We start from the raw sequence: 115,343 nt of genomic DNA, 5'->3' as shown, positions 1-115,343 counted from the left end.
TACCATTTTAAAATTTCCGTCCTGCGCCGCTATGGCTTCCCACTTACCAACTAAGGGCTTGTAGACATCTTCGGCTTTTTGCATATTGGAATATTTGCGGCCGCGATCAAAGCCAAATTGGTCCTTTACAGAACCATTGGGGTTGTAAACGGTAAAGTCTCCGTCCAATTCGCCAATGGAGTAAGCTCCCTGTGCCAGGGGTTTATCATTGGACGCCCAAAGGGCCTTGCCATGAAACATGTAGGTATTGGTGTTTTCAAGCTCGGAAACATTTACGGCAAAATGCAATTGATTGTTATCTACGCGGTAGTATTCGTAAAAGAAAAGCAGAACCGGTGTCCCCTTGAAATATTTGCGGTCTTCCCAGTAATTGCCGGTCTCGTCATCATTAGGAACGATGTCCCTACCCAGCAAATCTCTTTTTAGGTAGTAGACTGCCTTACTCTTTTCTACCTGTCTTAGGTTCTTGTCCACATATACCTTATCCTCATTTTTCACATATTCTCCAAAGGTGGCAAAACTGGTGTCGAAGCCCAGCTGTAGGTCAGGTTGGACTTGATTATCCGGACTTGCATTGGAATCTTTGGAGCAAGACATCAGTTGCAGCAACATGGGCAACATCAGGAATACCCAAAGCTTAGGCTGCATAATTTTTAAAGCTTTCATATCAGTGCGATTAGTGTACCATGGATTGGATACAAGTATGAAATTAGAGCTTTCAAAAGATTATTTTATTATATAAAGCCTTCAATAGCTGACACATTTATATAATTTGATTAGGCTTTTTCGATAAATTAAATAGGCTAGAAAAAAGAAAAGCGAGCATTGCGCTCGCTTTCCAACCATCTATATAATAACTAACAAACCAGCTATTCTCAGTAAAAATCTAAGGTCTTACAGGTCTTTCAGCGGTGTAGCCGGTTCCACCTTTGATCCATTTTGCGGCCTCTCCGGTTAACCACAGATAATGATCCGTTGGTAGATCATTCTCAATGCCAACAAACCTATACACATCTCCATTTAATGGCGTATCCTTTTCTCTTGCAGATTTAAAAATGGCTGTCCCTTCATCGATTTCATCAAACATTGCAACATACAGAGACATAGCCCCCGCTGAAATTACACTGGACATCTGCTTCCAGATAAAATCACCCTTCAGTCTTGGGAACTCGTGATAGATATTAGGGTTATTCCGCAAGTTCCCCCAACTAAACCCTGGGAAAACCAATGGCACATAGTCTACCTTGTTCTGTGCTGCCCATTGCATGTCTTCACGTACGATATTTGGATTGAAGTCGTGCATTTTGTAACGACCAACTGCCCATGGCATGATGATATCTGCTTTTTTGATCAAGGCATGAAGCGCAGGATTTGGTTCTGTATCAATATCTAGCGTACGCCAGTTATACGGGACACCCAACATGATCGATACTTTCTTTTCACCAGCCTTCAATTTATCAACCAACTTATCCACATCTTGAATGCTATATTTACGTTTGTCATTAAAGCCTACTCCCCAAATGGACATCAGCGGTTTGCCATTGTGCCACAGGTAAGTTGGATTAGCTTCTTTGTCATAAAGCTTATGGGTTTCCACCAGTTCCTTCCAATCTTGTTCCAAATCCGCAAAGTCTTCAGGCACAGATCCACTCAGATCATACATGATGCTGATGGCACGACCATATTTTTTAGCTGCTTTCAAAGCACTGGTCAAGACCTTGTTGAAATGGGCTTTGCCTGAAGGGTTGCTTGGTTTTACCTCGCCCAGGAAGCGCTGCATGTGCACTCCATCGATTCCATAATCCTTCATCCATTTAAAATGTAGGTCAATGGTTTCCTCATCATTGGAACTGAATAGATAGGCATCGGACCCGTCAGCAAACTTGAAAGGAGACTTATACTTCTTGGTATATTCGGTCATATCTGGCCAGAAATCCACCGAGGTCACCCCAGGTGCGAAAACATTGTTATCGCCCTGATAATGGTACCAGCCTCTATTGGCGCCATCACCTTCCGCATTGAACCAGCCTTGGTAGCCCGCCATCACCAATCCTTCATACTTCGGGTACAATAAACCGGAAGTGTCGTAGCCATCTGTGGAATCTACGGGATTAGGTTTTTCGGGTTCTTCCTTTTCTTGATTGGTCGTTGTCTTCGAACAGGCACTGAACATCCCAATGATTAGGGCTAGCAGGACCATGTTTAATCTTTTCACATTAAATGTCATAGCATGTAATTTTATTTGATTAGCAATTATTAATTAATCCATTCTGTCCTTAAGGGACCTTTATCTCAACTACTTCTGAATAGTTGAACTTTTCAAATGTATCACGAACTTTTGCTCCCATACGGAAGTAATAGGTGTATCCGGATTTCAAAGGTATATCATTGATGGTATAGGTTTCTTTGCCAATACCATTAGACATATTACCGATTTCTTCCCAGTTTTTATTGATCAGAATCCTAAATTCATCTTTGTAATAGGCCTCGATGCGGCTACCTGCACCACAATATGGCGTCAAGCTCAGGAATGGACGCACCTCGATCACCTGAGGCAATCCTTGAGGAATTGGGGCCTCCAAGGTACAGGAAACATCAATTTTATTTCCTTCCTTCAATACAAATTTTGCATTTTTTATCTTCAGATATGGGGTCACATTGAAGTCTTGGTTACCGGATCCACTCAGTTTGAAATCTGTAACAATATCTGCTGGCCAAAATGCCCCAGCATAAGGTTGCATGGAGTAAGTCGCTGAAAACAGTTTATTGTTGATAAAGGATCCATCCTGCTTCACGGCAAGGTCTTGGGGAGCAGGGTTCTCGCCATAACTGGTCTCCAATAGACGGATGGCAAATTCCCCAGGCCCAGTTAAAAAGGTCTGCCCCGTAGTTTTGTCCAATACCTTTCCAGAAAGGGTGGCATTGGGCGCTTCAAAATTATCGATATCTGCACAGGAACTCAGCCAAAGGACAGGGAGCACCGTGAATAGTAAGAATATCTTTTTCATTGTCATTCTCATTAGATTAATAAATAGGATTCTGAGGATATAAATTTGGATTCTTGTTCAACTCTCCACCTGGAAGTGGTTCGTAATACCATTTCTTCTCAAAATTGAAGGTCTTGTTCCAAGGCTCTCTTTCTTTGATAAAGATGTAAGAATTGATCCTTTCGCCGTTTGGCTTGTATTTCAACTCATCCAATACCAAATAAGGCATGAGTGAATTCGGCACGAAATTGTTCAGTTCCACATCCGCAATTCTCCATCTTTTGATATCCCACCAGTGATGGTTTTCAAAGCATAGCTCCCTTTCTCTTTCCTCTCGGATAAACTGCAGGTTGCCATCCAATGGATAACCATATTTATTGATGTTGGCAGCTGTAGGGTTGTATGCGTAAGGTTTAGCACCAGCGCGATCACGGACCTTGGCGATATAGGTAAAAGCTTCCGCTTTCAAGGCTTCATTGGATTTCAACAAGCCTAATTCATATGCCGCTTCTGCCTTGTTCAGCATAATTTCAGCCAAACGGATAACCTTCCAAGGCTGGGTACTGCTATAAAACTTAACCTCCTTGGTGGACATTTTGTAGTTGATGTATTTACGGACATAGAACCCAGTACGGCTATTATTTGCATGCCCGTCTTTCCACATACCATGCTCTCCGGTGACTCCAATCTTGGTTCCCTTATACGTGTACTGTGTATTTTTCGGGCCGGCCAAGATTCTGTTGGCTTCACTGTTGATAGGAGCTGAATTGGAACCCATCTGCGCATCGCTAGCTTTGCCAGGAAAAGAGACATAAAGCCCACGCAACATATCAAAGCTTCTCTTTTCGGCACCTTCACGTAGTTCCATTCCAGAGAAATAAACGGTTGCACGGAGACGAGGTTCTGCATCTGCATATAAGGCTTTGCGATCGGTATATCGGATAGGTGTACCAGAAGCATCATTAACCGGCAATTCGCCAAACAGTTCAACGATATTGTAAACTGGATAAGCCATAGATTCTGCATCACTTGAAAAGGTTGGGTTAGGGAGCAAAGTCGCATCATAACTATGTTTCAAGCGGGTTCCATAAGGTGCCGTAATATTGTACTGTTTGATCAAGATGTCTTCAGGACTGTTATCATCGATAAACACGTCAACATAGTTCATCTCCTTGTCTTCTGGTTTCTTGTTGTATAAAGAATAAGGTCCATTAAGCACTACTGTTGCAGCATCATAAGCTTTTTGATAGAACCATTCAGCTTCCTGTCTTGGGATACCGACAAAGCCTTTGCTTGCTGCATCACCCTGCAAATTGGAGTAGAAACCATATTTGGCAACGCTCGCCGCATATAACATTGCACGGGACAATAAGGCCGCCGCTACATACTTATTCGCCCTCCCTTTCTCAGAGGTACTGGACATGTTATCTACAGCAAACTGTAGGTCTTCTTGGATGAACTTATAGACATCTGCTTCTTTGTTTCTCGGAACCAATAGGGTTTCCTTTTCCGCTTGCGGATCTTGGACATCTTTTACGATTGGCACTCCACCATAGCGCTTTACCAATGCGAAGTAAAAGAATGCCCGCAGAAAGTGAGCTTCGCCAAGGATATTATTATATCCATCCTCAGAAAAGTTCTCTTTGTAGGTCGGCAATCCTGCAATAAAACCATTGACGTTCCGGATCCGGTCATAAGGCCAATAGCCAAAACCTTGAGCACCAGCAACGCCCCAGAACTGTCCGGTCATCTCTCCAGATATAGCAGCCAAGATATCGGAGTTCACCCAATAATTGTCCCAACGGAAACCTCTTTCAGGGTGGTAAACAAAGTCTTCGATGGGAAGATGGCTATAAATTCCGGAAACAAATTTCCTAGCTCCATCTTCATTTCCGTATAAGGCTTTCTCGTCCAATACACCTAGAGGTTCAAGGTCCATCTTGCGACAGGAACCCACTAAAACCAGTAGGAGGACAGCCAATATTTTTGATAATGTAGTTTTCATAATGTCAATTAAACTTAGAATTTAATGGATGCACCAATGTTATAGGTCTTGTTCAATGGGTATTTGTAGGTATCCACCATGTGTGATGATGAGCCTCCTTCTGACCCCGGGTGTTCAGGATCTGAATATTTCATCCCCGTCCAGGTCATCAGGTTATATCCACTAACATAAAGTCTGAAGCTCTTCACTTTAATGGACTCCAACCATTCTTTCGGGAAGGTATAGCCCAGTTCCAAGGTTTTCAACCTGAGGTACGAAGCATCTTGGATAGCACGGGTACCCTCGGCCATTGGGGATCCTGTAGAAGGATAGTAACCTGAAATCCATTGTGTGTTTGGATTGAAGAGGTCTGCAATAGGGTCTACCGGTCTCCAACGATCCAAGAATTGGGTCAATGCTCCTCCTTGGAATTGCAATGGCGCGGCTAGAACCTCTGTATAACGGGTATAGACTTTATTTGCTCCTTGGAAGTTCATCGATAGGTCTGCCCCTCTCCAGGATGCACCGATATTGAAACCATAATTGATCAATGGCATATTGAAGGTTGCAATCGGGTGGTCATCATTTCCATTGACAAAACCATCGCCATTCCAGTCTTTGTAATAGTAATCGCCTGGCAAGGTTCCACTACCGACCTGTGTTGGGTGATTATAGATCTGTTCGTAAGAGCCGAACTGACCTACATATTCATTACCCCACCAAATATCCTTGTAGCGGTCTGCATAGCGGTTTCTCCAATGGTCGTAGGAGTTTCCTGCAGGGGATTCGATCCTGTTTTGGAATTGGCTCTTGGTGGTTGAAACCTGTGCATTCACAAAATAATTGAAGTCGTTGATCTGATTGCGGTGGGTCAAGGAAACCTCGTAACCAAAGGTACGGTCGCTTTCCAGGTTTTCCTGAGGCAGGTTTGCTCCTACAGTTCCCGGAATCAGGTCCAAGCGGGTGGCCAATAGACCATCGCGATATCGATTGAAGTAGTCGAAGGTCATGCCAAACAGACCATTCCATAAATCGACATCCAGACCAATATCGGCAGTTTTGGAGGTATACCAGGTTAGGTTCGGGTTAGGAATAGCAGTTGGCAAGGCGCCACTAACGATATCCTGTCCAAAGATCCAGCCCAGGTTATTCGGATCCAATGCAAATCCGACAAAGGTGGAAGGGTAGTTACCAGCGGAACGGTCATCCCCAAGGACACCATAGGAACCACGGATTTTTAAGTTGTTTATAAAACTGAAGTTGTCCTTGATAAAGTTTTCCTCACTGATCCTCCATCCCACTGAAGCTCCAGGGAAGAAACCCCAGCGTTCATTTTTAGGAAATTTGGAAGAACCATCATAACGGAAACTGAATTCAGCTAGGTATTTCCCTTTAAAATCATAATTGAATTTACCCACAAAACCTCTTGCGGTACGCTCGCCAATACCTTCCATATCGGCCAATTGGTTTTTAGCCTCTCCAGCAAAAAGGTATTCGGAATTGACCTTGATCTCGCGTTGGGCGTAGAAACTATCCCATTTGTTGTATTCTTCAACGAATAATAGTAATCCGGAAACATTATGCCCTACTCCAAAGGATTTGTTGTAGTTCAAGGAGAACTGCATCAGCGTATGGGAATCTGGATAGGCAGAACGGCGTACGGACGATGGAGAGTTTTTCTCGTGGGCATCATAGCGTTCTGGTGTTATGACTTCGCCATTCGGACCCAATACTGCTGGTGTGTAGCTGTACAATGGGTAAGATTTTTTGAAATCCGTATTATCGGTGTATTTGAAATCATAGTTATAGGTACCTTTCGCGACCAATCCATCTACATACGGGATTTTGTACTCCAAGGAAAGGATACTATTGAATTGTTTTCTCAAGAACTTTCTATAACCGGTTTGTGCGGCATCCGTTACGGAGACAGGATGTTCGTTGTCGATCATGTCAAAGTTCGGGTACATCGGGTTATTGTTCAGGAAGATTGGGATATCTGGTCTTTGTCGCCAAGCTTGCTTATAAACTGCCCACATATCTGTTCTAGGCTGATTGGTCTCATCGGCATAGCCACCAAGGTCCAAGGAGGCTTTTAGGCGATCCGTGATCTTGACATCTACATTGGAACGGAAGTTATAGCGATTGTAGTTTAAGCTCTTGCTTTTGTATGAACCCATCTGGTCCATGTAACCTAAGTTGAAAAAGTAATTCACCTTTTCAGAACCTCCATTGACGGTCAGGTTATGTTGTTGTTGCGGCGAGGTTTTATCAAAAGCCGCGTCAAGGAAGTTGGAAGACTGCTTAGTACCGTCTTCATATTCTTTGATGCTGGCATCGTCCCATGTCGCGGGCAATTTGTTCGGGTAGTTGTTATTGAAATTTCTCCAAAGCTCTTCGTTCCTCAAGCGTCTGAAGTCGGCTGCACCGACCGTATTGGGTACATACAGGAACTGTTGGAAACCACGGTTATAGGAATAGCCGATTTCGAAACCTTGATCTGCACTGGCTCCCCTGCGGGTGGTCACGAGCAATACCCCATTCGCTGAACGAACACCATAGACCGCAGCGGATGCATCTTTCAAAACAGATACGCTTTCGATCTCATTGGCATCCATTCTGGATAGATAATCCTTGTCTCTAGGGATACCATCGACAACGATCAGGGGCTCGCCCATACCGCGGATATCGATATTGGATTCAAAAGCTCCAGGCTGTCCGGTCTGTTGGGTGATACGGACCCCCGGAAGCTTGCCCGTAAGCATGTTTACGACGTTTTCATTTTTGGTAATCGTAATCTCCTTATTGGTCACAGAGGATACGGCTCCAGTAAGGGTCGCTTTTTTCTGCGTTCCATATCCAACCACCACGACATCTTCCAAGGTGGTATTGTCATTCGGCAATTCGATCTGAATATTGGAATTGTTCTCGACTAGGACTTCTTGGCCAAGGTAGCCCACATAAGAAATAACCAAGCGGTCACCCGGAGAAACGGCAATGGAAAACAAGCCTTGGGAGTCCGAGGTGGTACTGATGCCGGTCTTGGTGTTTTTGATGGTCGCCCCAGCTAAAGGTTTTGAGTCGGTTGATTTTACTGTACCATTGACATTCCTTTGCTGACCGAATACGGTGCCTAAGGATAACGTCAAGACTGGTACTATCGCCAATCGCCAGGATAATTGTTTGAATCGCCTGCCCCAATAGGATGAGCAGGAATTGATGATTTTTAATCCCATAATTTAATTTGTTGAAAATTGGTAGTCACTCTTGATGTCGCCATCAAGTATTAAAATAGGTGTCGATACGACCTTTGGTTTCTAAAACCGAAGGCTCCAGTTGGATTAGGTATCAGGCAGGATAAAGGTTTCTTGCTTTCGTCTCATCGTTTATAAATTGATTATGAAACAAGATTAATTTGGAGACTATAACAAAGCATTAATAAAACATTAATGGACTGGAAATAAAAAATAAAGCACTGAAATTCAGTACTTTATTTTTTATTAATATTTTACTTTATACAATTTCCCGGTAGGTCCGGTTATAGGATTCATCGTATAATTGCTGATAGACTTGGGAAAAGTTCTCGAAACATTGGTGGGCTAGGCTGTGGTAACCTCGCTGTACGAGTGCTCTACATTTATAGACCATGGCCTCTTCGTGGACAGAATCAAAATGGAAGATTCGATTGGCAATTTCAATGATGGTCTCGGAATCCTTTTCAAAGTCCAAGTTTTTCATCAGGCTGGACAATAGTCCGGTTGCATGAATGGACACCTCATCCTTGATACCATCTAGCCACTCATAATCTGTATCGAACATGAAACCTCCTTTTTCAAGGATTTTGAGCAATCGGTCTATTTCCTGTCTATCTAAGTTTTCAGATTTATTGAAGAGATACATAAAGTCGGAGAAGTCGATATGGACATCTTCAATGCTTTCAATACTCCAATAGCCGCTTTTTTTGGATATTTTCATCTCGCCTAATTGCTCCAATAGGGCATTGATCTTGGCGATATTTACCGATCTATTGTTGGTTGCACTGGAGGTGGATTTATCGGACCAGAATATTTCCATTAATTTCTCGGAGCTGACTCCCCTGCCACGATAAATGGTGTAGACCACAAACATGGTCAGCAACTCTTTCAGTAAAGGCGAGAACTGCTTGGTGATCTCGTCGCCCTGCTGATCAAAGATCTGAATATCGCCTCGGAAGAGATTGATGGTGGCTCTATCGATCTTGCTGTTTTTTGGAGCTGTTTCTTTTAGAATAGGGGCCAATACTGGGCTTTCTTCCTTATCCTTGCGTTCAACCGATGGATTCTTTTGGGTTTCTGGAGTTTTTCTATTCGTTTTTTTAAGCCAGAATAGTAATCCTAATCCGGCCAAGGTGGCCAATCCACTTAACCAGATCCAATTGTTTGATTTAGCCTTGGCACTGCCTTCCAAGATCTGGTAGGGCAGAGCTGGCGCCAATAGACTGTAGATGCGAACTCGGCTCTGACTCAGCGCACTATCATAAAACAATGTGACGGCAACAAATCGGTTGGAGGCCTTGGAATAGAAGAAATCTCCAAATGATTTGATGTCGTGAAAATCAAAAGGAATGGTACTTCCCAATTCCTGAAGGTTCTTTCCGTCTTTGGACATCGCTACGAGCTGTAAGAAAGACTTGAACTTATTCCTAGGGAACATGAGTCCATACATGGTATCGGATGCCTCATCCATGACCAAAGAATTGGCCCATACCGCTTCGGGAATAGGAAATTTGATTTCCCCTAGCGTCTTGAAGGTTTTGGAATTGACGTCCATCAAGACGAAATCATTGGAAATCTTTGGGTTCAGCATCTGGTCGCCCGTGGTACTACCATAACCGCCCAATAGGTAAACAGCACCCTTATCAACCCCCATAGCGCCTAAGTAATGCGGAAACAAAGGGTCTCCGGCATAGGATAGGCTATCCCATGAATTACTGGGAATGTGGTATTTGTGGATGGCGCTCTTGTATCTGAAATGTCCATATCCAGCCACCATATAGATGCTGGAATCTTTTGCGGAATAAAATTTATTGAAGGACAGGTAATGCGTTCCGTGTGCAGGATGTTGGAAGGTTTGGGACCAGGTCCTTGTCAAGGTATCAAATGCGGATACCAGCTTTTGATCGATGGAGATATTGAGGACCTTCCCTGAGCTTGGATCAAACAAGGATTGGCTTCCATTAACCATGTAAAGAGGCCCATTCAAGTAAGGCCATGAAGTACTGACCGTTGCTCCTAGATTAGTCCGAACCAAGGAGTCTTCGGATACGATGTATACACTTTCATTTTTTTGGTCAAAGGCAACACTAGCCTGTCCGGAAACATAGAATTCATTTTCAAGTCGCCATTCTTGCCGTTGCCTCTTGATCCATGAAGGGTTTTTTGAAAAGGCCTTTAAAGAGCCTTGATCGTCCCTTGCCGTATTGCCAGTTATTTCATCCAGCTTCCAATGATGGCAAAGTTTTTCATCGCAAGATATCTGTACATCCTTGATCCGCATTGGCGGAAGGTCGGAGCTCTGAAAGAATTTGTAGTCATTGAAACCAAATAGCAATTTAAAGGCAGATCGGCCCTTTAAATCCATTTGATGGGTGAAGCTGTTCTTCGCAGTGGATAGGACTAAACTTCCTTTTTCCTTATCAAGTAAGATCTTGATTTTGGTCCATTGATAGAAAAGCTCGTTTTTGGGTATATCAAAATTGATGTCCGTGAATTTATCCCCAACCACCAATTTAAAGTGCCTTCCATTATCTTGCCTACGGTCATAGATGAGATCGATGTTCAATTGCTCATCCAATATGAGGCGGAAGATATATCCGAAATAATCTTGCTGATAAGGTTTAAATTGAATATCAAAGGTCAATTCCGTATGCTTCGCAAGCTCAATTGATTCCTCTGTACCGATCGAAAGGCTCGTCCGCTTATCCAGCTCCTTTTCATGACTGGAAAATTCTAAACCATACTGGCCATAAGACTCCTGACAGAATAGAATGAGTACAAAAACATATATGGTAACAAGTATCTTAAAAAATAAACGTCTCACTATTTAAATTGGCTAGCTAGTGCAAAATGTGAATTAGCAAAATGTAATTTACTTCATATTCGCTGAATAGCAAAAGAGTTTTTAAGCAAAATTTTTAATTTCATGGAAGAATACCATTTTTAAAGAATAAAATTCATTCAATTAATCCATTGACTTCTATTGTAAAAATTAGCATCTGCAAGTTTATTTCCCAGAAAAGAAGGTTCGCTTTACAGTTTATATAAATTTTATTTAGCTAATAATCAAAAGGTTATTAACTATTTTAAATAAAGTCTACAATATTAGTAGACTTTATTTAAATATACTCTTTACATTTGTTTTGTAAAACAAACGACAGTCATAATGAAGAGCAAGAAATCAACCCTCAAAACCTTAACAAAAAACAACAGCAACAATAAGCAACGTAAGTTCAGCATTGAATCTGAACGAATGTGCAGCGAAATTATCTTCCCCCAATAGGATTAAAGCGGGAATTGAAAAACATTTCCGCTAATCCATTCTTTTAAGGCTCCTGTTGACCGGGAGTAACTATCAACCCTAATACTTATTTCATGAATTTTAAGAAAACTTTTAGCTTTCTAAGCCTTGCTATTGCCTTTTTTGTAAGCAACAACGGCATCATAGCACAAGAAATACCCCAAGCGATCATCAATGCCACCCTAAGAGGTACCGTTTTGGACTCCATCAGTGGAGAACCTATTCCTGATGTGACGTTACAGCTGGACGGTGTAACTCACCAAGTGAAAACGGATGAAAATGGTGAATTCCACTTTGTTACTGGACAAAAACTACCTTTTAAGCTTATCATATCAAGGATAGGCTATCAAAAGAAACGGATATCAGTCAACCAATCTCCTGCGACCATCCTTCTAAAGCCGAGCCTGGAAAAACTGGACCAGATTGTGGTGACCTCCAGGAGACGGAAGGAACAGATTCAGGATATCCCGATTCCGATAACGACCATAAATGCAGCAACCATAGATGATGCTTCGGCATTCAACGTCAATAGGATCAAGGAACTTGCCCCCACTGTCCAGCTTTATGCTTCCAACGCCAGAAATACGACACTCAATATTCGAGGTCTGGGTTCTACCTATGGCTTGACCAATGACGGCATTGATCCCGGTGTTGGATTCTATTTAGATGGTGTTTATCTGGCTAGACCTGCGGCAACTTGGTTGGATTTTATCGATATAGAACAGGTAGAGGTGTTACGTGGGCCGCAAGGCACCCTTTTTGGGATGAACAGCACTTCAGGAGCTTTTAATGTAACATCAAAACCCGCAGAATTCACTCCGGCAGCGAACTTTGAATTGAGTTATGGAAATTATGGTTTCCTGCAAGGCAAGGCATCCCTGACAGGTCCGATCAGCAATAAATTAGCTGCCCGAATTTCCTTCTCAGGAACCCAAAGAAACGGCACCCTGTATAATGTCCATACCAATCGAGCGATGAATAACATGAATAACTTAGGCCTCAGGGCACAATTGCTCTATAAGCCGAATGATAGAGTCAACATCAGTCTTGCAGCCGACAAGAGCATTCAAAAGCCTGATGGTTATGGCTGGGGCATAGCGGGAGTGGTTGAAACACAGCGCGCAGATTATCGCCAATTCAATGCTATTATCAAAGATTTAGGGTATGAACAACCCTATCAAAACGCCTTTGAAAGAAAGGTTGATCTAAACACGCAGTCAAAAGCTGACAATGAACTGGGAGGTATATCCTTGAATGCTGATATTAAAATAGGGAATGGAACCCTAACATCTACGACAGCTTGGCGCTATTGGAAATGGGTCCCATTGAATGACAGGGATTATATTGGTCTACCTGTGTTTACCATCTCTGCCGGTAATTCGGCCCACGATCAATACTCCCAAGAGTTTCGTTATTCAGGAAAAATAAGGGAAAACATCGATCTGGTGGTTGGGCTATTCGGATTATATCAAGATCTGAGGACAGACCCGGTCCATACCGAAGAGGCTGGATCTGCGCTCTGGCGATTTGCCAAGAACAGCAACAGCGACCTGTGGAGTACTCCGGGATTGTTTGACAACTTTGGAATCAAGACCAAATACGGCATCAAAACAACAAGCTTGGCCGCTTATTCACAATTAGACTGGGCTATCACGGAAAAGCTCCATCTCCTTCCGGGCCTACGCTATAACTACGATAAGAAGGAGGCCAATTACGATCGAAAGACCTATGGAGGCCTACAGACTGAAGATCCAGCATTAATAGCCCTCAAAAACACTGTATATACCAACCAGTCTTTTGTTACCGATGCTTCTGCCGGCAATCTTTCAGGTCAGCTATCAGTACAATACAAGTGGAACCGAAACCTGAATGCCTTCGCAACCTATGCCATAAGCTACAAGCCTGTAGGGATCAATGTTGGTGGATTACCTACAGCCAAGGGCGAGGTGTTACTGGACCTCGCAAGGGTAAAGCCGGAAGCTGTCAACCATAAAGAAATAGGACTGAAATCAAGCCCCAGCAGAAATTCCATCCTTAACCTGACCCTTTATCAAACTGATATCAAGGATTACCAAACATTGGTGCAGACGCCAGAACCTGGAGTAAACCGAGGTTATCTAGCCAATGCGGAAAAGGTGAGTGTGAAAGGGATAGAACTGGACGGGAGCCTGCGTATAGGGAATTACCTCAGGATCAATGCCGCTGCGGCCTATACAGATGGGAAATATGTGAAATTCACAAATGCCCCGGTTCCACTGGAGGAAGTAGGAGGCCCTGAAGCTTTTAAGGACATTTCCGGAGGAAGATTGCCAGGCATTTCGAAATGGTCGACTTCCCTAGGTGCTGAACTGAGCCAAAAAGGAAGTTTGATTGGTCTGGAAGGCTCATTTTTCTTAGGATCTGACCTCTTCTATAGATCCGAGTTCTCATCGAGTCCATCCCCTTCCCAATATTTGAACATAGATGGATATGCGTTATTAAACGCCCGATTGGGATTCAAAGCGGAGAATGGAATCTCCCTGTCCATCTGGAGCCGCAACCTTACGGACAAAAACTATTACGAACAATTACTTGCCGCACCTGGTAGTTACGGGCAATATGCCGGTATCATTGCAGACCCCAGAACATACGGCCTAACCATAAGGTACAATCTGAAAAGTTTCTCTAAATAAATAGGTTATCGTTTGGACCTAGCCTACCCCAAAAGGCTAGGTTCTTTTTTACTGCCCCTTGAACCTTATGGTATAATGACCATCAAAAGGGTCTCCCTGCATCAGGCTTTCTCCGATGACCAATTTATAGGTCCCCTTTTTATCCAAGTTATACTGAACATCCTTCCCAAATGGACCATCGGTATTGTTATCCGGCAGGACAATCAGATTAAAACGGATATTCCCGGGCTTGTCGCTGTGCAATTCCGCATCGATCTGTTTAAAATCTTTACTATCAAAACTGATGGTATCAGATATTTTAGACATTTTATGAAGACTGATGGAATCCCAACTGGACTTAAGCTCTATGGCCTTCTCAGGTATATCTGTTTGGGTAGTATCTGAAGATTCAGGAACAGCTTGAACGCTATCAACTGCCGGACTATCATTATTTGTTTCTTGCTTTGGGTTATTGCAGCTTGCTAAAAATAGCGCTATTGGCACAATAAATAATATAGATTTCATTTGTTGTCGTATTATAGATTCACCGAATAGAACAACAGAAACTATTCCAAGGTTTTATAATAAAGAAAGAAGCCTCCAATAATGCTTGGAGACTCCCTCAATCAATTAAACCTACTAACTAACGATCAAGCTCTTTTACATCCATCTTTTCAACAGTTTGAATACGGGCTCTTTACCTTGATATGGTGGATAGATCATTTTAGAAAATGAGAATTTCGTTTGCTTCATAATGGCTCTTTCATGTGAAAATGCCTTAAAACCATAGAATCCATGACAGCTTCCTATACCACTGTGGTTTACCCCACCAAAAGGCAGATTAGGATTTGAGACCTGGATCAGCACATCATTGATACAGACAGACCCAGAACTGCAGTGTTTCAGCAATGTATCGGTAAAAGAATTGCTATCAGAGAAAATATACATCGCCAATGGTTTAGGATTGGAGTTGATGTGGTCTAGCACTTCCTGAATATCATTATATGGAATAACAGGTAGGATTGGACCAAATATCTCCTCCTCCATGATCTTACTTCCCTGGGCTACATTTGTGAGCAAGACTGGCGATATTGACTGATGGTCTTCGCCTTCAGCTTGCCATAATACCTTAGCATCCCGCATCAATGCATCGTCGAGGAGCCTTTCAATCCGTTGTTGGTGCCTGCTGTTGATGATCTTTGCATAACGCTTGTAATCAAGGGTACCATCTGAATAGAACAATTCCCGACAGGCTTCCTGGAATGCTTGGGTGAAAGTTTCGATGGCCCCCTGGGGAATATAGAGGTAGTCTGGCGCGATGCAGGTTTGCCCGGCATTGATCAACTTGCCCCAGGCAATTTTAAGGGCGGCCGCCTTGAGGTCATGATCCTCCGCAATGATGACCGGCGATTTACCACCTAACTCCAGCGTGACGCTCGAAAGATGCTCCGCCCCTGCTTTCATGACAATCTTACCTACCTCTGGATTGCCCGTAAAAAATATCTTGTTGAATGGCAGTTTAAGTAATTCCGTTGCCAGTTCTTTTTCTCCCAATACACATTTCACCTCCTTTTCCGGGAAGGTTTCGTTGATGAGGTCCCGGATAACTTCAGAAGTCCTCGGACTATATTCCGATGGCTTCAATATCACCGAACAGCCTGCAGCAATTGCAGAAACCAACGGACTCATACTCAACTGAAAGGGGTAATTCCAAGGAGAGATAATCAAAGAGGTGCCCAAGGATTCATACTGAATCCAGTTTTTCGACAAAAAACTGGTCAAGGTATGGGGTTTCCGCTTCTTTCTCATCCAGGAAGGAAGTCGCTTGATCGCAAAATCAATCTCACTATAGATAAAATACACCTCAGTCAAAGCAGACTCATATGCATTCTTCCGCAGGTCTGCATCCAAAGCCTCAAAAATGCGGTTCTCAAACTTTAAAATATTAGCCTTCAACCGCCGCAGCTTAGCGATGCGCACCTTAGCAGAACTCATACGAAGCTCCTGTTGATGTTCTTGCTGAACATCAAACAATTGTAGAATTGAATCATTCATTATTCTAATTCTTTATGCTGTTTTTTTTATAGTTCTTGATTACAAATGCTTTATCCAATCTTTTATTAATTCCACCCCCTCTGTATGTATCATCGATCGCGCAAGTTCAGGCATGGCCGTTCCGGGTTCCGTGCTGTTCATCCTGTAATACAAGATGGACTTATCGGGAGAACCGGGCACGAGGTCAAAATCCAAGCCCCCAGCTCCAGAACCTGCTGAAACCGGCCCCTTATGATAGCCCAATCGTACTGTATCCGTTTCGGTATATTCCAGGAACAATCCTGTATTGAAAGCATCCCCTCCTCTACGGTGACAGTGGCTGCAGTTAATGTCCAGGTATGCCCTAGCGCGCTGCTCACGGCTGAAATTCGCTTTATCTAACCAATTCGGCAAAGCTTCAACCTCTTTCAGGTCCGGTAAATTTTCCAGATGACCCGCCTTCGCTAACCAGACCAGTTGATTTTCGGTCTGACCAGCTCGGGTATAATTCATGTTCCTTGCTTTTGGACCAATTGGTAATAATTTTGAGTCCTTGATGTGACAGCGCTTACAATCATTGGTATTAGGCACCATATAATTGGTCTTGTGCAATTTTCCCTCATCATCTTTCAGGCTGATAGGCAAGACAACACCACGGATAAATTTCACCGCATCATCCTGTTTCTCATCCCACAGGTAGTTCATCACCTTCCAATTATGGTCGGCCGGGTCCTTTACCAACAGCCTGGTTTCAATCATGATCTTCTCATCATCGCTGTTTCGATAGGCAAAATTCTTGATAATGATGGTCGAATCCGGAAACTCCAATTCTTCATCGTCCACATACTTCATCTTGCTGCCTTCCGGCAAAACGATAAATCGATCTTTGATAGCATAATCTGAAAATAACGCACTGCTCAGGTCATAAGAAATCAATTCAGGATTAGGATTCAATTCCGAAAGCTTTCCTTTGAAGAAACCATAATCAGATAGTTTCTCCTTAAACTGGAATTCAGTAGGGGTATTTTGCTGTTTCTTACCTTGGTTTTGACATGCTTGAACCATGAAAACCAAGAGCAGGAAACAACTAGATATCTTTATCAAGTTAGACATGTCTACTTACATTCAAATGGTTGAACATTGCTGTTGGGCTTCCATTTCGCCGGATCTTTAACATTGGCGAAATCAGCATTCACAAACATATTTTCCCCAGGTTGGTTGATACAGACCTGATCAGGATTTGGCGTTGTTCCTTGGGTCATGATATTGCTGGTCACCCCATCATATAGAATCGCAGGGATCCTCTTGTTCTTTCTGTTAGGATCGATTCCATTCATTTGCTGTTCAGTGGCAATGATCAATTGTCCTACCCTATGCTCATAGGCCGGTTTGGGAAATTCATTCCCCATGGTTATCGTATTGCCATAGATCTTGATATTGGTCGGGATCGGCGAGTATTTATCATTGATTTTCTCTGCCGCCTTATCGTCTACGGTAAATCCAGAAGCGATGGTTACGGCTGAGCTATTATTATTGGTAATCTTGTTATCAAAGATCTCAACATCCGAAGTGGCCAAAATAATGACTCCGCTACCCGGTGAGGCATTTCCCACTCCCCAGGAAGTACCAAAGCTTCCAGCTTTTGCAAAGTTCCTGAAATTATTATCATGGATATTGTTGTTGTAAGCCTTGATCCTGCCACCACGCTGGGACAGATCAGGAAGGTCGAACACCAAGAATCCAGCGGTATTGTCATAGAATTCATTATCATAGACTTCTGCATCCGTCGAGTTCTCGATTTCACAACCGGCCACATTTTTGGCCGCCTTGCTGTTCCTTACGATAGCGCCCTTGGTCTGCCCAACATAGATTCCCGCATCCGATGCGCCTTCTGCATAGCAGTTTTCGATCAGTACATTGCTACAGAGAACCGGATAGATACCATAACCTCCACTGGTCGAATCGGCAGTACTCCAGATGGCATGCAGCTCGGAAACCACGATATCCTTACCATTGTTTATTTTCAGGAGGTCCCCTTTGGAATCCCTGATTTCCATACCCTGTATCTTGAAGTTGGTCACATCCGTAACGCGGATACCTTCACCCCCTTGCTTCTGGTCCTTAAAGTTCAATTTCGTTTTCGTCGGTCCTGCACCGCGGATCAGGATATGGTTTACCTGAGCAATGCTCAAGTTCTGGAAGTTATAGTTTCCCTCTTTCAGGAAAATCTCCGTACTGTCTTTTAGCGAGAGGAATGCTTCCTCGATCTTTTCTTCCTCCCCAGGGCCGAAACTCAATTGCGTTCCATAACCACTGGTCTTATCGGCCGAATTTTTACAGCCGACCAACAGGGCCAAACAGAAGATTGCAACTATTGAAATGCTTTTCATGTGATTTGTTTTTTGGTTAATCTTAAAAAATATTATAGGCATAGCTAACGTAATACATCGCTCCGATCCTCGGGTTAGCAATACCTGTAGTATAGTATTTGTTGGTAATATTGGTTCCTCCGATGCGGATTCCCGAACGTGCTTTCAGGATCTTATAACTGATCTGCGCATCGATTACAGTCGAAGATGGAATTTGGCCTTCGCCCAATCCTCCTGCTGCTGCATAATGAAAACCTGGTTTATACCTTAAGGTAGTATTAAATGACCAAACTTGTTTCTTTCCGAAACCACTATTTCCAAATTCCATGTTCACATGGTAGTTTGGCGTATTGAAATTATTGATCTGGCTATTGTTCTTATTCTTCAGGAAGTCTGAGAAGTAATTCACCTTCGTCAAAAAGTTCTTGCCTAGATCCACGCTCACGCTGGCTGCATAACCATAGGTATTTACCGTTTCACCACCATTGAAAGCCATATTGTAGGTCACATATTTGCTTTGGTCCTTAAACGCATTTACATCATCGGTACCCGGGCTATTCGCCACATTAGCGTAGCCAATAAAGTTTTCCCAGGTAGAGAAATAGCCTAATACATCAAACATGACGCGCTTCGCAATCAATGCTGCATAGCCTACCTCGAATGAATTGACCGTTTGGGGTTTAATATCATCGTACTCAAATTTCTTTAGCACAGTAGGATCATTGGTTTGCTGGAATTCCTGGACACTTGCCAAAGTATATGGCGGGAATTCGTTGAAGTGATAATGATCGTTCAACAACAGGTTCGAACCACCCGAAGAGTAACTGTTATAACCATTCATGGTATTCTGCAAAGCCTGGATATTAGAAGGGAAACTATAGGCATTCTGATAAGAGAACCTCAGGTAATTCTGATAAGCTGTCTGGAAGACCGCCGACGCTCTCGAGGTCAATTTTGGCTTGCCCAATAGGGTATTCTTATCCAATCGGAAGGACGTATTCAGGGTCAAGCGATCGTCGACCAGACGTTTTCCAAGAGATAGATAGCCACTATATTCTTTCACGTTGATTGGCTTGTCCAAATCAGGGAAAAGCGTGTTTTTGGAGTTCAGGCTGTACAGTCTCCAGTTTACACCGGCAATGACATCCATAAATGGAATCAGCTTCCTGAAGTTATACTGGAATTCAGCGTTATACAGTTTTGAGCGATCCAAGAAGAGTGTTCCCCCCTCCGAGATAGGCGTTTGGGAAATCTGTTTTTTCAGTGCATTAAATCCTTCAGAGCCTTCTACCAATCTTCCTTGATCAGCGAATTGCCTAGCGGCAATATGGGCCGCTTGCATATCCGATCCCGTTGCCAATGCTGTCACCAAGGCTTCGGTATATTCAGGGTACCATCCACCTACATTGCCATCATAACTTACTTTCCAACCCTCATTGATCAACTGCGAGGTCGGTCCCGCAATCAGCGTATTTCCAGAATTTTCACGGGTAGTATAGGCCCTAACGAACCAATCTTCACTCTTCAGCTCCAATCGATACTGCGCCACCTTGAAATCATTGATCTGATATCGGGTATCATTGGTATAAACGATGTTCCCTGTACCAAAGGTTCCCGATGCGATGGCTTCCAAATCGGAATTTATCTTATAGCGAAGTTCAGTGTTCACCTTAAACATGTTGGCATTATTGTCCAGATAGCCCCATTCTGGGTACCCTGTCCTAGCCACATAGTTTGGCTTTGCCAACATGGGCTCGATCAAGGGCGTCAAAGCCGGATTCCCCATCATGGCCGCATATAGGAAAGGATTGATATCCGTATTTGTTGCACTTCCGTACATATTGATACCATTGTAATTCGGATCTACATCTGGTCCTCCTGGTCCATTCTTGTTCTGCATATCATTGGCTACCCAATCATTTGCTTTCGAATACTGAGCATTGATCTTATAGGCAAATTTATCGTTTACGGTATTGGCATATCGAATGACCCAATCGTAAACCGGCGATGCCGATACGGGGTCATTGTTCTTTTTGCTATTGACATGGTTTACCCCTTGGGTCACCAAAACGCTTAACCCTTTATACTTAAACGGATCTTTTCCGGTCATCACCATGGTTCCGTTCAATCCCCTGGAACCATAGAGCGCCGAAGAAGCTCCTGATAATAATTCAATATTGTCTACATCCAGTTGCGTAAGCCCGATAACCGATCCCAATGGGAAGTTCAGTCCCGGAGCCTGGTTGTCCATTCCGTCTACAATCTGGGTAAAGTTGGTATTACCACTTGTATTGAAACCCCTGGTCGTAACCGAGGTAAAACCCAAGCTGGACACCGTAACATCTACCCCACGTAGGCCCTGCACCATATCCATATAGTTGATCTGTGGCGAGTTCTGCACATCTTTGGTACTGATCTGCTCAATGGTTACCGGAGAAGACAATTTGGTCTGTACGGAACGGCTTGCGGAAACCACCACCTCCTGCGCTAAGGTGGAAGTTGGGACGAGGCCGATCAAAATAGGGCTTTGATTGTTTTCGACCAGCAGTTCCTGCTTTTCATAGCCTATGGAGGAAATCAATAGGGTCAGGGGAAAGCCTTTGTTCAACCGCAGTTGAAAGTGGCCTTTATCGTCAGTAAAGGTTCCTGCACGATCATCTTTGACGCGAATAGAAATAGCCGTTGCTGGCTCTTGGGTAATCTGGTTTTTGACAACACCTTGGACAATCTGTTGGGAAATTGCGGCAAAAGGTGCAAGAAAGCAAATCACCAAAATTATGTAGGCAATTTTTCTCATGGTTATTTGGTTAGTTTATAATTCGTTACAATTACAAACAAGCTCCATAAACTCAATTACCTTGGGGATCTGCTTAGTCTATTTTATTCCTTCAAATATTAAAGTCACGAGGGTCTTTATGTCTTTAAGGCTCTGAGTATAGTCTATATTGGTTTCTCTCTTGAGAATAGCTTGTTGCTCAACATTATGCTTCAGCGCATCGGTGAAATTGATCAGTACGGAAGCCACTTCCTTTGGATCTTTCATCCTGATCTTCTTCTCTTGGATGGCCTTTTCCAAAAGGGCCGTCAAGAATTCCTTTTCACGATGCATCAGGGCATCATACAGTTCAAAAAATCTAGGCAGAAGTTTGTGCAAGGTCTCAACCGAAACGCGGTTCATATTCAACACCTGGGTGTAGTAATTGAACCTGGACTCCAGATAAAAGGCCACACAATCCTCGATCTCGGTCTTCTCTGCTGTAGCTTCTTGTAGAGTTTGGATATATTTTTCACCTTCGCGCAGGGCAACCTCGATAAATATGTCCTCCTTCTTTTTGTAATAATAATACAACGATGTTTTATTCAGCCCAACGGCCTTCGCAATATCTTCTAAAGTGGTTTTATCTAAACCATAGCGCTCAAAACATTCCATCGCGGCCTGTTCGATCCGACTCTTTACCTGTTCTCTTTTATTCATCGCTTGACTAAAGTTAAATAATAGTTTTTCATTTTTCAAACAATTTGTTAAAATATTTGAAAAACTGGTTGAACACATCCGTTTTTAAACAAAATTTCGATTATTGTTTTTAAAAATGCTCAAAAATCCACTGATTATCAAGGCTTCCGCTTGATATTTAGAAACTATTGTTGAGGAAGTTTTCTGTTTACCTATCCTGAGGCAAGTTAGCAATGTAGTGCCCAACCATCTTTCCTGTGAAAATACAACCGCCCAAAAATGTACCTTCCAGGGAATTGTAACCATGCATCCCACCACCACCAAATCCAGCAGCTTCTCCTACCGCAAATAGGTTTGGAATGCAGGTTCCGGACAGATTAAAGGCCTGGCCATTTAGATTGGTTTCAATCCCACCAAGGGTTTTTCGGGTCAGGATGTTCAACCGTACCGCAATCAAAGGGTAATGATGGGGGTCTAATATCTTATGGGGTTTTGCCGTTCGCGCGATCTTGTCGCCAAAGTATCGTCGGGTATTCTGTAGATAGCTGACCTGAAAATCCTTGCTGAACTTATTGTCCAATTCCAAATCCCGCGCTTCCACGATAGCACGCACATCTTCCAGCTTCAAGAGGTTTTCACCACTGAGCTTGTTCATGCGCTCCACGAGCCCTTCGATGGAATCTGATACAATAAAATCCTTCCCATGCTCCTTAAATGCTTCCACGGGCGCGGTCGCTTTTTTCCCAAAGAGCCTCTTCACGATCAGTTTATAGTCTTTATTGGTCAGGTCTGGGTTTTGTTCCGATCCTGAAAGTGCAAATTCCTTTTTGATAATGCTTTGGTTCAATATAAACCAGGAATAGCTTTTCCCTGTTCCTTGTATATGCTTAAGTGTTCCCAGCGTATCGAATCCCGGATAATATGGCGCCGGCAATCGCTTTCCATAGGCATCCAACCAAATCGATGAAGGTCCCGGAAGGATCCGGATACCATGATTAGGCCAGATGGGCGCCCAGTTTTCCAGACCTTCCGTATAATGCCACATCCGGTCCTTATTGATCAAGCGTACGTTGGCTTCTTCTGCTGCTTGTAACATCTTGCCATCCACATAGGCCGGCACGCCAAGGACCATCCTTTCCGGAGCGGTGCCCAACCTCTCTGGCCATTGCTTCTTCACCATCTCCAGATTCGCTCCGATTCCACCACTGGCAATAACCACCCTGTTTACCTCAAACTCAAAGGTGCCGATAACCTCTCTATTGCTTGCCTTTCCTCTTTCTGCATCATCCTCCTGCAATTGATTGCCGAACAGCTTGATCGTATCATCAGAAACCAACTCCATTCTGTTTACCTGATGCCTAAACTTAAACTCCAATAAACCTTTCTTCTCCATTTCTAGGGCATGTTCCGCAAAAGGCTTCACTACTCCAGGACCTGTTCCCCAGGTGATATGGAATCGAGGGACCGAATTCCCATGTCCCTGTGCCCGTCCATCTCCTCTTTCAGCCCAGCCCACAATCGGGAAGAACCGCATCCCCAAGCCCTTGACATAGGCATACTTCTCCTGATGGGCAAATTTCAGGTAAGCCTCTGCCCATTGCCTTGGCCAATGGTCCTCCGGCCTATCAAATGCTGCACTCCCCATCCAGTCCTGCCTTGCCAATGCAAAGGAATCCTTTACCGATAACCTTCTTTGTTCCGGCGAATCGATAAAAAACAGACCACCGAAAGACCAAAAAGCTTGACCGCCCAAGTTATTCCTGTTCTCTTGATCCAACATAATGACCTTTTTGCCGGCTTTAGTGATCTCATAGGCCGCAACTAAACCCGAAAGGCCAGTTCCAATGATTAGGGTAGTGGATTGGCTCATAATTGATTTTTTAAGAAAGATAGGAAAAAATATCCTTAGATATAAAATGACAAAATCCCTGGCTTTTAATATCTAAGCACAAATCGATCGCATCATTGAATACCTTTTTTATATTTAGGCCTCTTGCTGCAGTTTCCTACAAAATGTTCCACGGAGAACAAAAAGGTTCCACTTGATGTAACTTATTGATAGATAAAGCATAAAAAACTTGCTGACTGATTCTAGCATTTGTACAAAACATGTAGGACTTTCAAACTTCCGATTAAATCTTGTGTTGCCCTTATTCGAAAATCATCTCAGGACAGCCGAACTTTAGGGTCCTTCTAACCATAGGATGGCGAACAGGCCCTGGAAATTATAGAGAGTCAATTGCCAGACCTGATCATAAGTGACCTGATGATGCCCAAAATGAATTGAACAAGCTCGGCAGATTCTTTTGACTGAAGATGCAACAATTACCCAAGTAATGTATCGGGTGGAGATATCTTCGTCTTCCTATTTTACATCTGCTTTTAAAAAAGAATTTGGTGAGACTCCTTCAGAGTATCTGAAAGGAGTGTGGGGGTAAAGTTGGGAGGGTTTCTATAATACATATCATGCTCTGCGGTTAAATATTTTGGATAAATAATTACACTTCTCAAATACACTTTTCATTTATACAGCCCCTTTCCAGTCAATAAAGGGCTATTGCAACCTATTGAAGTAATAAAAATTTTACAAAAACTAACCTTCTGAATATTAATAGATTAACTCAAAACTGTAGTGTATTTGTGTATGATATTTTCGTTTAAACATCTCTAAATCCTTCATTCTGTAGTGACAATGTAGGGCCATGATTTTACTCTCGCATAAAAGTTTTGTTGGAACTTTAATAATGGATTTTCCTATCTCGAAATTTTAATCCGTCTTGGGGAATACGGGCGGCATAGACCAGGGATTTTGAATAACCAATGATAAAGAAAATCACAATTAAACTATAAACCAAATTTATTATGAGAATCTTTCAAATTAAATGGACACAGAGCGTCACTTGGGCTATGTCCCTCTTTACATTGCTCGGAATGGTTTCCTGCGAAAAGGAGACTACAATCACTGAAAACCAAGTCGAAGAATTTAAGGCAACTGCACGCGCAGCTACCTACAGCTTGGTATGGTCTGATGAGTTCAATTACTCTGGCCAACCCAACAGTCAGAAATGGAGCCACGTCATTTGGAATCCAGGACAGGTAAACAATGAGAAACAGGCGTATACCAATCGGCTTGAAAACACGCGTGTTGAGAATGGAAACCTGATCATTGAAGCGAGAAGGGATTGGGGGAATGGACATGAGTACACTTCAGGCCGCTTAAACTCTAAAGCTGGCTGGACCTACGGCAGGATGGAAGCTCGCATTAAAATTCCTTCAGGTTGGGGAACATGGCCAGCTTTTTGGCTTTATCCAAATGATGAAACTAAATATGGCTGGAACAATACGACCAATTATTGGTGGCCAAACTGCGGTGAGATTGACATCTTGGAGCATGTAGGCAAGGACCAGAACAATATCCATGGTTCTGTGCATAGCCGGGATTATTATTTCAGGATTGGCAACCAGCGCACCGGAAAAACCTATGTAGGCGATGCGACCTCGAACTATCACGTATATGCCGTCGAGTGGTCTCCTGACCGCATCGACTTCTTTGTCGACAACAATAAATACTATACGGTACATAACGACTATTCGGGTTGGGGTTCTTGGCCATTCAACCACGATTTCCACATCATCCTGAATCTAGCTGTAGGCGGAGATTGGGGAGGTGATCCAGATCCAAATATCTGGCCTAGAAGAATGGAAGTAGATTATGTCCGTGTTTATAAGATGGAAAACAGCTCTGTCATCGGGCGTACAATCAGCTTGAAAGGAAGCAATAATCTTTATGTAACTGGTCAGGACGGTAAAAGCCCTATTTTCTGTAATAAGCCAAATGCACAGGCATGGGAGCAATTTACTGTGGTTGACGCCGGAAATGGAAAGGTTGGCCTACGGAGCATGAATAAGTATCTCTCTTCCGAAAACGGTCTTAAGCCCATGACTTGTGACCGAGAAAACATGGGGGACTGGGAAAAGTTCACCTGGGAGGTCATGCCTGATGGAAGGGTCGCATTAAAGGGAAATAATGGTAAATATGTTTCCTCAGAGAATGGACTTAAGGCAATGACCTGCGAACGAGATTATCCCCAAGCATGGGAAACCTTTGCATATAATTAGTTAGAATAATAAATTCCCAAAAAAGCCAGTGGTCCAATGGATCACTGGTGTTTTTGTTAACAAGATTTATGCTTCATTATAGAATCATTTTCCTTGCAATTTTAGGGTCCTTTGTACCTGCTTTGACCTGTGCACAAAGCCATGATAGGTTGATCTTTGTGGGCAAAACCGGATTAAGGTTTGAAAAAATGGATTGGTCCATTGCTGGAAATTTAGAGGGTACTAACCCCAATATCAAATCAGAGCTGAAGTGGACAGAATTGGTCATTGCTGACTTTGCCATTGCTTCTCGATTTAAATTTACTCCTAAGTTTTCTGTAGAAGCTGGAGGAAGTTTTGGAAAGACCCTAGGCGGCAATGTTTCAGATATCGATTATTTGGGAGATAATCGAACCAATCCCTCCTATCAACTCCAAATAAAAAACAAGAAAGGCTCTGACCATTCCTTTTATGGCCATCTAGCTTATTCTTTTCAGCCAAGTGAGTCTTTGGATTTAGAGCCTTTGATTGGATATAAGACTTCCTCGCATAACTATTGGTTGTCAGATGATGGAATCGAGCAGGGAGGCAATACGTTAAACAGTTCCTATAAAACGAATTGGAAGGGACCATATGCAGGTGTCAACATGATTTATAAGCCAATGGAAAGGTTAGCCTTCCAAACAAACCTTCAATATCATCAAATCAATTATCGCGCGGAGGGTAATTGGAACCTGATGACTCAATTTGCCCATCCAAAAAGCTTTGAACATACCGCAAAAGGGTATCAAGTTTCAGCATCGCTATCACCCATTTGGACTGTCCATCAAAACGTAAAGTTACTCCTGGACCTAGGCTACCATTACGGCCATACAGCTGATGGAAATGATTTGGCGTTTATGGCGGATGGAACGCAAGGTTATACCCGCTTGAATGCTGTTTCCAGAAGTTATTGGCAAGGTAGGATAGGCATAATTTTTAACTTCCTTGAAATTTAAAGGAAATCAAACACAGAGGGGAATCTATCCTTCGGTATGCCCTTTAATGCATCATTATGTACTATAGCTTGTTGCAACAATCTTTTTAAATATTTATTTTGTAATATTACATAGCGAATTTTAACCTATAGGTTATCCCCCAATACTTTTTTATGAACTATTGCTTTAGATTTCTATTTCTGATATTATTATTTATTTCACTGGATAGTTTTGCGCAGGGCACCATTTCTAAACCACAGATTTTCAATTATACAAGCAGCATCTACAAGGGGGGATTGCAGAATTGGTGTGTGGCCCAAGACTCCAAAGGGGTCATGTATTTTGGGAACAATGAAGGCTTACTATCCTTTGATGGCAGAAACTGGCGGATTCACCCGCTTCCGAATGCCACTGTGGTTCGCTCGGTGGCCATTGACAAGAATGACCGGATATATGTAGGTGGACAGGATGAACTTGGGTATTTTGAAGGTGATGATAAAGGCATGTTGGTCTTCCATTCCCTGAAAGAGAAGCTACAGGAATCTGAGCGGTTTTTCTCTGATGTTTGGCATACGGAAATATTGGGAGATGACATCTTCTTCCATACCTCCCTGTATATCTTTAGGCTCAGTCATGATAAGATGGTTGTGGACCGGGCCAAGAGCAGCTGGCAGTTCTTGGGACAGGTGAAGGGTGATATGTATGCTTATGAAGCCGAAATGGGCTTGATGCGGTATGAAAATGGCATCTGGAAATCCATATTAAATTCTACGGACATCGCCTCTGATGTGATTACGGATATCGTCAATTATAATGCAGACACCCTACTCATCTCTACCCTTCGGAACGGTCTGTATACCTATATCAATGGACAGCTTGCCCCTAAAATTATTAAAGGCTATACCAATCTCAATTCCTATCGCATTTCTTGTCTGCAAGATCTTGATAATGACCGATACGCAATAGGCACCAATTCTGGAGGATTATTTATCATCAATGCTTCTGGGGATGTGATGCAACATTACGTCTACAAGGGCGGTCTGCAGACCAACCATATACGAGCTATATTTACCGATAAAAACTCCAATCTATGGCTAGCAACCGATGATGGCATAGACTATATCACCATCAACAGCAGTGTCGGGTATATACAGCCGGATCAAAACACAACAGTCAGCGCATATTCGCACCTAATTTATGGGGGCCGCCTGTTTATAGGAACCTCAAATGGCCTTTATGCGACCGATTTGCTCAATGGCAATAGAGGTAAGGATATTGGAATGTCTCAAGCTCATTTCAAAAAGATAGCACATAGCGATGGACAGGTGTGGTCTTTAAATGAATTCAATGGCAGACTTTTGATGGCTCATGAGGACGGAAGTTTTGAGATCAAGGGCGATCAGGCGAATGCGATCTATAGATCCATCGGGACATGGCTCCACAAAGCCACCACAAGAGTGCTGCCATTTGAGCGATTGATAGCGGGTACGTATGCAGGTTTATGGTTGATCGGGTTTGATGGCAATAATTTTAATGAGTTGGGCCATATCAACAATTCCAATGAATCGCTGCGATTCATTCATTATGATGATAATGCAAATGCCGTTTGGGTGTCCCACCCCTATCGTGGAGTGTCGAAGCTTTGGTTGTCGAAAGACTTCAAGGAGGTCGTCAAGGAAAAATCATATACCCTGCCTGAGGCAGAGTCTTCTATCCTCCACAACTATCTGTTCTTTATCAAGAACAAGGTGATTGTCTGTAATCCCAACTATATCTATGAATATGATGAAAAGGCCGATCAATTTGTAAAATCAGCAGATTTTGCGGCATTAAATGGATTACCTATTCAGTACATGAAGGAAGACAAGTTTGGCAATATCTGGTTCGTCAGCAATAAACGGTTGAGCGTACTGGATTATTCAAAAAGCAGTAAGCAACATCCATTCATTCTCAATCATTTTCCGATGTTGAATGGGAAGATATTGGGTGGATTTGAGTCCGTGTATATACATGATCTAGAGAATGTCTTTATCAATGGGCAGAAGGGCGGGATTCTCCTAGACTATAAAGGTTATTTGGAGAAGGCAATCAAACCCAATGTATTGCTTCGGTTGATCAAGATATCGAATCAGGCCAAAGAGGAACAGGTCCTATATGGAGGTAATGGTAGCACTGCGGCTGAAGACCGGAAAATCCCCAATGCTTTCAATACCGTTCATTTTGAATTTAGTTCAACAAATTATGAGCAGCAGGAGCAGGTAGAATACAGTTACCTGTTGGATGGCTTGGAGACAAAATGGTCCTCTTGGAGCAACAAAGGAGAAAAGGAATACACGAATCTAGGGCCTGGAGACTATGTCTTCAAGGTCAAGTCCCGCAATGGAGTAGGAAATGAATCTGAAGAAGCTACAATTGCCTTTACAGTCGCTCCACCTTGGTACCTACATCCCTTCATGTATGTGCTGTATGCCATATTCTTTATCTCCTTCCCTTTCTGGATTTTGGCCATGCAGCGCAAAAAACTGAGAAGGGTCCATCAGCAGGAGCTTCAGCTTACCCAATTGGAAATCGAGAAAAAAGAAAAGGAAGTCATCAAGTTACGCAATCAAAACCTAGAGGCGGAAATAGGTTATATGGACAAGGAATTGGCCAATTTAACCATGAACATTATACAGCGCGGTGAGGCCCTTGGAAAGATTAAGGAAGGGATAAACCGATCCATGGAAGGCATAAAAGATGCGGAACTCAAGAGCAATTTCAAGCAATTGACCCGGATCATCCGATCGGCAGAACAGACAAATGATGATTGGGAGAAATTCAATATTCACTTCAATCATGCCAATGAAAACTTCTTTTTGCGCTTGAAGAAAGAGCATCCCGACCTGACCCAAAAAGAGCTGCAGCTATGTGCATTCCTAAGGATGAACCTGTCCTCAAAAGAAATTGCGCAGTTGATGCATGTTACAGCCAAGGCTGTTGAAGTAAGTCGGTATAGGCTTAGAAAAAAACTGAAGATAGACCCAGAAATCAACCTTTATAACTACCTATTGGAGTTTGCAAAACCTGAGACACCAAATTAAGACAAGGGAAATATTTGCCTGAATCCCCAAAATATACACAAACAGCACTGAGGGAAAACCGTAATTATACAGCACTGATTATCAGTTGTTAACAATACCGCTGTAGGGTAGCTGTAGTGTACCAAACAGAAGGAATGAGTCAAAAAATTCTCTGATGTAGTGGTAATTGTTTAACCTAAAAAATACAGAATATTCTTCTCCACAATATCTTTGATTTATCATGAAAAGGCCATAACCAAGCCTGCATGATTTTTCAATTATATCACCATGTTAATTTATTTTCCTTTTATGAGATTAAAAATTTTGCATGCATTCATCTTGATTTGCATGTGTATTTCTGTGACGGATCTGAAAGCGCAGACTTTATCGATCCGTGGACAGGTTACCTCATCAAGTACTGGAGAACCCATCTCTGGTGTGACGGTAACTGTCGAAGGTAAAAGACAAGCTACGAGTACAGATTTTGAAGGCCAGTATACCCTTGAGTTTCCGGGCAGCAGTGCCACGGTGAAGTTCTCCCAAATTGGGAAGCTCTCCAAGAGTATCGAAGTAGGGCAATCTGGAGTCTATAATGTACAGTTAGAAGATGGCTTGGACGAATTAGAAGAGATCGTAGTCGTTGGTTATGGAACGCAGAAAAAGAGCGTTGTCACCGGAGCCATCAGTAGTGTGAAAGGCAGCGACCTGGAGACTATGCCAGTTACCCGATTGGAACAGTCCCTTCAAGGTAGAGCCTCAGGACTAACCATCGCTTCCAATTCCGGGGAACCAGGAGCTTCATCCACCATTAGGATCCGTGGATTCACAACGTTCGGAAACAATAACCCATTATGGGTTGTCGATGGAGTGGTTGTTGATGCGGGCGGAATCAGCTACCTGAACCAATCGGATATCGAATCTATCGAAGTGTTGAAAGATGCTTCCTCACAAGCGATCTACGGTGCTAGAGCGGCTGCGGGTGTTATCCTTGTTACCACCAAGAAAGGGGCACAGGGAGCGATCCGTATTAATTACAACACATTCTTGGGCAGTTCAGCTCCGGCAAGAAAACTTAGCCTATTGAATGCCACGGAATATGCAACCTTGAGAAACGAGGCGGCTTTGGCAGCAGGAAATGCCCTGCCATTCCAAGATCCGGCTTCATTAGGAGAAGGAACAGATTGGCAAGAACATATCTTCAATAGAAATGCATTCCGCCAGAACCATGAACTCAGCATCAGCGGAGGAAACGAGGTTTCTACCTTCTACACCTCTTTCGGTCTATTGAGCCAAGAGGGCATCGTAGCCTCGGAGATTTCCAACTATAAAAGAACAAACATCCGTTTAAACTCGGAACATAAGGTTGCCAAATGGTTGAAATTTGGTCAAAACCTAGGTTATTCCCATGAAAAAGGACAAGGTGTAGGGAACACGAACAGTGAGTTCGGTGGGCCATTGTCATCGGCCATCAACTTAGATCCGACTACGCCATTGATCATTACCGATCCATCGGTGATCAATAACCCAAGCTTACCTTATGCGTCACAGGCGGTTCCACGCGATCCAAACGGCAACCCTTATGGTATTTCCCAATTCGTTGCCCAGGAGATGTCGAATCCATTGGCTTATATCCAAACCCGTTTAGGCAACCATGGATGGTCAGACAATATCGTAGGTAATGTATATGGTGAGTTAGAGCCTATCAAAGGATTGAAAATCCGTTCTACCTTAGGTTCAAAGCTATCTTTCTGGGGAAATGAGAGCTTCACCCCTGTATATTACCTGAATGCGGTAATGAAGAGGGCACAGAATGACTTTACCCGTGGAACGAACAGAGGTTTTGATTGGAACTTAGAGAACACCATTTCCTATCAATATACCATCCAAGACCATAATATTTCCGCATTGGTGGGTCAAGGAGCGTACTATGACAACCGCGCGAGAGGTATAGCCGTAACTTATTTTGATATTCCTGTCAATAATTTTGATGATGCCTCCCTGAACTACACCGTTCCGGCAGACCAAAAGAATTCATCAGGATATGAGAATGTGGGACATACGGTTTCTTCCTTATTTGCCAGGTTAAACTATAATTACAAGGAAAAATACTTGGCTGAAGGATTGATCAGAAGAGACGGATCATCCCGTTTTGGAGCCAATAACAAGTACGGTATCTTCCCGTCTTTCTCATTAGGTTGGGTCGTTAGCAAGGAAGATTTCCTAATCGACAACCCACATATCAACATGTTGAAGATCCGCGGAGGATACGGGGTAGTCGGTAATGATAACATCGGTGATTTTGCTTTCCTTTCCACTATCGGTGGCGGACGTAATTACACCATTGGCTTAACGGACATCTATACCGTAGGAAATAGCCCGAATGCACCATCAAACCCAGACCTGAAATGGGAGCAGACCAGTCAGGCCAACATAGGTTTGGAGTTGTCCTTTTTGAGGAACTTCAACCTGACCTTCGATTGGTTCAATAAAGTAACGACCGGTATTTTACAGAATCCACGTATCCCAGGTTATGTTGGGGCAATTGGAAACCCTGCAGCCAACGTTGCGGACATGAAAAATACAGGTGTGGAGTTGGAATTGGGCTACAAAAACCGACTAGGAGAAGTCAATTTCGCCTTGAACGGAAATGCATCCTACCTGAAGAATGAGGTAACCGATATCGGTGCGGGCGTGAGCTTCCTGAACGGAGCTGGTTTCCAGGCATCGACCTACAACATCACCCGTACCATGGTAGGCGAAGCTTTCAACTCATTCTATGGGTTCAAGACCATGGGTATCTTCCAGAACCAAGCCGAGATTGAAGCATACAAGAGCGCAGAAGGCGCTTTGATCCAGCCGAATGCACGTCCAGGAGATTTCAAATGGGCCGATCTAGATGGCAATGGCGCAATCGACGCAAATGACAGAACCTTTATCGGCGATCCGACACCAAATTGGTCTTTCGGATTCACCCTGAACCTAGAGTGGAATAATTTTGATGCCCTAATCTTCGGACAAGGGGTAGCTGGAAACAAGGTATTCCAAGGGTTGAGAAGGTTAGACATCAACAATGCCAATTACTCTACACGAGCTTTGGGAAGATGGACAGGAGAAGGCAGTTCGAACGACTATCCGCGTTTAACGGATGCCGATGCGAACAATAACTTCACGAATCCTTCGGAATTCTACTTGGAGGATGGAAGCTACTTCCGCTTGAAGACCGTTCAGATCGGATATTCCATCCCTTCGGAACTAACCAGAAGGATCGGACTTCAAAAAATCAGGCTATATGCCATGGCTGAGAACCTGATGACCTTTACGAAATATACAGGATACGACCCTGAAATCGGTGGTGGTATCATGAGTATCGACCGAGGCATCTATCCGCAAGCAAGGTCATATATGTTCGGTCTAAATGTTGCATTTTAATCTAGATTAGTGATGAAATTAAATAATAAACTATTCCTTATACTTATTGCTTTCTCTTTATTGGGGCAATCCTGTTCCGATAGCTTTTTGGAACTAAAACCTAGGGGCACGGACTTAGAAGAGAACTACTACAGGAACCGACAAGAGGCTTACAACGGTCTGGTGGCGGTATATGATGTGGTGGGTTTCCAGAGTTCCAGCTATGTCACTAAAATATTGGCTACCTCCGCTGCATCCGACGATCATTTTGCTGGCGGCGGTGGATCCTCAGATTTACCGAATATCCAAGCTTGGTCCAACTATTCACTGAGCCCAGCGGTGGGTCCGCAGGAGGATCTTTGGCGCCGAGGCTATATGGGAATCATGCGCGCCAACGTATTGCTGGAGAAATTGCCAGAGATCCCAATGGGCGATGATGAAAAGGCAAGGTTTACCGCAGAAGCGAAATTCTTGAGAGCCTATTTTTATTTTGACCTTATTCGCTACTTCCGCAATATCCCATTGATCCTGAGCCCGCTCGTTGGAGATGCCATTTATGCAACCCCACAAGTAGCACCTCAGGAGGTCTATGCTGCGATGGAGAAAGATCTGATGGAGGCCATTCCCGTTCTACCTATCAATTTAAACTTAGATACCGAAGCCGGAAGAGCATCACAGGGCACGGCAAGAGCATTGCTGGGCAAGGTTTATCTACAGCAAGAAAAGTTCACCGAGGCAGCTGCCCAATTCAGGGAAGTGAACGGCGAACCCGGCCAAACCAGCAAATATGGCTACAAGTTATTGGCCAATTATGGTGACCTCTTCAAGGTGAGCAATAAATTCAACAGCGAGTCCATTATGGAGATATCCTTTACCAACACCTCCGTTGGTGACTGGGGCTGTATCGACTGTACAGAAGGTAATATCCTGAATATCATGATCGGTCCCCGTGGATATGCGGCAGGTTCAGGAGCACCGGACTATATTGCCGGCTGGGGATTCCTTCCCTTGACCAATGGCCTTGTTGACCAGCTAAAGGGAGATCCTAGATACCAATACACCGTTGCGGATATGCACCAACTGCAAGCAGATGGCAAGGCATCTTACACACCGGGCTATATGGATACAGGTTATTTCCTGGAAAAATATGCCGGTAGAGAGTCGAACAGATGGACAGGTGCCGGAACATTCGAGCTTAATTTTCCACAGAACATCTATGATATCCGCCTTGCCGACACTTATCTCCTAGAAGCAGAAGCGTTGGTCAGAGGCAGTGGAAACATCACCCGTGCAGGAGCCCTATTAAACGCCGTGAGAGTGAGAGTTGGACTTCCGGCAACCACAGCAACCTTTGCGAACATCAAGCGCGAGAGAAGGCTTGAATTGGCCGGAGAAGGACAACGCTGGTTCGACCTGGTTCGTTGGGGAGATGCAGCAGCCGCTCTATCAGCCAGAGGATATGTCGCTGGAAAGCATGAAGTATTACCGATTCCGCTTTTGGAGCTAGATAATACCCAATTGGAGCAAAACAAAGAATACGGAGGCACGAAATAATTGACTGAATTATGAAAACGATATATAACAAAATATTTAATGCGAATCTCTGGAGGATCATGCTATTCTCGATGGTCGTGATTGCCTGTCGTCCAGAAGGAGATGACCTCAGCTTGAATCCCCTACCGCAGCCCAATTTTGAAGCGGTAGAAATAGCACCGGGTCGTGTACAATTGAAGAACACGACCAATACCCCTACCATTGCCAACTGGACCATCGTATCCAGCGGACAGAAACTGTCGGGTGACGTAGTAGAAGTAGCCTTGATCTTTGCAGGCAACTACGACGTGAAATTGGATGTAGTAGGTCAGGGAGGGATGGCAAGTGTGACCAAGCCTGTTGCCGTTAAGCAAAACGACCCGAATGCCTGTGATGCCAAGACCGCACTGGGCTTTATTGCCAGCTGTACCAAGAAGACCTGGAAGCTGAACCCTCAAGCAGGAGCTTTCAAGGTAGGTCCGGGTGCAGATAACGGCGACTGGTGGAGCAGTGGCGCAGGAGAAGTAACCGGTAGAGCATGTGAGTTCAATGATGAATTTACCTTCTCCTTTAATGCAGAGGGAACCTATGCCTACGACAACAAAGGCGATTACTTTGCCGATGGCTACCTAGGGAACAAAACGACCGGCTGTGAACCCGCAGCAAACCTGAAAGGTGAACAGGCCCTATGGAATTCCGGGAATTTTAAATTTTCGGTAACGGAAGGAACAGGTGTCAAAAAGCTTGGTCAATTGAGACTTGTGGGCAAAGGGGCACATATCGGTGTCAAGAAAGCACATAATGGTGGTGAGACCGCAACGGGTCCAGTGAACGACTTTGTGCTTTATGATATATTGGAGATGACCAAAAATAAAGATGGAGCTGGCTATGATATCCTGAAGGTTGGTGTCAATATCGGCGGAGACGCCTGGTGGACCATGACCTTACGTTCTTTCTAATCAGCGATCGATTTTATTTTATAAACAATTTAAAAATGAAGAGAAATATGAGCTTTTGGATCTTACCTATCCTTATACTATTGTCCTGTTCAGAAAAATCGAACGAGAACAATATCGTTATCCCTGAACCTCCTCCAGCCCCAAAACCGAAAGAATACAAGTATTCGGAGACACCGGTCTGGTTTGATGAATTCGATAAGGATGGTCTGCCCAATACCGAACTATGGGGCTATGACGTAGGAAGAGGCGATAACGGATGGGGAAATAATGAATTGCAATATTATACCAATGCCCGTCCGGAGAACGTGAATATTGCCGATGGCATATTGAGCATTACCGCCAGAAAGGAAAAATTTGAAGGTGCTGACTATACTTCAACCCGTTTGATCAGCAAGGGCAAAGGAGATTTCCTGTACGGTAGGTTCGTTGTCAGGGCAAAGGTCCCTGCTGGAAAAGGAACTTGGCCAGCAGCATGGATGTTGCCTACCGACTGGGCATACGGCCCATGGCCAGCTTCTGGGGAAATTGATATCCTGGAACATGTGGGCTATGAACCGGATGTAGTGCATATCACCATGCACACCGAAGATTATAACCATGTTAAGGGCACCCAAAAGGAAGCCATCAAGAAGATTCAAAATGCGACCACCGAATTTCACGAATACCGCGTGGACTGGACTCCTGAATATATCAGAGGTTTTGTGGACGGCGAACAGATCCTGCACTTTCCAAATGAAGGTAAAGGAAGCGGCGTTTGGCCATTTGACAAGAAGTTCCACTGGTTGCTGAACTTGGCAGTCGGAGGTAATTGGGGTGGATTAAAAGGCATTGATGAAGCCTCATTCCCTAATGTTTATCAAGTAGATTATGTTCGGGTTTACGAACTGTTGAACCCATAATAGAGAAGATCGTTTTAAGTCAATGGTATTTGTACCTTAAATACTGTTACTGATGTGATGATTGGGGTAAGAATTAGCTTCGATGGGTAGGCTAATCTTACCCCTTAATCTTTTTCCCTCTGGGCTTTCCCTAGAAAATCTCTTTCCTTTTAGACCACATTGCCTCTATAGCTAAACATAATGGTCATTTGATCCATTTTAGGTTAAACACCCTCCTTTTTGGGCAATAATAGCCATAATAAAGCGATTGTAGCTTTAAATGCCTTAATACTTCGCACCTCTATATCCAGCATGTCTCAATACTTTATTTTGATATAATTTATCCTATTTATTAATCTTAAACCACTCAAAATGAAACAAGAGTTAATGATTTAACAAATCGGGTAAACTATTAACCATACAACCCGTAAAGAGTAGACGATACGCTACAAAGATTAAACAAAAGTTAACCAATCTTTTCTTTCGAGGATAAATAAGTTAAATTAGTATAAGATAGAGATCTCAAATATCTGACCAATTGTTAATAAAATTTTGAATCAGAATATTCATTAAATGCGTTAACCACATGATTTTATCCTTTATCTCCATATTCATAATTATTAATAGTTTGTTGGTCCTGAAGTTAATACAGGGTGTAAAAAGACAAATACATCATTGGGGCCTATACACAATTCTATTATTAACTATCTTATTCTTAACGATCATTCCATTTTTGTACATGATTGATGATGAAGCACATTTTTACATTCTCAACATCCCTATAGGTTTTCTTTACGGACCTGCACTTATGATTCTTTCCAACAGACTTCGCGGCAAGCAAAAAAAGAATTTATGGGTACACTTAATTCCGTTTGTAATATTCTTTATTATCTACTTGGTATTTGTAAATAACTTATCGTTCCAGTACAATTCTTTCATGAATTTTGTCCCGCTATTTAATTCGGGATTGGTCCTTATACATTTTTTCATCTATTTTGTCATTATTCAGCCTAGATACTTTTTAACCAGGTTGAGGGAAAAGCTTCAATTACTTCCTAGAATGGTTGTTATTGGTCTATTTTCAACCATCATTACCATAATAATCCTTTCTTTAACCAATTTTACCAAAGACATAGAATTTATATGGGCGGGTAGACTCACTTTAATCAGCATGTTCCTCTCTACTTTAACCCTTATTTACTCGGCAAATATCAACTTCTATCATTCAAAAGGGAACTTAGTAGAAAAGGGAAGTGACATAATAATATATGATATCAACTATTATGAGCCCACAAAACAAAGCGCTAATGCTACCCATCCAAATTCAGATCTGTTCATGGCTTACAACCTCAAGATTATCGAGTTCGTCAATTCCCAGGGCTATCTTGATAGTGAGCTAACGAAGGAAAAATTCAGCTCTGATTTAGGGATTCCGATTCGTCATGTGAGTCAATTCCTAAAATACGAGTACGGAGAAAGTTATACGAGCTTTATCAATCAATTAAGGATGGCTTATGCAGAGAAGAAACTCAAGGAACAAGTGATGGACTATACGATTGAGGATTTAGCCGGTATTTGTGGATTCAGTTCCCGTGCTTCCTTCTATAGGAATTTCCAGGCTATCCATGGCTGTTCACCGCATAAGTTCAGGAACGACCAACTTATAGCCCAATAATAATTCCCCAGTCATTTCCTTGGTTTCAATAGGGAGCCCTCCTCACTATTGCTTTCAATGTCGTAGAAGCTTTCGGTCTTAATCAAAGGCAGGAAAGCCTCTCTTTTAGGCAATTCCTTAATCCTGGCTCACAACATCTCCTATTGCTCGAATAATATGGCCTCCTTTTTACGGCTATCCCAAGGATACAGCTTATTGGCACAAAAACACATGACTGAAACCCCTGTGAATAAATACCGATGTACAGGGTTTGTCACCCCATTTGTCCCTATTTGAACCACTTAACAGGATGGAAAAAGTTTTTTCTAATAGTAAATTTGGATTTTCTACAAATTGTTTGAAAAACGAACACTCAAATTAATAAAACCCTTATTATCATTAATATACAAATTAATAACGCAAAAAATTACCTATAAAAACGAGTGTCCGTTATTGTTGTATTTTCCGAAAATGGAGAAAATGAGACAATAAATCCAAACCTAATTAATGAGCTTTGTTTAAGCGAGAATCGATGAAATGCAACGCCAATTATACGTTACACTTCCCTCCAATTCTAGGCAAGATCAAAAGATTGTCAATTAATTATTATAAAAATATTGATTATGAACTTTGAATACTTCACGTACTACCTAAATTATATAGGTACTATATTCAGCGGCTATCCGCCAATTGCTAGAGTCACTTTTGTAATGGTCCTTTTTTTAATAGTGGTAACCATACTAGCTTTTACCCGCCTATTGGTCATAGGCTATCAATTAAACAGGACTGAGAAAAAGAAACAGAAAACTGCAAACCATTTCTATGATAAACTTTCTTTTATCATTAAAAACCCTTCGATATATGAAAAAGAAGAGATCCAAAGACTATTGGAGTTCAATATTACAAGTTTGAAACATTGGAAATCTGATTATGTAACCGACGTTTTATTGGATGTCAAAAGCGAACTGATGAAAGCTGGCCAATTTAATGATCTCAATTACAAGAACAGTCTTGAAGCCTTAGGTTTAATGGGCTTTTGGGAGAAAAGAATTAGAAACTCAGGCTTTGATAAAAGAAAAGAAGCCTTGTTGGTCATAGGAGAATTTGACAACGGTGTAAATACCGGCGTACTTTCTAAGTCAACCTTCCATAAAAACAAGGATATCAGGAAAGCCGCAAGAGATCTATACACCAACCAAGACAAATACAACCCCTTTCGTTTTATGGAAGAAAACTTCGATGAGGAGTTTACCCAATTAGATAAACTTCGGCTTCACTCTACCTTAATCAAGAGGTCTAGGGATGGAAAGCTTCCAAACTTATTGCGTTGGGTGAACAGCTCCAAGAGCCCAAAGTATATCATCTTCATCTTGAGGGAAATAGGATATTTCAAACAAGAAGAAGCATCAGAGATCTTGACAGACTTACTTGATAAGCATGAAAACCGGGATATCCGAGTGCAAATGGTAGAAACCCTTGGTGAGCTAGGTTACTTTGAGGGCATCCCTAAATTAATAGATCGCTATCCCATGGAGACTACGGTGGTCCGTGAGGCCATTATCAGGACCATGGCCATACTGCCTTGCCAGGAGTCATTGGAATTCTTGGTCAAGAATTACAAATCAACTGATGACAATAACAGCAAATTAAACATTGCGAGAGCGATCAGCCAACATGGGATCGAGGGACAACAGGCACTTGAAACACTTAAAAACGAGGTGTCAAAGACCAAAAAGGAAGCTGAAAACATGCTATTAGCTCAAGTAACCAATGAAAAGAACTTTACAGTAGCACAATATCAAACCAATGGCCTATTTCTTTAACTATTTGATCTACTTCTATGCCACCGCCTTGGCGGTCTTCTATCTGGCATTAATGGTAATGAGCTATTTCAAAACGATTCGCTATCGATTTAAATACACGAAGCGCGAAGAGAATTATCTAAAGGACTTTCCTGACCAAGCTCCAGGAATATCAATTGTTGCACCTGCCTATAATGAAGAAGTCATTATCTCAGACAGTGTTCACTCCTTCTTGAATCTTGATTATCCAACATTTGAAGTGATCATCGTGAATGATGGAAGTACCGACAGGACTCTCGACATCTTGAAAGAGGAATTCGAATTGATGGAGGTGCCCTATTATTATGTCTACAAGGTGTTCTGTCAACCCATAAAAAGAGTTTTTCGATCCAGCAATCCGGCATTCAGTAAGCTTATTGTGGTCGATAAAGTAAACGGAGGTACCAAAGCGGACGCGATGAATGCAGGGGTAAATATCGCTCAATACGATCATTTCATCAATACAGACGTAGACTGCATCCTTTCTGAGGACACCTTGAGCAAAATCATTCTTCCCGTCCTTGATTCCGACACACAAGTTATCGCCGTAGGAGCCACCATGCGCATGGTGAATGGTTGCAAGGTAGAGAAAGGAAAGATAACCCGGGTAAAAGCGCCGAGCCGACTGATTCCACTTTTCCAGGAAACTGAATATTTAAGGTCATACCTAGTTGCAAAAATGGGTTGGTCGATGATCAACTCCATTCCAAATGTCTCTGGGGGCTTCGGTCTGTTTGATAGACAGGTCGTAATCTCCGCTGGGGGCTTTGATTCCACCTCCCATGCGGAGGATATGGACATGACCGTGAGAATGGTGGCGTTTATGCGGGAGAACAAAAGAAAATATAAAATAGTTCAATGTCCCTATAGTCTATGCTGGACTGAGGGGCCTCCCAACATAAGCCTCTTGAACAGGCAGAGAACAAGATGGGGTCGCGGGATGCTTCAGTTCATCGTCGATCACCGAAAATTCCTCTTGAACAGAGATTATGGGAGAATGGGGCTGATCGTCATGCCGTATATTGTTTTTTTTGAGTTCTTGGCGCCAATCATTGAGATGGTGGGCTTGATATTCTTCCTGTTTTTATTGTTAACAGGTCAGGTTAATTTCGAAACCTTTTGGATGATGCTGCTCTATGCCTATTTAATCGGATTGGTGGTTTCGATAGTCACTGTGTCCAATGATTTAGTTCTTGGAAAGTTGTATAGAAATTTCTGGGAATATCTCAAGCTGGTGTTCTTTGCCGCCCTAGAGCCTTTTTTATATCACCCGCTGGTGGTTTTTTTCACCCTGAAAGGCTATGTTCAGTACATTACCAAAAAGGATTTCAAATGGGGCCAGATGACCCGACAGGGATACGCACCTAATAAAAACACAAACACCGCAACATAATATGTTAAAGAGATTTATATTCTCCAAAAGGATGATTACAGCCTTTGGACTGATCTTTTTTTGCCTTGTTTCTTATGCTCAAAGCACAGGGTCTACCAACCAAAACAATTTGGAAGTAAATCAAATCAATGCATTATACAACCAGCAGCGCTGGGAAGAAGGCAGGAAAAAAGCAGAGGAAATCTTGCTAAAAACCCCCAAAGATTCCGATATGAGAATGATGCTGGGTAAATACTATATCCATAGCAAGCAGTATGATAAAGCGAGGTATGAACTGGTCAAATCATTGGAATATGGCCCTAGCAATCATGAATCTAAGAAGATGCTTATTACGGTCGAAACGGAGACTGCGCGCTATTCAAGTGCAATCTGTTATGTCAATGAGTTGCTGGAGGTAAACCCCTATTTGAAAGATCTTTGGCGAAAAAAGATTGATTTATATCGCGTATCGGGTAACCAAGTGGAGGCAGATCGTTTGTTAAAAAGAATTGCACAGATATATCCTGAAGACCCCGAGTTGCGCAAGGATCAAACCTATATTACCGAGCAGCGCACTGCTGAAGTCCGCAATTCGGGAAAAATAGATAAGACCATCGAACTGGCAAGGAAATCAGTAGAAGACCAACCCCAAGAGCAGGAGAGTTATTTTTCGGTTATAGACAGCTACATCAAGGCCGGGGACTATAACAACGCCTTGGTTTATTCCGAAAGAGCCTTAAACCAGTTTCCAGGCAACGAAGGTTTCATCAGCAAGAAACTAGCCGTCCTAGAACATCAGAAGCGCTATTCAGAGCTGTTGGGCTTCCTTGGTCAAGAGATGAACCGAGGTGGAAGTGCAAATCTCAGGAACCAGTACAACTACTTTCTACTTGAAGCGGCCCGCAATGCCAAGGAAGGCGATGCAGGAACGCTATATGGAAAAATATTTGAAGCTTCGCCCGGAAACGAGGAAGCATTCGCCTATGTTTTCAATGAACGCGTGGGCCAAGAACAATATGAGGAAGCTGTCGATGTCCTGAATAGGCACCGAAACAGTATAGGTGGCAGCAAAGAGCTCGACCTGAAGGAACTGACCGTCTATAAAAGGATGCAGAACCAACCAAAAGTTGCTAGCCTAACCAAAGACCTTTTTAGCAAGTACCCAGACGACTTGGACCTACGCGAGTCTTATGTCACCAACACCTTAAGAAGTGCCAAAAACAGCATGGACGAGGGAAAGACCACGGTGGCTATTTCAGAATGGCAAGAAGTTATCCGTTATGGCGACCATGAATCGGTAAAAAGTGCCCAGGCAGGTATCTACAATGCTTACCAGTCTAGCAATCGACTTCAGGAAGCTATCGTCGTATTGGATGAAATGTTATTTGACGATCCAGGCAACTTGGACCTGATGATGAAGAAATCAGATCTATACAATAAACAGGGTAGGTATGACTATGCATTAAGTATTTACGAGCAAGTCCTGGCGCAAGCCTCCCCAGAGGACAAACCGCGTTTGCAAAATGGTTACTCAGAAATCATAGCCCCTTGGATCAAACAGTTCCGTGAAGAATACAAACTCATTGAAGCCAAACAGCTATGCGAAAGGTGGTTGGCAGTTGATGAACATAATCAAGACGCCCTGCTTGCCATGATCAATATCAGTTACCAACTCAAGGACCATGATGCAATGCTTTCTTACGCCAAAAAGGCCGAAGAGCTTTATTTGGATGATATTCCATTTAAGATCAAGCTAGCAGAGGCCATGAACCATAAGCCAGAAACCTTAGGAGACTCTTGGGAACTGCTCCACCATCAGGTCACACTCAACCCGTTCCACCAACCCTTGGTCAACACCTTCAGTAGCACTACCGAAGAATACGCTGCCAGGTTATTGAAAAACAAGGAACATAGCCAAGCCCTAGCCGTCATCGATACTGCCCTTCAATACAATGAAAACAGCAAATCCTTGAAGTATCTGAAAGGTACTGCCTATGAAGGCCTAAAGCAGTATGATTCGGCTTATTATTACCAAAGGTATTATGATCCATCCCTATTGGAATTCGAAGACTTTAAACAGCATCTGGATTACCTAGGGCAACGATCTTTCAAGAACACGGTGGGTATTTCACACCTCAGGGCAAGGTTCGGCGACAATGATGCCCTTACGACCATTTCCACAGCAGAATACAGCCGCTTACATACCGATGGATCCATATATACCGGGCGCCTGAACTATACTGGGCGTGAAAATGGAAAAGGAATACAAGGACAGTTTGAATGGACCAAACCATGGACACCTGAGATTTCCAGCCGGATTGACCTAGCCCTAGCCAATAAGTTTTTCTTGAAGGTCGCAACAAATGCCGCCGTCATGTATGATTGGAAACCAACTTGGCAACTTGAAGCTGGAGCTGGATTTAGGAAATTTTTCACAGATGAATCCTTGATGAACCTGAATCTAGGCGTCATGAAGACCATTGATGACTTTAACCTATCAGGGAGAATCTCCAATTTCATGCTAATGGAGAATGGCAGCAGCAGCTACCTATACAACGTAGGCTTAAAGGGACAATATTACATGAACAATCCTAGAAACTTTGTTCTTGCAATAGCCAGCGTAGGTAATTCTCCAGACTTGGACTTAATGGACTTCCAGATCCAAAATAGTTTTGAGGTACTCAATACCATGGTCGGCGCGGGATTCGGCAGGAACATTTCAAGGAATATTTCAGCCAACGCATTAGGGTCATGGTATAACTTCCAAACCAACCTAATTGATGGAGTCAGTACCTATAAAAACCTGTACAACATTAACCTGCAAATGAATGTATCTTTTTAGATTCACCATACCCCTGTTCGGCCTTTTCGCCTTTAGCTCTTGCACGAGCAGTAAGGGCCAAAGCAATGTGTTCAACTTTGCTGAACAGAAGATAATTATTATCTCTAACGGAGACCAAAGCAGTGCTGCAATGGCTGATTATTTCAATCAGCACCTTTCCAAGCGAAATACAGGAAACAAACTATCCATCATCAGAACAGATAGCCCAGATACCACAAACAAAACAAACCAGATATATTTTGAGCTTGTCCCTGACTTAAGCTTTGATTACGAGATCAAGAATGTTCCGGGAAAGCTTTCCCTATTTGCAAAGAACAGGGAAACCATGGTATGGCTGATATATGGCCTTATCTCCCATTTGGGAGACAAGGTCGATATCGATGCGCACGACCTCCCTCCTGCCATCATTCATTTCAGGACAGGCCAATTCAATTTCGCGATTCACTATCGTGAACCTCATATGCTCAGCAATACTGACCCAGATTTAGTAGGCATCTACCATACCAATAGCGTAGACCGTGATTGGGGAATTTGGGGCCATAATTTTAAAAAGATTTTTAATGGAAAGATCCCTGAAAGAGCCTATGCGCAGACCGAAGCGGGTATAAATAAAGAACAATTTTGTTTCTCCTCTGCAGAAACCCTTGCTGCCATCAAAGCATATCTTGACGGGCAAGAGGGAAATGGCGTAAAGTACTTTATGATCGCTCCCAATGACAATAACATCGCTTGTACTTGTGAAACTTGTAAAGAATTGGGGAACAAGACCGCTGATGCAACAGGTGCAGTTACAAATCTGCTGAATAGCCTTGCAAAGCAGTATCCAGACTATCAATTTTTCACCACGGCCTACCTGACTACTAAACGTGCTCCTTCCATTCAAATGGAAAAAAACACCGGTGTATTCATCAGCACGATCGATTTCACAAAATCTTCCAAAATCATCCCAAGCAGTACCGCTGTCCAAGATTTTGGACCCTTGGTAGAGCAATGGAAAAATAAAGTCAATGCGGTCTACCTCTGGGACTATATTTCAAATTTCGACGATTATTTGAGCCCTTTCCCCGTATTAGATCGCTTTCAAAATCAGCTGAGTTACTTTCGTTCTATAGGAATCAATGGCTTTTTCCTCAACGGTTCGGGCTATGACTATTCTCCATTCGAAGACATCAAGACCTATGTACTGAGTGCGATGATGATGGATCCAAGCTTGGATGCCAAAGACCTAGTCGAGGGCTATTGCAAAAGGACATATCCAACATCAGGTAAGCTAATAGCTGATTATCTTTTAGCGATTGAACAGAAATCAAGTCGATCAAAATCTGAAATAGGAATTTATTTACCTTTCAGAGAACTGATGAAATCCTATTTAGACCAAGGTGGGTTTCAAAAATTTCATAGCGATCTATCTGAACTGAGCAAAAAAGCAAAAGGAGAAGAAAAGATCAAGCTTGACAAATTATTATTAGGCTTGGCCTATACCCAACTCCAGTTTGACATCCATACTGGAAATTTTGAAAACGGATTCCTTGCAGAACGAGAAGGAAAGGTATGGATCAATCCCAAGGCCGAGGAGAGCATCTTGGAATTGGCAGCCTTTTCCAAAAAATACAAACAGGACCATTATAAGGAAACTGATGGCGAGATAAGCAACTATATCGCCGAATGGAAACAGATCCTAGCCCATCCAATGAACAGAAATCTTTTCCAGATCGAGAAGGTGCTGGAATTAAGGACCATGCAAGCACTGAAAGAAGCTGCTCTATTGGCTGACAACCTGCCCGGATTCCTCTCCGATTTCAATCAAGGCTGGTTATTAGCTGCAGAGGATATCAATGTTTCAGGTAAGCTGGTATCCGTAGAGGAAAGAAAAAAAACAATCCGCATGCGGTTCTTACATAATGCAAGGCACCGGATGCTAAGGCCCGACAAGATTGAAATACTGAAAGACGGGCAGCCCATCGCAAAGGTCGCGGGCATGGAATTGATCCAAGAAGGCAACACATTCCAGCTGGAAAAGGAAATCATGGTTAACGGAGAGCAACAAATTGAAATAAGGATAAACAAAAATAAAAGCATTAACAATTCAGTAATAGCATGTGATGAAATTGAAATATTTTAACATTTCGCTTTTAGCAATCATCAACTTGTTGATAACAGGTTGCATGGACATCAAGGACAGGAAAACCACCGTGGAAATAGAAGATAACCATAGGCATTACTTTCCGATTTTAGCAGGTGAGCTCAAGGATTTGGTCTTTAACATCAAAAACACCGGCGATGAACCTTTAATCCTGACAGATATTATTACTTCTTGTGGTTGCCTGAAGAACTCAGACGGCATTGGCGGGTTTTCAATCCCACCCAAAAAAGAACGGAAGCTTATCCTGAGCTACAATAGCGCTAAGAACATTGGAGCAGTGAAACATTATGTTACACTTTACGGGAATTTTAAGGATGCCGAATACAAAGAGATTGTTTTTGATATCAATGTCGTCCCTGGGGCAATGTATACCAAGGACTATGAAGAATTGTATACAGAGGAACTTGAAGAAAATAAATCAGTTGAGCTTATGATGGATGGAAGACAAAATGGGAAAGGATATTACATGCCTGAACCACCTCCAGAAATCGAGAAACAAAATAATTAATTACATAAATTTTTATTTAAAACAATAATTTTTTTGTAAAGAATTGGATTAATATAAAAAGATAAAGTAAAAAATGTGGATATTTAACTACATGAATTAACTTTTGTCTTAATATGAAACCCGTTGCCTATAACCCTCAAGAAGTCTTGATTTCATTGATTGAAATCGAGAAATCCTTAAAAACGGTTATTCAAGAGAACTGTCCAGAGAAACCTATTACATTAAACGAAGATCTAGATACGGCTCTTAATGACCTACTAGACGCACAAGGCGCCAATATTGATAAGGTAGAATATTTAACAACCCAATTATCGCTGTTACATCTCAAGCGCGAACTGGACAAGACGATCCAGGTTGTAATTGAATCCAACGAGCTAAGGGCGTTATTTGATTATTCAAAATATTCTCATGATTTATTGAAGAAAACGCAAAAGATAAACAGAGATTGGAGATGGATAGACTATATCCTCCTGATTGTGCTCTGTGCAAACTTTATTGCCATAGTCAGTGCGCTGTATTATTTGAGGTAATTGATTCTGATAAACTGTTGAACTTTCATTTAACCATAATGGAAACAAAATAAATGTGCCCAGAAAACCTGTTTAATTTTGACATCGATGAAATTCATTTTTAGTAACTTATTAATTGCATTGTGCTTCCTTTTTGAATACGCCTATTCACAAGGAAATGTCATGGAAACGATCAATGAAATACCTTGTGCCGCTCCTATTTCTAGTGAGATAAAAGATCTCAATAAAGTGGTGCTGAATGCTGATTCACTCATTGTTGTTGCCAATAGTGATAAACAACGTATTTCCGCTTTAATGACCAAGGCAAATGTCTATAGGCAACAAGGTAATTTCCCCCTATCGATCAGGACAGCCATGCATGCGGATTCATTAGCTTCCTATACCCTGAACTTCCAATGCCAAGCTGCCATTTCGGGCTTTTTGGCCAAGTCTTTTCGTTCCTTAGGTTTGATGAACATATCCAGCAGATACCTGGACCGCGCAATGAAGGCCAACAATATGATCAAAGACTCTGAACTAAAGCAATTTATTTTGGTAGATCTTTTACATGAACAAGCTTACCACTCCTTGGAAATAAAGGAATACTTAAAAGCCGCGGCTTTAGCTAGCTCTGCCGCAAAACAAATTCCCAAACAAGCCAAGGATAAAATGAAAATTATGGTAGCCCAAGCCACCAATGATCAGATCATGGGGATCTTTGAAATGAACTCGGGGAAATTAGAAACCGCAGACTCCCTCCTCAATTCTGCCCTAAACAAATTGAGCAATATAAACTGTTCCCTAAAACCCCATGTCTATATTGCCCTTGGAGAAATTGCCATGAAGGAGGGTAACTTTAAATCGGCACAGCAGTACTTGTCCTTGGTGGACCAATATCTAGCGGTTGAAATGGACGATGAGCTAGAGAAAATATCCTACGACAGCTGGTCCGCCTATTATAAGGATACTGGGAACATGGAGAATGCGCTCTATTATACCCAGAAATCCGCCGAGCTATTGAAAACAAAGATAAACCGGGCCAATATACTCTCTGCTAGCTTGCTTTTGGAGACTAGGGACAGGGAAGAAATGTACAGGTTTCTTTATATTATTTCCCTGAGCGGAATTATCTCATTCCTGGTCTTTGCTGCTTACTTCCTACTCGTTTGGAAACGCAAAGTATGGATTCAGCCAGAACCCGTCGAAGTAATGTCGGAAAGCCAAGCAGAGAGTCCAGGGATGTCCGCAGATCCCGAAGAAACTAGCTACCCCGATCTCAATGCTCTAAATAATCACAACACAAAGCTGAACCAAATAAAAATATCGAGGTATACAGAAAATTGTCTCTATAGAAAGCTGGGAAAACTAGAAGCAGAAAAGTTCTTCCTCGAGAAAAATGTAAAACTTGACCAAGTCGCCTCCATGATGGGCACAAACTCCAAATATGTATCCTATATCATCCAGAAATACCGCCACATGGATTTCTATGAATTTATCCAAAACAAACGGATTGAATATTTCCTTAACCTGTTGAAGACCTCACCGGAATTATTAGACTTCAAACTGGCATATCTCGCCCAAAAATGCGGCTATTCATCCTTGAGCAAGTTCTCAACCTCATTCAAGGCAGTCACTGGAATGCCCCCATCGACCTATATCAACCTCCTAAAAAAAGAGCTAAATACGTAGCATAGCACTAAGATTAAATTCTAGCCTGAAACTATAAATTTTTAGGCTATACCTCTATTGTTTTATCTTTCATTTACCCCCTCCCTAGGCAATCTAGTAAAATTTCCTCCCACTTATTTTACTAGCTCCATTTCTAGAAACCCCGCTAACACCATGTAACACAATCAACAAAAGTTTTAACGCTCCTAGAAAATCATTTTTAGCCCAAATCCAGATATCTCCAACTATAAAAGCAACAATACACTGATAACCAGTAGTATACAAAATTCAACAAGATCATCAGTGCTACGAGCCAATATTTGAGACAAACAACACATAGCTGAACTCTGTGTCAAATCTTCTTAACTTTCAAGATAATATTAGCCCAAAAACGCCCATAAATCATCCTAAAGGAGCAAAGTAGCAATTTCCTGACCCCATCTCAACCTAAACGCGAAACCAGATAATAATTAATAAATAGTTAAACCATGAAATTTGAAGAATCTATAAAAATTGAGGCCGTAACCTCTATTGTTAAGGGAGACCTTAACATAAAAGAAGTTATGCAAAAATATCAGATCAAAAAAAAGAAAACCGTGGTCGACTGGATCATTAGGTTATTGCCCACCGTAACGGAACAAGTCAAAAAAACAAGGGGCAATTAGGTGAAAGAGTTTAAGGTTTTTTTTATGAAATCGAAGGGGTATGGTATGGGTCTCATTCGAGACACATTCCGAAAATTCGCAAAATGAATGAAGGGGTTCTGGGGGTATGTTCGAAGAGCTGTGGAAGGGGATTGGAGAGATGGTAAAGTTGGTTGGAATGGGACTTGGTTTTGAGCAGGGAAAATGGTTAAGGAAGTGCCGAGAATTTTAGGGAGAAATTTAAGGCATTTCCCGAATATGCCTCGAATGAGAGTGGGCTGAGAGTGGGGAGGAAGCCGTCATTTTCAGTAAAATATATAAGTTCATTTCTATTATGTATTCGTCTTAAAAAAACAACTAAAAATGAGATCTTTTCTATTCGTTTTTTCCGTAGCCCATTAAATAACCCCTTGATTTGATATCCACTTGAGCTGCATTAGTTATGATACCAGGACAAAAGAATCAATACATTTATAAATGTGAGAATGGCAAATAAAAAGGTTTACCAAAATTAATTCTTCGATGCCAAAACATTGAAATATGTAAAGTAAAAAATTCTAGAGAATTGATTTCAAATACGTACCAAAGAAAATATTATAGAATATTCAATCAATTGATAAACCTTTAAAGTATTTTAATATCTTACAAGATAATAATCAGTGTTGATTATGTTAATAAATGGGTGTATCTTGTCTTAGGGTTTAGTTTTCGATCATTGTTAAATATCTAAGGCATTTGGAGAAATTAATACTCTACTGGCTTTAATCATATTACTGAACCTTAATATTGAAAGATATCAGTTTAACTTTATTAAATAACTACCTCTTTATGAAAGTGGAGATTTGGAAAGTCATAATTTGGACTAATTACGTTTTTCCATTATGGATTCAGGATTCTTTGGTGGGGTAAAAAGCTATTTCTAGAGAAATTTTACTAAAATACACTTGGTTCCAATTGTTTATTGATTATTTCCCCTTTTATAATAGGATTTAAGAAAAGAATTGAAAATTTAACCCTAAAAACAGGATACAAATTATAGAATACATATTTCATGTGATTTAATTAAAAGTTTAATTACCTAGTATATGGCGCAACTTTATCTTGCCAGTAATTTAGGTTATCAGTTTATAAGAAATCTAAACTATGGTTTTTACATGGATATTAGCGAAAATGGCGAAGTTGCAATCTTGATAAAATTGGAACCTAGCCTCATCAATAGTATCATTCATGGATGTGAATTAAATTTGGTCATAAGAAATCCAAATCTGATTTCCCGAAGTTGTACCCTTTATGTTTACGACAACAAAAATGATCCGCTTTTTGTGACAGCTAAGGAATTTGGGGAAGAAGACAAATTCCTAAAAGGTTTTGACAAGGCTGTTTCCGCCATTGCAGATGGAAGGAAAGAGGTTATTATGGTTTTATTTAATGAAATTAACAGTCCAATCTTCTCATCTAATATCGGTGTAGAAACTGATCCGGAAGAATTTAAAAATTGGCTTTTTAGGGTATACAACGACCCTGAATATGAAGATTTTCATGGTTATAATATCGGAAATGGAAATTTTCTGCCAGAGGATGCTATAAAGGGTTTCAGTGTAGGATTAAAAAATGAAGACCATTCTAGGAAGGAATCATTGATTATCAAATCTCCGGACTATGTTGGAAACGAATTCACAACTCCAATCTCTGGAGATGGTGTTTTTATGTATTCAGATTTTACGGTAGATGGAAAGCACGGAAGACTACAGGAATTGGCTCTGGACAAAAAGCTGAGTGTATTGTTCAATCAAGGTGAAAATTTGTTCAGTTCACCAAGGTTTGCTAACAAGCTTGAAATGATAGATTTTATTCTCTTTGATAATAACGCTGCAATTCTCATAGAGAGTAAATATATAATTAGTGAAAAAAGAAACAAAAGAAATGGCAATGTAATCAAGGCCATCAATCAATTAAACAAAGCTGAACAAGTGATTTTACAGCGTGATTTTCAAATGGAAAACGAATACCTTGACAAACGTCTTCGAGAGGTCGATGTCATTCTGAAGATATGTATCTTAAATGATCGTATAAATTTTGAAAATGATTATGAAAAAAAACTTTCTGCTCAATTTGAAAAGGAAAGTCTACCACTATTTGTATCTGTTACTAATTTCTCTGAACTTTTGGTCGGCCTTTACCTCAAAAATCCTGATTTTCTATCCTACAATCTTTTTTTCAACCTAATAACTAATTATCATCGTTATCTTGATAGTGAAGAATTGATAAATTCCCATCATGGGATATCGATAGAGGGAATGAATTCTTTCGAATTAACAGAACTTAGAAAAAAATTAAAGAAATAAATTTTCTCAAACCAATTGATTAATTTTTATTGAGTTCTGTAATCGATGTTTTAATATATTTCCTTTTCGTAAGTTCCGGGACAATTTCTTAGTTTTATTGATGTAAGTTTTAACTAAATTATGACGTATGTACCTTAGTGCTTTGCACATAACCAATTTTAGGAAGATTGAGAATCTCGACCTAACCTTCAATAGAGGTATCAATCTGCTCGTTGGGGAGAATGACGCAGGGAAATCCAGTATTATAGATGCAATAAGATTGATCACAGGGATCCATGGGAATGACTATCTGCGAGTTTCCCATGATGATTTCCATCATAACGGTTTAAGTCGTAGCACACATTTACAAATCGCCTGCGAGTTTAGAAACCTGAGTTCTGAAGAATCTGCATGTTTTTTGGAATGGTTGAGTATTGAAGGTGAAGAATACTATTTGAAGCTAACGCTTTCTGCCTATAGAAAAGATAGGGGAAATTCCTCTTTTGAGGTCTTTTATGACATCAGGGCCGGTGAAGACGAAGAAAGCGGCGTTATCGGGGGGGAAGCTCGTTCCAGATTGAAGGCAACCTATCTCAAGCCATTAAGGGATGCAGGACACGAACTTGCGCCTAGAAGAGGTTCAAGGCTCTCTCAGATTTTGGGAGCTTATGATATATTTAACCAAAAGCCCGATGTTGTCCATCCACTGGTAGAAACTATGAACAAAGCAAATGATGACATTACTGAATATTTTGAAAAGAAAGAGGGAAAGGTGGTATCCGATACCATAAATGTTACCTACCTTAAGGAAATCTCTTTAAAAAATAATCCTTTGCAATCACGGTTCGGGATTGTTCGAAATGAACTTGGCCGGATTTTGGAAAAACTAGAACTTGTCGGAGTTTCGAGTATCGATGAGACCAACATTGGGCTTGGTAGTAACAACCTTCTTTTCATCGCTGCAGAAATGTTGTTACTCAAAAAAGACTCTGGATATGTAGGGTTAAAACTAGCTCTAATCGAAGAAATCGAAGCTCATATCCATCCCCAGTCTCAGATCAATCTAATAGACTTCCTCAACAAGCACTGTTCGAAGCTTCAGTTTCAGAATATCATTTCTACCCACAGCAACTCTCTAGCTTCAAAGATTGACCTTAACAACCTAATTATCTGTAAATCAGGTCACGCCTTTTCCTTAGATTCATCTTTTACATTACTTGAAAAATCAGATTATGCATTTTTGGGAAGATTTCTCGATGATACCAAATCCAATCTTTTTTTCGCACATGGTGTATTAATGGTAGAGGGTGATGCTGAAAACCTTATCATTCCCAGTTTTGCATCTAAAATCGGCCTAGCCCTTCACAAGTACGGAATTTCTATCGTAAACGTGGGGAACCTCGCACTGATGCGTTATTCTAGGATATTCAGAAGGAAGGATGGAGTTTCGATGGGTATAAAGGTGGCTTGTATAACAGATCGGGATATTCCTCCAGCTGAAGCTGCGAGCTATTGTTATGAAATCAAAAGAAGAAAGACTGGCACGCTAGAAACTGAATATTTATTATCCTCTTCTCGAAAGACCGAGGCGGATTATACACATACAGAAATTGAAGAACTTATTCAGAAAAAAAAAGAAAAATACAGCGGGGGGGATGTAAAGGTTTTTATTGGTACAACCTGGACCTTGGAATTCGAGATTGCAAAGAGCATTTTAAAACATTTGTTGCACAGAGCCATCCAGATTGCATTAAAGACTTGCAACATGGAAAAGGATTTAGATTTTGATGGCTATAGGTTAGTTGCCAAGGATGCAGAAACACAGCTAAATTCTTGGATATCGCAAGGAAAAACTGCAACTCAAATTGCCTTGGAGATCTACGTTCCGCTAGAAAGAAAGCAGGTTTCAAAAGCTGTTGTGGCACAGATATTTGCTAGGCTTTTGAAGATTGAGAGGATCAAAGCGTCGGATATTGTAGCTGACACTTCCCTGAAATATCTAGTAGATGCAATTAAACACGCTGCCAATGTTTGACTTATCAAAAATCTCTGTAAGCGATCAAGATATCGAATATGTAGAAAAAATTTTCGGATTTACGTTTAACGATGCCCAAAAAAGATTGATTAGACACTGGGACACTGCAGATATACAGGCTTGTCCTGGGAGTGGGAAAACAACCACATTAGCTGCCAAACTAATTATACTTTCACAAAAAGTTCCGAAGTCTAATAGAGAAGGAATTTGTGTAATCACACATACCAATACAGCTGTCGAAGAAATTAAATCAAAGTTGGGAGACTATGCAAGGTTTTATCAACAATATCCCAATCATTTCGGAACTATACAGTCCTTTGTAGATAAATATATTGCCATACCATTTTATAAACATCTATACAAAACCACTCCCTCCATAATTAGTGAGTGGGATTATGATCAACTGATGCGTAAAACTTCTCCTATTAATCTTGATGGTACGATTTCCTTCTTGGACAAAAATAATATTTTTATAGGGGGACTAACATTCAACAGATTCGACTTTTCCGTTTCTACTGGCCTGAATACCAATGAAAAATGGATATTGAAAAAGCTGAAATCTGAGACGATGAAAAAATATTACGAAAAGATTTGTAACGCAAAGAAAAAGCTATTAGCTGAGGGATGGTTAAAATACGACGAAGCCTACGCTCTTGCTTTTCGGCATATTAGAGAACATTCTAAAGTAATAAAGTTTGTAAAACAGAGATTTCCCGTGATATTTGTTGACGAAATGCAGGACATGGAGCAGCATCAACAAGATATTATTAATGTATTGTTTGCGGAGGGTTCCATCCTGCAGCGTATAGGTGATACCAATCAATCAATCTATAGCTACGGAAGGCCTGAACCTACAACGGAATGGAAACCCGTTTCACGTACTGAGCTTGCTCTTGAACAATCCAATAGAATTTCTGACCATCTAGTTGCAAAGATAAAAGGAATCTGCTGGAATCCGCAAAAGATGACAGGATGGCCAAATACTAGCCCAATTAAGCCAGTTTTAATCATCTGTAATTCAAGCAATATTTTTAAGGTGAAAGAGCTTTTTGCTCAAATTGTAATTGAAAATGGGCTTCATAAAAAAGGTTTTGTAAAGGTAGTTGGTGCAAGGAGAAGTGATTCAAGGCTCAACATTAATTCCTACTGGCCAAAATATAATAAAAAATATCAGTCAAGTGAGTTCCCCAATCTAAACTCTTTTCTTTCTGAATGTCTTGGTCGTGCTCCATCAATTACCAACATCAAAGAAATTCGTAAAATGTTCTTATCCATTTTCTGCTATTGTTTAAAACTTAATGGATTGAAAAATCCATTAACTAGCTTTTTCTTTACACCAACCTCTTTTCTGAAATATTTAGAACAGGGAGGCCATTCCGAAAAAATTGGAAAAATTAATACGGTTATTGCCGAGTGGTTTCTTAAACTTCGCAGAGGTGAAGACATTCATGCCTCGGTTAAAAGGTATGTTCTGGCTATCATATCATTTTTTAACGTTCAGGCGAATCGGGCATTGAATAATTATCTTAGCGATTTGACAGTGCAAGCGTCTAGTCAAATAGAGGAAACAAAAACTTATCATTTTTCTCATAATGGTGAAACGGCAGAAATAATTTTTGATACCATACATGGGGTAAAAGGAGAGACACATGCCGCTACTCTTTACTTGGAAACTTTCAATAGAGTATATGATATTGGAGGGAAGCTATTAGATTTTATTGTTAGCGATGATAATGGGAGAGAAAAGTTAAAAACAAAGGACAGCGCCACTTTCAAGCGTTTGCCGCATGCCTATGTTGCGCTAACGAGAGCCACAGATTTTTTTGCAATTTGTGTGGATATTACGCGATATAGTATCACACATAAAACATATTTCGAAAACCCAATAAATGGATGGCAAGTAAAATATGTAGATTCTAGCGATGAATTGGCCATAAAAAAGTAGAACAAACAGGCTTCAAGGCGTTCAAAACTGTTTCTCGAACAATAAACATCCACAATAAAATGATATTGAAATACTTCGACAACAAGAACATAAATGCTTCGGCTGCACCTTTTTATGCGAAGATAAAGACTTTCAGATGCCAGTTCAGAGTTTTTGGGAATATCAATTTTTTCCTACTCAGACTCTCCAAATTATTTGTTTAGTCAACAGTTTTCGAAACTGATCTTTTTTTCCCAGGTTCTGAAACAGATACATTTGTCCCTTGACATAAAAAAATTATTATGCTCTTTAAAACCAAAAAAAGCGACTTTTTCAAGTCGCTTTTTTCCGTAGCCCGTAGGGGAATCGAACCCCTGTTTCAAGAATGAAAATCTTGCGTCCTAACCCCTAGACGAACGGGCCATTTTGCTTTGGTGATGCAAATATAGAAGCTTTATCTATTCTTCCAAAATATTTTCACTGGCAAAAATATAACTCATTGGCTTTTAAACCGATATTTTTATATAAGATCGAATCCGATGTCGGTTCTGAAGTACTTTCCTTGGAAAAAGATGCGTCCAGCGTCAGCGGTAGCCTGTTGCAAAGCGGAGAACAGGTCATCTTCTAGCGCAGTTACTGCTAGAACCCTTCCACCGGCGGTCAGTATATTCTGTCCATCTAGTTTTGTACCTGCATGGAATACGATGGATTCTTTTACGTTTTCGATGTTTGTGATCAGCTTGCCAGTTTCGTAATTTCCTGGATAACCACCGGAAACAATCATTACGGTTGCTGCCGTTTTATTGGTCACGGTATAGGAACGCGTTGCCAAGTCTTCATTGGCCACACCTTCCAAAAGGTCAACTAAGTCAGATTCGATACGAACCAATACGGATTCCGTTTCAGGATCGCCCATACGCACGTTGTATTCAATTACGAAAGGTTCACCGTCTACATTCATCAGTCCGATAAAGATAAAGCCCTTGTAAGGGATGTTATCCTTTTTCAGCCCATCTACGGTAGGTTTGATGATGCGGCTCTCTACCTTGTCCAAAAATGCCTGATCTGCAAAAGGAACCGGTGATACCGAACCCATACCGCCTGTATTTAAACCAGTATCCCCTTCGCCGATACGTTTGTAATCTTTTGCGGAAGGTAATACCTTATAGTCATTCCCGTCGGTCAATACGAAAACTGAAAGTTCGATACCTTTCAAGAATTCTTCTACGACCACCACATCACTAGCGGCACCGAATTTAGCATCATTGATCATGGCCTTCAGTTCCGTTTTCGCTTCTTCGTAATTATCGATGATCAATACGCCTTTTCCTTGCGCCAATCCATCTGCCTTCAAAACGATAGGAAGATTTTGGGTATCTAGGTATGCCAAGCCTTCTTCTAGGTTTTCTTTATTGAAGGATTTGAAAGCAGCGGTTGGGATATTGTGGCGGATCATAAATTCTTTGGAGAAATCCTTGGATCCTTCCAATTGTGCGCCTTCTTGTTGCGGGCCAACAATGGCAATATCTTTTAGGTCTTCCCTAGAAAGGAAGAAGTCATGAATACCTTTCACCAATGGTTCTTCTGGACCTACCACGATCATTTGCACTTGGTTTTTCAAAGCAAAATCGGCGATTCCTTCAAAGTCGGTCACTTTTAGAGGTACATTTTCACCGTACTGTCCAGTTCCTGCATTTCCAGGAGCGATAAATAATTTGCTTAGTTTAGGGCTTTGCGAGATTTTATAGGCAAAGGCAGACTCTCTACCTCCAGAGCCGATGATCAGAATATTCATACCGCAAAGATATTGAAGCAGATGAGAAATCCGCTCCCAAAAAAAATATTTACATAGATTCTTTACAAATTTTCGTATAATTATAAGGATTTAGCCGACTTAATTATGAAGAAACTCACAGCCATCTTGGCTTTCCTGTGTTTTATCAGTTTATTTAATCCTCTAGCTGCTCAAACTTCAGAATCCTTTCAAGAAAAGATGGATCTGTATGCAGGAAAATTCCCTCAGGAAAAGATCCACATCCAAACCGACCGCAATAATTACGGTGCCGGAGAAACCGTCTGGTACAAAATCTATTCGACGATCGGACTGGAAAATCAACTCTCCATTCTATCCAACATTGCCTATGTGGAATTGATCAGCCCGACGGGCGAGATTGTGTCACAAAAGATAAATTCCCTGTTTACGGGGGTATCTGTTGGCGACATGTTGCTTGCGGACACCTTGGTAGAAGGTTCTTACCGCATGCGGGCGTACAGCAATTGGATGCGGAACAGCAGTTCTGACTATTATTTTGAGAAGGTGTTGAATATCGGTAATGTCCGTTCGGACAATATCATTGGCAGCAGCAAGCTTATCAAGGAGGGGGAAAATGAGTTCTATCTCTTAAATTTCGAAAATCCAGAAAACAAAAGTTGGGAAAAGACTTCTGTGGGTTATACGGTGATGGACGGGGATAAGGTAGTCGACCGAGGTCGGGAGTCCTTGCAGCCTGATGGGAGCATCAGGATCAAGGTGACCGATAAAAATCGGGGGAAACCGCTTTCGATTCGATTCAAGAACCTAGATGGTTCCATTGTCAAGAAACTGATCAATACGAATGTCTTTGATTCTGGGAATTCGGTCCAATATTTTATGGAGGGTGGGCAAATCGTCAGCAATGAACTGAATAGAATAGCCATTAAGACCTTGAATCCGCAAGGATTGGGCATAAAGGCGGATATCACGATCATCAATTCGAAACAAGATACCGCAGCCGTGCTGAGCACCAACGAACTGGGAATGGGTTCTGCACCCTGTTATTTTGAGGAGGGTGAAAGCTACCAGATACAGACTAAATTTGAGGATGGCAGCCAAAAGACCATCAGTATAGATGCGGTTTCCGGAAACAATATCTCCTTGGCCATCAACAACAGCAACTCGGATAAGGTCTTTGCACAGGTCAATATAGCTGAAGGGAAGATAAACAATGAGGAACTCTACCTCATTGTGCAACATCTAGGCAAGATTTACTATATGGCCAAGAATAAGGCCGGCCAAGCGAATGTCCTATTCAATGTGCCGCGTAAGGACCTGCCTATGGGTGTTCTGACGGTGAGTTTGCTGAACAAGGATTTTCTTCCTCTTTCTGAAAGGGCTATTTTTAACTATAATAAAAAGTCCATTTTACCTGCTGAGGTGAAATTGAACAAGAACAGTTATGGCTTAAGGGAAAAGGTGAACACGGAGATTACGATTGGGAATACGGAGGATAGCATTCGCTTCTCTGCACTTTCGGCTTCTGTCGTTAACCTAAAGAACTACAAAGATGATGTTCCCAACTCGGTGAGCATACTAAGCTCGCTCTTTTTGAATGCAGATATCAAAGGTTTCATTGAGAAGCCAAGTTTCTACTTCAATGCGGATGGCACGGTCAAAGCTGCGGATCTGGACAACCTGATGTTGACGCAGGGTTGGCGGAAGATTTCGATCAATAAATTGGATTCGCTCAGCAATGCAAAAGCGGAGTTCGACGAAGAGAAAGGGATTACCATCAAAGGGAGCATCAATAAGGTGGGCAGAAAGGCACCGGTTCCCAATGCGAAAATACAGCTGATATCCACGAATAACTTTATGGATTACCTGGATACCACGGCGAATGCGGAAGGTGAGTTTGCCTTTAAGAACCTGTTGTTTCCGGACAGTGTCAAGTTTTTATTGTCGGCAAGGAATGATAAGGGGAAAAACTTTGTGGACATCATTGCGAACCCTTTTAAGGAGCCAGCCATAAACTTCGGAAAGAACCAGCCCTTGATCTTGAATGACATCAACAAACTGAATGCGGATCAATTGCTGGCCAGCAAAAAGTTCTATGAGCAACTGGAGAAAAAGGGGATCATGGAAAAGGTATTCCAGATTGAAGAGGTTACCGTTCGGGCACAACGTCCAAAAGCGGCCACCAATTCGTCCAACCTCAATGGTTCTGGCAATGCGGATCAGGTATTGACAGCGGAAGACCTTACTACCTGCCCTAGTTTGGAGATGTGTCTAAACGGCAGGCTGACCGGTGTGGTATTCCGTGGAGGAATTCCTTACAGCACGCGTAGCAATGGACCGATGCAGCTGGTGATAGATGGGATGTATGTGGAAGGTGATATGCTATCCAGCATCAACCCCATCGATATACAGAGCGTCGAGGTGCTCCGGAACATTAATTACACCTCCATCTATGGCAGCTACGGCGGCAATGGTTTGATCATTATCACCTCCAAAACAGGCCGGGATGCACGTAGTTCAGCCTATCAGCCAACGGGAATCCTTTCGATTTCACCAAGAGGAATATCCTTGACCAAGGAATTTTACAAACCTGTCTATGAAACGAATTCGGAAAGCCAGTTCCAAACGGACCTTAGAACGACGATACACTGGGAACCGGGGATAGTATCGAATGAAAAGGGTATTGCAAATTTTGATTTTTACACCTCGGATGAAGCTGGAACCTATAGAATGATCATTGAGGGCTTGGACTTCAATGGCAGGATATTGAGAAGGATAATAGAGTTTGAAGTTAAATAATAGAGAAGGGCCCATTCATTTGGGCCTATTCTTTTGATAATCTTATTCTAACATCAATATATCTCCACATTACCTTATAATAAGCGCTAATTTTTTATCATAACGTCTAATTTTTCCGTAAATTTCCATACTTAACAAATGGAATTCATATGGGTACATTCTTAAATACTCAAGTATCAGAGAACATCTGTTACATTCAATTAGATCGAGGAAAATCCAATGCCATGCATCTGGAAATGATCGAGGAAATCACGACTACATTCAGATCCCTAAAGGAAGATCCATCCGTTTTTGCTGTTGTCCTTCAAGGTAAAGAAGGTTTCTTTACTTCGGGCCTGGACCTGATCACGCTTTTTCAATACGATGAGGCACAGATGAAGGCCTTTTGGGAAAAGTTTATTGACCTGATCGAAGAACTGGTCTCTTTCCCTAAGCCTTTTATCACGGCGGTTACAGGACATAGTCCAGCAGGTGGCTGTGTGTTGGCCCTTTGCTCCGATTACCGTGTAATGGCAGCTGGAGAATATATCATCGGTTTGAATGAGGTGCCTGTAGGCATCATTGTCCCTAGCAGTATTTTTGAACTTTATGCCTTTTGGATCGGTTCAGGTAATGCGGCGCGATTCTTATTGGAAGGCAAGCTATTGACTCCGCAGGAGGCATTGAACGCAGGTTTGGTTGATGAGGTCGTTGATTTTGACCGCATCCAGACGACTGCAGCCAGGAAAGCCAAGCAATACCTGCAGTTTGAGCCCAACGCATGGAGAGCTTCGAAGTTGAATATCCGCAAGCATCTCTTGCAGCAGGTAAAAGAAACCAAGGGGGCTGCCATTGAGCAGGTCCTAGAGCGCTGGTGGGCACCGTCCACAAGGGCAATCTTGAAAGCAATAATCGACAATCTCACTAAAAAATCATAAATATGGCAGTACAAGGAGCTTTACAGCAGGATGCCTTGAAAGGTAAAACAGTGGTAGTAACCGGCGGTGGAACTGGATTGGGGAAGGCGATGTCCGTCTATTTTTCGGAATTGGGGGCCAATGTGGTCATCACGAGCCGTAAACTGGATGTTCTGGAAGAAACTGCCAAAGAAATCCAGGCCAAGACCGGAAACCCAGTATTACCTGTTGCCTGTGATATCAGGAATACGGAGGAGATCAAACTTGTGCGCGAGAAAGCCATCGAGATCTTCGGGCAGGTTGATGTATTGGTGAACAATGCCGCGGGGAACTTTATCTCGCCAACCGAGCGTTTATCTGCGAATGCTTTTTCTACCATTATCGATATCGTCCTGAAAGGTACGGTAAACTGTACTTTGGAGTTTGGCAAGCACTGGATCGAAAGGAAACAGGCAGCAAACGTACTGAATATCGTGACGACCTATGCCTTTACGGGCTCGGGCTATGTGGTACCTTCGGCCGTTGCAAAAGGCGGTGTAGTGACCTTGACCAAATCCTTGGCAGTTGAATGGGGAAAATATGGCATCCGTCATAACGCGATTGCTCCAGGACCATTTCCTACCAAAGGGGCTTGGGACCGCCTACTACCTGGCGAATTGGCCCAGAAATTTGACTTTAAGAACCGAGTTCCATTAAAACGTGTTGGAGAACATCAGGAATTGGCAAACTTGGCAGCTTTCTTGATATCTGATTTTGCAGGTTATATCAATGGCGAGATAATCAGCATTGACGGGGGAGAATGGCTACAAGGAGCCGGTCAGATGAATGGCATGGAGGCCATCCCTTCAGAAATGTGGGATACAATCGAGCAAACTATCCGGAAAAACAACAAATAATCATGATCAAAAATTACGCAGTGGGACTATTGGCCTTTATTGTGCTATTAGGTTCCTGTAATAACTCATCAAAAACAGCAACAGCCCATCAGGACACGGTCACGCGAGCAAGCCTGAACCAACCTGAGGAGATCCAACAGATTTCGGAGGTGATTACAAGGTTTGTGCGTGCCTACCTTAGCCAAGACAATGAAAAGGTCAATGCCTTGATCCATCCTGAGCATGGACTTGCCATTATCTATCGTCCTGGGGTGATGGATGAATTCAAATTAGTGGACAGCTTTGATGTTCAAAACCCTGTTCCCGAATCCTATCCCTATACTACTTTTGAAAACGACAAGACCTTGACCTTTGAGGCATTGCCTGAATTTCTTTGTGATACGGATAAATGGACCAAATATGGTTTCTCAAGCGATACGACCGCGACCAGCGTGACACATCTGCTGGATACCATCATGAAGTACCAAGGGGAATTCAATGGCGCTAAGTACGATGATAAGACCTTAGAAAGGGTTTCCAAATTAGAAGACGGCAGTTATCGCGTTATTTTAAACCCGACGGATGAACACTTTTTGGTTTTCCATGTTAAACAGTTTGAAGGCTCTTGGTATGTAACTGTACTGGACCGTTCTTATGGCAACTGCGATGCCTAATTAATAATTACACTAATATATTTACCTTAAAAAATGTAACCACATGGGTACTCTAGATAAAGAAACACAAGGAAGAATCAATCAATGGCAAACGGATGAATACGATAAGGACACCGTTTCCAAAGTAAAGGCATTGGTCGACAACAAGGAAGAGACAGAATTATTGGATTCGTTCTATAAGGAACTGGAATTCGGTACCGGTGGTCTTCGCGGCATAATGGGCGTGGGATCCAATAGGATGAACAAATACACGATCGGAAAAGCGACCCAGGGCTTGGCGAATTACCTGATCAAGCAATTCCCAGATCAGGAAATCAAGGTTGCGGTATCCTATGATAGCCGGAACAATTCGCAGGAGTTTGGTCAGCTGGTTGCTGATGTTTTTTCAGCAAATGGCTTTCAGGTCTATCTGTTCAAGGAATTGAGACCTACACCGATGTTATCCTTTGCTGTACGCCATTTCAAATGTCAAGGTGGGGTGATGTTGACCGCATCGCACAATCCAAAGGAATACAATGGATATAAGGCATATTGGAATGATGGTGGACAGTTGGTTGCTCCACATGATAAAAATGTAATCACTGAGGTGAATGCGATCTCTTCTGTGAAAGAGATCAAATTTGAGGGAGTCAAGAAGAATATCCACTTGGTGGGAGAAGACTTTGACCAACTCTATATAGATGCGAACAAGAAATTGAGCATACATCCTGAAGCCGTTAAGGAGCAGGGCGACCTAAAGATCGTTTATTCTCCAATTCACGGAACAGGTATTACCATCGTTCCAAAGATGTTGGAAGCATGGGGATTCAAGAATGTTCAGGTTGTTGAGGACCAAGCTAAGCCGGATGGTAACTTCCCTACGGTGGTTTATCCAAACCCTGAGGAGGAAGAAGCTATGTCTAAAGCTATGGCTATGGGTCAGGAAATTGATGCTGATGTGGTTATGGCAACAGACCCAGATGCGGACCGCGTGGGTGTGGCAATCAAATTGCCATCGGGCGAATTCCAATTGATCAATGGTAACCAAATCGGTAGCTTGTTGACCTATTATGTGCTTTCTTCGAAGAAGGACCTTGGTCAGCTAAAGGCAAACCAATATATCGTAAAAACCATCGTTACTTCGAACCTATTCTCGGATATCGCGAAATCATTTGATGTGAAAAGCTATGAGACCTTAACAGGCTTCAAGTTTATCGGAGAGGTCATGACGAAACTGGAAGGCAAGGAAACCTATCTAGTAGGTGGTGAAGAGAGCTATGGTTTCTTGGTTGGCGATTTAGTGCGTGATAAGGATGCTGTTAATTCATGTGCCTTTATCTCGGAGATGGCAGCCTATTTCAAAAGCCAGGGTAAATCCCTGTACGATGTCTTGTTGAAATTATACTTGGACTATGGCTATTACAAGGAGAAGCTGATTTCCCTGACTAAAAAAGGAAAGGCTGGAGCTGATGAGATCAAACAGATGATGGCTGATCTACGTGCTGACCTTCCAAAATCGTTGGGCGATATCGAGGTTGTCGAGGTTAGGGATTACGAAACTTCAGAAGCGACGGATATGGCAACAGGTAAGAAGTCTAAAATTGACCTTCCTAAATCCGATGTGCTTCAGTTTATCACCAAAGATGGCGATGTAATTTCTGCCAGACCTTCTGGAACGGAGCCAAAGATTAAATTCTATTGTTCGGTAAGGGAGAATCTGGAGTTTACCTCTGAGTTTGGTCAGATTTCAAACCGTTTGGACGATAAAGTGAGATTGATGATGGCTGATATAGTGAAAGATTAATGGAGAAGTGGAAAACGATTGATTCGAAATACATTATTCAACGCCCTTGGGCCACTCTACGCGTCGATAAGCTAGAGATGCCCAATGGCAACATAAAAGAGGAGTACTACGTACTGGAATACCCTACTTGGGTCAATATGGTTGCTCTGACGGAAGATAATCAGGTTATCTTCGTTAAGCAGTACCGTCATGGTGCCGGCAAGATCATGGTTGAGCTTCCAGCGGGCGTGGTTGAAGATAACGAGGATCCTGAGATTGCGGCAAGACGGGAGCTGTTGGAAGAAACGGGCTATGCCTTTGATGATATCAGCTATGTCTGCGAGCTATTTGCAAATCCAGCGACTTCGGGAAATATCACCTATACCTACCTCTTGACCGGCGGAAGAAAAGTGCAGGAACAGGACCTAGACCCTTCGGAGGATATTGAAGTGGTATTAATGGACCTGAAAGAGGCAAAACAATTCCTTTTTGACAATAAAATCGGACAGGCGCTGCATAGCTCAGCCCTATTCTATACATTGAAAAAGTTAGGCGAGCTATAATCTCGCCTAACTTTATTCTTTATACCAACCTCTTTACACAATTATTGACGCTGTTTTCGTACCTTTGCCGCATGGCAAGAGAAATTTACGAAACCAAGCGCAAAGCGCTTAAAATCAATCTTAACGCTGATATTTATGGTACATTCGCAGAAATTGGCGCGGGACAGGAAGTCGCTCGTAATTTCTTTGAAGCAGGTGCAGCGTCTGGAACCATTGCAAAGACCATCTCTGCATACGATATGGCATTCTCCGATGCCATCTATGGTATCGAAGAGTCCGGAAGATACGTGAGCCGGACCCGACTGACCAAAATGCTTGACCATGAGTATAGCCTCCTAACGGAGCGCCTTCAGGGTGAGAAATACAGCAGTAAAAAATTCTTTGCTTTTGCCGATACAGTAACCACATTGAATTTTACGAAAACCAATGAACCTCATGGATGGATCGGAATCCGATTCCAACATGAAGTGGATGGACCGACCAACGATATCATCATCCACGTCAGGTTATTGGACAGTGACAATAGATTGCAGACCAAAGTCCTTGGTATTTTAGGTGTAAACCTTGTTTTTGCCGCCTATTATTACGCTGAGAATCCACAGACAATGATCGAGTCCCTAGTGGACAATCTATCTGTAGGTTCGGTAGAAATTGACCTGGTTAAGGTTTCAGGACCTCTTTTCGCGAATGCAAATGAGCGCTTATTGAACCTATACCTGATCGCAAAAGGTTTCTCGAAAGCAGCGATCTTCAAACCGGATGGAAAGGCTGCCCAAATCAAGGATTATCTTTATAAAAAGAACATCATTATCCTACGTACGAAGTATCGTCAGAAGTCCAATCCGAACTTTGACCTGTTTAACTTGGCCGTTGAAGAGTTCTTGAAGAACACAAAGGCGGTTCCAGAGAATACCGTCGTGCTGATTGAGGTATTGATGGGGAATGTGCTGGATGAAAACAGCGTGATTTCAGATGAGGACCTGATCTACTTCGCTGAACGTGCAGAATACCTATGTTCTACAGGTAACAATATCTTGGTTTCCAACTTCAGAAGGAATAACCACTTGGCTGAATTCGTTCAGACCTTCAAGCCGAAACATGTGGGTATTGCAACCAACGTTTCCAACTTGAAAAACATCTTCAATTCGGATAATTACAATAAGGAAAACTATACCAATGAGCTGTTGAGTTACATCTCAGGTATGTTTAGCAAGAACGTTAAGCTTTATGCTTACCCTTATTTGGATAAAAAATCAGAGAAGATCGTTACGACGAAAAACCTTCCTGTTTCTCCAGAAGCAAAACCATTGTTTGATTTCTTGATCAACAACAGATACATTGTTGATATCGAGAACTACGATGAGAAATTCGTTAAGACTGTTTAAATAGTATTTAGTAGTAAGTATTTAGTATTTAGACAGGTAGGACGCCCTAAGTCTAAATACTAAATACTAGGTACTAAATACTCTAAAGAAACTTTTTAAAGATCGAATAAAGGATCTTGAGGTCATGTTCGGTGAGGTTAGCACTTGTAACATCCATTTGGGTATAGTGCTGCTTAAATCCCTTGATAGCGGCATCTAGGTTCTTGACATCATAACCAATGATCCTTAATGCAATCTTAGGATCAAAGCCCATTGGAGGATCTTCCAAGACATCATCATACCAATATCCAAAACCTTTATCTGCCAATACCTTCCATGGGAACCTTGAAGGGTCGTTCTTTCTGGTTGGGGCATAGTCCATATGTCCGATAAAGTTTGCCTGTGGAATTTTATAGGTTTCCTTTAGGTAGGAAAGCAATTGGACCAAGGAGTTGATCTGCACTTCTGGCCATGGGTCACTGATACCGTTGTTATCCAATTCAATACCGATGGAAGAGGAGTTCAAGTCGGTGTCATTTCCCCATCTTCCCAAACCTGCATGGTGCGCACGGTACAGGTCGTTGACCATCTGAACAATCTTTCCGTCCCTACCGATGACATAGTGTGAACTTACGCCCACTTTTTCATTATGGAAGGTCCTGACGGTCTGGTCCAGGTCCTTTTGAGCGGTGTGATGGATCATCACATAGTTTGGCTTGCGGATACCAAAATTGGTTGAAGCAATCCATTCCTTATTGTTGGCCGCAATCTTTTCTACCTGTCCCTTTACAGGAGCCTCCCTATAAAGTTCTGAGAAATCTTTGGCTTTCTTTTTATATATCTTTTCTGTGCTGGCATACTTCCCTCCGCCACAAGAACTTACCAATGCAGCAAGCGAAAAATAAATAATGTATTTCTTGATCATATCCTTTTGTTAAACATTCTCTTACAAGGGATCAACCACAAACTCTGGGCGATCCATTCCTGGTTCCAATTCAATAACCTGAAGGTTCCTGAATTCCATTTTAGCCCCTTCAGCTTCTAAGCAAAGATAGCCTTTTCGTTTGGAGGCAAGCCTGATACTGTTTACGAATTTACCATTAACCGCTAATTTCACTGTCCCGTCCACACAGACAACGGTGTATTTATTCCACTCTCCTACTCCGAGGCATCTGTTTTCTAAAGACTTACTCCTTTCGCCCCTTGGGTTGTCTGGTGATGCGGTCATCCCTCCGGCTCCGAACAATTCACCGTGGACATAGGCAATTGGCTGTTGCTTGCCATCTACTGCATTGATATTTACCCAGTCCAACTCCAACATCTGCACTTCCATTCCCATCGGAAGCCTGCTTTTCGGGTCTGCCTTGGCATCGCACCATACAAAAATCCCGGAGTTGCCGCCTTTCTCCAGATGTCTCCACTCGACATGCATGATAAAGTTCTCATACATCTTCTCCGAACGTACCACACCTATCGGATTACCGCTGTTCTGCAGAAGGTTTCCTTTCGCCTTCCAAGTGGTATCGGAGGTATTGACATCAATCCATTGGATAGCCTTGCCCTTGGTTTTGGCATTTAAGATGGATTCGTCAAAGCTCTTTTCCACTCCAAATTGGAACAGCTTCTTTTGTGCTTCTGCAAATTGAGTACCTAAAAGGAATAATACAAGAATCGATAATAGAGATAGGTAGGTTTTCATGTTCAAAATCAGATTTAATCGAAAACCTAAAATAGTAAAAACATAACAGAAATGCCATGTTTTAGGAGGTTAACCTGATTTTCTACAAGAAATAGAAAAGCCTTTTCTCAAAACAGAGCAAAGGCTTTTCAGGTTCTTTATATTTTCAGATCTTCTTAGATCTCTGCGTATGCTTCCATCGGAGGGCAAGAACAGATTAATGTTCTGTCTCCTTGAGAATCATTCACACGACCTACTGAAGGCCAGAATTTGTTTACTCTTAAGTATTCGATAGGGTAAGCGGCAGTCTGACGAGAGTATGGTCTATCCCATTCATCACCTGTAACCACTCTAGCGGTATGTGGTGCATTTTTCAAAACGTTGTCTTTTTGATCTGCCTCTCCATTCTCAACTGCAGCAATCTCGGCACGGATACCGATCAATGCATCACAGAATCTATCTAATTCTGCTTTTGATTCTGATTCCGTAGGCTCAACCATCAAAGTTCCAGCAACTGGGAAGGATACTGTTGGAGCGTGGAAACCATAGTCCATCAAACGCTTAGCGATGTCAGCAACCTCGATTCCAACGTTCTTAAATCCACGGCAATCCAAGATCATCTCGTGTGCACAACGACCATTGGCACCAGCATATAATACTGGGTAATGTTGCTCTAGGCGAGCTTTGATATAGTTGGCATTCAAGATGGCAGTCTTAGTAGCGTTTGTAAGGCCTTCTCCGCCCATCATAGCGATGTAAGCATGCGAGATGACCAAGATAGAGGCTGAACCGAATGGAGCCGCTGAAACAGCTGAAATCCCTTCTTCTCCAGAGATCTCAATGATCTCATGGTTAGGCAAGAATGGAACTAAGTGCTCTGCTACACCGATTGGACCCATACCTGGACCTCCACCACCGTGAGGAATACAGAAAGTCTTGTGTAAGTTCAAGTGACAAACGTCTGCTCCGATGAAGCCAGGGCTAGTCAACCCTACCTGAGCATTCATGTTTGCACCGTCCATATATACTTGACCACCATTCTCATGGATGATATTACAGATCTCAACAATTGGCTCTTCAAATACTCCGTGAGTCGACGGATAGGTCACCATCAAGGAGTTCAAGTGAGCTGCATGTTCGGTAGCTTTTGCTTTTAAATCTTCCACATCGATATTACCACGATCGTCACATTTAACGACAACGACCTTCAAGCCTGCCATAGAAGCAGATGCAGGGTTGGTACCATGTGCAGATGCAGGGATCAAACAGATGTTTCTATCGAAATCTCCACGGCTGTGGTGGTAAGCACGGATTACCATTAATCCAGCGTATTCACCTTGCGCACCAGAGTTTGGTTGGAAAGACATCTTGGCAAATCCTGTGATTTCACATAACCAATCGTTCAATTCATTGATCAATTGCATGTAACCTGAAGTTTGGTCAACCGGAGCAAATGGGTGCAATCCACCGAATCTAGCCCAAGTAACGGGAACCATTTCTGTCGTTGCGTTCAATTTCATGGTACATGATCCCAAAGGAATCATGGAATGGCACAATGAAAGGTCTTTTGCCTCCAAAGATTTGATATAACGAAGCATTTCACTCTCGGAGTGATAGCTATTGAATACTGGGTGAGTCAAGTACTCAGAAGATCTTTCCAAGTGTTCTGGAATAGAAGTTCCTAATTCCTTAACGATTCCATCCATGTCAACATCAGTAATGTGCTTGCCTTTTACCTTAGCAAATACTTTCACGATGGTTTGGATATCATCAAAAGTAGTGGTCTCGTCGATAGAGATACCAACTGTACCGTCTTGATAGAAGAAGTTTAGCTCATGGTTCAAAGCTTCGCTCTTCAAGCCATCAACTTCTTTGCCCACGTCAAAACGTAGGGTATCAAAGTATGATTCATTAACTTGTTTGTAACCCAATGCCTGGATAGCCTTATCAGCTAATTTCGTCAAGTCATTGATACGGGAAGCGATATTTTTGATTCCTTTAGGACCGTGGTAAACTGCGTAGAAAGAAGCCATGATAGCCAACAACGCCTGTGCTGTACAGATGTTTGAAGAAGCTTTATCTCTACGGATGTGTTGTTCACGGGTCTGAAGAGCCATACGCAGAGCGTATTCACCATTGGAATCAGAAGTAACACCGATGATTCTTCCCGGAATATTACGTTTGTAAGTGTCCTTAGTTGCGAAGAAAGCAGCATGGGGTCCACCGAATCCCATAGGTACACCAAAACGTTGCGAGTTACCTACAACGACATCAGCACCCCATTCTCCTGGAGGAGTCAACAATGCCAATGACATTAAGTCTGTACCTACGCATACCGTGATGTCTTTATCGTGGGCATAAGCAGAAAATTCTTTATAATCATTTACCGTACCATCAGCTGCTGGATATTGGATGTATGTGGCAAACACATCGTCCGTTAGGTTCTCTACAGTTAAATCTGCAACCCTTATCTCAACACCGAAAGGAACGGCCCTTGTTTGCAATACATCCAAGGTTTGAGGATACACATTTGGAGTCACCAAGAAAACATTTGCATCCTTGTTTTTACGTGTGCTGTACAACATGAACATACCTTCAGCTGCAGCAGTAGCCTCATCCAGTAACGAAGCATTTGCAATCTCTAAACCAGTAAGGTCAGAAACCATGGTTTGGAAGTTCAATAAGGCTTGCAAACGTCCCTGAGCGATTTCCGCTTGGTAAGGCGTATATTGAGTATACCATCCTGGATTTTCAAAAACGTTACGTTGAATAACTCCCGGAAGGATCACATCATTATATCCCTGACCGATATAGGATTTGAATACCTTGTTCTTTTCAGCTATTTGAGCTATTTTTTCCAAATACGCAACCTCACTAAGTGCTGGAGGAAGGCTCAAAGCTTGTTTCTTACGAATCTGTGCAGGAACGGTCTGATCGATCAATTCATCCAAAGAACCTACTGAAAGCACGTTCAACATTTCCTCTACTTGCGCAGAACTTGGACCATTATGGCGATCCTCAAATTTTTCTTGGTAAAATATGTTACTCATTTTAAGTATTAATTGTAACTTTTGAGACTGATTAACTATCTGTTATCCAAAATATTTCAACAGGATTTCTCTGTAAAAATTTAGATGTGCAAAGATACGCTTTTTATAGGTAATTTTAAGGAGTCGACCTGCTCGAAAAACTTTTATTAACACATCAATCGATTGCACATTTCTTTAAATTACAAACAACAATAGCGGCAATATTTTATCAATGTAACAGTCTTTCAGTCCTTTTGCTTTAAAAGACCTAAAACCATTTCAGCATTAGGATATGCTACTTTCGGGATAATGTGACACACCTATTAAAAAAACTGCAAACAAACCTCAAAAACATTCCATTTTCTGCATTGAACACCCCTGCTTTAATACTTTAATTCCACCATTAAAGCACTTGCTGTTAAATATTTACAATAATTTTCGCGGGTATTTTTAAGATGGGAATCTTTACTAATTTAGGCCTAAATCAATTAATAAATTATATGCTTAAATTAAACGTGAGGAATGAATCCGATCGCTTGTCCGCTGTAATACTGGGGATTGCCAATGATAACGGCCCCACCCCGACAGCCGAAGAAGCTTATGACCCCAAGTCACTGGAACATATCCTCGCAGGTACTTACCCCACCGAACCAGACATGGTTCATGAACTTGAGCAATTCCAGCAAGTTCTCAAAAAATATGCTGTTGAAGTCTATCGTCCAGAAACAATCCCCAACCTTAATCAAATCTTTACCAGAGATATAGGTTTTGTTATTGACGATTACTTCGTAAAATCCAATATCCTGCCCGACAGAGCAGAAGAATGGGAAGCAATCTTGTACATCATCGACCAGATCGATCCCGACAAACTTATCACCGCACCTGACCACATTCACATGGAAGGTGGTGATGTCATCCTCTGGAAAGATTATATTTTTATCGGTACCTACACTGGTCCGGATTATTCTGAGATCAATACAGCAAGAACAAACCTGCAAGGAGTTGAATTCCTAAAGGAAAAATTCCCCAACAAAACGGTGATGGGTTTTGACCTGATTAAATCCATGACGGACCCCAGATCTAATGCATTACACCTGGATTGTTGCTTTCAACCGGTAGGAGAAAACAAGGCAATCATATACCCTGGAGGCTTCCGGAACCAAAAAGATTTCCATTTTCTGCTGTCCTTGTTCTCGGAAGAGAATGTATTCCAGATTACAGCTGATGAAATGTACCAGATGTACTCGAATGTGTTTTCCATCTCGCCTACAGTCGTTGTTACGGAGGAAAGATTTACCAGGCTGAACAATTGGCTAAGGGATCAAAACTTCATTGTGGAAGAAATCCCTTATCACGAAATCGGCAAGCAAGAAGGGCTCCTACGATGCTCTACCCTACCCTTAATCAGAAAATAACCATGCAAACCACCAATACAATCCTAATGGTCAGACCGTTCTACTTCCGAAGAAACGAAGAAACGGCTGTCAATAACTTCTTCCAGGCAAAAAATGAACGGAATGACAGGCTTTCCGACCTGGCCATTACCGAGTTTGACAACTTTGTCAAGGTCCTTAAAAATGCGGGAATCAAGGTTTTTGTGGTTCAGGATCCGGGTAAATTGGATACTCCGGACAGTATATTCCCCAATAATGTAATCTCATTCCATGTGAATAAGAGCATTATCTATCCCATGTTTGCTGAAAACAGGAGAAATGAAAGGCAATTGAACTATTTAGGAAAGCTGGACCAGGCCGGAATACATTACGAGACGGTCCAAGACTACAGCACCTATGAAGACCAGAACAAGTTCCTGGAAGGCACGGGATCCATGATCTTGGATAGGGTCAACAAGATTGCCTATTGCTCCCTGTCGGATCGTGCGAATGAGGAATTATTTCATATTTTCTGCAAAGATCAACGCTATACCCCATTGGTTTTCCATTCCACCCAACAGGTTGGCGAGGCTTACCTGCCCATTTACCATAGCAATGTGATGATGTCCGTAGGGACAAACTTCAGCGTAATCTGTTTGGAGGTGATCAGGAATCGTGAGGAAAGAGAGCTGGTCGTTTCTACCTTAAAAAACACAGGCAAGGAGATCATTGAGATCAGCGAAGATCAAATGAATCGTTTTGCAGGTAATATCTTGGAAGTCAGGAATATTGATGGAGATCCAGTAATCTGCATGAGTTCGCAGGCATTCGAATCCTTTGAAGAAGAACAGATTGAAGCCCTGGAGAAGCACGGCAGGATTGCCCATGCTCCTTTGTTTAGTATTGAAAAATATGGTGGCGGCAGCGCCAGATGTATGATGGCTGAGGTTTTTTAACCTCAGCTATTAAAAACTGTCCTTTGCTATCTCTCTTCTTACCCTACTCAAACTTTCCGGAGTAATCCCCAAATAAGATGCAATCATCCATTGTGGCACGCGCAATAAGAGGTTAGGGTAAAGTTCGATAAACTCCAGATAGCGCTCTTTGGCAGTCATCGCCAATAGGGAGTTGATCCTGCGCTGTAAATAGTAAACACTTCTTTGAAGTGACCTTTCGGTAAACATGGCGAATTCAAGACGTAATTTTGCTGCTTCCGAAAAGAACTTTGGATGCAAGAAAACGACCTTGCTAGGCTCAATGGCCTTGATATAATACAAGGAAGGCTCATCAAAATAAACACTGGACCGATCACCCATCAACCAATTCTCTGGTGCAAACTGAAGGATGTGCTCTACACCTTTCTCATCCAAGGATAAAAACTGCAATAATCCCTCCTCCACAAACAAAAAATGTTTGCAAACCTCGCCTGCCCTTAGAATATACTGATTGTGCGAAAGTTCCCTAAACTCAAAAAAAGGAAGTAGCTGTTCGAAATCATTCTCAGTCAAAAAAGCTTTTTCTGTATAGTATTTATAGAAATTACTCTTCAATAACTCTTCCATTTCCATATTAATATAGTATAGTGAATTTAAAGTCTAGTGGGTTAAAACTTTTTACCAAGTCAGGAATGAATTCCTTGCCATGTTTCAGGTAAAGCTCAGCAAAGTTATCGGTCCTTTCCTGCAGGGCCCCTCCAGGAAAGAGCTTTTCCTTGATCCGATCAATCTGTATCAAGGCATCCTGATGATTCCGCTTCTCAGCCTTCAACAGCTTCTTTTCTAAGTTATTGACAGCCTTTTTCAATCTGGCCTTGACCGCATCGGTGCTTGGCCCTAGACTCGGATCAATCTTATGTGCCCTCAGCTTGATCTTTCCAAAAATAGCATTGAATTCCATCCATTCATCTTGCAGATTCAACCTATGTTTGGTAATACGTTTCACATAATCCTTCTTCAAGGTCTCCGACGGCTTGAATATGCTCTTAAAAGTGAAATCTAACCTAAATATTTTTCCCGCCATCTGATCGTCAGTAATCAATGCCGAGTTGCGCGGAATCAAAATAGGAAAAGGAACTTTATACTGATCAAAATTAGCTTTTAACTGTAACCAGTAAACTATCTCCGCGCCTCCCCCAATATAAGCCAGGTTCGGAAGGATTAACTCCTCATACATTGGACGCATAACCACATTCGGACTGAATCTTTCCGGATGTGCATGGATTTCCTTCTTGATCTCTTCTTCAGTAAAATAGACCCCTTGATGCAAGATCTCAAACTTACCATCTTCAGTACGCACGATCCTTTCGCGGTATTCCTCCGTTAGATAGAAAAAGTTGATCTCCCGAGAATGGACCTGAGTAGCAAAACCCTTCTCCTTCAATTGCTCAGAAGTCTTTTCAATAGCTTTATAGCTCTTTTCTTTCAGAATATCATCCTCCATGATCGGAGCAAAGATTTTCTTCAATTCTTTCCTGTCCGCATCAATTATGATCAATCCATATTGCTTAAACAGGGAATTCACGAAGGTTCTGGTTGCATCAGCCAGGCTCGATCCATTCAGATAGGCCTCTTCTACAAGCTCGGTCAGCTCCGTTGCATTATCAGAAAGTCCAAAGGTATTGCAGTATTGTTTAACGGTATCAGCTATGCTGGATGTGTCCAAGCGACCGGTCGCTGAAAGCGATTCCACATCCCAAAGGATCTTTTTGCCAAAAGCCTTGGTATGGTTGATCTCCTCGAAATCATGGTCTTCTGTCGCCATCCAATACACCGGTACAAACTCATGATCAGGGAATTCCTTCTTTAGATCTTGGGCCAATTTGATAGCCGTCACGATCTTGAAAATAAAGTATAAAGGTCCCGTGAATATGTTTAATTGATGGCCAGTAGTAACTGTATAGGTGTTATCATCCTTTAAGCGGATAATATTCTGCGCCACTTCCGGAGAGGAAGACAGCAGGTCTCCATATTGATCAGTTAATATTTTAGTTAATAATTCCCGATGAGCAAACCCTTTCTTTTTGCCAATTTGATCCTTAAAACCTGCTATATCAGGTTTGTTCCCATAAAATGGAGCAAGCTGCTCATTATGGTTTAGATAGGCAATTAAGGTTTTGGAGAAACTATTAGTGTCGTTGTAATCAATATATGTGGCTTTCATCTACCTCTTTTAAACTTTTACAAATGTATAGGCATTTAGTATACAAAATACAAAAATTTAAAATAAGCCCGACTACTTGCCACAAATGTTATAGTTATTTGACAATATTTCCGTACAAGTCAAAGTCTTCAGCACGGTCAACCTTCACCTGAACAAAGTCACCAATACGGGCATAATTGGATTTTGCCTCCAATACAACCTCATTGTCAACCTCAGGGGAATCATATTCAGTCCTACCTATAAAATAATCGCCATCTACCCTATCCACCAACACTTTATAGGTATTTCCAACTTTTTCTTGATTGATTTCATAGGAAATTCCTTGCTGAACCTCCATGATCTGATCCACACGATCCTGTTTTACCTCCTCAGGCACATCGTCCTCTAGACTATGCGCATGCGTTTTTTCTTCATGCGAATAAGTAAAACATCCTAAACGATCAAATCTTGTGTCTTCTACCCATTCCAACATTTCCTGGAAGTCCTCTTCCGTTTCACCGGGGTAACCGCAGATCAATGTCGTTCTTAACGCAATATCAGGAACTTTATCACGGATCTTATTGACCAGGTCGATCTGCTTTTGTTTGCTAGTTCCTCTACGCATGGAGGTTAACATACGGTCCGAGATATGCTGCAACGGCATATCCAGATAATTACAGATATTGGAACGTTCGTTCATGGCATCCAAAATATCCATTGGGAATCCCGACGGATAAGCATACTGCAAGCGTATCCAATCAATCCCTTCCACGTCCGATAAATGACGCAAAAGATCTGAAAGATTACGCTTTCCATAGATATCCAACCCATAATAGGTCAGATCCTGAGCGATCAAGATCAGCTCTTTGGTACCATTGGAAGCCAAGAACTTAGCCTCTTTAACCAGATCATCGATGGATTTGGACACATGCTTTCCGCGCATCAAAGGGATCGCGCAGAATGAACAAGGTCTATTACAGCCTTCAGCAATCTTGAAATAAGAAAAATGGGAAGGGGTCGTCAATAAACGCTCGCCAAGCAATTCATGTCTATAGTCTGCACCAATACTGGAAAGAAGATCTGGAAGATCATTCGTTCCAAAGAATGCATCAACATTAGGGATTTCCGTTTGCAGTTCAGGCTTGTATCGTTCTGATAAACAACCTGTCACAATAACTTTGTTTACTTTTCCCTGGTCTTTTAATTCGGAAAATTGAAGGATGGTATCAATAGATTCTTGTTTGGCATTATCAATAAAACCACAAGTATTGATCACCACAATATCATTAGCTTGGATATTGGAAGCTTCGTGGACCACTTCCATCTGATTGCCCTTTAATTGGCCCATCAACACCTCGCTATCATGTATGTTTTTAGAGCAACCTAGGGTCACCACGTTCACACGTGGTTTAGCCTGTACAGGCGCTGTTTTTGATTGTTTCGTTTTCATATTACGCTGTAGCCTACTTGAATAGTGAGTCTACAAATTCTTTTTTGTTAAATAACTGCAAATCACCGATCTTCTCTCCCACTCCAATGTATTTAACCGGAATTTTAAACTGATCCGAGATCCCTATGACAACACCACCTTTGGCAGTACCGTCCAATTTTGTCAAAGCCAAGGCATTGACATCGGTAGCTTGAGTAAATTGCGTTGCTTGCTCAATGGCATTTTGACCTGTAGAAGCATCCAAAACCAATAAAATCTCGTGAGGGGCATCAGGGATAACCTTTTGCATCACATTTTTGATCTTGGTCAATTCGTTCATCAAGCCCACTTTATTATGAAGTCTACCTGCTGTATCAATGATGGCAACATCGTCGCCATTCGCAACGGCTGACTTTACGGTATCAAAAGCAACCGATGCAGGATCCGATCCCATGGGCTGTGCAACAACACGCACCCCAACCCGATCACCCCATAATTGGATTTGATCAACCGCAGCGGCCCTGAAGGTATCAGCAGCACCAAGAACAACCTTGTTGCCAGCTTCCTTCAACTGGTGAGCCAGTTTGCCAATGGTTGTGGTCTTTCCTACCCCATTCACGCCAACGACCATAATCACATATGGCTTTTGGTTGCCATATTCAAATGATTCAAAGTCATTACTGTTGTTCTCAGCCAATAACCCTTGGATTTCGTCTTTCAAAAGACGGTTCAGGTCATCGGTAGTGACATATTTATCCTGTGCAGCACGTTTTTGAATCCGTTCTACAATCTTCAGCGTGGTCGTAACGCCCACATCAGATGTAACCAGAACCTCCTCCAGATTATCCAACACTTCGTCATCAATGGTAGACTTTCCTACTACTGCTTTCGTAATCTTGGAGAAAAAACCTTCCTTGGTCTTCTCTAAACCTTTGTCCAAAGCCTCTTGAGCTTCAGGTGTCTCTTGCTTCTTTTTAAAAAAATCAAATAATCCCATGATGGATGTGTTATAGATAAAGGATCTGAATCGTATCAAAGATACTTAAATACAGGATACTAAAAAAGCCCTTTTGGTGCTCCCAAAACGGCTAATTATAAGATTTTTAAAGAAAAACTTTAAAAAAAGGAATATCTAACTGCTTATTTAGAAGCCGCAGCAACAACCTCTTTTACTTTGTCATTGTGTACCATACTTTCTTTGAAAGTATAAGCGCCAGTTTTTGCAGATTTTGTAGTGATAATTACTTTGGTAAACTCTTTACCACCACCTTTTTGTAATGATGCAACTGCTTTCTTTGCCATGGTATAATATTTTTAATATGGACCCTAAAGATCCAATCCGTTAATTACTTAATTTCTTTGTGAACTGTTACTTTTCTCAATACTGGGTTGAATTTTTTCAACTCTAAACGCTCAGTTGTGTTCTTTTTGTTCTTAGTGGTAATGTAACGAGACATTCCTGGAAGACCACTTTCTTTGTGCTCAGTACATTCTAAGATAACTTGTACTCTATTTCCTTTTTTTGCCATTGCCTTACTTTATTTATACCCTCACGGGTGAATTTCATGATTCTATTTTCTGCTGATATAACAGGCTACTATCTATTAAATATGACCTCTTTTAATAAACTTGTCGATAGATGCTGTAATACCGTTTTTGTTGATGGTTTTAATAGCCGAAGTAGATACTTTTAAAGTAATCCAACGATCTTCTTCTGGAATATAAAAACGCTTGGTCTGTAAATTAGGATAGAATTTACGCTTAGTCTTAACGTTCGAGTGTGATACGTTATTTCCCTTTAATGCCGTCTTGCCTGTTAAATCACAAATTCTTGACATGATATTCGATTTTTTATTGTTGTTCTAATTCAATTATCGTTCCTCAGAAACGAGTGTGCAAATATCTATATTTCTTTTGGGAAATACAATATTAATTAGCGAATTATTTTAAAATAATGTAGGAATAGGGCAGAAGTCAACAAAAATACTGTATTTTGCATTATTATTTACGCCGACGCTCACAATAGTTTTCAACAATTCACAATGAACAAGTATTTAATACGAGGATTAGCTTTCACTTTGCTGGGAATAATCTGTATCTACTATGGTACCATCCTGATGGAATCCGACAACATGTGGTATAAACCGCTCCTGGTTGTCGGCGTGATCTCTTTCGGATTCGGCTTTATCACCTTTATTTATCGCTTGTTCAGAAAGATCGATCGAAACTCAATATTGGACGACAGGAAGTCCAAGAAAAACAAATAGGGTAGGACCTGATGCTGCAACAAACTAAAGGAATCACCTTAAAAGTTACCAACTACTCCGAAAGTAGCGTTGTCGCTCAGATATATACGGAGGTTTTGGGCCTGCAATCTTATCTGATCAATGGGGCTAGAAAACCGAAGGCCAAGATCCCATTCAATATGCTCCAGCCATTTCATCTATTAGAAATGGTTGTTTATAATAAGGAAAACAACAACCTGCAGCGAATAAAGGAAGCCCAACAGATTCCAGCACTCAAGAGCATCCCACTAGATATCGTCAAGAGTTCCATTGCGATGTTCTTGAATGAAGTCCTCTACAAGGTCTTAAGACATCAACACCCCGAACCACAGCTTTTCCAATTTTTGGAAAATGCCATCATTTGGCTGGATGAAAGCAAAGAGGGATTGGCAAATTATCACCTGGTCTTCCTCGCCAAACTGAGCCACTACCTTGGCTTCAAACCCATCATACAGGATCTTCCATATTTCGACTTGATGGAAGGCCGCTTTTCAATTAGCTTACCTGCACACTTTCATGTCCTGCAGGAGCCCTACAGCACTTATTTCAGAGAAATTTTACAAAGCAGCTTTACGAATTGTAACAAAATTAGGCTAAACCGACAGGATCGGACCTATCTCCTGCAAAAAATCATCGACTATTATCGACTTCATACAGAGAACTTTGGAGAGATTAATTCCCTCTATATCCTAGAAGAAATTTTTGGAAATTAAAGGCATGAAAAAACCCGTTGAGTTGGTACTCGACGGGCTTCCACAATAAATATATATTGAATCTAATTTTTAGATAAGCTTTACATTTACCGCGTTTAGTCCCTTACGACCTTGTTGTACTTCGTAAGAAACATGGTCGTTTTCACGAACCTTGTCTACTAATCCAGAAACGTGAACGAAAATTTCACTCTCGCCAGAATTTGGAATGATGAAACCGAAACCTTTGGCTTCATTAAAGAATTTTACTACTCCTTCTTGCATAATAATTACTATTGTTTTTTTTTAAAGGTATCATTATTTTTTGAATACCAATTAAATTTAATCGTTAAATCTACTAAACATTTTTCAAATTATTTGGCAATTTCTTTTCGCCAACAATTTGGAAAGGTTTTTGCCATGAACAATTTATTTAAAAATATTATGAAAAAATTAATTACACTAATTGCGCTGGTAGGAACGATGACCTCATTGAGCGCCCAAACTAATAATATGGAAAACACTAGGAGAGTAGCAACCCGTGGTTATGCAGAAAAAGAAGTAACACCAGATATCATCTATCTTTCTATTTCTTTGAAAGAGTATTACCAAGATGGAAATACCAAGAAAAAGGTTGCTATTGACCAACTGGAAAAACAACTTTTTGATGCAGCTATGAAAAACGGCGTCAAAAAAGAGGACTTTACCGTTCAAAATATCTATAGCTACAATGTCGAAAACAAAAAGAAAAACAACGAACTGTTACAGGCTAGACAATACAGGATCAAGGTTACTGATCTAAAGAACTTAAATCCAATGTTGGAAGAAGTGGATGCAAGAGGACTGCAGAGCACCAACATCTCTGGATACGATCATTCGCAAAAGAAAGAAATCGAAAAGGAGTTGAAAACCCTAGCAGTACGTGATGCGAGAACAAATGCAGAAATCCTTGCTGCTGCAGATGCTGAAAACGTTGGTAAGGTAATCATGATCAATGATAACAGCAGCTTGAACTGGAATGATCTAGTTCCTCAGCCACGCATGTATGCCATGGCTGCCAAAGGGGTGAGCAATGAAATGGATTCTAATGAACAAGGCTTGGATCTAGAGGTAAAACCGATCAAACTTACCTGTAATATCGACGCTGTATTCGCGCTGAAATAACAATGGAGAAACATCCTTCCTATAATTTACAGAAGATTGATAAAGATTTTCAATGGGTAAAACGACTATCTGTCCTGATGGATAGTCGTTTCCGCATTGGAAACTTTCGCTTCGGTCTGGACCCCATCTTAAACTTCATTCCTTTTGGAGGGCAGATTGCCACCTTCATAATTTCACTGGTTCTTGTATCCGTGATGTACAGAAATGGAGCAAGCAGTAAGGTTGCCGTAAAAATGCTGCTCAATGTTACTTATGACGCACTTTTAGGTTCCATACCCATCATTGGTAATGTCTTTGACTTCTTCAACAAAGCCAATGAGAAAAATGTCAAACTACTACGGGAACACTATTACGACAATAAACATCAAGGAAGTGCCAAAAACATCCTGATCACCCTGGGTATCGTTATATTCATAACCATCATTTTGTTTATTTATGCCATGTATGCCCTTACAATTTGGCTGTTTGGCTTGATATTTTAATCCAATCTCTTCAAAATAATCTATTTTTGTACCTATGAGTAAAACAAGAATCTTTGCCTTATTGGGGGTTGTCATTATGTTGGTCGCGGTTTTCACAAATCCTTCCAAGGAGAAAATCAATGAAAAACTGTCGCTCAAGGCCAAAGAAATCCTCAAAAAACAATTGGATTACAAGCATAAGGACGCTGTAGATCTAGGCATGATGCTCGTAGGAGATCAAGTGGTCAATGAATTTGTGAACAATTACACCTACACCGAAAACTATTACCTTTTTTCACTTGCCAAGATCAATTGGAACAGTGAAAAGATTACCATAGGAGGAGGAGCTTTCGGACAGGTATGGATCAGTTCCAAGATCGATGAAAAAGCCGGAATGTTAATCGACGCTTTAAAGCGATAGGCATGCTTGAGATCTTATTTGAAGATGAGGATTTTGTTGCCATCAACAAACCCCATGGATTATTGGTCCATAAATCCTCCATTGCTGCAGATACTTCCGAGTTTGCCCTACAAATCTTAAGGGATCAAATAGGGAAGAAGGTCTATCCTGCCCATCGTTTGGACCGAAAGACCGCGGGTGTGCTTTTATTCTCCCTGAACAAGGAAATGGATAGTACCATACAAACCGCATTTTCCCAAAACTTAATCAAAAAAGAATATTTGGCCGTTCTTCGTGGCCATACCGATCCCGAAGGGACCATTGATTATCCCTTAAAAAAAGAAAACGGCACAATCCAAGAGGCATTGACCCACTACCAAACCCTCGCGACCACCGAAATTGACCTTCCCTTCGGAAAATTTCCAACTTCTAGGTATTCCTTGGTCCTTGCAAAGCCCGAAACGGGCAGGATGCACCAATTGCGCCGACATTTCGCCCATATTTTCCATCCCATTATCGGCGACAGACCACATGGCTGCAACAAACAGAACAAACTCTGGAAAGATACCTTCCAGCACGACACTATGCTCCTGCACGCCAAATCACTCGCATTCAGCCACCCCAAAACCCAAGAAAACATCCTTATCCAAGCCCAAATCCAACCTGAGTTTGAAAGAGCGTTGGGGATATTGAATATATAGTATTTTAGTAGTTAGTATTTAGTATTTAGACTTTAATATTGTTGATAAATCATTCACCTTCCTTTGGTCTAAATACTATATACTTTATACTAAATACTACCCGTTGATACATCATTATAGAATGTTTCACCTTCCTAGGGTCTAAATACTAAATACTTAATACTAAATACTACCCGTTGATACATCATTATAGAATGTTTCACCTTCCTAGGGTCTAAATACTAAATACTTATTACTAAATACTACCCGTTGATACATCATTATAGAATGTTTCACCTGCTTAGGGTCTAAATACTAAATACTTTATACTAAATACTAATTCCACGTTAATTTTCCTATTTTTGTAACAACAAAAAACTCATTGATTTAACATGAAAAAAACTGCGTTAACTGACGTTCATGTCGCTTTAGGTGCGAAAATGGTTCCTTTCGCCGGATTCAATATGCCAGTTCAATATACTGGTATCAACGACGAACACGAAACAGTGCGTACCGCTGTAGGGATGTTCGATGTTAGCCACATGGGGGAGTTTATCTTAAAGGGCGAAAAAGCATTAGACCTTATCCAGAAAGTTTCTTCTAACGATGCCTCAAAATTATATGACGGTAAAGTTCAGTACGGCTATCTTCCAAACGAAAATGGCGGTATTGTAGATGATTTCTTAACTTATAAAATTGATGACAAAACCTATCTTTTGGTTGTAAATGCATCAAATATTGATAAAGACTGGGATTGGATCAGCAAATTCAATACTGAAGGTGTAGAAATGAAAAACATTTCTGACGAAACTTCTCTTTTCGCTGTACAAGGTCCTAAAGCTGCCGATGCTCTACAAAAATTAACGGATATCGACTTAGCTCCAATGGAATACTATTCTTTCCAAAAAGGAGTATTTGCTGGTGTTGAAAACGTATTGGTTTCTGCTACAGGTTATACTGGTGCCGGTGGTTTCGAAATCTATGTTGCCAACGAACATGCAGAGCAAGTTTGGAATGCAATCATGGAAGCTGGTCAAGAATATGGCATTAAACCAATCGGTCTTGGCGCTAGGGATACCCTACGCCTAGAAATGGGTTTCTGTCTTTACGGAAATGATATCGACGATAATACATCACCATTAGCAGCTGGCTTAGGGTGGGTTACTAAATTCACGAAGGACTTTGTAAACGCTGAAAACCTAAAAGCTGAAAAAGAAAAAGGTGTTTCTCAAAAACTGGTAGGATTCGAAATGATTGATAGAGGTATTCCTCGTCATGATTATGAAATCGTAGATGCTGATGGAAACAAGATCGGACGTGTTACTTCCGGAACGCAATCTCCATCCTTGAAAAAATCAATCGGTTTAGGTTATGTAGAGCCTGCATTTGCTAAAGAAGGTACAGAGATCTTTATCTCTATCCGTAACCAACCTATCAAAGCGATCGTAAGAAAACCTCCTTTTGTAAAATAAGGCGGATAAAAATAAAATGAAAAAGGGCTATTTTTTAGCCCTTTTCTTTTGTTGTCTCATTTCTTGCTGCGCCAGCTTCGCCTTTTCCTCTTGCTTGGTCTTCACATCTCGGCTCACCTGTTTTAACAGAACCACCTTCAGATAGATCAACAACACCAATAAGGCGATGGAAATCCCCAAGTACAGTACCTGTCCGCTATTATAACCTGCCCACGCGCTCAAAACCAAAAACACGATCCCTAAATTGAGCAGTAAATTCAATATAAACTTCTTCGTCATTTCTTCTTTATTACTTTAAAACCCGTTACTCGTTCCCGAATGAAATAAAAATACACTATTCCTGCCATAATATTCCCCAAGATGACGAATAAAGCCAAAATCAATCGCTCTCCATTGCTGATTCTGGTCGAACGCATGATCTCCAACAGCACCAATACCACCCATATTAAAGAAAGTACCATCGAGATGCTCAATAGGATAGGAGCATAGCCCACCTTCAGGATAAATAATAAGATAGAAAGGATATAAAAAGCCAGACTAAATAGGAATGCCTGTTTAGTCTGGTGGAATAATTTATTCATGAAGCAAAGTTAAGGATAAAATCCCGTCCTCGTTTATGGGAATATTCCCAATTCCTTATAGGATTCTCCAACTTTGTTGATCGCACAGATAAATGCCGCTGTCCTTAGATCCTCAACACCGTCCATGCTTTTCCAGATCTGGTGGATTTCATGATAAGAACCGATCATGGTGTCCTCAAGTCCTGAATACACTAAATCAACCTCATCAGGTCCTCTTAAAATAATCTTGCGCTCCAATTTAGAAACCTTTTGATTGGTCATAGACTCTATGATATTCAAGATTTCAGCATACATGTTTTCGCTGAATCTCTTTTCAAGACGACCATAGCGTACGTGGCTTAGGTTTTTCAACCATTCAAAATAGGATACGGTAACCCCTCCAGCATTTAAATAGATATCAGGGATCACCAATTTACCTTTCCTGTTGAACACCTCATCTGCTTCCGGTGTCAATGGACCATTTGCCGCTTCACCTATGATCTGTGCTTGAATCCTTTCTGCATTGTCCCCATTGATTACAGACTCTAATGCTGCAGGGATCAAGATATCACATGGCTGCTCTAAACCTTTTATAGATTCTTCGATATTGATAGCACCAGGGAAATTTAGGATAGAGCCTGTAGCCTTTCTATGGGCAACTACCTCTTCCAGGTCCAGTCCATTTTCATTATAGATGGCGCCCTCATATTCGATCAAGCCAACAAGGATAGAACCACCTTCCTGAAAATATTTAGCAGCATGGTAACCCACATTTCCTAAACCTTGAACGATTACTTTCTTGCCTTCAACACCAGTTGTCAATCCCAACTTGGTCATATCTTCTTCAATCTTACACGCTTCCTTAACCCCGAAAAATACGCCTAAACCTGTCGCTTCAGTACGGCCTCTTACACCGCCTTGAGAAACCGGTTTCCCCGTTACACAGGCCTGAGCATTGATTTCATTCGGGTTTAATGTGGTATAGGTATCTACGATCCAGCTCATCTCGCGCGCTCCGGTACCATAATCCGGCGCCGGAACATCCGTTCCTGGTCCAATAAAGTTCTTTTTCACCAATTCCGTCGTATATCGACGGGTAATTTTTTCTAATTCATACTCTGAATACTTCTTTGCATCGATTTTCACACCGCCTTTAGCACCACCAAACGGAACGTTTACGATGGCACATTTATAGGTCATTAATGATGCAAGGGCCATCACTTCGTCTTGATCCACTTCCATACTGAAACGGATACCCCCTTTACATGGCAGCTTATGATGTGAATGTTGTACACGGTAAGCTTCTATAACCTCAATGTTATCTCCGATTTTAACCGGAAATCTTACTCGTAATATGGAATTACATGCTTTGATCTGTTCGAGGATACCAGGAGAAAACTTGGTGAACTTGGCCGCTTTATCAAAATTCCGACCCACTCCTTGAAAGAAGCTGAAAGTTGTGTTTGATTGATTTGACATAAAAATATGTTTTTGTTTATTCTTGGAATAATACTATAAAGTTAGCTCTTTTAATATTTTAATAATAGGCAAGAAAATAAAAACATTATTTTTAAATATATTCTAAAGATAGGGGAGTAAAATTATTATTTAAGCAATAAATTGCCCTAAAAATAAAAAGCTCAAGGAATCCTTGAGCTTTTTATTGATTTACTGTTTCTTAATAAACATCCATCTCCGGATCAAAAGCTTCTTTCCAAGCTAAAATTCCGCCTTGTAGGTTGGATAAATTCGTGTATCCTTCTTGTTCTAAAAGCATAACAGCCTGAGCACTACGCTTCCCTGAACGGCAGTGGATAACCACTGGAATATCTTTTGAAATCTTTTCAGACTCAATCACAACGCCTGACAATGGAATGTTCACTCCATTCAGGTTCGATACCTCATATTCAAAAGGCTCACGAACGTCGATCAACTGAAACTCAACATTGTGATCCATCATGTCCTTTAATTCTTGAACGCTAATTTCTTTCATAGTAAGCTTTTTATCAAATATATAAAATTTAGACTCAAAGGCCCTGCCAATAATATAGAATTTTTGTTAATTTCATCACAAACATTTTATTCATGAAAAAACTATTCTTAGCACTCGTATTTTCTGGCTTTTTATTCCAAATGAGCTCCGCTCAGCAAAAGCAGATTACAAGCACGGAAAATATTTCCAGAATCTTGAATACCCTTGCTTCTGATGATATGAGAGGCCGATCGGCCCTAAATCTAGACGATATTGGCAAAGCAGCTGATTTTATCGCCGCTGAATTCAAAGAAATTGGCCTTAAACCGTATGTAGGTGATAACTTCCGCCAATCCTTTCTGGTTAATCGGGGCAGCGTGACTGAACAAAGTGTCACCTTAGCTGATAAAAAATTAAATGATGATGAGTTCTTGATCGTAGGTAATTTAGACGAACCTATAACAAAAAACACCCCTTTCATTGAAACCATTAAGATTTCTGCTGATGATGATTTTTCCCAAAAATTCAGGGAAATCGTTCAGCATAACCCAAATAAGGTTGTCGTTTTGGTAGACAAGAAACATGCTCCATTTTTGGCCCGTTTCAAAAGAATCTACAATCGCGAGAGCATTGTAATCAAAGGTCAGGAAAAAGCTGCCGGAAGCCCCAAGGTTTTTATCGTGGCCGATGAATTACCTGGAAACCATGAAATCAAACAGACCCGCAAAACAGAAGAGTTCAATATGTTCAATGTGGCGGCTGTCCTTCCTGGTAAATCTAAACCTGAGGAATATGTGGTGATTTCTTGCCATTATGACCATATCGGTATCTTGCCTGCTGTGGAAGGTGATTCCATTGCAAATGGCGCTGATGATGATGCCTCTGGTACAACCGCGATGATCGAATTGGCGAGGTATTACAAGAAGTTAAACAACAATGAAAGAACCATCATCTTTGTCGCTTTCACTGCAGAGGAAATTGGCATGTTTGGTTCCAAATATTTCTCCAACAATATAGATCCGGAGAAGGTCGTGGCCATGATCAATATCGAAATGATCGGTAAGGATTCCAAATTCGGCCCAAATAGTCTCTATATTACAGGATTCAGCGCGTCTGACCTTGGCAAACTGATGCAGGAAAACCTGAAGGGCTCTGCATTTACCTTCCATCCAGACCCATATACTACCCAAAACCTATTCTACCGAAGCGATAATGCCGTATTGGCCGCATTAGGCGTACCGGCACATACCTTTTCTACATCACAGATCGATAAGGACCAATATTACCATACGGTAAAAGACGAGGTAAGTACATTGGACATCAACAATATTAAATCAAGTATTGAGGCCATCGCAACTGGGGCTATAGGAATTATCAATGGAACCCAAACACCGAGTAGGGTTGAAAAACTAAGAGATTAAGGGCTTATCCCATATAACAGGAAAAGACGGTCAACTGACCGTCTTTTCCTGTTATATCTTAGATGGGATTAAATGTTGTTAATCCAATTTCTTGCGCATAATGTAATCATCAAGAACAAATCCATAATAGGGGATATCAATTTCCTGAATTACCTCAAATCCTTGTTTCAGATAAAATTGATAGGCATTGTTCGATCGGTTAACATTTAGTTCCAAGGTCGGAAGCCCTAGTTTCTTTGCTTCCTGCGCTGCAAAATCGATCAGCAGCTTTCCGTAGCCTTTGCCCTGCGTACTAGGTAACAGATAGATCTTCTCGATCCTTAAGAGGTCTTCTTTAGGGTCAACCCCAATAAAACCTACCGGTTTTCCATCCTCATATAGGAGATGAAAAGCTTTATTGTCTTGGATAGCAGTGCTCAATGCCTCCACCGAATACATCTTATCCAACATAAAGGCAATCTGTTCCTTGGAAAGGATGCTTTGATAGGTCGGATACCAGATGGCATGTGCTAATTCATGGATTAACACAGCATCTTCCTGCTTAGCTGGGATGATCTCTGTCATAGCTCTTCAGATATTATAAAATAGGATTCTTGCTGCGCAATGGAAACAAAACCATCATTTATGACAGCATAAACATGATCCCCCAATGATTTTAAGTTCTGTGTTTCGCCCAATTTTCCTTCATTATTTTCAATAAACAAATTAAAGCCTTTAGGAAGCCATTTCTCGTATTTCTTTACAAAAAGTGCTTTCCCTTTGTTGTTGATCAAATTGATGTTGAAATCGCCTAAATATGGCATGTAATGCGCTATCTCGACGATATCTGTCAAAATATTAACGGCAAAATTGTTTTTCTCTTTTAAAAAGGAAAATAAGGGAACGATATAGCAGTCAGAATAGGGGATAAGGGAAATATGCTCTTCAAGGACATGAGCCTCCAGACCTTGGTTATCTAGGACCACATCGATCTTTATTTCTCGTGCCTTTAGGGATTCGTAATGTTCGGCCAACGTAATAATGGTTGGACTCCACTCCAGAAGTTGGTTTAAATATTCATCAACCAAACAGTCAGGATTTGCGATGAACAAAGCTGGCTCTTGATTCTCTCGAACAATATGATGAGAAGACATAATTAATTGCCTAAATAACGGACTGCAATATAGGACATCAGACCAATACTGGTTTGAAGTGCAGTTTCGTCGATGTCAAAGGTTGAAGTATGTACTGCAGATTGTATTCCTTTGGCTTGATTTCCTGTGCCCAACCTATAGAAACATGCATTTGTTTCTTGAGAATAATAGGCAAAATCCTCTGCTGCCGGCCATAGATCAAGCTCAACAACATTCTCATGGCCAAGATACTCTTGGGCATACGAACGGGAAGCTTCCGTAATCTGAGGTTCATTGATCAGGAATGGATATCCTTTTCTGATTTCAAAATCACAGGTAGCACCCATACCTTCTGCAATGCCAACTGCCATCTTGTGCATTTTCTCATGGGCTTCCGCTCTCCATTTTTCATCAAAGGTCCTGAAAGTACCTTCCAGATAAACCTCTTCAGGGATAACGTTTGTAGCGCCATTTCCAATGATCTTCCCCCAAGATAAAACCGAAGGGGTCCTTGGATCTGCAACACGGCTCACAATCTGTTGCATGGCCGATATGATCTGCGCCGTAATGGCGATAGGGTCAATATTCTGATGGGGTTGAGCTCCATGCCCTCCTTTGCCACGAACCGTCATAAACAACTCATCGCAGGATGCCATATATTTACCGGAGCGGAAACCAACTTTGCCGGCCTCGATAAAAGGCATTACATGCTGTCCAACGATCCCTTGAGGTTCGGGATTTTGCAATACCCCTTCCTTGATCATTAAGGAAGCACCTCCCGGCAGTCTTTCTTCTCCAGGTTGGAAGATAAGCTTCAGGGTTCCGCCAAATTCAGGCTTCAATTCATTCAATATCTTAGCCACCCCCAGCAAAGACGAGGTATGCACATCATGCCCACAGGCATGCATTACCCCGACATTCTTGGAGCCATACGATCTGCCTTCCACCTCAGTGATCGGAAGTGCGTCCATATCTGCTCGTAGGGCAAGGACTTTGTCCGAAGGTAAATCTCCTTTGATCAAGGCTACAACGCCTGTATTGGCCATGGATTCAAAAGGAATCTCCAGGTCTGTCAGCACTTGTTTGATAAATGCCGAGGTGTTGTATTCTTCAAAGGACAATTCAGGATTCTGATGTAGGAACCTTCTGTTGTTTACCGTGTCTTGAAAGTAAGATTGGGCTAATTCTTGAATTCTTTGTTTTGATATTGGCATGTTGATCCTCCACTATTGCCATGTCCAGACGTCCTCGACAAAGACAAATACATTATTGTATCGGCCGCGAAGCTCTCGCATATAGGCCGTCGCTGCAGAACGGCTAGTAAAGTCGCCTACTTTGACCCTGTAGTTTGGTTCTACATAATCTAGGTAAGCATTGATATCTGAATTCTGGCTTTGGAAACTACGCTGTACATTTTCAGCATCCCTGCGGCTGGAACCAGAAAAGATCTGTACCCTAAAACCACGGACCTTCACACGTGTTGCACGAGATTTGTCAATGGTTTTAGGCTCCAGACTTACCGTCTTACTGGCGGTAGGATTTAAAGCATAGAATGAACGGAATTCTTGTAAAAGTCCGATTAAAGAATCCTTTTCAACAATTACTTTGTTCTCTTGTGCCTTTGATACTGATACGATGGCGAACAGCATCAAGAAGCTAACTATAAATCCTTTGTATTTCATTTTTTAATTAACCTTGTTTTCCGTGACAGTTTTTATACTTCAACCCAGAACCACAAGGACATTCATCATTTCTTCCAATGGCCTGATCCTTACGGATAGGTTGGGTAACTTGAGCTTCCTGCGTGTTCAGGTCCTCTTCAGATACTCCAGTTGGAGAACTTAACTCTTCTTTTGTTTCTTTAACTTTTACCTTTGGCGCTTCTGGGCGTGCTGCTTGAATGTTTTGAGGTTCTTGCTGCTGTCCAGGAATCTCGCCTTTGAACAAGAAGCTAACAATATCTTTGTTCATGCCGGCCAACATTGTCTTAAACAAGTTGTAAGCCTCCATTTTATAGATAATGATAGGGTCTTTTTGCTCGTATCGCGCGTTCTGTACAGATTGTTTCAAATCATCCATCTCACGAAGGTGCTCTTTCCATGCTTCATCAATCAAAGCTAGAACGATGCCTTTCTCAAATGATTTGAATACGTCTTTACCTTTACTTTCTACAGCTTTTTGCAAATTTGTAGCAACTTGAATGCCACGAATTCCATCTGTAAAAGGAACAATGATATTTTCTATCATACCACCACGCTCAGCAAGCACGTTTGTCAATACCGGTAAAGTCTGTTCAGCGATGTTTACAGCCTTGCGGTGGTAGTAATTGATAACTTGATCAAATAATTTGTCAACTAAATTAGGCGCTGACTCACTTGCAAATTCTTCTTGTGTAATTTCAGGATTGATCGCAAATACACGGATCACCTCGATTTGGAATTCATCATAGGAATTGTCCTCTTTTGCCTCCAATACAACATCCTCAACGACATCATAGATGGTATTGTTCAAATCTACATCTAAACGCTCACCGAACAACGCGTTCTTACGTTTGGTATAGATTACCGTACGTTGCGAGTTCATCACGTCATCATATTCCAATAGGTGCTTACGTGTACCGAAGTTGTTTTCCTCTACTTTACGTTGTGCACGCTCGATAGATTTGGTCAACATACCGTGTTGCATTACCTCGCCATCTTCAACACCCATCTTAACCATAAGGTTAGAGATACGCTCTGAAGCGAATAAACGCATCAATGGATCCTCAAGGGATACAAAGAATTGAGATGAACCTGGGTCTCCTTGACGTCCTGCACGACCTCTTAACTGACGGTCAACACGACGAGACTCATGGCGCTCTGTACCGATGATCGCTAAACCACCTGCATTGATTACCTCTTGGGTAAGCTTAATATCCGTACCACGACCTGCCATGTTGGTGGCAATGGTTACTTGGCCTGGACGTCCTGCTTCTGCAACGATATCTGCCTCTTTTTGGTGAAGTTTCGCGTTCAACACGTTGTGTTTTACACCACGTAACTTCAACATACGGCTCAATAACTCCGAAATCTCTACAGAAGTCGTACCCACCAATACTGGTCGACCTTGTTCTGTCAAGGTTTGGATCTCTTGTGCTACCGCATTATATTTCTCACGTGCCGTACGATAGATCAAATCTTGACGGTCATCACGTTGAATTACTTTGTTCGTTGGAATTTCAACCACATCCAATTTGTAGATTTCCCAAAGCTCTCCAGCCTCTGTTGATGCCGTACCGGTCATTCCCGATAGCTTGTGGTACATACGGAAGTAGTTCTGTAAGGTAATGGTTGCATACGTTTGGGTAGCATCCTCGACCTTTACGTTCTCTTTGGCTTCGATCGCTTGGTGTAATCCGTCAGAATAACGACGTCCGTCCATGATACGACCGGTTTGCTCATCTACAATCTTAACCTTACCCTCATCAACGATATATTGATCGTCGATTTCAAATAGGGTATAAGCTTTTAACAATTGGTTGATGGAGTGGATACGCTCTGCTTTGATTGAGTAATCGCGCATCAACTCTTCTTTCTGTTGAGCTTTCTCTTCGATAGGAAGATCTGCTTTTTCGATTTCAGCAATCTCAGTACCTACGTCTGGAAGGATAAAGAAGTTTGGATCCTCACCTGTAGCAGTGATCAACTCAATACCTTTTTCAGTAAGTTCTACCTGATTGTTTTTCTCATCGATAACGAAGAACAGTTCCGCATCTGCCTTAGGCATATGACGGTTTTGCTCTTGCATATAGTAGTTTTCTACTTTTTGTAGGATCTGACGGTGATTTCCTTCAGATAGATATTTAATTAATGCTTTGTTCTTAGGCAAACCACGGTAAGCACGGAATAATGCCAATCCACCTTTTTCAGGATCGGTGTCATTATCTGCAATTGCTTTCTTCGCTTGGTTCAAAACCGTGTTGATATAGGCTTTTTGAGCATTTACCAACCGTTCGATCCTTGGTTTCAATTGATAGAACTCATGTTGGTCGCCCATTGGAATAGGTCCAGAGATAATCAATGGCGTACGCGCATCATCGATCAATACCGAATCCACCTCATCGATCATGGCAAAGTGCAATTTGCGCTGAACCATAGATTCTTTGGTGTTCGTCATATTGTCACGCAAATAGTCAAAACCAAACTCGTTGTTTGTACCATAAACGATATCGCTCATATAAGCCTGACGACGTTGTGGTGAGTTCGGTTGGTATTTGTCGATACAGTCAACGCTCATTCCGTGGAATTCGAAGATAGGACCGTTCCATTCCGAGTCACGACGTGCCAAATAGTCGTTCACCGTTACGATGTGGATACCTTGACCCGCCAAAGCGTTCAAGTAAGTAGGCAATGTTCCTACCAAGGTCTTACCTTCACCCGTTGACATCTCGGCGATCTTTCCTTGGTGCAACACGATACCACCAATCAACTGTACATCGTAGTGAACCATGTTCCAGGTAACTTCAGAACCCGCAGCGATCCAAGTGTTCTTCCAGATGGCTTTATCTCCTTGAATGCTAACGTTCGGTTTACGGGCAGCGATTTCTCTATCGAATTCAGATGCTGTAACCTCAATCTCTTTATTTTCTGTAAAGCGACGAGCTGTTTCCTTAACAACAGCAAAAGCTTCAGGTAATATTTCCAATAATACTTCCTCAAGCTTCTTATCGCGATCTTTTGTCAATTTGTCAATCTTGTCGTAGGTTGAAGTTTTTAGCTCCATGTCCTCCGTAGCCTCAGCCTCTTGCTTCAGACTGTTGATTTCATTGTCGATGTCTTGCAAATAGTTGCCGATTCTTTGTTTAAAATCCAAGGTCTTCCCACGTAGCTCATCATGCGTCAAAGCGGATAATTTCTCGTATTCTTCCTTGATTTTATTTACTAATGGCTGTACTCCCTTAACATCTCTTTCGGACTTACTACCAAATAACTTGCTTAAAAACTTTAACATAATTTTCTATTTCTCTATTCGCATGTACAATAATGACTCCAAATCAAATAAGCAGACATTTTGACATTAATCGGGCAAATTTAATTATTAAGGTTGATAACTAATGCTTTCCTGATTCTTTTTTATCAATTATTTTACTAAAAATATGTTTTTCCCTGTACTGGGCACCAAGTTGAGTTCCAGAGCCTTTTCAAACATCTGTCGGATGGCCTTTTTTCCCTCTTCTCCAAGGTTTTCGGAATACTGGTTCACATAGAGCTCAATATGCTTGTACATCACTGATTCCTCCATTTCCTGTGCATGGGAACGGATGTACTCCAGGCCTGATTTCGGATGGTCAAAGCCAAACCTGACACTTTCTGAAATCAATCTGTTTACTTTCTGTTTGACCTCTTCCGGAAGAGACCTCTTGATCACGATCCCACCCAAAGGGATGGCCGAACCCGTCGTTCTCTCCCAATAGTCGCCCAGGTCCACGATTTTGTGCAGACCCTTGTCCATATAGGTAAACCTGTTTTCATGGATGATCAGCCCAATATCGATGCTACCGTCCAGTAAGGACTGCTCAATTTCTGAAAACAGCATGACCTGCTTGTTCAACAGGCCCGGAAAGGCCAAGCTCAACAAGAAGTTCGCTGTCGTAAATTTCCCGGGGATTCCCACCTTCAGCTCTTTGAATCGTTCGGGTAGATCCTGACCGGCATAACTAGCCAATTCTTTTGCCAGGGACTCATCCTTGCAGATCAACAAAGGTCCTACACCAAACCCAAGTGCAGACCCAGCATCCAAAAGCTCATAATCCTCTACCGCATAGGCAAAGGCATGGTAGCTCAGTTTAGTGATGTCCAGGTCGCCCCGGAAGGCCTTGGCATTCAAGGTTTCAACATCATGGTATTCCACGTGAAACTGTAGGCCTTCGCAATCGATCTTGTTATGGATCAAGGCATCAAATATAAAGGTATCGTTCGGACAGGGAGAAAATCCCAATGTAAGTTCCATGTTTTCTTTCAATTTTATGTGATGCTGATGTTCTTGGTCAGCACCAATAGTATCATTCCTAAAAAGGTCGCCAATACCAAACCGTTCCCCAACAGGTCCTTTTCCTTTTTATAACTGATCCAACAACCTACTAAATTGATTGCCGCAGCAATCACATATAGACCGGTCGGTTTATCGGGAAAGACCTGAGTTTGGATATTGGTGAATTTCATCGCCAAAAAGGCTATCAATGGGCAAACTAATCCCATTAGCACACCCACAAGAAGACTGTTTTTCATGTATTAACTGTCAAATGACCAAGAATTCAACTCCGGAATAACATGGTGAGCCGTCATATCAAACTGCGTCGGTACGATGGAAACATAACCATTTATGATCGCATAGGCGTCGGTATCTTCCCCGCGATCCTGCAGGTCAAATTTACCGGTCATCCAAAAATACTCTCTCTTATAGGGGTCCAAACGTTCATCAAACTCCTCAAACCACTTGGCATTCGCTTGCCTGCAGATTTTGATGCCCTTGATATCTACGTTCTTATTTGGAAAGTTCACGTTCAATAGGGAGTTTTTAGGCAGACCGTTTTTCAATACCTGCTCTGCAATGGTCTTCACCCAGGAACGGGTATGGGAAAAATCGGCATTGTGCGCGAAGTCATCCAATGAATATCCAATCGATGGGATACCCTCGATAGCCCCTTCCACAGCTGCAGACATGGTCCCTGAATACAGCACGTTGATGGAGTAGTTCAAACCATGGTTGATACCTGACACACATAAGTCTGGTTTCTTTCCTTTAAAGATCTTGTTGACGGCCAATTTGACGCAATCAACAGGAGTACCCGAACATTTATACATCTCAACCCCAGGATACAGGTCTATCTTATCCAGGCGTAAAGGCTTGCCAATCGTAATGGCATGGCCCATTCCAGACTGTGGACTGTCCGGTGCTACCACCACGACATCCCCAATTTCCTGCATAACCTCTAAAAGAACTTTTATTCCTGGCGCCGTAATTCCATCGTCATTTACGACCAATATCGTGGGTCTCTTTTTTGTCATAGTGCTAAGTTAGTAAAATATGGGTTCATTATCAGCCTCCCAAAATCATGAAGATGTTAAAGATTCAATAGGTTTCCATTAAGCCTTCCGTAAGGAATGGATACCATGCCACATTATTCTTTCTACCCATCTACATGCTGAGGCTATATATTTATCTTTTGACCTTGTTTTACCCTTATTCGAGGCAAAATTGAATTTTGAAGAGGTCTCTCGAATATGCCTCGAATAAGGTCAAGGTAATTCTGCTATAAACAGGCTGCTATCAAGCTGAAATCCAAGGCCTAGATTTTAGCCATACTCTATAATAGAAGAAGGTCGACATGATGTCGACCTTCTTCTTCCTATTTATTACATTAACCTAGTTTATTCAACCAGTCAATTACTTCTTCTCTGGATTTACCAAGCTTCTGTTGCAATTTGCCCAGTAACTCATCGTCTTTTCCTTCTTCATAGGCCAAATCATCATCTGTCCACTCGGCATATTGTTGTTTGATCTTGCCTTTCAACTCGTTCCATTTACCTTTTAAATCTAATTTATCCATTTTGATTTTCCTCCTTTGATTAATGTGATATATACGATAAACAGGAAGTTGAAAAAATGGTTTTCAAAAATTTATTTTTTTAATAAAGTGAAAGGTATTCTGCGGTTAGGATGAATATAGCCCCTTTTTGTCGATAAAATCGATGACTGCATCCGGGGTGTAAAACTTAATGGATTTCCCCTCCTTGATGGCGTTTCTCAGGAAGGTGGACGATAGTTCCATAACAGGCGTATCGGTCATGCTGATGGATGGATGGTCCTTCAATTCGCCGCCATCATAGCCGGGTCTAGGATAGACCACGATTTTATAGTCGCGAAGCAGGATATCCGCATTCTTCCATTTCAAAAGTCCCTGGAGATTGTCTTCCCCCATGATCAGGATAAATTCCTTGGTCGGATATTTTTCCGTCAAGTGGGTGAGGGTATCTATGGTATAGGAGGGTTGAGGCAATGAAAACTCGATGTCGCTGGCACGTAGTTTATCCGAACCTTCAATGGCCAAATTGACCATTTCCAGGCGATCATACATGTTGCCAAGGCTCTTTTTCTCCTTAAAGGGATTCTGAGGGGATACAATGAACCATACCTCGTCCAAAGAAGTATAGTTGGCCATATAATTGGCAATAATCAAATGTCCGATATGGACAGGATTAAAGGAACCAAAGAATAATCCAACTTTACTTTTTGCCATATTATGAATTGATAAAGTCTAATACCAGTTTTTCTGCTTCTGCACAGGCTGTTTCAAGGTCATTGTTATGCAGGATCACATCAAATTTATCGGCAAAGCTCAGCTCATGTTCCGCCTTTGCAAATCGTTCGTTCAATTTTTCCTGGGAATCTGTACCTCTCCCGGTCAATCTTTCTTTCAAGACTTCTAAGGAAGGAGGATTTACGAAAATAGCCAAGGCTTGGTCTGGGAACTTAGATTTCAAGCGAAGTCCTCCAACCACATCGATATCAAAGATCACGTGCTTGCCTTCGTTCCAGATACGCTCTACCTCAGATCGCAGGGTTCCGTAGAATGTTCCTGAGTAAACCTCTTCAAATTCTATGAATTCGTGTTTAGCTACCTTGTGCAAGAAGTCTTCTTTGGAAATAAAGTAGTAATCGACACCATTTACTTCAGCACCACGAGGTTGACGGGTGCTTGCAGAGATAGAAAATGCAATCTTATCGCTATGCTTTTCCAATAATCTTCTAACGATAGTCGTTTTCCCTGCCCCCGATGGAGCAGAAAAAATAATCAGTTTTCCGCTCATGCTATAGTACGTTTAATAGTTGTTCTTTGACTTTTTCCAACTCGTCCTTCATTTTCACGACAATCTGTTGGATCTGGGCATTGTTGGCCTTTGAACCCAAGGTATTGATTTCACGGCCCATTTCCTGGGAAATAAATCCTAGTTTCTTACCATTGGAATCTTGGCTGTTCAGGGCTTCTACAAAATAATTGCAGTGGGAGCGAAGGCGAACTTTCTCTTCCGTGATATCTAGTTTCTCGATGTAAAAAACCAGTTCTTGTTCAAAACGGTTCATGTCTACATTCTCTTTGCCCACAGCTTCTTCCATATATTGGTTGATCCTTTCACGGATCAAGGGAATACGGCTTCCTTCAACAGCTTCTACTTCGGTTAGGTATGATAAAATCAAGGAAACACGGTATTCAAGATCCTTTTTAAGGACAGCGCCCTCATCAGCTCTAAAGCTGTTGAACTGTTTTACTGCAGCGTAAAAGGAATCCATCAAGACCTTGCCTTCTTCTTCGTCCACCTCATCATCATGGCTGATAACTTCAGGCATGTTCAGGGCTTGTTCAAAAAGATTGGCTTTGGTATCGCCCAATTGGAAGGCAATGTCCTGCAATTGTCTATAGTATTCTTTTAATAGATCTGCGTTGATACTTGCTGCTTTGGCAGTTTGGTCAACATATTCGGTGCTTATGTTGATATTTACCTTACCGCGTTCAATCAGTTTGCTGCATTCACCACGAAGCACCAATTCCTTGTCTGAAACAGCTTTTGGTAGGCGAAGGTTAAGTTCCAAGAACTTAGAATTTAAGGATTTGATCTCTACGGTATATTTAACGGTTCCGTTTTCAGCGGTCCCCATACCGTAACCTGTCATCGATTTTATCATATGCAAAGGTAAAAAACTTACAGAAAAGAACGAGTCTATTACCAATCATGTTTGGCGATTATCACGCATAAATAGGTTTTATAGGCGGCACCACGCTTTACGCGGGCAAAACCTATGCCTATATCCTTTAAAGATCCGTTCCATTCATCCATGCCCAAAACATGCTTCCTGTGCATAAATCCGGGCGATCCACGGCCAATGATAAAGGATTTGATGCCATCAATGGCGGTTTCGTGGTTGGCTCCAATGGACTCAAAATTATTGGTGCTTTTTTTCTTCAGCCAATCGGGATTTAAGTAATATCCTGCCTTGTTGATATGGTAATTTGGTCCGTAACCGCTTGGGTCGGTATGGTCGAAGTAATTCCTCCTCGCCATATCTTTGGCTCGCTCCTCAGCTACTTTTGCCAGTTTATCATTCCAGACCAAACGGGTCTGTTTTACATTTCTAAGATTGTTCACCCGAATTTCGCGACCATATTTCTTGGGGTTCATCCGAAAATCATTGAGGTATTGGTAAGCTTTCTTGGCTTCGCGTTTGTCGATCTTGATGTTCTGGGCAAGGATTGGCTGTGCCCAAATGATAAAAGCAAATAAAATATATCTCATAGCTGTGTTTAAGGATACTGACTTCAGAAAAAACTCAACGTTTAAACAGCTTTATTAATTTAAGCTGATTTCTTGGCTGTTTTTTCTTTAATGACCTCAATGATAGGGGGCAATAGGGAGATGCCGATAATGGCAAGCACCACGATCGAGAAATTGTTCTTGACAAATGGGATCTGCCCGAAGAAATAACCGCCCAAAAGAAACATCGTTACCCACAGGACACCTCCAACAATATTGTATAGACCGAATTTGGAATAAGGCATCTTGACTACGCCGGCAACAAACGGGGCAAAGGTCCTGACAATGGGCACAAAACGTGCATAGATAATGGTTTTGAGGCCATATTTATTGTAAAAGCTTTGGGTTTTCTCGAGATAGGAGAGCTTAAAGATCTTGGAGTCTTTTGTAAAGACACGCTGTCCAAAGTGTTTCCCTATTTCATAGTTGACAAAATCACCGATAATGGCTGCGGCAATCAACAGGACCAACATGACCCAAAGACTAAGGTTTGTTTCAGGTTTTGCGATCAGGGCTCCCATGGCGAACAGGACCGAGTCGCCGGGAAGGAATGGGGTAACCACCAGTCCAGTCTCTGCAAAGATGATCAGGAAAAGGATCAGGTAGGTCCAAGTCTGATATTCTTGGGTAATATCGATCAAATGCTTGTCGATATGGAGAATAAAGTCGATCAGGGTTGAAATTAATTCCATGTTTTCAAATTCGATTTTCCACTGCAAGAATTGCACCAAGCTAATTCTTTTCCTTGAATATGATCCTGAGTCTACAATAGGGCTACTTAAAAGAAAAAGGAAGCTTACTCAGCTTCCTTTTTCTTTCCGTATTTTTCTTTGATCACCTCAATGATTGGAGGCAGTATGGACAAGATAATGATGGCGAAGACCACTAAGGTAAAGTTGTCCTTGATAATTGGAAGGCCTCCGAAGAAGTATCCAATAAACAAAAAGGAGGTTACCCATAAAATGGCTCCGATAACATTGTATGAAGCAAACTTTCCGTAGGACATTGATCCTACACCAGCTACAAATGGGGCAAAGGTCCTGACGATCGGAACAAAACGCGCGTAGATAATGGTTTTGCCACCGTATTTATCGTAGAACTTCTCTGTCTTTTCTAAATATTCTTTCTTTAGGAACTTATATTTCCCTGAAAAGGCTTTTGGTCCAATGTATTTGCCGATATGGTAGTTCACCATGTCTCCTAAAATACCTGCCACCATCAACAATCCCCACATCAAAAAGACGTTCAGATCAGTTTCTGGCTTGGCGATGATTGCGCCAGTTGCAAATAGAAGGGAGTCTCCAGGTAAGAATGGAGTAACGACAAGACCAGTTTCGGCAAAAATGATCAGGAAGAGGATCAAATAGGTCCAAGTCTGATAGTTATTGACGATTTCCACCAAATGATCATCAATATGGAGGATAAAGTCAATTAGGGAATAAATTAAATCCAAAGTTTTGAGCTATTAAATATTGTTCAACATCACTGGCATCACCAACATCAAGATATCTTCGTGTTCTTCCTTGATTGCCGGTACTAATAAACCTGCACGGTTTGGTGTACTCATTTCCAGTACGACCTCTTCACAGTTGAGGTTATTAAGCATTTCTACCAAGAACTTCGCGTTGAATCCGATCTCCATGTCTTCACCTTCAAACTGACAGCTCAATCTCTCGTGTGCCTCATTGGAGAAGTCCAAATCCTCAGCAGAGATGTGCAGTTCGCTTCCTGAGATCTTTAACCTTACTTGGTGTGTAGTTTTGTTTGCAAAGATTACCACACGGCGAAGGGTGTTCAGGAATAAAGAACGGTCTACAGTCAGTTTATTAGGGTTCAAACGAGGGATTACGGCTTCGTAATCTGGATAACGCTCATCGATCAATCTACAGATCAAGTTGATGGTTCCGAATTGGAAGAATGCGTTGGTATTGTTGTACTCTATTGAAACATTCACATCATCCGAAGGAAGAGATGATTTTAATAAAGTAAGTGCTTTTTTAGGCAAGATGATCGATGTTGGTTTATCAGCTCCAACATCTGTGCGGCGATAACGGACCAATTTATGCGCATCAGTAGCCACAAAAGTAGTCGATTGCTCCGCCAATTGCACGAATACGCCTGACATGGCAGGGCGAAGTTCGTCATTGCTTACTGCAAAAATGGTTTTATTGATGGCTTCCAACAAGATCGGAGCAGAGATATTTACGGTAGAAATATTCTCTACGACAGGGATTTTTGGGAAGTCGTCTGCATTTTCACCACTAAGCTTGTATTTACCGTCTCCGGCAGAAATCTCGATAGCTAAAGTTTTGGTATCTACAGAGAATGCCACAGGCTGATCCGGAAGAGTTTTCAACGTCTCGATCAAGATTTTTGATGGCATAGCAACGCGTCCTTCTTCCTTAGCTTCAATCTGAAGGGTGGTCACCATACTGGTCTGCAAATCCGTAGCGGAGATGGTCAGGAGGTTGTCCTTGATTTCAAACAAGAAGTTTTCTAGGATTGGTAGCACCGTGCTGGAGCTGGAGGCGCCACTAATAGCTTGTAATTGTTTAAGTAATATAGATGTAGATACAATAAATCTCATTTCTTTTAGCTAATAGATTTTATTGCAATAATACAGAAAAGAATCTAATTTTTTGCAATTCAAATTCGAGTTCAGCTGCATAAACATTAAAAAGCACTGCATTAAAATTTGTACATTTGTAAGATTAGGTATGCAATTTAAAAATATCGTAGGCCATCAGGCGCTCAAACAACATCTTATTTCAACGGTAAGAGAAAATCGAGTAAGTCACGCTCAACTGTTTCTAGGTCCAGAAGGATCTGGTAGCTTAGCTTTGGCCCTTGCCTATGCCCAGTTTATCAATTGTGAACAGCCGCAAGCCGACGATAGCTGTGGGATATGCCCTTCATGCCTAAAGTACGAGAAATTGATTCACCCTGACTTACACTTTTCTTATCCTTTCTTTGCAAAAAAAGCGGATGAAACGGCAAGTACCTATATGGAAGATTGGCGTAAGGCCTTTCTGGAAAATCCATATCTGAGCTTGAGCCATTGGAGAAACCAATTGGAAGCGGAAAACAAACAGGCAAACATCAATATCGCCGAAGCGCATGATATCATCAAGAAATTAAGCCTGAAAGCTTTTGAAGCTGAATATAAGGTTTTGATCATGTGGCTGCCGGAATATCTCGATACACAGGGCAATGCTCTGTTGAAATTGATCGAAGAGCCTCCTGCGAAGACTTTGTTCTTGTTAGTTGCCGAAAATCAGGACAAGATCTTGAACACGATCATCTCCAGGACGCAATTGATGAAGGTCAATAAGCTTTCCCATGAGGAATTGATGCAGTTCCTGATCGAGCAGAAAAATATGGATCCTGTTCGTGCCAATGAGGTTGCATTTATCGCTGATGGAAACATGCAATCCGCACTGGACCAGCTGGAAGAGTCTTCTAACGAAAACTTTGACCTTTTGATCCGTTGGCTGAGATGTATCGTGACGGATGCGGGTTTGAACATTATTCAGATCTGTGAGGAAGAAATCAGCAAATTGGGTCGGGAGAACCAAAAACTGTTCTTATTGTACAGCATAAATGTGCTCAGACAGATCGTGCTTTTAAACCAAGGGCTAGATCAATTAGTCTTTCTTAAGAATGCAGAATTGGACTTCGTGAAAAAATTTAGTGAGATCAGCAGCTTGGAAAAGTTGCAGGTTGCTATAGAATTACTGGAAAAAACGCATTATTCTGTGGAAAGAAACGCAAATCCTAAAATATTATTTTTAGATTTATCTTTGCAGTTAGTTTTATTATTTAAATACAATACGTTCCCAGCGGGAACTCAATATATATAATTTTAGACATATGGGATGTGGCAGTTGCTCATCCGGGGGTGGTTGCGGAAGTAAATCACTAGGCACAGTACCAGCAGGTTGCAATAACAACGGTACGTGCATGACCAGCGGATGTAATAAATTGGATGTTTACGATTGGTTAGTCGATATGGACTTGCCATCTAACTATAAACCTTTTGATATTGTAGAAGTTCGTTTTAAAGGCTCAAGAAAGGAGTTTTTTGTAAATACGGACAATTTATACCTTGAAATGGGTGAAATGGTGGTTGTGGAACCTAATACTGGGGGATACGACATTGGCCACGTTTCTTTGACCGGTGAATTGGTAAGACTACAATTGAAAAAGAACAACGTTAAACCTGACGACGTTGTAAAAAAAGTATACCGAAAGGCAACAGAAAATGATGTTGCCAAGTATAATCTTGCAAAGGATCTTGAATGGGAAACCATGCACCGCGCCCGTAATTTGGCGCTGGAGCTGGGCTTGTCCATGAAGATTTCAGACGTAGATTATCAAGGTGATAAGACCAAGGCTACCTTCTACTATACAGCAGAAGGCCGTGTGGACTTCCGGGAGCTGATCAAGAGAATGGCGGAAGCTTTCCGCATTCGTATCGAGATGAGACAGATCGGAATGCGCCAGGAAGCCAGTCGTTTGGGAGGAATTGGTTCTTGTGGACGGGAGCTCTGTTGTTCAACATGGCTTACGGACTTCAAAACTGTTTCTACCTCTGCGGCTAGGTATCAGAACCTTTCCCTGAATACCTTGAAACTAGCGGGACAATGCGGTAAATTGAAATGTTGTCTGAACTATGAATTGGACAGCTATATGGATGCCTTAAAGGATATTCCAAACAATATCGATCGTATCGAAACGCATTCTGGTATGGCTTACTTGCAGAAAACAGATATCTTCAAGAAGACCATGTGGTTTTCATATCCACATGCAGAATCGTGGATTCCACTATCTGTGCAGCAGGTAAAAGAATTTGCTGAATTGAACGCACAAGGCAAGAAACCGCAAGAATTGATCGTCCCTGAAAAAGAGGAAATCATCAATGTGGCGATTCCAGACTATGAAAATGTCGTTGGACAAGATAGTTTGACCCGCCTTGACGAACGCAATAAAAAGAAAAAGAAACGCAAACCAAAACGTACTCCAGGTAAGCCTGAGAATGGACAGAAACAAAGTCCTGATCAAGGCAACCAAAAGCCAAAAGCTGAAAATAAGCCACAAAACAATGGCAACAAACAGCCTAAGCCAAAGGAAAACAATGGAAATTCGGAAGCTGGAGAAGGTCAGAAAACCAATAGGAGAAGGCCTCAGAACAAGAATAGACGTTTCAATAACAAAAACAAAGACAATAATTCTGAGGGTTAAGTACTAATCCTATGCATAGAACTGTATTCATAGCTATTGTTGCTCTTTTACTGACCTCCTGTCAGGAAGGGGCATTCTATGAAAGAAATTCCGTTATCCCAGGTCAACTCTGGGATAACGGTTTTAAACCTCAATTTGAGGTAGATGTACAGAATAAACAAGATAAGTACGATCTGTTTATCAACCTAAGGCATACCGCCTACTATCCATATTCCAATTTTTCATTTGGAATTAAACAAAAAGGTTTAGGAATCCAAGATAGCAGTGCCCACTATAATTTCAAGTTAGCGGAAGCTGATGGACGCTGGATTGGCCCTTCTGCCGGTAACTTGTACGAGCAGACCAAACTGTTGCAGGAGAATTTTACTTTTCCGGATACGGGAAAATATGTATTTTCAATCCAACAGAACATGCGTGACAATCCATTGAGGGGAATAAACGATGTTGGAATCAAGTTAATCAAGAAATAGATATGCAGCTTTTAAGGTGGTTGTTGCTTCCCTTTACCATCCTCTATACCTTAATAATTTGGGTAAGAAACAAGTTGTATGACCTAAATATCCTCTCGTCTAGGACCTTTGACATCAAAACTATTGTGATCGGTAATTTGGCGGTAGGTGGAGCAGGAAAAAGCCCATTAACCCAAAAACTTATTGCCCATTTCAAGGACAAATATCAGCTTGCGACCCTAAGCCGGGGCTATGGCAGGAAAACCAAAGGCTTTCGGTTGGTCCAAGTGGATGACCTCGTTGAAAATGTTGGCGATGAACCTTTGCAATTCAAAAAGAACTTTCCAGATATCAGCATATCTGTGGATGAAAATAGGGCAGAAGGCATTGAAATCCTAAATAAAGACCATGACCTGGTCCTGCTTGATGATGCATATCAGCACCGTAAGGTGAAGCCAACCTCTTCTATTTTAGTCTTTGAATACCATTCCATCCTAGAGCCTATTATATTATTGCCAACGGGCCAATATCGAGATACCTTTGATCAGACCAAAAGGGCAGATCTTATCCTCATTAGCAAATGCCCTGATTATATTCCATTTGAAAACAAATTAAAGATCCAGGAAAAGATCAGGAAACATAATAGCAAGGCAGGCATCTTTTATAGCCGTATAGGCTATAAGGAATGGATTCCTTTAAACAATACTGAATCAGACCATCCTATTTCAAGAAAGACTATCTTACTTATCACAGGGATTGCAAATCCCAAACCACTTGTACAGCACCTGAATAGTCAAGGAATAAAGATTGAGCATTTAAAGTTCGCAGACCATCATCAATTTGATGATTTCGATTATAAGGTAATCACAGGACGGTTCGAAAAATTAAATGAAAGCAAGGACGCTATCCTTTTGACGACCGAAAAGGATGCGCAGCGACTGGACCTGAATAAACTGAAAGATATCCCAACGTTTTATATACCAATTGATATTGTTATCGAAAAAGAAATTGAGTTTTTTCAAGAATTAGAAAGTTCGATAGAAAATAAATCATAAGGAACTTATCAATTATCGATAAATAAAAGCTACTTGACATCAAGTAGCTTTTTCTTTTTTGTCACATATTGTAATATTTTTTCAATTCAACTGAAATAATTAGAATTTAACTAGAATCATGCTCAAAACATACGTAGGGCCAATATTCTTTAAATTTAATCACCCTGAGTTTGTATTATTATCTTGTTAAGAAATGTTAAAAAGTAACAAACATGATACAATCATACAATAAAAGATACAATTCGACTGTTATTTATTGTACAGAAACGGAGTAAATAATAAAGTATTAAACAAAAAAATTAAAATCATGAAAAAGTTATTTTTAGCAGTATCCGCAGTATTATTTTCACTAACTCTAACATTTGCTCAGGAAGTAAATCCAGAAGAGAAAGCAAAAGCAACTGTAACCGAATGGACACAACAGTTGAACTTGACAGAAGATCAACAGGCACAAATCTATAATGTAGTACTAGAGCACAAAAAAGCTAAATTGGCTTTAAAGGCAGACACTTCAGCAGCAGCTGATGCAAAAGCTACTCAAATTGAGGCTTTGAATTCAGATCTAGACAAAAAAGTATCTGATTTGTTGACTGATGAACAAAAACCATTGTACGCTAAGATTGTAGAAGCTCGTGCAGCGAAAAAAGCTACTATGCCAGAGCCGAAACAAGTACAATAATCTAACTAATATTCATGTTTCATAAATAGAAAAGGGACTGCAGTAGCTGCAGTCCCTTTTCTGCTTTTTAAGTAGGTGAAAGTAATTGGTAGAAAGTATTTAGACTATTTGGATAGTATCAAAATAAAAAAGCTTGGGATGTTCTCCCAAGCTTTTCAATTTCTTTCTTTACAATGTGTTTTTTAAGAAGCTTTTAATTTCTTTTGGATGTCTTGCACATAAGTCTTGAATTTCTTATCGGTTTCGATAAGGTCTTCAACTGTTTGGCAAGCATAGATTACGGTAGAGTGGTCACGACCGCCAAAGAAATTACCGATAGATTTCAGCGAAGATTTGGTATGGTTCTTTGCCAAATACATTGAAATCTGTCTTGCTTGTACGATTTCGCGTTTACGGACTTTGGATTTAACCATTTCAACTGGTACCTCAAAGTATTCACATACTAGTTTTTGGATGTACTCCATTGAGATTTCCTTATGGGTGTTCTTCACAAAGTTCTTTAACATCGACTTTGCTAAGTTCAGATCAATCTCTCTTTTGTTCAGAGTAGATTGCGCCAATAAAGAAACCATTGCTCCTTCTAATTCTCGGACACTGTTGTCAATCTGATTCGCCACATACTCCACTACACTTTCTGGCAGCTCAATACCATCTGAGTACATCTTTTTCTTAAGGATGGCCATCCTGGTTTCTAGATCAGGAACCTGAATATCGGCTGATAATCCCCATTTAAAGCGGCTTAACAATCTTTCTTCGAGACCAGAAAGATCCTTAGGTGCTTTATCAGATGTTAAGATGATCTGTTTGCCTGTTTGGTGCAAGTGATTAAAAATGTGGAAGAATATATCCTGTGTTTTCTCTTTTCCAGCAAAATTATGCACATCATCCATGATGATGACATCCATTGCTTGGTAAAAATTCACGAAATCATTGATGGTGTTATTCTTCAAAGAGTCAACGAACTGCTGACAGAACTTTTCACATGACACGTAGATTACCAGTTTATCTGGTAAGTTTCTTTTGATTTCATTACCGATTGCTTGAGCGAGGTGAGTTTTACCTAAACCCACATCTCCATAGACCATCAAAGGGTTGAAAGAAGTTCCTCCTGGTTTATTTGCGACAGCATATCCAGCCGAACGAGCCAAACGGTTACATTCGCCTTCGATAAAATTGTCGAACGTATAATTTTGATTTAATTGAGGATCAACTTGTAATTTCTTTAACCCCGGAATTACAAAAGGATTTTTGATGTTCTTGTTCAATGCAACAGGAACAGGAATTGATTGCTTCTTTCCCTCGGCACCATTTCCATTCGACGGAATGTTGGTGGTGTAAGGTGGGTTAGCAGATGACTTCTCTACAACGATGTTGTATTCCAGTCGGCCTTGTTCACCCAAGAATTTTTTAACTGTTTTTCTGAGAATACCTACATAATGTTCTTCCAGCCACTCATAGAAGAACAGACTTGGTACTTGAATAGTTAAAACGTTTCCTTCTAGACGTACAGCTTTAACGGGCTCGAACCATGTTTTAAAACTTTGCGTTGGTATATTATCTTTTATTACTGCAAGACAACTTTCCCAAACACTTGTACACGTTTTTTCCATTCTGAATTTGTTAATAACTTGAAAACCAATAATTGACAAAATTTCTGTTCATAACTTTTGCCTACAACGAATATGACAAAAAAAAATGAGCTAAAAAATTAAATTGACAAAAAAAAGGTAAGTAACTAAAAAACAACATTTTAATTGTAATTTTTAGCGTATTTTGTCCAAAATATTAGTGCAAAATTATTTTATTAACACATATATTTTGATACCCTATTTATAGGAGTTTTTAAAGCAAAAATTAAGCAAGGAAAAATAAATGTGGAAAACTTTTAATAAAAAAGGAAGCCTGTGGGCTTCCTCTTGTAGACGCTTGATTGTCTTTGAAATACCTGCTCTAATAGAGCAATTATCCTACCAAAGTTTCGGTTTTTATGCCTTTTGTTAATTTCCTAACCTGAGCCTCAATTCCAGCAGCATCATACCCACATATATGCCATAACTCTGCTTGCTCACCGTGCTCCACAATACCATCTGGGATTCCCAAACGCACTACCTGAGCTTCGTAATGATGGTCTGCCATAAACTCTAGGATTGCAGATCCAATCCCGCCCGGCAAACAGCCGTCCTCTACGGTAATCACTTTGCTATACTTTTTAAATACTTCGTGTAACAAAGCTTCATCGAGTGGTTTTGCAAACCGCATATCATAATGTGCGGGATGGATACCATCTTCACGTAGTTTCAAGATTGCCTTACTGGCTTCATTACCAATATGGCCGAAAGATAATATAGCTATTTCTTCACCATCACAGATCTTTCTGCCTTTTCCGATCGGAATTTCCTTAAACGGAAGCTTCCAATCCGGCATCACGCCATTGCCACGAGGGTAGCGGATGGTAAAGGGGCCTTGATCCGGCAATTGAGCCGTGTACATCAGGTTCCGCAGTTCCTCTTCGTTCATTGGCGAAGCCAAGACCATATTAGGAACACAGCGCATGAACGCAATATCGTAAGCACCATGGTGCGTAGGGCCGTCAGCACCCACCAAACCGGCTCTATCCAAACAGAATACCACATTCAGCTTCTGCAAGGCTACATCGTGGATAACCTGATCGTATGCCCTTTGCATAAAAGATGAATAGATATTACAGAAAGGAACCAAACCTTGAGCGGCAAGGCCTGCACTGAATGTAACAGCATGCTGTTCCGCAATGCCCACATCAAATGCCCTATCCGGCATTGCCTTCATCATGATGTTCATAGAAGATCCACTCGGCATAGCCGGAGTAATCCCCATGATCTTATCGTTTGTTTCCGCCAATTCCACCAATGAATGACCAAATACATCTTGGTATTTCGGTGGTTGGGGTTTCTCAGAAATAGATTTCTTGATTTCTCCGGTGATCTTGTCAAAAAGACCGGGAGCATGCCATTTTGTTTGGTCCTTCTCTGCCAATGCATAGCCTTTACCCTTTACGGTAACAACATGCAACAACTTAGGACCATTGATATGCTTCAGATCCTCGATGGTTTTCACCAATTTATTGACGTCATGTCCATCAACAGGACCAAAATATCTAAAGTTTAGGGATTCAAATAGGTTAGAGTTCTTCAACAAGGTGCCTTTTATGCTCTGCTCGAGCTTTTTAGCCCAGCCATAAGCATTTGGACCCTTCTTGGAAATCTTCTCCAATACGGACACCAAATCATCCCTAAATCGATTGTAACTTTTTGAAGTGGTTATACTGGTCAGGTATTCTTTCATCGCCCCTACGTTCGGGTCAATGGACATACAGTTGTCGTTCAGAATAACCAATAGATTTGACTTTTCGATCCCAGCATGGTTCAATGCTTCAAAGGCCATACCGCCGGTCAAGGCACCATCACCGATTACAGCAACATGCTGCCTATCGGTTTCACCCTTATATGCAGAGGCAACTGCCATTCCCAAAGCAGCAGAAATGGAAGTGGAGGAGTGTCCTACACCAAAAGCATCATATTCACTTTCACCACGTTTAGGAAATCCAGAAAGCCCGCCTAAAATACGGTTCGTATGGAATTCTTCCCTTCTACCCGTCAGTATCTTGTGTCCATAAGCCTGATGACCGACATCAAAAATGACCTGGTCATAAGGAGTATTCAATGCATAATGCAACGCTACGGTAAGTTCCACTACACCTAAACTAGCTGCAAAATGTCCGCCGTTTACAGAAACGATATCGATGATAAACTGTCTCAGCTCTTTACAAACCTCTTCAAGTTCCGATTCCTTCAAATTTCGAAGATCAGATGGAAATTGAATTTTTTGTAATAGCGGTCCTGCTTCTACCTGCATAAATGAAAAAATTTCGAAATAAGATACAAAGTAACAATTTATTCTTTTAACTATGGAATATATATACAATTTAATCTGCTGCATTGTTTTGCTTTATTCGAATGAATTCCATCTTTTTATACAAGCAAATCCTTATTTTTGAGCATATTCTATGGACGCGACAAACTACGAGATTAAACTGGCACAGTTCGAAGGACCCTTTGACCTTTTGCTATTCTTTATTGAAAGGGATGAATTGAATATCCATGATATTCCTATCTCTAAGATCACAGATGATTTCTTGGCCTATATCCAACATATGCAGTCCCTGAACATAGAATTAGCCTCTGAATTTATCTTTGTTGCCTCGACCTTGATGCGTATCAAGGCTAAAATGCTGCTTCCACGTCCTGAACTGGATGAGAATGAAAACGAGATCGACCTGAAAAAGGAATTAGTCCAAAAGCTTGTCCTGTACAAGCAATTCAAGGAAATCTGCGAAGAGCTGAAAGACCTGGAGGACCGTAGGTCCAAATTTTATGAAAGGGGAAATACCGAAATCGACCTGAAGATAGCACGTGAAGCCAAGGCTCAGACCATAGATGAGGAGCTTTCCAGCTTTGACCTATATAAACTGATGTTGGTCTACGAAAGGGTGATGTTCAATTTTTCCCATCGCGTACAGGATGTCACGCATACCGTAGTGAAATACCCCTATAGCATAGAACAACAGAAAAAAGCGATCGCTGAATTAATTGAGATCAATAAATCAATGGATTTTTCAGCATTGGCAAAGAATTCTGAAAACAAGGTACAGTTTGTCTATAATTTCTTGGCCATCTTGGAGATGTTGCAACAAAAACTACTGGATATAGAAGTAGGCCTTGGATTCAATAATTTCTGGATAGAAAAGAAGGTCTCTTAGTTCTTATTGAGCCTTTCTGCCATAAATTTCTTCACTTCATCCCTATCCTTTAGGTTCTGCAGAGACTCCAGGAGAAAGGCATACTGCTTATCAGACTCCATGTCACGGATAGCCTTTAAGGCCTTCATCCCTGCCTGCATGGCATAAATGCTCTTATCAGCAAAGGAAGCAATCAAATCATCAATTTTATCCGGTTCCAAATAGCCGTCGACCAATCCCAGTTCTATAGCCTTATCGGTCTGGAAAGGGCTTGGGTCAAAACATAATTGCAAAATCTGCTTTTCAGACATGATCCTCTTCAAGCCAGCCATCACCTGGAAAGGAAAGATGCCCAGAGCAATTTCCGGCAACCTAAAATTCAGTTCTTTTTTCGCAAATACATAGGTACAGCCCAAGATATAGAGAAAACCTCCGGCGATGACATCGCCTTCAACGATAGCTATTGATGGCTTACTGAACTGATCAAAGATCTCGCCCAAGGAACGTTCCATATTAACGATAGCAGGATTAGGACTATCCAATTCCGGATTTTGATAGGTCTTGATGTCCATTCCGGCACAAAATACAGGGCCATTTGCCCTTAGAACCAATACATGGACCTGATCATTGGCTTCCGCTTCCTCCAGGGCATGGGCCACCTCATTGACTGTGGTAGGGGTAAAAGCATTGCGCTTAGCTTCCCTATCCAAGGTCAAGGTAAAAACATGTTCCTTTATTTCGGTTTGAATGAATTTATAATTCATGCTTGATCAAATTTTGAAATCCCTGCATCAGTCCAGACATTGTATCAAAGTTAGCTTTATTGAACCGATCCACTAACAATTCCGAAGGAATATTTCCAACCAGCTCATCTTTGGCAAATGGACAGCCTCCATAACCTAATACAGCTCCTTCAAAGCGTCTGCAACCCGCCGAATAAGCCGCGTCTACTTTCAATAGGGCACTCTCGATCGGCGAATGGAAATGCGCACTGAAAGGAATATCCGTAAATTCCTTTGTAATTTTATGGAACAGGTCCTTGATGCTATCTGGAGTAGCCTCAGAAGTGGTATCAGCAATAGAGAAGTTCCTTACACCAATGGCATTCAGGTTATATATCCATTCCGAAACCAGATCCATGTCCCAATGGTCACCATAAGGATTACCAAATGCCATGGATATATAGACGACCAACTCCTGCTTTTCATTTCTGCCCATGATACCCAAGATTTCCTTGACAGCTTCATAGGCCTGCGAAATACTGGCGTTGGTGTTCTTTTTCTGAAAGGTTTCCGAAATGGAGAAAGGATAACCTAAATAGTCAATTTTCTCCATTTCGGAACCTATTTCAGCACCTCTTTTATTCGCGATGATGGCCAAAAGCTTTACCTGATCATCCTTTTCTAGGCCTTCCAATACAGCTTGCGTATCACTCAATTGCGGAACCGCCTTTGGCGAAACGAAGCTCCCAAAGTCTATGCAATCAAAGACCTGGCTTTTTATCAACTGATTGATATAAGCAATTTTCTTTTCAGTTGGAATCTGATAAAGGATACCTTGAATGGCATCTCGAGGGCAATCCACTAGGGTTACCTGTTCTTTATTGTACATCTTTTTTTATCTCCCTTGCAATGACCATGCGTTGGATAGAGCTTGTTCCTTCACCAATAGTACATAATTTAGCGTCCCTAAAGTACTTTTCAGCAGGAAAATCCTTGGTAAATCCATAACCACCAAGAATCTGTACAGCATCGTTTGATACCTCAACAGCCGTTTCCGAAGCATATAATTTAGCCATGGCGCCTTCTTTGGTCACTTTTTGACCATGATCTTTCAAATCACCCGCTTGTCTGATCAATAGTTCAGAAGCTGTAATTTTCGTAGCCATATCCGCTAAATTAAAACCAACCGCTTGAAAATCAAAAATTTTAGTCTGGAATTGTTCCCTTTCATTGGCATATTTCAATGCACATTCATAGGCACCTCTCGCTATTCCCAAGGATAGGGCGGCAATTGATATCCTACCTCCATCCAATAATTTCAGGGCCTGCACAAAACCATCACCTATTTCACCGATCAATTGATCCTTATGGATGCGGCAATTATCGAAAAATAAAGAACCTGTTTCAGAGGCACGCATTCCCAATTTATCCATCTTCGCTCCAGCGGAAAAACCTTCCATTCCTTTTTCTACGATAAAAGCAGAAATTCCTTTTTTATCGCCTTTTTCACCCGTCCTAGCCATAACTACAGCTACATCACCAGAAATGGCATGGGTAATAAAGGTTTTATCTCCGTTTAAGATGAAATAATCTCCGTCTTGGACCGCTGTGGTATTCATGCCGCCAGCATCAGAACCAGAGCCTGGCTCTGTCAATCCCCAAGCGCCAATCCATTCTGCCTTAGCCAGTTTCGGAAGGTATTTTCTTTTCTGCTCCTCATTGGCAAAGCTTAGGATATGATTGGTACACAATGAATTATGGGCAGCAACCGATAAACCAATGGATCCACATACTTTTGAAATCTCATCTAAAATGGTAATATATTCTTGGTAGTTCAGTCCAGATCCACCATATTCTTCAGGAACCAAGATGCCCATGAAACCATGATCACCTAAATTTTTGAATAGTTCAACAGGGAAAATTTGAGCCTCATCCCACTTCATCACATGAGGTTTTATATAGGCATTTGCAAAATTACGGGCACTCTCTCTAACTAGTGTCAATTCTTCTTTAGAACCGAGGTTATACATAATATTATTTTAATTAAGTTTATATTTGGGTTACAAATGTTTCTTACAAATATTATAAAAAACAAATAAT

Annotated in this window: 95 protein-coding genes and 1 tRNA gene (1 of these 96 running past the window's edge); 45 read left to right on the top strand and 51 right to left on the bottom strand. The window is 41.4% G+C overall.

The features are described 5' to 3' along the window. The 6 genes from ACWIB3_RS09540 to ACWIB3_RS09515 form a co-directional block, all read right to left on the bottom strand. Positions 1-666 carry the 5' portion of a hypothetical protein gene (locus tag ACWIB3_RS09540; protein ID WP_313261317.1) on the bottom strand. 309 nt of this gene lie to the left of the window's left edge, so 666 of the gene's 975 nt are visible here — the first part of the coding sequence; it begins with the start codon at positions 664-666; its stop codon lies off the left edge, out of view. 220 nt (positions 667-886) lie between these two features. Continuing rightward, entirely contained in the window at positions 887-2,227 is a 1,341-nt protein-coding gene (locus ACWIB3_RS09535; protein WP_313261318.1) for a glycoside hydrolase family 71/99-like protein, read from the bottom strand. Between the two features lie 49 nt (positions 2,228-2,276). Continuing rightward, positions 2,277-3,008 carry a DUF3823 domain-containing protein gene (locus tag ACWIB3_RS09530; protein WP_313261319.1) on the bottom strand — a complete coding sequence of 244 codons (732 nt, stop codon included), beginning with the start codon at positions 3,006-3,008 and terminating at the stop codon, positions 2,277-2,279. A gap of 16 nt (positions 3,009-3,024) precedes the next feature. Continuing rightward, a complete protein-coding gene (locus tag ACWIB3_RS09525) occupies positions 3,025-4,992 on the bottom strand; it encodes a RagB/SusD family nutrient uptake outer membrane protein (protein WP_313261320.1) in 1,968 nt (655 codons plus the stop codon). Between the two features lie 14 nt (positions 4,993-5,006). Continuing rightward, on the bottom strand, positions 5,007-8,204 hold the full coding sequence (locus tag ACWIB3_RS09520; protein WP_454291470.1) for a SusC/RagA family TonB-linked outer membrane protein: 3,198 nt from the start codon (positions 8,202-8,204) through the stop codon (positions 5,007-5,009). Positions 8,205-8,481: 277 nt separating this feature from the next. After that, entirely contained in the window at positions 8,482-11,046 is a 2,565-nt protein-coding gene (locus ACWIB3_RS09515; protein WP_313261322.1) for a Kelch repeat-containing protein, read from the bottom strand. A gap of 551 nt (positions 11,047-11,597) precedes the next feature. Between ACWIB3_RS09515 and ACWIB3_RS09510 the strand changes: the two genes are divergently transcribed. Continuing rightward, positions 11,598-14,195 (top strand): TonB-dependent receptor, encoded by a 2,598-nt coding sequence (locus tag ACWIB3_RS09510; RefSeq protein WP_454291469.1) that lies wholly within the window; start codon positions 11,598-11,600, stop codon positions 14,193-14,195. A gap of 48 nt (positions 14,196-14,243) precedes the next feature. Here ACWIB3_RS09510 and ACWIB3_RS09505 read toward each other — a convergent pair whose 3' ends face one another. The 7 genes from ACWIB3_RS09505 to ACWIB3_RS09475 form a co-directional block, all read right to left on the bottom strand. Beyond that, positions 14,244-14,699: a hypothetical protein gene (locus ACWIB3_RS09505; protein ID WP_454291468.1), complete on the bottom strand. Its 456-nt coding sequence runs from the start codon at positions 14,697-14,699 to the stop codon at positions 14,244-14,246. 135 nt (positions 14,700-14,834) lie between these two features. Further along, a complete protein-coding gene (locus tag ACWIB3_RS09500; protein ID WP_454291467.1) occupies positions 14,835-16,229 on the bottom strand; it encodes an aldehyde dehydrogenase family protein in 1,395 nt (464 codons plus the stop codon). Positions 16,230-16,268: 39 nt separating this feature from the next. Next, positions 16,269-17,321, bottom strand: a complete 1,053-nt coding sequence (locus ACWIB3_RS09495) for an SO2930 family diheme c-type cytochrome (protein WP_454291466.1) — start codon at positions 17,319-17,321, stop codon at positions 16,269-16,271. A 2-nt stretch (positions 17,322-17,323) separates the two neighbouring features. Then, positions 17,324-18,598 carry a parallel beta-helix domain-containing protein gene (locus ACWIB3_RS09490; RefSeq protein WP_185212840.1) on the bottom strand — a complete coding sequence of 425 codons (1,275 nt, stop codon included), beginning with the start codon at positions 18,596-18,598 and terminating at the stop codon, positions 17,324-17,326. Positions 18,599-18,620: 22 nt separating this feature from the next. Continuing rightward, the gene (locus ACWIB3_RS09485; RefSeq protein WP_454291465.1) at positions 18,621-21,374 is read right to left on the bottom strand and encodes a TonB-dependent receptor; all 2,754 of its coding nucleotides are present in this window, start codon (positions 21,372-21,374) and stop codon (positions 18,621-18,623) included. Positions 21,375-21,452: 78 nt separating this feature from the next. After that, positions 21,453-22,052 carry a TetR/AcrR family transcriptional regulator gene (locus ACWIB3_RS09480; RefSeq protein WP_185212838.1) on the bottom strand — a complete coding sequence of 200 codons (600 nt, stop codon included), beginning with the start codon at positions 22,050-22,052 and terminating at the stop codon, positions 21,453-21,455. A gap of 187 nt (positions 22,053-22,239) precedes the next feature. Further along, positions 22,240-23,901, bottom strand: coding sequence for an FAD-binding dehydrogenase (locus tag ACWIB3_RS09475; protein ID WP_454291464.1), 1,662 nt, complete (start codon positions 23,899-23,901; stop codon positions 22,240-22,242). A 412-nt stretch (positions 23,902-24,313) separates the two neighbouring features. Between ACWIB3_RS09475 and ACWIB3_RS09470 the strand changes: the two genes are divergently transcribed. The 21 genes from ACWIB3_RS09470 (at position 24,314) to ACWIB3_RS09370 (ending at position 56,631) form a co-directional block, all read left to right on the top strand. After that, a complete protein-coding gene (locus ACWIB3_RS09470) occupies positions 24,314-24,469 on the top strand; it encodes a helix-turn-helix domain-containing protein (protein ID WP_454291484.1) in 156 nt (51 codons plus the stop codon). 424 nt (positions 24,470-24,893) lie between these two features. Then, positions 24,894-26,150 carry a family 16 glycosylhydrolase gene (locus tag ACWIB3_RS09465; protein ID WP_254526699.1) on the top strand — a complete coding sequence of 419 codons (1,257 nt, stop codon included), beginning with the start codon at positions 24,894-24,896 and terminating at the stop codon, positions 26,148-26,150. A gap of 68 nt (positions 26,151-26,218) precedes the next feature. Continuing rightward, entirely contained in the window at positions 26,219-27,127 is a 909-nt protein-coding gene (locus ACWIB3_RS09460) for a hypothetical protein (RefSeq protein ID WP_313261334.1), read from the top strand. A gap of 152 nt (positions 27,128-27,279) precedes the next feature. Further along, positions 27,280-30,186 carry a triple tyrosine motif-containing protein gene (locus ACWIB3_RS09455; RefSeq protein WP_454291463.1) on the top strand — a complete coding sequence of 969 codons (2,907 nt, stop codon included), beginning with the start codon at positions 27,280-27,282 and terminating at the stop codon, positions 30,184-30,186. Positions 30,187-30,474: 288 nt separating this feature from the next. Beyond that, entirely contained in the window at positions 30,475-33,594 is a 3,120-nt protein-coding gene (locus ACWIB3_RS09450; RefSeq protein WP_185212832.1) for a SusC/RagA family TonB-linked outer membrane protein, read from the top strand. Between the two features lie 12 nt (positions 33,595-33,606). After that, positions 33,607-35,127, top strand: a complete 1,521-nt coding sequence (locus tag ACWIB3_RS09445; RefSeq protein ID WP_454291462.1) for a RagB/SusD family nutrient uptake outer membrane protein — start codon at positions 33,607-33,609, stop codon at positions 35,125-35,127. Positions 35,128-35,138: 11 nt separating this feature from the next. Beyond that, entirely contained in the window at positions 35,139-36,065 is a 927-nt protein-coding gene (locus tag ACWIB3_RS09440; protein ID WP_185215729.1) for a hypothetical protein, read from the top strand. A 35-nt stretch (positions 36,066-36,100) separates the two neighbouring features. Beyond that, positions 36,101-36,964, top strand: coding sequence for a glycoside hydrolase family 16 protein (locus tag ACWIB3_RS09435; protein ID WP_454291461.1), 864 nt, complete (start codon positions 36,101-36,103; stop codon positions 36,962-36,964). A 1,039-nt stretch (positions 36,965-38,003) separates the two neighbouring features. Next, complete coding sequence (locus ACWIB3_RS09430) at positions 38,004-38,618, top strand: helix-turn-helix domain-containing protein (protein WP_454291460.1); 615 nt, start codon at positions 38,004-38,006, stop codon at positions 38,616-38,618. Positions 38,619-39,220: 602 nt separating this feature from the next. Further along, positions 39,221-40,420 (top strand): HEAT repeat domain-containing protein, encoded by a 1,200-nt coding sequence (locus tag ACWIB3_RS09425; protein WP_454291459.1) that lies wholly within the window; start codon positions 39,221-39,223, stop codon positions 40,418-40,420. Next, the gene (locus tag ACWIB3_RS09420; RefSeq protein ID WP_313261346.1) at positions 40,404-41,831 is read left to right on the top strand and encodes a glycosyltransferase family 2 protein; all 1,428 of its coding nucleotides are present in this window, start codon (positions 40,404-40,406) and stop codon (positions 41,829-41,831) included. Before ACWIB3_RS09425 ends, ACWIB3_RS09420 begins: the two co-directional genes overlap by 17 nt. 1 nt (position 41,832) lies before the next feature. Next, complete coding sequence (locus ACWIB3_RS09415; protein WP_454291458.1) at positions 41,833-44,652, top strand: tetratricopeptide repeat protein; 2,820 nt, start codon at positions 41,833-41,835, stop codon at positions 44,650-44,652. Continuing rightward, positions 44,639-46,774 (top strand): DUF4838 domain-containing protein, encoded by a 2,136-nt coding sequence (locus ACWIB3_RS09410; RefSeq protein WP_454291457.1) that lies wholly within the window; start codon positions 44,639-44,641, stop codon positions 46,772-46,774. Before ACWIB3_RS09415 ends, ACWIB3_RS09410 begins: the two co-directional genes overlap by 14 nt. Then, complete coding sequence (locus ACWIB3_RS09405) at positions 46,755-47,303, top strand: DUF1573 domain-containing protein (RefSeq protein WP_454291456.1); 549 nt, start codon at positions 46,755-46,757, stop codon at positions 47,301-47,303. Before ACWIB3_RS09410 ends, ACWIB3_RS09405 begins: the two co-directional genes overlap by 20 nt. A gap of 113 nt (positions 47,304-47,416) precedes the next feature. Continuing rightward, positions 47,417-47,833 (top strand): hypothetical protein, encoded by a 417-nt coding sequence (locus tag ACWIB3_RS09400; protein ID WP_254526712.1) that lies wholly within the window; start codon positions 47,417-47,419, stop codon positions 47,831-47,833. An 87-nt stretch (positions 47,834-47,920) separates the two neighbouring features. Further along, positions 47,921-49,501, top strand: coding sequence for a helix-turn-helix domain-containing protein (locus tag ACWIB3_RS09395; RefSeq protein ID WP_454291455.1), 1,581 nt, complete (start codon positions 47,921-47,923; stop codon positions 49,499-49,501). A gap of 467 nt (positions 49,502-49,968) precedes the next feature. Next, positions 49,969-50,145, top strand: a complete 177-nt coding sequence (locus ACWIB3_RS09390) for a hypothetical protein (protein ID WP_313261355.1) — start codon at positions 49,969-49,971, stop codon at positions 50,143-50,145. Between the two features lie 1,064 nt (positions 50,146-51,209). Then, positions 51,210-52,469, top strand: a complete 1,260-nt coding sequence (locus tag ACWIB3_RS09385) for a hypothetical protein (RefSeq protein ID WP_454291454.1) — start codon at positions 51,210-51,212, stop codon at positions 52,467-52,469. A gap of 127 nt (positions 52,470-52,596) precedes the next feature. After that, positions 52,597-54,483, top strand: coding sequence for an ATP-dependent nuclease (locus ACWIB3_RS09380; protein WP_454291453.1), 1,887 nt, complete (start codon positions 52,597-52,599; stop codon positions 54,481-54,483). Next, positions 54,476-56,428, top strand: coding sequence for a UvrD-helicase domain-containing protein (locus ACWIB3_RS09375; protein WP_454291452.1), 1,953 nt, complete (start codon positions 54,476-54,478; stop codon positions 56,426-56,428). Before ACWIB3_RS09380 ends, ACWIB3_RS09375 begins: the two co-directional genes overlap by 8 nt. After that, positions 56,410-56,631, top strand: coding sequence for a transposase (locus ACWIB3_RS09370; RefSeq protein ID WP_454291483.1), 222 nt, complete (start codon positions 56,410-56,412; stop codon positions 56,629-56,631). The genes ACWIB3_RS09375 and ACWIB3_RS09370 overlap by 19 nt, the downstream gene beginning before the upstream one ends. Before the next feature lie 127 nt (positions 56,632-56,758). On the opposite strand, the gene ACWIB3_RS09365 is transcribed toward ACWIB3_RS09370, so the two are convergent. Together ACWIB3_RS09365 and purD are read right to left on the bottom strand one after the other, a co-directional pair. Beyond that, positions 56,759-56,830: transfer RNA gene (locus ACWIB3_RS09365), tRNA-Glu, on the bottom strand. Positions 56,831-56,927: 97 nt separating this feature from the next. Next, positions 56,928-58,202 (bottom strand): phosphoribosylamine--glycine ligase, encoded by a 1,275-nt coding sequence (gene purD / locus ACWIB3_RS09360; protein ID WP_454291451.1) that lies wholly within the window; start codon positions 58,200-58,202, stop codon positions 56,928-56,930. Between the two features lie 105 nt (positions 58,203-58,307). Between purD and ACWIB3_RS09355 the strand changes: the two genes are divergently transcribed. The 7 genes from ACWIB3_RS09355 to ACWIB3_RS09325 all read left to right on the top strand — a co-directional run bounded on the left by ACWIB3_RS09355 (position 58,308) and on the right by ACWIB3_RS09325 (position 67,132). Further along, positions 58,308-60,977: a TonB-dependent receptor plug domain-containing protein gene (locus tag ACWIB3_RS09355; protein ID WP_454291450.1), complete on the top strand. Its 2,670-nt coding sequence runs from the start codon at positions 58,308-58,310 to the stop codon at positions 60,975-60,977. A gap of 149 nt (positions 60,978-61,126) precedes the next feature. Then, positions 61,127-61,894 carry an enoyl-CoA hydratase/isomerase family protein gene (locus ACWIB3_RS09350; RefSeq protein WP_185212803.1) on the top strand — a complete coding sequence of 256 codons (768 nt, stop codon included), beginning with the start codon at positions 61,127-61,129 and terminating at the stop codon, positions 61,892-61,894. 2 nt (positions 61,895-61,896) lie between these two features. Further along, entirely contained in the window at positions 61,897-62,769 is an 873-nt protein-coding gene (locus ACWIB3_RS09345) for an SDR family oxidoreductase (protein WP_185212802.1), read from the top strand. A gap of 2 nt (positions 62,770-62,771) precedes the next feature. Then, positions 62,772-63,422 carry a hypothetical protein gene (locus ACWIB3_RS09340; protein WP_185218571.1) on the top strand — a complete coding sequence of 217 codons (651 nt, stop codon included), beginning with the start codon at positions 62,772-62,774 and terminating at the stop codon, positions 63,420-63,422. Positions 63,423-63,465: 43 nt separating this feature from the next. Next, the gene (locus tag ACWIB3_RS09335) at positions 63,466-65,205 is read left to right on the top strand and encodes a phospho-sugar mutase (protein WP_454291449.1); all 1,740 of its coding nucleotides are present in this window, start codon (positions 63,466-63,468) and stop codon (positions 65,203-65,205) included. After that, positions 65,205-65,747 (top strand): NUDIX hydrolase, encoded by a 543-nt coding sequence (locus ACWIB3_RS09330; protein WP_454291448.1) that lies wholly within the window; start codon positions 65,205-65,207, stop codon positions 65,745-65,747. Before ACWIB3_RS09335 ends, ACWIB3_RS09330 begins: the two co-directional genes overlap by 1 nt. A 71-nt stretch (positions 65,748-65,818) precedes the next feature. Further along, positions 65,819-67,132 carry a nicotinamide mononucleotide adenylyltransferase gene (locus ACWIB3_RS09325; protein WP_185212798.1) on the top strand — a complete coding sequence of 438 codons (1,314 nt, stop codon included), beginning with the start codon at positions 65,819-65,821 and terminating at the stop codon, positions 67,130-67,132. A gap of 82 nt (positions 67,133-67,214) precedes the next feature. Here ACWIB3_RS09325 and ACWIB3_RS09320 read toward each other — a convergent pair whose 3' ends face one another. The 3 genes from ACWIB3_RS09320 to gcvP all read right to left on the bottom strand — a co-directional run bounded on the left by ACWIB3_RS09320 (position 67,215) and on the right by gcvP (position 71,839). Beyond that, positions 67,215-68,036: an N-acetylmuramoyl-L-alanine amidase gene (locus tag ACWIB3_RS09320; protein WP_454291447.1), complete on the bottom strand. Its 822-nt coding sequence runs from the start codon at positions 68,034-68,036 to the stop codon at positions 67,215-67,217. Between the two features lie 21 nt (positions 68,037-68,057). Next, the gene (locus tag ACWIB3_RS09315; RefSeq protein ID WP_185218574.1) at positions 68,058-68,810 is read right to left on the bottom strand and encodes a 3-keto-disaccharide hydrolase; all 753 of its coding nucleotides are present in this window, start codon (positions 68,808-68,810) and stop codon (positions 68,058-68,060) included. A 155-nt stretch (positions 68,811-68,965) separates the two neighbouring features. Continuing rightward, positions 68,966-71,839 (bottom strand): aminomethyl-transferring glycine dehydrogenase, encoded by a 2,874-nt coding sequence (gcvP, locus tag ACWIB3_RS09310; protein WP_454291446.1) that lies wholly within the window; start codon positions 71,837-71,839, stop codon positions 68,966-68,968. A 479-nt stretch (positions 71,840-72,318) separates the two neighbouring features. Here gcvP and ACWIB3_RS09305 point away from each other — a divergent pair, with 479 nt between their 5' ends. Together ACWIB3_RS09305 and ctlX are read left to right on the top strand one after the other, a co-directional pair. After that, a complete protein-coding gene (locus ACWIB3_RS09305; protein ID WP_454291445.1) occupies positions 72,319-73,233 on the top strand; it encodes a dimethylarginine dimethylaminohydrolase family protein in 915 nt (304 codons plus the stop codon). Positions 73,234-73,235: 2 nt separating this feature from the next. Further along, positions 73,236-74,147, top strand: a complete 912-nt coding sequence (gene ctlX / locus ACWIB3_RS09300) for a citrulline utilization hydrolase CtlX (RefSeq protein WP_454291444.1) — start codon at positions 73,236-73,238, stop codon at positions 74,145-74,147. 9 nt (positions 74,148-74,156) lie between these two features. Here the strand turns inward: ctlX and ACWIB3_RS09295 are convergent, their stop codons facing one another. From ACWIB3_RS09295 to rpmB, 7 genes are all read right to left on the bottom strand, one after another. After that, positions 74,157-74,753 (bottom strand): Crp/Fnr family transcriptional regulator, encoded by a 597-nt coding sequence (locus tag ACWIB3_RS09295; protein WP_185212792.1) that lies wholly within the window; start codon positions 74,751-74,753, stop codon positions 74,157-74,159. A gap of 7 nt (positions 74,754-74,760) precedes the next feature. Beyond that, positions 74,761-76,350, bottom strand: a complete 1,590-nt coding sequence (gene bshC, locus ACWIB3_RS09290) for a bacillithiol biosynthesis cysteine-adding enzyme BshC (protein WP_454291443.1) — start codon at positions 76,348-76,350, stop codon at positions 74,761-74,763. Between the two features lie 94 nt (positions 76,351-76,444). Continuing rightward, a complete protein-coding gene (gene rimO, locus ACWIB3_RS09285; protein WP_185212790.1) occupies positions 76,445-77,779 on the bottom strand; it encodes a 30S ribosomal protein S12 methylthiotransferase RimO in 1,335 nt (444 codons plus the stop codon). 13 nt (positions 77,780-77,792) lie between these two features. Beyond that, entirely contained in the window at positions 77,793-78,755 is a 963-nt protein-coding gene (gene ftsY, locus ACWIB3_RS09280) for a signal recognition particle-docking protein FtsY (protein ID WP_185212789.1), read from the bottom strand. Positions 78,756-78,898: 143 nt separating this feature from the next. Beyond that, the gene (locus ACWIB3_RS09275; RefSeq protein ID WP_093100020.1) at positions 78,899-79,060 is read right to left on the bottom strand and encodes a DUF4295 domain-containing protein; all 162 of its coding nucleotides are present in this window, start codon (positions 79,058-79,060) and stop codon (positions 78,899-78,901) included. A 44-nt stretch (positions 79,061-79,104) separates the two neighbouring features. Continuing rightward, positions 79,105-79,287, bottom strand: a complete 183-nt coding sequence (gene rpmG, locus ACWIB3_RS09270) for a 50S ribosomal protein L33 (RefSeq protein ID WP_002998409.1) — start codon at positions 79,285-79,287, stop codon at positions 79,105-79,107. Between the two features lie 75 nt (positions 79,288-79,362). Continuing rightward, entirely contained in the window at positions 79,363-79,596 is a 234-nt protein-coding gene (rpmB, locus tag ACWIB3_RS09265; protein WP_185212788.1) for a 50S ribosomal protein L28, read from the bottom strand. A gap of 204 nt (positions 79,597-79,800) precedes the next feature. Between rpmB and ACWIB3_RS09260 the strand changes: the two genes are divergently transcribed. Together ACWIB3_RS09260 and recO are read left to right on the top strand one after the other, a co-directional pair. Next, entirely contained in the window at positions 79,801-80,025 is a 225-nt protein-coding gene (locus ACWIB3_RS09260; protein ID WP_185212787.1) for an alpha-amylase family protein, read from the top strand. An 11-nt stretch (positions 80,026-80,036) separates the two neighbouring features. After that, entirely contained in the window at positions 80,037-80,756 is a 720-nt protein-coding gene (gene recO / locus ACWIB3_RS09255) for a DNA repair protein RecO (RefSeq protein ID WP_454291442.1), read from the top strand. A 69-nt stretch (positions 80,757-80,825) separates the two neighbouring features. Here the strand turns inward: recO and ACWIB3_RS09250 are convergent, their stop codons facing one another. Continuing rightward, a complete protein-coding gene (locus ACWIB3_RS09250; protein WP_093100014.1) occupies positions 80,826-81,017 on the bottom strand; it encodes a cold-shock protein in 192 nt (63 codons plus the stop codon). A 159-nt stretch (positions 81,018-81,176) separates the two neighbouring features. Between ACWIB3_RS09250 and ACWIB3_RS09245 the strand changes: the two genes are divergently transcribed. The 5 genes from ACWIB3_RS09245 (at position 81,177) to gcvT (ending at position 84,909) form a co-directional block, all read left to right on the top strand. Next, complete coding sequence (locus ACWIB3_RS09245; protein WP_237235599.1) at positions 81,177-81,896, top strand: SIMPL domain-containing protein; 720 nt, start codon at positions 81,177-81,179, stop codon at positions 81,894-81,896. Between the two features lie 2 nt (positions 81,897-81,898). Next, positions 81,899-82,378 carry a DUF4112 domain-containing protein gene (locus tag ACWIB3_RS09240; RefSeq protein ID WP_185212784.1) on the top strand — a complete coding sequence of 160 codons (480 nt, stop codon included), beginning with the start codon at positions 81,899-81,901 and terminating at the stop codon, positions 82,376-82,378. Between the two features lie 34 nt (positions 82,379-82,412). After that, on the top strand, positions 82,413-82,778 hold the full coding sequence (locus ACWIB3_RS09235; protein ID WP_185218581.1) for a DUF4359 domain-containing protein: 366 nt from the start codon (positions 82,413-82,415) through the stop codon (positions 82,776-82,778). A 2-nt stretch (positions 82,779-82,780) separates the two neighbouring features. Further along, a complete protein-coding gene (locus ACWIB3_RS09230; RefSeq protein WP_454291441.1) occupies positions 82,781-83,458 on the top strand; it encodes a pseudouridine synthase in 678 nt (225 codons plus the stop codon). A 371-nt stretch (positions 83,459-83,829) separates the two neighbouring features. Further along, positions 83,830-84,909, top strand: a complete 1,080-nt coding sequence (gene gcvT, locus ACWIB3_RS09225) for a glycine cleavage system aminomethyltransferase GcvT (RefSeq protein WP_254526737.1) — start codon at positions 83,830-83,832, stop codon at positions 84,907-84,909. Between the two features lie 27 nt (positions 84,910-84,936). On the opposite strand, the gene ACWIB3_RS09220 is transcribed toward gcvT, so the two are convergent. The 4 genes from ACWIB3_RS09220 to ACWIB3_RS09205 form a co-directional block, all read right to left on the bottom strand. Further along, positions 84,937-85,188 (bottom strand): DUF6358 family protein, encoded by a 252-nt coding sequence (locus tag ACWIB3_RS09220; RefSeq protein WP_185212780.1) that lies wholly within the window; start codon positions 85,186-85,188, stop codon positions 84,937-84,939. Beyond that, positions 85,185-85,490 (bottom strand): hypothetical protein, encoded by a 306-nt coding sequence (locus ACWIB3_RS09215; protein ID WP_185212779.1) that lies wholly within the window; start codon positions 85,488-85,490, stop codon positions 85,185-85,187. The genes ACWIB3_RS09220 and ACWIB3_RS09215 overlap by 4 nt, the downstream gene beginning before the upstream one ends. A 33-nt stretch (positions 85,491-85,523) precedes the next feature. Then, positions 85,524-86,948: a Glu/Leu/Phe/Val family dehydrogenase gene (locus ACWIB3_RS09210; RefSeq protein ID WP_313190957.1), complete on the bottom strand. Its 1,425-nt coding sequence runs from the start codon at positions 86,946-86,948 to the stop codon at positions 85,524-85,526. Positions 86,949-87,147: 199 nt separating this feature from the next. Beyond that, positions 87,148-87,462 (bottom strand): rhodanese-like domain-containing protein, encoded by a 315-nt coding sequence (locus ACWIB3_RS09205; protein WP_093099998.1) that lies wholly within the window; start codon positions 87,460-87,462, stop codon positions 87,148-87,150. A 92-nt stretch (positions 87,463-87,554) separates the two neighbouring features. On the opposite strand from ACWIB3_RS09205, the gene ACWIB3_RS09200 reads away from it, so the two are divergent. After that, positions 87,555-88,862: a M28 family metallopeptidase gene (locus ACWIB3_RS09200; RefSeq protein WP_454291440.1), complete on the top strand. Its 1,308-nt coding sequence runs from the start codon at positions 87,555-87,557 to the stop codon at positions 88,860-88,862. A 78-nt stretch (positions 88,863-88,940) separates the two neighbouring features. On the opposite strand, the gene ACWIB3_RS09195 is transcribed toward ACWIB3_RS09200, so the two are convergent. The 16 genes from ACWIB3_RS09195 to dnaN form a co-directional block, all read right to left on the bottom strand. Beyond that, complete coding sequence (locus ACWIB3_RS09195) at positions 88,941-89,426, bottom strand: GNAT family N-acetyltransferase (RefSeq protein ID WP_454291439.1); 486 nt, start codon at positions 89,424-89,426, stop codon at positions 88,941-88,943. After that, positions 89,423-89,995 (bottom strand): hypothetical protein, encoded by a 573-nt coding sequence (locus tag ACWIB3_RS09190; RefSeq protein ID WP_185218587.1) that lies wholly within the window; start codon positions 89,993-89,995, stop codon positions 89,423-89,425. Before ACWIB3_RS09190 ends, ACWIB3_RS09195 begins: the two co-directional genes overlap by 4 nt. Before the next feature lie 2 nt (positions 89,996-89,997). Next, a complete protein-coding gene (locus ACWIB3_RS09185; RefSeq protein WP_185212774.1) occupies positions 89,998-91,188 on the bottom strand; it encodes a M20 metallopeptidase family protein in 1,191 nt (396 codons plus the stop codon). A 12-nt stretch (positions 91,189-91,200) separates the two neighbouring features. Next, complete coding sequence (locus tag ACWIB3_RS09180) at positions 91,201-91,656, bottom strand: SPOR domain-containing protein (RefSeq protein WP_185212773.1); 456 nt, start codon at positions 91,654-91,656, stop codon at positions 91,201-91,203. Between the two features lie 7 nt (positions 91,657-91,663). Further along, positions 91,664-94,963, bottom strand: a complete 3,300-nt coding sequence (gene secA / locus ACWIB3_RS09175; RefSeq protein WP_185212772.1) for a preprotein translocase subunit SecA — start codon at positions 94,961-94,963, stop codon at positions 91,664-91,666. A gap of 129 nt (positions 94,964-95,092) precedes the next feature. After that, a complete protein-coding gene (locus ACWIB3_RS09170) occupies positions 95,093-95,962 on the bottom strand; it encodes a menaquinone biosynthesis family protein (RefSeq protein ID WP_454291438.1) in 870 nt (289 codons plus the stop codon). Positions 95,963-95,976: 14 nt separating this feature from the next. Next, the gene (locus tag ACWIB3_RS09165) at positions 95,977-96,240 is read right to left on the bottom strand and encodes a hypothetical protein (RefSeq protein WP_185212770.1); all 264 of its coding nucleotides are present in this window, start codon (positions 96,238-96,240) and stop codon (positions 95,977-95,979) included. A 3-nt stretch (positions 96,241-96,243) separates the two neighbouring features. Beyond that, on the bottom strand, positions 96,244-97,020 hold the full coding sequence (gene surE, locus ACWIB3_RS09160; protein ID WP_185212769.1) for a 5'/3'-nucleotidase SurE: 777 nt from the start codon (positions 97,018-97,020) through the stop codon (positions 96,244-96,246). A 353-nt stretch (positions 97,021-97,373) separates the two neighbouring features. Next, the gene (locus ACWIB3_RS09155; protein ID WP_093099980.1) at positions 97,374-97,562 is read right to left on the bottom strand and encodes a CsbD family protein; all 189 of its coding nucleotides are present in this window, start codon (positions 97,560-97,562) and stop codon (positions 97,374-97,376) included. Between the two features lie 105 nt (positions 97,563-97,667). After that, entirely contained in the window at positions 97,668-98,252 is a 585-nt protein-coding gene (nadD, locus tag ACWIB3_RS09150; RefSeq protein ID WP_185212768.1) for a nicotinate (nicotinamide) nucleotide adenylyltransferase, read from the bottom strand. Between the two features lies 1 nt (position 98,253). Further along, positions 98,254-98,823 (bottom strand): guanylate kinase, encoded by a 570-nt coding sequence (gene gmk / locus ACWIB3_RS09145; RefSeq protein ID WP_254526747.1) that lies wholly within the window; start codon positions 98,821-98,823, stop codon positions 98,254-98,256. A gap of 1 nt (position 98,824) precedes the next feature. Further along, a complete protein-coding gene (locus ACWIB3_RS09140; RefSeq protein WP_185212766.1) occupies positions 98,825-99,697 on the bottom strand; it encodes a YicC/YloC family endoribonuclease in 873 nt (290 codons plus the stop codon). Between the two features lie 38 nt (positions 99,698-99,735). Next, entirely contained in the window at positions 99,736-100,305 is a 570-nt protein-coding gene (locus tag ACWIB3_RS09135) for a CAP domain-containing protein (RefSeq protein WP_313261391.1), read from the bottom strand. Between the two features lie 59 nt (positions 100,306-100,364). Continuing rightward, a complete protein-coding gene (locus tag ACWIB3_RS09130; RefSeq protein ID WP_185212764.1) occupies positions 100,365-101,015 on the bottom strand; it encodes a DedA family protein in 651 nt (216 codons plus the stop codon). 104 nt (positions 101,016-101,119) lie between these two features. Then, on the bottom strand, positions 101,120-101,776 hold the full coding sequence (locus ACWIB3_RS09125) for a DedA family protein (protein ID WP_185212763.1): 657 nt from the start codon (positions 101,774-101,776) through the stop codon (positions 101,120-101,122). A gap of 12 nt (positions 101,777-101,788) precedes the next feature. Next, positions 101,789-102,910: a DNA polymerase III subunit beta gene (dnaN, locus tag ACWIB3_RS09120; protein WP_185212762.1), complete on the bottom strand. Its 1,122-nt coding sequence runs from the start codon at positions 102,908-102,910 to the stop codon at positions 101,789-101,791. A 130-nt stretch (positions 102,911-103,040) separates the two neighbouring features. Between dnaN and ACWIB3_RS09115 the strand changes: the two genes are divergently transcribed. From ACWIB3_RS09115 to ACWIB3_RS09095, 5 genes are all read left to right on the top strand, one after another. Beyond that, entirely contained in the window at positions 103,041-104,183 is a 1,143-nt protein-coding gene (locus tag ACWIB3_RS09115; protein WP_454291437.1) for a DNA polymerase III subunit, read from the top strand. Positions 104,184-104,193: 10 nt separating this feature from the next. After that, positions 104,194-105,564 carry a PSP1 domain-containing protein gene (locus tag ACWIB3_RS09110; RefSeq protein WP_454291436.1) on the top strand — a complete coding sequence of 457 codons (1,371 nt, stop codon included), beginning with the start codon at positions 104,194-104,196 and terminating at the stop codon, positions 105,562-105,564. A gap of 11 nt (positions 105,565-105,575) precedes the next feature. Then, positions 105,576-106,034 (top strand): gliding motility lipoprotein GldH, encoded by a 459-nt coding sequence (locus tag ACWIB3_RS09105; RefSeq protein ID WP_185212759.1) that lies wholly within the window; start codon positions 105,576-105,578, stop codon positions 106,032-106,034. 2 nt (positions 106,035-106,036) lie between these two features. Continuing rightward, complete coding sequence (lpxK, locus tag ACWIB3_RS09100) at positions 106,037-107,068, top strand: tetraacyldisaccharide 4'-kinase (RefSeq protein WP_454291435.1); 1,032 nt, start codon at positions 106,037-106,039, stop codon at positions 107,066-107,068. A gap of 307 nt (positions 107,069-107,375) precedes the next feature. Then, positions 107,376-107,747 (top strand): hypothetical protein, encoded by a 372-nt coding sequence (locus ACWIB3_RS09095; protein WP_454291434.1) that lies wholly within the window; start codon positions 107,376-107,378, stop codon positions 107,745-107,747. Positions 107,748-107,929: 182 nt separating this feature from the next. Here the strand turns inward: ACWIB3_RS09095 and dnaA are convergent, their stop codons facing one another. Together dnaA and dxs are read right to left on the bottom strand one after the other, a co-directional pair. After that, positions 107,930-109,357: a chromosomal replication initiator protein DnaA gene (gene dnaA, locus ACWIB3_RS09090; RefSeq protein WP_093099955.1), complete on the bottom strand. Its 1,428-nt coding sequence runs from the start codon at positions 109,355-109,357 to the stop codon at positions 107,930-107,932. Between the two features lie 352 nt (positions 109,358-109,709). Beyond that, a complete protein-coding gene (dxs, locus tag ACWIB3_RS09085) occupies positions 109,710-111,638 on the bottom strand; it encodes a 1-deoxy-D-xylulose-5-phosphate synthase (protein ID WP_185212757.1) in 1,929 nt (642 codons plus the stop codon). A 151-nt stretch (positions 111,639-111,789) separates the two neighbouring features. Here dxs and ACWIB3_RS09080 point away from each other — a divergent pair, with 151 nt between their 5' ends. Further along, positions 111,790-112,542 (top strand): segregation and condensation protein A, encoded by a 753-nt coding sequence (locus ACWIB3_RS09080; protein ID WP_185218592.1) that lies wholly within the window; start codon positions 111,790-111,792, stop codon positions 112,540-112,542. Here the strand turns inward: ACWIB3_RS09080 and ACWIB3_RS09075 are convergent. The 3 genes from ACWIB3_RS09075 to ACWIB3_RS09065 are packed head-to-tail and all read right to left on the bottom strand — an operon-like array spanning position 112,539 to position 115,273. Continuing rightward, entirely contained in the window at positions 112,539-113,285 is a 747-nt protein-coding gene (locus tag ACWIB3_RS09075) for an enoyl-CoA hydratase/isomerase family protein (RefSeq protein ID WP_454291433.1), read from the bottom strand. The genes ACWIB3_RS09080 and ACWIB3_RS09075 overlap by 4 nt on opposite strands. Then, on the bottom strand, positions 113,275-114,132 hold the full coding sequence (locus tag ACWIB3_RS09070) for a beta/alpha barrel domain-containing protein (RefSeq protein ID WP_313261400.1): 858 nt from the start codon (positions 114,130-114,132) through the stop codon (positions 113,275-113,277). Before ACWIB3_RS09070 ends, ACWIB3_RS09075 begins: the two co-directional genes overlap by 11 nt. Next, positions 114,122-115,273, bottom strand: a complete 1,152-nt coding sequence (locus ACWIB3_RS09065; protein ID WP_185212753.1) for an acyl-CoA dehydrogenase family protein — start codon at positions 115,271-115,273, stop codon at positions 114,122-114,124. The genes ACWIB3_RS09070 and ACWIB3_RS09065 overlap by 11 nt, the downstream gene beginning before the upstream one ends. Between the last annotated feature and the right edge of the window lie 70 nt (positions 115,274-115,343).

This window comes from Sphingobacterium sp. NPDC055431, from assembly GCF_053644255.1.
This window is presented reverse-complemented; position numbering and strand designations above follow the sequence as displayed.

Coding starts and splice junctions, on each gene's coding strand:
- ACWIB3_RS09535 (WP_313261318.1), bottom strand. CDS start 2,227: ATGACATTTAATGTGAAAAGATTAAACATGGTCCTGCTAGCCCTAATC.
- ACWIB3_RS09530 (WP_313261319.1), bottom strand. CDS start 3,008: ATGAAAAAGATATTCTTACTATTCACGGTGCTCCCTGTCCTTTGGCTG.
- ACWIB3_RS09525 (WP_313261320.1), bottom strand. CDS start 4,992: ATGAAAACTACATTATCAAAAATATTGGCTGTCCTCCTACTGGTTTTA.
- ACWIB3_RS09520 (WP_454291470.1), bottom strand. CDS start 8,204: ATGGGATTAAAAATCATCAATTCCTGCTCATCCTATTGGGGCAGGCGA.
- ACWIB3_RS09510 (WP_454291469.1), top strand. CDS start 11,598: ATGAATTTTAAGAAAACTTTTAGCTTTCTAAGCCTTGCTATTGCCTTT.
- ACWIB3_RS09505 (WP_454291468.1), bottom strand. CDS start 14,699: ATGAAATCTATATTATTTATTGTGCCAATAGCGCTATTTTTAGCAAGC.
- ACWIB3_RS09500 (WP_454291467.1), bottom strand. CDS start 16,229: ATGAATGATTCAATTCTACAATTGTTTGATGTTCAGCAAGAACATCAA.
- ACWIB3_RS09495 (WP_454291466.1), bottom strand. CDS start 17,321: ATGTCTAACTTGATAAAGATATCTAGTTGTTTCCTGCTCTTGGTTTTC.
- ACWIB3_RS09490 (WP_185212840.1), bottom strand. CDS start 18,598: ATGAAAAGCATTTCAATAGTTGCAATCTTCTGTTTGGCCCTGTTGGTC.
- ACWIB3_RS09485 (WP_454291465.1), bottom strand. CDS start 21,374: ATGAGAAAAATTGCCTACATAATTTTGGTGATTTGCTTTCTTGCACCT.
- ACWIB3_RS09480 (WP_185212838.1), bottom strand. CDS start 22,052: ATGAATAAAAGAGAACAGGTAAAGAGTCGGATCGAACAGGCCGCGATG.
- ACWIB3_RS09475 (WP_454291464.1), bottom strand. CDS start 23,901: ATGAGCCAATCCACTACCCTAATCATTGGAACTGGCCTTTCGGGTTTA.
- ACWIB3_RS09465 (WP_254526699.1), top strand. CDS start 24,894: ATGAGAATCTTTCAAATTAAATGGACACAGAGCGTCACTTGGGCTATG.
- ACWIB3_RS09460 (WP_313261334.1), top strand. CDS start 26,219: ATGCTTCATTATAGAATCATTTTCCTTGCAATTTTAGGGTCCTTTGTA.
- ACWIB3_RS09455 (WP_454291463.1), top strand. CDS start 27,280: ATGAACTATTGCTTTAGATTTCTATTTCTGATATTATTATTTATTTCA.
- ACWIB3_RS09450 (WP_185212832.1), top strand. CDS start 30,475: ATGAGATTAAAAATTTTGCATGCATTCATCTTGATTTGCATGTGTATT.
- ACWIB3_RS09445 (WP_454291462.1), top strand. CDS start 33,607: ATGAAATTAAATAATAAACTATTCCTTATACTTATTGCTTTCTCTTTA.
- ACWIB3_RS09440 (WP_185215729.1), top strand. CDS start 35,139: ATGAAAACGATATATAACAAAATATTTAATGCGAATCTCTGGAGGATC.
- ACWIB3_RS09435 (WP_454291461.1), top strand. CDS start 36,101: ATGAAGAGAAATATGAGCTTTTGGATCTTACCTATCCTTATACTATTG.
- ACWIB3_RS09430 (WP_454291460.1), top strand. CDS start 38,004: ATGGTTGTTATTGGTCTATTTTCAACCATCATTACCATAATAATCCTT.
- ACWIB3_RS09425 (WP_454291459.1), top strand. CDS start 39,221: ATGAACTTTGAATACTTCACGTACTACCTAAATTATATAGGTACTATA.
- ACWIB3_RS09420 (WP_313261346.1), top strand. CDS start 40,404: ATGGCCTATTTCTTTAACTATTTGATCTACTTCTATGCCACCGCCTTG.
- ACWIB3_RS09415 (WP_454291458.1), top strand. CDS start 41,833: ATGTTAAAGAGATTTATATTCTCCAAAAGGATGATTACAGCCTTTGGA.
- ACWIB3_RS09410 (WP_454291457.1), top strand. CDS start 44,639: ATGTATCTTTTTAGATTCACCATACCCCTGTTCGGCCTTTTCGCCTTT.
- ACWIB3_RS09405 (WP_454291456.1), top strand. CDS start 46,755: ATGAAATTGAAATATTTTAACATTTCGCTTTTAGCAATCATCAACTTG.
- ACWIB3_RS09400 (WP_254526712.1), top strand. CDS start 47,417: ATGAAACCCGTTGCCTATAACCCTCAAGAAGTCTTGATTTCATTGATT.
- ACWIB3_RS09395 (WP_454291455.1), top strand. CDS start 47,921: ATGAAATTCATTTTTAGTAACTTATTAATTGCATTGTGCTTCCTTTTT.
- ACWIB3_RS09390 (WP_313261355.1), top strand. CDS start 49,969: ATGAAATTTGAAGAATCTATAAAAATTGAGGCCGTAACCTCTATTGTT.
- ACWIB3_RS09385 (WP_454291454.1), top strand. CDS start 51,210: ATGGCGCAACTTTATCTTGCCAGTAATTTAGGTTATCAGTTTATAAGA.
- ACWIB3_RS09380 (WP_454291453.1), top strand. CDS start 52,597: ATGTACCTTAGTGCTTTGCACATAACCAATTTTAGGAAGATTGAGAAT.
- ACWIB3_RS09375 (WP_454291452.1), top strand. CDS start 54,476: ATGTTTGACTTATCAAAAATCTCTGTAAGCGATCAAGATATCGAATAT.
- purD (WP_454291451.1), bottom strand. CDS start 58,202: ATGAATATTCTGATCATCGGCTCTGGAGGTAGAGAGTCTGCCTTTGCC.
- ACWIB3_RS09355 (WP_454291450.1), top strand. CDS start 58,308: ATGAAGAAACTCACAGCCATCTTGGCTTTCCTGTGTTTTATCAGTTTA.
- ACWIB3_RS09350 (WP_185212803.1), top strand. CDS start 61,127: ATGGGTACATTCTTAAATACTCAAGTATCAGAGAACATCTGTTACATT.
- ACWIB3_RS09345 (WP_185212802.1), top strand. CDS start 61,897: ATGGCAGTACAAGGAGCTTTACAGCAGGATGCCTTGAAAGGTAAAACA.
- ACWIB3_RS09340 (WP_185218571.1), top strand. CDS start 62,772: ATGATCAAAAATTACGCAGTGGGACTATTGGCCTTTATTGTGCTATTA.
- ACWIB3_RS09335 (WP_454291449.1), top strand. CDS start 63,466: ATGGGTACTCTAGATAAAGAAACACAAGGAAGAATCAATCAATGGCAA.
- ACWIB3_RS09330 (WP_454291448.1), top strand. CDS start 65,205: ATGGAGAAGTGGAAAACGATTGATTCGAAATACATTATTCAACGCCCT.
- ACWIB3_RS09325 (WP_185212798.1), top strand. CDS start 65,819: ATGGCAAGAGAAATTTACGAAACCAAGCGCAAAGCGCTTAAAATCAAT.
- ACWIB3_RS09320 (WP_454291447.1), bottom strand. CDS start 68,036: ATGATCAAGAAATACATTATTTATTTTTCGCTTGCTGCATTGGTAAGT.
- ACWIB3_RS09315 (WP_185218574.1), bottom strand. CDS start 68,810: ATGAAAACCTACCTATCTCTATTATCGATTCTTGTATTATTCCTTTTA.
- gcvP (WP_454291446.1), bottom strand. CDS start 71,839: ATGAGTAACATATTTTACCAAGAAAAATTTGAGGATCGCCATAATGGT.
- ACWIB3_RS09305 (WP_454291445.1), top strand. CDS start 72,319: ATGCTTAAATTAAACGTGAGGAATGAATCCGATCGCTTGTCCGCTGTA.
- ctlX (WP_454291444.1), top strand. CDS start 73,236: ATGCAAACCACCAATACAATCCTAATGGTCAGACCGTTCTACTTCCGA.
- ACWIB3_RS09295 (WP_185212792.1), bottom strand. CDS start 74,753: ATGGAAGAGTTATTGAAGAGTAATTTCTATAAATACTATACAGAAAAA.
- bshC (WP_454291443.1), bottom strand. CDS start 76,350: ATGAAAGCCACATATATTGATTACAACGACACTAATAGTTTCTCCAAA.
- rimO (WP_185212790.1), bottom strand. CDS start 77,779: ATGAAAACGAAACAATCAAAAACAGCGCCTGTACAGGCTAAACCACGT.
- ftsY (WP_185212789.1), bottom strand. CDS start 78,755: ATGGGATTATTTGATTTTTTTAAAAAGAAGCAAGAGACACCTGAAGCT.
- ACWIB3_RS09275 (WP_093100020.1), bottom strand. CDS start 79,060: ATGGCAAAGAAAGCAGTTGCATCATTACAAAAAGGTGGTGGTAAAGAG.
- rpmG (WP_002998409.1), bottom strand. CDS start 79,287: ATGGCAAAAAAAGGAAATAGAGTACAAGTTATCTTAGAATGTACTGAG.
- rpmB (WP_185212788.1), bottom strand. CDS start 79,596: ATGTCAAGAATTTGTGATTTAACAGGCAAGACGGCATTAAAGGGAAAT.
- ACWIB3_RS09260 (WP_185212787.1), top strand. CDS start 79,801: ATGAACAAGTATTTAATACGAGGATTAGCTTTCACTTTGCTGGGAATA.
- recO (WP_454291442.1), top strand. CDS start 80,037: ATGCTGCAACAAACTAAAGGAATCACCTTAAAAGTTACCAACTACTCC.
- ACWIB3_RS09250 (WP_093100014.1), bottom strand. CDS start 81,017: ATGCAAGAAGGAGTAGTAAAATTCTTTAATGAAGCCAAAGGTTTCGGT.
- ACWIB3_RS09245 (WP_237235599.1), top strand. CDS start 81,177: ATGAAAAAATTAATTACACTAATTGCGCTGGTAGGAACGATGACCTCA.
- ACWIB3_RS09240 (WP_185212784.1), top strand. CDS start 81,899: ATGGAGAAACATCCTTCCTATAATTTACAGAAGATTGATAAAGATTTT.
- ACWIB3_RS09235 (WP_185218581.1), top strand. CDS start 82,413: ATGAGTAAAACAAGAATCTTTGCCTTATTGGGGGTTGTCATTATGTTG.
- ACWIB3_RS09230 (WP_454291441.1), top strand. CDS start 82,781: ATGCTTGAGATCTTATTTGAAGATGAGGATTTTGTTGCCATCAACAAA.
- gcvT (WP_254526737.1), top strand. CDS start 83,830: ATGAAAAAAACTGCGTTAACTGACGTTCATGTCGCTTTAGGTGCGAAA.
- ACWIB3_RS09220 (WP_185212780.1), bottom strand. CDS start 85,188: ATGACGAAGAAGTTTATATTGAATTTACTGCTCAATTTAGGGATCGTG.
- ACWIB3_RS09215 (WP_185212779.1), bottom strand. CDS start 85,490: ATGAATAAATTATTCCACCAGACTAAACAGGCATTCCTATTTAGTCTG.
- ACWIB3_RS09210 (WP_313190957.1), bottom strand. CDS start 86,948: ATGTCAAATCAATCAAACACAACTTTCAGCTTCTTTCAAGGAGTGGGT.
- ACWIB3_RS09205 (WP_093099998.1), bottom strand. CDS start 87,462: ATGAAAGAAATTAGCGTTCAAGAATTAAAGGACATGATGGATCACAAT.
- ACWIB3_RS09200 (WP_454291440.1), top strand. CDS start 87,555: ATGAAAAAACTATTCTTAGCACTCGTATTTTCTGGCTTTTTATTCCAA.
- ACWIB3_RS09195 (WP_454291439.1), bottom strand. CDS start 89,426: ATGACAGAGATCATCCCAGCTAAGCAGGAAGATGCTGTGTTAATCCAT.
- ACWIB3_RS09190 (WP_185218587.1), bottom strand. CDS start 89,995: ATGTCTTCTCATCATATTGTTCGAGAGAATCAAGAGCCAGCTTTGTTC.
- ACWIB3_RS09185 (WP_185212774.1), bottom strand. CDS start 91,188: ATGCCAATATCAAAACAAAGAATTCAAGAATTAGCCCAATCTTACTTT.
- ACWIB3_RS09180 (WP_185212773.1), bottom strand. CDS start 91,656: ATGAAATACAAAGGATTTATAGTTAGCTTCTTGATGCTGTTCGCCATC.
- secA (WP_185212772.1), bottom strand. CDS start 94,963: ATGTTAAAGTTTTTAAGCAAGTTATTTGGTAGTAAGTCCGAAAGAGAT.
- ACWIB3_RS09170 (WP_454291438.1), bottom strand. CDS start 95,962: ATGGAACTTACATTGGGATTTTCTCCCTGTCCGAACGATACCTTTATA.
- ACWIB3_RS09165 (WP_185212770.1), bottom strand. CDS start 96,240: ATGAAAAACAGTCTTCTTGTGGGTGTGCTAATGGGATTAGTTTGCCCA.
- surE (WP_185212769.1), bottom strand. CDS start 97,020: ATGACAAAAAAGAGACCCACGATATTGGTCGTAAATGACGATGGAATT.
- ACWIB3_RS09155 (WP_093099980.1), bottom strand. CDS start 97,562: ATGGATAAATTAGATTTAAAAGGTAAATGGAACGAGTTGAAAGGCAAG.
- nadD (WP_185212768.1), bottom strand. CDS start 98,252: ATGGCAAAAAGTAAAGTTGGATTATTCTTTGGTTCCTTTAATCCTGTC.
- gmk (WP_254526747.1), bottom strand. CDS start 98,823: ATGAGCGGAAAACTGATTATTTTTTCTGCTCCATCGGGGGCAGGGAAA.
- ACWIB3_RS09140 (WP_185212766.1), bottom strand. CDS start 99,697: ATGATAAAATCGATGACAGGTTACGGTATGGGGACCGCTGAAAACGGA.
- ACWIB3_RS09135 (WP_313261391.1), bottom strand. CDS start 100,305: ATGAGATATATTTTATTTGCTTTTATCATTTGGGCACAGCCAATCCTT.
- ACWIB3_RS09130 (WP_185212764.1), bottom strand. CDS start 101,015: ATGGAATTAATTTCAACCCTGATCGACTTTATTCTCCATATCGACAAG.
- dnaN (WP_185212762.1), bottom strand. CDS start 102,910: ATGAGATTTATTGTATCTACATCTATATTACTTAAACAATTACAAGCT.
- ACWIB3_RS09115 (WP_454291437.1), top strand. CDS start 103,041: ATGCAATTTAAAAATATCGTAGGCCATCAGGCGCTCAAACAACATCTT.
- ACWIB3_RS09110 (WP_454291436.1), top strand. CDS start 104,194: ATGGGATGTGGCAGTTGCTCATCCGGGGGTGGTTGCGGAAGTAAATCA.
- ACWIB3_RS09105 (WP_185212759.1), top strand. CDS start 105,576: ATGCATAGAACTGTATTCATAGCTATTGTTGCTCTTTTACTGACCTCC.
- lpxK (WP_454291435.1), top strand. CDS start 106,037: ATGCAGCTTTTAAGGTGGTTGTTGCTTCCCTTTACCATCCTCTATACC.
- ACWIB3_RS09095 (WP_454291434.1), top strand. CDS start 107,376: ATGAAAAAGTTATTTTTAGCAGTATCCGCAGTATTATTTTCACTAACT.
- dnaA (WP_093099955.1), bottom strand. CDS start 109,357: ATGGAAAAAACGTGTACAAGTGTTTGGGAAAGTTGTCTTGCAGTAATA.
- dxs (WP_185212757.1), bottom strand. CDS start 111,638: ATGCAGGTAGAAGCAGGACCGCTATTACAAAAAATTCAATTTCCATCT.
- ACWIB3_RS09080 (WP_185218592.1), top strand. CDS start 111,790: ATGGACGCGACAAACTACGAGATTAAACTGGCACAGTTCGAAGGACCC.
- ACWIB3_RS09075 (WP_454291433.1), bottom strand. CDS start 113,285: ATGAATTATAAATTCATTCAAACCGAAATAAAGGAACATGTTTTTACC.
- ACWIB3_RS09070 (WP_313261400.1), bottom strand. CDS start 114,132: ATGTACAATAAAGAACAGGTAACCCTAGTGGATTGCCCTCGAGATGCC.
- ACWIB3_RS09065 (WP_185212753.1), bottom strand. CDS start 115,273: ATGTATAACCTCGGTTCTAAAGAAGAATTGACACTAGTTAGAGAGAGT.